Source organism: Thermodesulfobacteriota bacterium, from assembly GCA_031082315.1.
Taxonomy (GTDB): Bacteria; Desulfobacterota; QYQD01; order QYQD01; family QYQD01; genus QYQD01.
Map to the genome: position 1 here is coordinate 1 of JAVHLC010000006.1, position 115,343 is coordinate 115,343.

Annotated in this window: 111 protein-coding genes (1 of these 111 running past the window's edge); 78 read left to right on the forward strand and 33 right to left on the reverse strand. The window is 49.2% G+C overall.

All coding sequences use genetic code 11. The features are described 5' to 3' along the window. Positions 1-198 precede the first annotated feature (198 nt). Complete coding sequence (locus tag RDU59_06720) at positions 199-894, forward strand: CBS and ACT domain-containing protein (GenBank protein MDQ7838166.1); 696 nt, start codon at positions 199-201, stop codon at positions 892-894. A gap of 137 nt (positions 895-1,031) precedes the next feature. Here RDU59_06720 and RDU59_06725 read toward each other — a convergent pair whose 3' ends face one another. From RDU59_06725 to RDU59_06760, 8 genes are all read right to left on the reverse strand, one after another. Next, positions 1,032-1,709 carry a DUF434 domain-containing protein gene (locus tag RDU59_06725; GenBank protein ID MDQ7838167.1) on the reverse strand — a complete coding sequence of 226 codons (678 nt, stop codon included), beginning with the start codon at positions 1,707-1,709 and terminating at the stop codon, positions 1,032-1,034. Positions 1,710-1,825: 116 nt separating this feature from the next. Further along, entirely contained in the window at positions 1,826-2,359 is a 534-nt protein-coding gene (locus RDU59_06730) for a hypothetical protein (GenBank protein MDQ7838168.1), read from the reverse strand. A 107-nt stretch (positions 2,360-2,466) separates the two neighbouring features. Further along, positions 2,467-3,228: a TPM domain-containing protein gene (locus RDU59_06735; GenBank protein MDQ7838169.1), complete on the reverse strand. Its 762-nt coding sequence runs from the start codon at positions 3,226-3,228 to the stop codon at positions 2,467-2,469. A 129-nt stretch (positions 3,229-3,357) separates the two neighbouring features. Beyond that, positions 3,358-3,942 carry a LemA family protein gene (locus RDU59_06740; protein ID MDQ7838170.1) on the reverse strand — a complete coding sequence of 195 codons (585 nt, stop codon included), beginning with the start codon at positions 3,940-3,942 and terminating at the stop codon, positions 3,358-3,360. Positions 3,943-4,139: 197 nt separating this feature from the next. After that, positions 4,140-5,078: a J domain-containing protein gene (locus RDU59_06745; protein ID MDQ7838171.1), complete on the reverse strand. Its 939-nt coding sequence runs from the start codon at positions 5,076-5,078 to the stop codon at positions 4,140-4,142. Between the two features lie 101 nt (positions 5,079-5,179). Further along, positions 5,180-6,310 carry a hybrid sensor histidine kinase/response regulator gene (locus tag RDU59_06750; protein ID MDQ7838172.1) on the reverse strand — a complete coding sequence of 377 codons (1,131 nt, stop codon included), beginning with the start codon at positions 6,308-6,310 and terminating at the stop codon, positions 5,180-5,182. A gap of 49 nt (positions 6,311-6,359) precedes the next feature. Then, on the reverse strand, positions 6,360-6,512 hold the full coding sequence (locus tag RDU59_06755; GenBank protein MDQ7838173.1) for a hypothetical protein: 153 nt from the start codon (positions 6,510-6,512) through the stop codon (positions 6,360-6,362). 26 nt (positions 6,513-6,538) lie between these two features. Beyond that, positions 6,539-7,105 carry a response regulator gene (locus RDU59_06760; GenBank protein ID MDQ7838174.1) on the reverse strand — a complete coding sequence of 189 codons (567 nt, stop codon included), beginning with the start codon at positions 7,103-7,105 and terminating at the stop codon, positions 6,539-6,541. A 305-nt stretch (positions 7,106-7,410) separates the two neighbouring features. Between RDU59_06760 and RDU59_06765 the strand changes: the two genes are divergently transcribed. From RDU59_06765 to ppsA, 12 genes are all read left to right on the forward strand, one after another. Further along, on the forward strand, positions 7,411-9,030 hold the full coding sequence (locus RDU59_06765) for a methyl-accepting chemotaxis protein (GenBank protein MDQ7838175.1): 1,620 nt from the start codon (positions 7,411-7,413) through the stop codon (positions 9,028-9,030). A 410-nt stretch (positions 9,031-9,440) separates the two neighbouring features. Continuing rightward, positions 9,441-11,312, forward strand: coding sequence for a methyl-accepting chemotaxis protein (locus RDU59_06770; GenBank protein MDQ7838176.1), 1,872 nt, complete (start codon positions 9,441-9,443; stop codon positions 11,310-11,312). A gap of 134 nt (positions 11,313-11,446) precedes the next feature. Beyond that, positions 11,447-11,752: an STAS domain-containing protein gene (locus RDU59_06775; GenBank protein ID MDQ7838177.1), complete on the forward strand. Its 306-nt coding sequence runs from the start codon at positions 11,447-11,449 to the stop codon at positions 11,750-11,752. Positions 11,753-11,924: 172 nt separating this feature from the next. Then, positions 11,925-12,290: a response regulator gene (locus tag RDU59_06780; GenBank protein MDQ7838178.1), complete on the forward strand. Its 366-nt coding sequence runs from the start codon at positions 11,925-11,927 to the stop codon at positions 12,288-12,290. Between the two features lie 62 nt (positions 12,291-12,352). Then, positions 12,353-12,712, forward strand: coding sequence for a four helix bundle protein (locus RDU59_06785; protein MDQ7838179.1), 360 nt, complete (start codon positions 12,353-12,355; stop codon positions 12,710-12,712). 30 nt (positions 12,713-12,742) lie between these two features. Then, the gene (locus tag RDU59_06790) at positions 12,743-14,854 is read left to right on the forward strand and encodes a chemotaxis protein CheA (GenBank protein MDQ7838180.1); all 2,112 of its coding nucleotides are present in this window, start codon (positions 12,743-12,745) and stop codon (positions 14,852-14,854) included. Positions 14,855-15,013: 159 nt separating this feature from the next. Beyond that, positions 15,014-17,011 (forward strand): methyl-accepting chemotaxis protein, encoded by a 1,998-nt coding sequence (locus tag RDU59_06795; protein ID MDQ7838181.1) that lies wholly within the window; start codon positions 15,014-15,016, stop codon positions 17,009-17,011. 96 nt (positions 17,012-17,107) lie between these two features. Beyond that, on the forward strand, positions 17,108-18,715 hold the full coding sequence (locus tag RDU59_06800) for a methyl-accepting chemotaxis protein (GenBank protein ID MDQ7838182.1): 1,608 nt from the start codon (positions 17,108-17,110) through the stop codon (positions 18,713-18,715). Between the two features lie 186 nt (positions 18,716-18,901). Further along, positions 18,902-19,438 (forward strand): chemotaxis protein CheW, encoded by a 537-nt coding sequence (locus RDU59_06805; GenBank protein ID MDQ7838183.1) that lies wholly within the window; start codon positions 18,902-18,904, stop codon positions 19,436-19,438. A 418-nt stretch (positions 19,439-19,856) separates the two neighbouring features. Then, positions 19,857-20,738, forward strand: a complete 882-nt coding sequence (locus RDU59_06810; protein MDQ7838184.1) for a protein-glutamate O-methyltransferase — start codon at positions 19,857-19,859, stop codon at positions 20,736-20,738. Between the two features lie 238 nt (positions 20,739-20,976). Continuing rightward, positions 20,977-22,041, forward strand: a complete 1,065-nt coding sequence (locus RDU59_06815) for a chemotaxis response regulator protein-glutamate methylesterase (GenBank protein MDQ7838185.1) — start codon at positions 20,977-20,979, stop codon at positions 22,039-22,041. A gap of 119 nt (positions 22,042-22,160) precedes the next feature. After that, the gene (gene ppsA, locus RDU59_06820; protein MDQ7838186.1) at positions 22,161-24,617 is read left to right on the forward strand and encodes a phosphoenolpyruvate synthase; all 2,457 of its coding nucleotides are present in this window, start codon (positions 22,161-22,163) and stop codon (positions 24,615-24,617) included. Positions 24,618-24,688: 71 nt separating this feature from the next. Here ppsA and ahcY read toward each other — a convergent pair whose 3' ends face one another. The 11 genes from ahcY to RDU59_06875 form a co-directional block, all read right to left on the reverse strand. Continuing rightward, positions 24,689-25,945 carry an adenosylhomocysteinase gene (ahcY, locus tag RDU59_06825; protein MDQ7838187.1) on the reverse strand — a complete coding sequence of 419 codons (1,257 nt, stop codon included), beginning with the start codon at positions 25,943-25,945 and terminating at the stop codon, positions 24,689-24,691. 101 nt (positions 25,946-26,046) lie between these two features. Further along, a complete protein-coding gene (gene metK, locus RDU59_06830; protein MDQ7838188.1) occupies positions 26,047-27,213 on the reverse strand; it encodes a methionine adenosyltransferase in 1,167 nt (388 codons plus the stop codon). Positions 27,214-27,555: 342 nt separating this feature from the next. Beyond that, entirely contained in the window at positions 27,556-28,164 is a 609-nt protein-coding gene (locus RDU59_06835; GenBank protein ID MDQ7838189.1) for a DUF502 domain-containing protein, read from the reverse strand. Positions 28,165-28,169: 5 nt separating this feature from the next. After that, positions 28,170-28,517: an aspartate 1-decarboxylase gene (locus RDU59_06840; GenBank protein MDQ7838190.1), complete on the reverse strand. Its 348-nt coding sequence runs from the start codon at positions 28,515-28,517 to the stop codon at positions 28,170-28,172. A gap of 68 nt (positions 28,518-28,585) precedes the next feature. Then, positions 28,586-29,446, reverse strand: coding sequence for a pantoate--beta-alanine ligase (gene panC, locus RDU59_06845; protein ID MDQ7838191.1), 861 nt, complete (start codon positions 29,444-29,446; stop codon positions 28,586-28,588). Between the two features lie 205 nt (positions 29,447-29,651). Next, entirely contained in the window at positions 29,652-30,491 is an 840-nt protein-coding gene (rsmA, locus tag RDU59_06850; protein ID MDQ7838192.1) for a 16S rRNA (adenine(1518)-N(6)/adenine(1519)-N(6))-dimethyltransferase RsmA, read from the reverse strand. 43 nt (positions 30,492-30,534) lie between these two features. Continuing rightward, positions 30,535-30,990, reverse strand: coding sequence for a DUF2062 domain-containing protein (locus tag RDU59_06855; protein ID MDQ7838193.1), 456 nt, complete (start codon positions 30,988-30,990; stop codon positions 30,535-30,537). Further along, a complete protein-coding gene (gene tsaD / locus RDU59_06860) occupies positions 30,987-31,988 on the reverse strand; it encodes a tRNA (adenosine(37)-N6)-threonylcarbamoyltransferase complex transferase subunit TsaD (protein MDQ7838194.1) in 1,002 nt (333 codons plus the stop codon). Before tsaD ends, RDU59_06855 begins: the two co-directional genes overlap by 4 nt. A gap of 2 nt (positions 31,989-31,990) precedes the next feature. Then, entirely contained in the window at positions 31,991-32,914 is a 924-nt protein-coding gene (gene fba / locus RDU59_06865; GenBank protein MDQ7838195.1) for a class II fructose-1,6-bisphosphate aldolase, read from the reverse strand. Beyond that, positions 32,914-33,939 (reverse strand): class 1 fructose-bisphosphatase, encoded by a 1,026-nt coding sequence (gene fbp / locus RDU59_06870; protein ID MDQ7838196.1) that lies wholly within the window; start codon positions 33,937-33,939, stop codon positions 32,914-32,916. Before fbp ends, fba begins: the two co-directional genes overlap by 1 nt. Before the next feature lie 336 nt (positions 33,940-34,275). Beyond that, on the reverse strand, positions 34,276-34,860 hold the full coding sequence (locus RDU59_06875) for a TetR/AcrR family transcriptional regulator (protein ID MDQ7838197.1): 585 nt from the start codon (positions 34,858-34,860) through the stop codon (positions 34,276-34,278). A gap of 321 nt (positions 34,861-35,181) precedes the next feature. Here RDU59_06875 and RDU59_06880 point away from each other — a divergent pair, with 321 nt between their 5' ends. The 15 genes from RDU59_06880 (at position 35,182) to RDU59_06950 (ending at position 51,278) form a co-directional block, all read left to right on the forward strand. Then, positions 35,182-36,216 carry a rod shape-determining protein gene (locus tag RDU59_06880; protein ID MDQ7838198.1) on the forward strand — a complete coding sequence of 345 codons (1,035 nt, stop codon included), beginning with the start codon at positions 35,182-35,184 and terminating at the stop codon, positions 36,214-36,216. 13 nt (positions 36,217-36,229) lie between these two features. Next, the gene (gene mreC / locus RDU59_06885; protein ID MDQ7838199.1) at positions 36,230-37,111 is read left to right on the forward strand and encodes a rod shape-determining protein MreC; all 882 of its coding nucleotides are present in this window, start codon (positions 36,230-36,232) and stop codon (positions 37,109-37,111) included. Positions 37,112-37,179: 68 nt separating this feature from the next. After that, complete coding sequence (mreD, locus tag RDU59_06890) at positions 37,180-37,680, forward strand: rod shape-determining protein MreD (protein ID MDQ7838200.1); 501 nt, start codon at positions 37,180-37,182, stop codon at positions 37,678-37,680. 51 nt (positions 37,681-37,731) lie between these two features. Next, on the forward strand, positions 37,732-39,630 hold the full coding sequence (gene mrdA, locus RDU59_06895; GenBank protein ID MDQ7838201.1) for a penicillin-binding protein 2: 1,899 nt from the start codon (positions 37,732-37,734) through the stop codon (positions 39,628-39,630). Beyond that, positions 39,620-40,729 (forward strand): rod shape-determining protein RodA, encoded by a 1,110-nt coding sequence (gene rodA, locus RDU59_06900; protein ID MDQ7838202.1) that lies wholly within the window; start codon positions 39,620-39,622, stop codon positions 40,727-40,729. The genes mrdA and rodA overlap by 11 nt, the downstream gene beginning before the upstream one ends. 226 nt (positions 40,730-40,955) lie before the next feature. Beyond that, positions 40,956-41,381: an ATP synthase F0 subunit B gene (locus RDU59_06905; GenBank protein ID MDQ7838203.1), complete on the forward strand. Its 426-nt coding sequence runs from the start codon at positions 40,956-40,958 to the stop codon at positions 41,379-41,381. Further along, positions 41,381-41,992, forward strand: coding sequence for a F0F1 ATP synthase subunit B (atpF, locus tag RDU59_06910; protein ID MDQ7838204.1), 612 nt, complete (start codon positions 41,381-41,383; stop codon positions 41,990-41,992). Before RDU59_06905 ends, atpF begins: the two co-directional genes overlap by 1 nt. Then, the gene (gene atpH, locus RDU59_06915; GenBank protein MDQ7838205.1) at positions 41,989-42,540 is read left to right on the forward strand and encodes an ATP synthase F1 subunit delta; all 552 of its coding nucleotides are present in this window, start codon (positions 41,989-41,991) and stop codon (positions 42,538-42,540) included. The genes atpF and atpH overlap by 4 nt, the downstream gene beginning before the upstream one ends. Then, positions 42,540-44,060 carry a F0F1 ATP synthase subunit alpha gene (gene atpA, locus RDU59_06920; protein ID MDQ7838206.1) on the forward strand — a complete coding sequence of 507 codons (1,521 nt, stop codon included), beginning with the start codon at positions 42,540-42,542 and terminating at the stop codon, positions 44,058-44,060. Before atpH ends, atpA begins: the two co-directional genes overlap by 1 nt. A 49-nt stretch (positions 44,061-44,109) precedes the next feature. Continuing rightward, positions 44,110-44,988 carry an ATP synthase F1 subunit gamma gene (atpG, locus tag RDU59_06925; protein MDQ7838207.1) on the forward strand — a complete coding sequence of 293 codons (879 nt, stop codon included), beginning with the start codon at positions 44,110-44,112 and terminating at the stop codon, positions 44,986-44,988. A 34-nt stretch (positions 44,989-45,022) separates the two neighbouring features. After that, the gene (gene atpD, locus RDU59_06930) at positions 45,023-46,453 is read left to right on the forward strand and encodes a F0F1 ATP synthase subunit beta (GenBank protein ID MDQ7838208.1); all 1,431 of its coding nucleotides are present in this window, start codon (positions 45,023-45,025) and stop codon (positions 46,451-46,453) included. Between the two features lie 52 nt (positions 46,454-46,505). After that, entirely contained in the window at positions 46,506-46,922 is a 417-nt protein-coding gene (locus RDU59_06935) for a F0F1 ATP synthase subunit epsilon (GenBank protein MDQ7838209.1), read from the forward strand. A gap of 291 nt (positions 46,923-47,213) precedes the next feature. Beyond that, positions 47,214-47,999 carry an NTP transferase domain-containing protein gene (locus tag RDU59_06940; protein MDQ7838210.1) on the forward strand — a complete coding sequence of 262 codons (786 nt, stop codon included), beginning with the start codon at positions 47,214-47,216 and terminating at the stop codon, positions 47,997-47,999. Between the two features lie 275 nt (positions 48,000-48,274). Continuing rightward, the gene (gene rnr / locus RDU59_06945) at positions 48,275-50,476 is read left to right on the forward strand and encodes a ribonuclease R (protein MDQ7838211.1); all 2,202 of its coding nucleotides are present in this window, start codon (positions 48,275-48,277) and stop codon (positions 50,474-50,476) included. Positions 50,477-50,504: 28 nt separating this feature from the next. Continuing rightward, the gene (locus RDU59_06950; GenBank protein ID MDQ7838212.1) at positions 50,505-51,278 is read left to right on the forward strand and encodes a TrmJ/YjtD family RNA methyltransferase; all 774 of its coding nucleotides are present in this window, start codon (positions 50,505-50,507) and stop codon (positions 51,276-51,278) included. A 53-nt stretch (positions 51,279-51,331) separates the two neighbouring features. On the opposite strand, the gene RDU59_06955 is transcribed toward RDU59_06950, so the two are convergent. From RDU59_06955 to RDU59_06990, 8 genes are all read right to left on the reverse strand, one after another. Next, positions 51,332-52,279, reverse strand: coding sequence for a tetratricopeptide repeat protein (locus tag RDU59_06955; protein MDQ7838213.1), 948 nt, complete (start codon positions 52,277-52,279; stop codon positions 51,332-51,334). After that, positions 52,280-53,197 (reverse strand): MlaD family protein, encoded by a 918-nt coding sequence (locus RDU59_06960; GenBank protein MDQ7838214.1) that lies wholly within the window; start codon positions 53,195-53,197, stop codon positions 52,280-52,282. Between the two features lie 146 nt (positions 53,198-53,343). Further along, a complete protein-coding gene (locus tag RDU59_06965; protein ID MDQ7838215.1) occupies positions 53,344-54,033 on the reverse strand; it encodes an ATP-binding cassette domain-containing protein in 690 nt (229 codons plus the stop codon). Positions 54,034-54,040: 7 nt separating this feature from the next. Further along, on the reverse strand, positions 54,041-54,865 hold the full coding sequence (locus RDU59_06970) for an ABC transporter permease (GenBank protein ID MDQ7838216.1): 825 nt from the start codon (positions 54,863-54,865) through the stop codon (positions 54,041-54,043). Positions 54,866-54,870: 5 nt separating this feature from the next. Further along, a complete protein-coding gene (locus RDU59_06975; GenBank protein ID MDQ7838217.1) occupies positions 54,871-55,230 on the reverse strand; it encodes a hypothetical protein in 360 nt (119 codons plus the stop codon). A gap of 81 nt (positions 55,231-55,311) precedes the next feature. Further along, positions 55,312-57,711: an AAA family ATPase gene (locus tag RDU59_06980; protein MDQ7838218.1), complete on the reverse strand. Its 2,400-nt coding sequence runs from the start codon at positions 57,709-57,711 to the stop codon at positions 55,312-55,314. Positions 57,712-57,871: 160 nt separating this feature from the next. Then, the gene (locus RDU59_06985; protein ID MDQ7838219.1) at positions 57,872-58,426 is read right to left on the reverse strand and encodes an aldolase; all 555 of its coding nucleotides are present in this window, start codon (positions 58,424-58,426) and stop codon (positions 57,872-57,874) included. Positions 58,427-58,471: 45 nt separating this feature from the next. Beyond that, positions 58,472-60,274 (reverse strand): aldehyde ferredoxin oxidoreductase family protein, encoded by a 1,803-nt coding sequence (locus RDU59_06990; GenBank protein ID MDQ7838220.1) that lies wholly within the window; start codon positions 60,272-60,274, stop codon positions 58,472-58,474. Positions 60,275-60,710: 436 nt separating this feature from the next. On the opposite strand from RDU59_06990, the gene RDU59_06995 reads away from it, so the two are divergent. The 4 genes from RDU59_06995 to RDU59_07010 all read left to right on the forward strand — a co-directional run bounded on the left by RDU59_06995 (position 60,711) and on the right by RDU59_07010 (position 66,726). Beyond that, the gene (locus tag RDU59_06995; GenBank protein MDQ7838221.1) at positions 60,711-62,588 is read left to right on the forward strand and encodes a sigma-54 dependent transcriptional regulator; all 1,878 of its coding nucleotides are present in this window, start codon (positions 60,711-60,713) and stop codon (positions 62,586-62,588) included. 79 nt (positions 62,589-62,667) lie between these two features. After that, a complete protein-coding gene (locus RDU59_07000; protein MDQ7838222.1) occupies positions 62,668-64,761 on the forward strand; it encodes an ATP-binding protein in 2,094 nt (697 codons plus the stop codon). Position 64,762: 1 nt separating this feature from the next. Beyond that, positions 64,763-66,283, forward strand: coding sequence for a response regulator (locus RDU59_07005; GenBank protein ID MDQ7838223.1), 1,521 nt, complete (start codon positions 64,763-64,765; stop codon positions 66,281-66,283). 50 nt (positions 66,284-66,333) lie between these two features. Further along, on the forward strand, positions 66,334-66,726 hold the full coding sequence (locus RDU59_07010; protein ID MDQ7838224.1) for a response regulator: 393 nt from the start codon (positions 66,334-66,336) through the stop codon (positions 66,724-66,726). Between the two features lie 66 nt (positions 66,727-66,792). Here RDU59_07010 and RDU59_07015 read toward each other — a convergent pair whose 3' ends face one another. Beyond that, positions 66,793-67,659, reverse strand: a complete 867-nt coding sequence (locus tag RDU59_07015; GenBank protein MDQ7838225.1) for a universal stress protein — start codon at positions 67,657-67,659, stop codon at positions 66,793-66,795. 628 nt (positions 67,660-68,287) lie between these two features. Here RDU59_07015 and RDU59_07020 point away from each other — a divergent pair. The 13 genes from RDU59_07020 to RDU59_07080 all read left to right on the forward strand — a co-directional run bounded on the left by RDU59_07020 (position 68,288) and on the right by RDU59_07080 (position 77,984). Further along, entirely contained in the window at positions 68,288-69,067 is a 780-nt protein-coding gene (locus RDU59_07020) for a universal stress protein (protein MDQ7838226.1), read from the forward strand. An 85-nt stretch (positions 69,068-69,152) separates the two neighbouring features. Next, positions 69,153-69,872, forward strand: coding sequence for a Na+/H+ antiporter subunit E (locus RDU59_07025; protein MDQ7838227.1), 720 nt, complete (start codon positions 69,153-69,155; stop codon positions 69,870-69,872). 40 nt (positions 69,873-69,912) lie between these two features. After that, positions 69,913-70,365, forward strand: coding sequence for a Na(+)/H(+) antiporter subunit B (locus tag RDU59_07030; GenBank protein MDQ7838228.1), 453 nt, complete (start codon positions 69,913-69,915; stop codon positions 70,363-70,365). A 61-nt stretch (positions 70,366-70,426) separates the two neighbouring features. Then, positions 70,427-71,383 carry a sigma-54 dependent transcriptional regulator gene (locus RDU59_07035; GenBank protein ID MDQ7838229.1) on the forward strand — a complete coding sequence of 319 codons (957 nt, stop codon included), beginning with the start codon at positions 70,427-70,429 and terminating at the stop codon, positions 71,381-71,383. 39 nt (positions 71,384-71,422) lie between these two features. Further along, positions 71,423-71,698: a monovalent cation/H+ antiporter complex subunit F gene (locus RDU59_07040; protein MDQ7838230.1), complete on the forward strand. Its 276-nt coding sequence runs from the start codon at positions 71,423-71,425 to the stop codon at positions 71,696-71,698. 2 nt (positions 71,699-71,700) lie between these two features. Then, entirely contained in the window at positions 71,701-72,063 is a 363-nt protein-coding gene (gene mnhG / locus RDU59_07045) for a monovalent cation/H(+) antiporter subunit G (GenBank protein MDQ7838231.1), read from the forward strand. Continuing rightward, on the forward strand, positions 72,060-72,305 hold the full coding sequence (locus tag RDU59_07050; protein ID MDQ7838232.1) for a DUF4040 domain-containing protein: 246 nt from the start codon (positions 72,060-72,062) through the stop codon (positions 72,303-72,305). Before mnhG ends, RDU59_07050 begins: the two co-directional genes overlap by 4 nt. Further along, a complete protein-coding gene (locus tag RDU59_07055) occupies positions 72,302-72,595 on the forward strand; it encodes a hypothetical protein (protein MDQ7838233.1) in 294 nt (97 codons plus the stop codon). Before RDU59_07050 ends, RDU59_07055 begins: the two co-directional genes overlap by 4 nt. Further along, a complete protein-coding gene (locus tag RDU59_07060) occupies positions 72,588-72,974 on the forward strand; it encodes a cation:proton antiporter subunit C (protein MDQ7838234.1) in 387 nt (128 codons plus the stop codon). Before RDU59_07055 ends, RDU59_07060 begins: the two co-directional genes overlap by 8 nt. A 1-nt stretch (position 72,975) precedes the next feature. Beyond that, the gene (locus RDU59_07065; protein MDQ7838235.1) at positions 72,976-74,481 is read left to right on the forward strand and encodes a monovalent cation/H+ antiporter subunit D family protein; all 1,506 of its coding nucleotides are present in this window, start codon (positions 72,976-72,978) and stop codon (positions 74,479-74,481) included. A gap of 15 nt (positions 74,482-74,496) precedes the next feature. Further along, positions 74,497-75,990, forward strand: a complete 1,494-nt coding sequence (locus tag RDU59_07070; protein MDQ7838236.1) for a monovalent cation/H+ antiporter subunit D family protein — start codon at positions 74,497-74,499, stop codon at positions 75,988-75,990. 4 nt (positions 75,991-75,994) lie between these two features. Beyond that, a complete protein-coding gene (locus tag RDU59_07075; GenBank protein MDQ7838237.1) occupies positions 75,995-76,204 on the forward strand; it encodes a hypothetical protein in 210 nt (69 codons plus the stop codon). Beyond that, positions 76,197-77,984 carry a Na(+)/H(+) antiporter subunit D gene (locus tag RDU59_07080; protein MDQ7838238.1) on the forward strand — a complete coding sequence of 596 codons (1,788 nt, stop codon included), beginning with the start codon at positions 76,197-76,199 and terminating at the stop codon, positions 77,982-77,984. Before RDU59_07075 ends, RDU59_07080 begins: the two co-directional genes overlap by 8 nt. A 70-nt stretch (positions 77,985-78,054) precedes the next feature. Here RDU59_07080 and RDU59_07085 read toward each other — a convergent pair whose 3' ends face one another. Continuing rightward, on the reverse strand, positions 78,055-78,420 hold the full coding sequence (locus RDU59_07085) for a DUF1992 domain-containing protein (protein ID MDQ7838239.1): 366 nt from the start codon (positions 78,418-78,420) through the stop codon (positions 78,055-78,057). A 233-nt stretch (positions 78,421-78,653) separates the two neighbouring features. Between RDU59_07085 and RDU59_07090 the strand changes: the two genes are divergently transcribed. The 6 genes from RDU59_07090 to RDU59_07115 all read left to right on the forward strand — a co-directional run bounded on the left by RDU59_07090 (position 78,654) and on the right by RDU59_07115 (position 81,585). Next, a complete protein-coding gene (locus tag RDU59_07090) occupies positions 78,654-79,679 on the forward strand; it encodes a DUF4062 domain-containing protein (protein ID MDQ7838240.1) in 1,026 nt (341 codons plus the stop codon). A 119-nt stretch (positions 79,680-79,798) separates the two neighbouring features. After that, positions 79,799-80,014: an addiction module protein gene (locus RDU59_07095; GenBank protein ID MDQ7838241.1), complete on the forward strand. Its 216-nt coding sequence runs from the start codon at positions 79,799-79,801 to the stop codon at positions 80,012-80,014. Beyond that, positions 80,011-80,304 (forward strand): type II toxin-antitoxin system RelE/ParE family toxin, encoded by a 294-nt coding sequence (locus RDU59_07100; GenBank protein MDQ7838242.1) that lies wholly within the window; start codon positions 80,011-80,013, stop codon positions 80,302-80,304. The genes RDU59_07095 and RDU59_07100 overlap by 4 nt, the downstream gene beginning before the upstream one ends. Positions 80,305-80,430: 126 nt before the next feature. Beyond that, positions 80,431-80,781 (forward strand): nuclear transport factor 2 family protein, encoded by a 351-nt coding sequence (locus tag RDU59_07105; GenBank protein ID MDQ7838243.1) that lies wholly within the window; start codon positions 80,431-80,433, stop codon positions 80,779-80,781. 199 nt (positions 80,782-80,980) lie between these two features. Further along, a complete protein-coding gene (locus RDU59_07110; protein ID MDQ7838244.1) occupies positions 80,981-81,238 on the forward strand; it encodes a ribbon-helix-helix protein, CopG family in 258 nt (85 codons plus the stop codon). Continuing rightward, positions 81,232-81,585 carry a type II toxin-antitoxin system PemK/MazF family toxin gene (locus RDU59_07115; protein MDQ7838245.1) on the forward strand — a complete coding sequence of 118 codons (354 nt, stop codon included), beginning with the start codon at positions 81,232-81,234 and terminating at the stop codon, positions 81,583-81,585. Before RDU59_07110 ends, RDU59_07115 begins: the two co-directional genes overlap by 7 nt. 109 nt (positions 81,586-81,694) lie before the next feature. Here RDU59_07115 and RDU59_07120 read toward each other — a convergent pair whose 3' ends face one another. Continuing rightward, on the reverse strand, positions 81,695-83,626 hold the full coding sequence (locus RDU59_07120) for a molybdopterin biosynthesis protein (protein MDQ7838246.1): 1,932 nt from the start codon (positions 83,624-83,626) through the stop codon (positions 81,695-81,697). A 173-nt stretch (positions 83,627-83,799) separates the two neighbouring features. Then, positions 83,800-85,032: a molybdopterin molybdotransferase MoeA gene (locus RDU59_07125; protein MDQ7838247.1), complete on the reverse strand. Its 1,233-nt coding sequence runs from the start codon at positions 85,030-85,032 to the stop codon at positions 83,800-83,802. Between the two features lie 285 nt (positions 85,033-85,317). On the opposite strand from RDU59_07125, the gene fdhD reads away from it, so the two are divergent. The 10 genes from fdhD (at position 85,318) to qmoC (ending at position 97,887) form a co-directional block, all read left to right on the forward strand. Beyond that, positions 85,318-86,046 carry a formate dehydrogenase accessory sulfurtransferase FdhD gene (fdhD, locus tag RDU59_07130; GenBank protein ID MDQ7838248.1) on the forward strand — a complete coding sequence of 243 codons (729 nt, stop codon included), beginning with the start codon at positions 85,318-85,320 and terminating at the stop codon, positions 86,044-86,046. Between the two features lie 608 nt (positions 86,047-86,654). Next, the gene (gene sat, locus RDU59_07135) at positions 86,655-87,899 is read left to right on the forward strand and encodes a sulfate adenylyltransferase (GenBank protein MDQ7838249.1); all 1,245 of its coding nucleotides are present in this window, start codon (positions 86,655-86,657) and stop codon (positions 87,897-87,899) included. 168 nt (positions 87,900-88,067) lie between these two features. Continuing rightward, positions 88,068-89,036: a hypothetical protein gene (locus RDU59_07140; protein MDQ7838250.1), complete on the forward strand. Its 969-nt coding sequence runs from the start codon at positions 88,068-88,070 to the stop codon at positions 89,034-89,036. A gap of 76 nt (positions 89,037-89,112) precedes the next feature. Then, positions 89,113-89,577 carry a universal stress protein gene (locus tag RDU59_07145; GenBank protein ID MDQ7838251.1) on the forward strand — a complete coding sequence of 155 codons (465 nt, stop codon included), beginning with the start codon at positions 89,113-89,115 and terminating at the stop codon, positions 89,575-89,577. Beyond that, the gene (locus RDU59_07150; protein MDQ7838252.1) at positions 89,562-90,251 is read left to right on the forward strand and encodes a hypothetical protein; all 690 of its coding nucleotides are present in this window, start codon (positions 89,562-89,564) and stop codon (positions 90,249-90,251) included. Before RDU59_07145 ends, RDU59_07150 begins: the two co-directional genes overlap by 16 nt. 406 nt (positions 90,252-90,657) lie before the next feature. After that, positions 90,658-91,086, forward strand: a complete 429-nt coding sequence (gene aprB / locus RDU59_07155) for an adenylyl-sulfate reductase subunit beta (protein ID MDQ7838253.1) — start codon at positions 90,658-90,660, stop codon at positions 91,084-91,086. Positions 91,087-91,134: 48 nt separating this feature from the next. Beyond that, positions 91,135-93,057 (forward strand): adenylyl-sulfate reductase subunit alpha, encoded by a 1,923-nt coding sequence (aprA, locus tag RDU59_07160; protein ID MDQ7838254.1) that lies wholly within the window; start codon positions 91,135-91,137, stop codon positions 93,055-93,057. Between the two features lie 125 nt (positions 93,058-93,182). Next, positions 93,183-94,451, forward strand: coding sequence for a CoB--CoM heterodisulfide reductase iron-sulfur subunit A family protein (locus RDU59_07165; protein MDQ7838255.1), 1,269 nt, complete (start codon positions 93,183-93,185; stop codon positions 94,449-94,451). 4 nt (positions 94,452-94,455) lie between these two features. Beyond that, positions 94,456-96,756, forward strand: coding sequence for an FAD-dependent oxidoreductase (locus RDU59_07170; GenBank protein MDQ7838256.1), 2,301 nt, complete (start codon positions 94,456-94,458; stop codon positions 96,754-96,756). Positions 96,757-96,768: 12 nt separating this feature from the next. Then, positions 96,769-97,887 carry a quinone-interacting membrane-bound oxidoreductase complex subunit QmoC gene (qmoC, locus tag RDU59_07175; protein ID MDQ7838257.1) on the forward strand — a complete coding sequence of 373 codons (1,119 nt, stop codon included), beginning with the start codon at positions 96,769-96,771 and terminating at the stop codon, positions 97,885-97,887. Positions 97,888-97,973: 86 nt separating this feature from the next. On the opposite strand, the gene RDU59_07180 is transcribed toward qmoC, so the two are convergent. Together RDU59_07180 and RDU59_07185 are read right to left on the reverse strand one after the other, a co-directional pair. Beyond that, a complete protein-coding gene (locus RDU59_07180; protein ID MDQ7838258.1) occupies positions 97,974-98,837 on the reverse strand; it encodes a YkgJ family cysteine cluster protein in 864 nt (287 codons plus the stop codon). 751 nt (positions 98,838-99,588) lie between these two features. Further along, complete coding sequence (locus tag RDU59_07185; GenBank protein ID MDQ7838259.1) at positions 99,589-100,308, reverse strand: helix-turn-helix transcriptional regulator; 720 nt, start codon at positions 100,306-100,308, stop codon at positions 99,589-99,591. 287 nt (positions 100,309-100,595) lie between these two features. Here RDU59_07185 and RDU59_07190 point away from each other — a divergent pair, with 287 nt between their 5' ends. From RDU59_07190 to mraY, 17 genes are all read left to right on the forward strand, one after another. After that, positions 100,596-102,578: a Mu transposase C-terminal domain-containing protein gene (locus tag RDU59_07190; protein MDQ7838260.1), complete on the forward strand. Its 1,983-nt coding sequence runs from the start codon at positions 100,596-100,598 to the stop codon at positions 102,576-102,578. Positions 102,579-102,591: 13 nt separating this feature from the next. After that, positions 102,592-103,554: an AAA family ATPase gene (locus RDU59_07195; protein MDQ7838261.1), complete on the forward strand. Its 963-nt coding sequence runs from the start codon at positions 102,592-102,594 to the stop codon at positions 103,552-103,554. A 13-nt stretch (positions 103,555-103,567) separates the two neighbouring features. Further along, positions 103,568-103,924, forward strand: coding sequence for a hypothetical protein (locus RDU59_07200; GenBank protein ID MDQ7838262.1), 357 nt, complete (start codon positions 103,568-103,570; stop codon positions 103,922-103,924). Then, positions 103,905-104,390: a DUF1018 domain-containing protein gene (locus RDU59_07205; protein MDQ7838263.1), complete on the forward strand. Its 486-nt coding sequence runs from the start codon at positions 103,905-103,907 to the stop codon at positions 104,388-104,390. The genes RDU59_07200 and RDU59_07205 overlap by 20 nt, the downstream gene beginning before the upstream one ends. Continuing rightward, on the forward strand, positions 104,362-104,694 hold the full coding sequence (locus RDU59_07210; GenBank protein MDQ7838264.1) for a hypothetical protein: 333 nt from the start codon (positions 104,362-104,364) through the stop codon (positions 104,692-104,694). The genes RDU59_07205 and RDU59_07210 overlap by 29 nt, the downstream gene beginning before the upstream one ends. Positions 104,695-104,745: 51 nt before the next feature. Beyond that, entirely contained in the window at positions 104,746-104,976 is a 231-nt protein-coding gene (locus tag RDU59_07215) for a hypothetical protein (GenBank protein MDQ7838265.1), read from the forward strand. Positions 104,977-105,078: 102 nt separating this feature from the next. Beyond that, complete coding sequence (locus RDU59_07220) at positions 105,079-105,402, forward strand: hypothetical protein (GenBank protein ID MDQ7838266.1); 324 nt, start codon at positions 105,079-105,081, stop codon at positions 105,400-105,402. Between the two features lie 23 nt (positions 105,403-105,425). After that, positions 105,426-106,607: a Mu-like prophage major head subunit gpT family protein gene (locus tag RDU59_07225; protein ID MDQ7838267.1), complete on the forward strand. Its 1,182-nt coding sequence runs from the start codon at positions 105,426-105,428 to the stop codon at positions 106,605-106,607. Positions 106,608-106,707: 100 nt separating this feature from the next. Continuing rightward, a complete protein-coding gene (locus tag RDU59_07230) occupies positions 106,708-107,103 on the forward strand; it encodes a hypothetical protein (GenBank protein MDQ7838268.1) in 396 nt (131 codons plus the stop codon). A 183-nt stretch (positions 107,104-107,286) separates the two neighbouring features. Further along, on the forward strand, positions 107,287-107,685 hold the full coding sequence (locus RDU59_07235; GenBank protein MDQ7838269.1) for a hypothetical protein: 399 nt from the start codon (positions 107,287-107,289) through the stop codon (positions 107,683-107,685). 284 nt (positions 107,686-107,969) lie between these two features. Continuing rightward, positions 107,970-108,410 carry a division/cell wall cluster transcriptional repressor MraZ gene (gene mraZ / locus RDU59_07240; protein MDQ7838270.1) on the forward strand — a complete coding sequence of 147 codons (441 nt, stop codon included), beginning with the start codon at positions 107,970-107,972 and terminating at the stop codon, positions 108,408-108,410. 19 nt (positions 108,411-108,429) lie between these two features. Beyond that, the gene (rsmH, locus tag RDU59_07245) at positions 108,430-109,344 is read left to right on the forward strand and encodes a 16S rRNA (cytosine(1402)-N(4))-methyltransferase RsmH (protein MDQ7838271.1); all 915 of its coding nucleotides are present in this window, start codon (positions 108,430-108,432) and stop codon (positions 109,342-109,344) included. A gap of 13 nt (positions 109,345-109,357) precedes the next feature. Then, positions 109,358-109,711 carry a cell division protein FtsL gene (locus RDU59_07250; GenBank protein ID MDQ7838272.1) on the forward strand — a complete coding sequence of 118 codons (354 nt, stop codon included), beginning with the start codon at positions 109,358-109,360 and terminating at the stop codon, positions 109,709-109,711. Further along, positions 109,708-111,639: a penicillin-binding transpeptidase domain-containing protein gene (locus RDU59_07255; GenBank protein ID MDQ7838273.1), complete on the forward strand. Its 1,932-nt coding sequence runs from the start codon at positions 109,708-109,710 to the stop codon at positions 111,637-111,639. The genes RDU59_07250 and RDU59_07255 overlap by 4 nt, the downstream gene beginning before the upstream one ends. 19 nt (positions 111,640-111,658) lie before the next feature. Beyond that, positions 111,659-113,191, forward strand: coding sequence for a UDP-N-acetylmuramoyl-L-alanyl-D-glutamate--2,6-diaminopimelate ligase (locus tag RDU59_07260; GenBank protein ID MDQ7838274.1), 1,533 nt, complete (start codon positions 111,659-111,661; stop codon positions 113,189-113,191). Further along, positions 113,169-114,611 carry a UDP-N-acetylmuramoyl-tripeptide--D-alanyl-D-alanine ligase gene (gene murF, locus RDU59_07265; GenBank protein MDQ7838275.1) on the forward strand — a complete coding sequence of 481 codons (1,443 nt, stop codon included), beginning with the start codon at positions 113,169-113,171 and terminating at the stop codon, positions 114,609-114,611. The genes RDU59_07260 and murF overlap by 23 nt, the downstream gene beginning before the upstream one ends. Further along, on the forward strand, positions 114,612-115,343 hold the 5' portion of the coding sequence (mraY, locus tag RDU59_07270; GenBank protein MDQ7838276.1) for a phospho-N-acetylmuramoyl-pentapeptide-transferase. The gene runs 348 nt beyond the window's last position; only the first 732 of its 1,080 coding nucleotides appear in the window; it begins with the start codon at positions 114,612-114,614; its stop codon lies beyond the right edge, outside the window.

Below are 115,343 nucleotides of genomic sequence, written 5' to 3' on the forward strand. Positions count from 1 at the left end.
ACTCATAGCATTATATGCCATAATAATGACGCATCTGTTCTAAACATACAAGGCGTACTCCAGCAAATTTTGCTCAGGAACATCGGATTCCATAAAAGATGTGGAATTTTCAGCGAAAAAGGGCTTGACAAAATATGGTGATATTGTCATGATTTCTAACGCTTTTAAATAGTTACCAGCCGTGAGAGGAGTTTCGCCATGTTAGTAAAAGGGTGGATGGCCAGCGAGGTTATAGCCATAGATGAAAACACATCTATGATGAAGGCTACACAGATAATGAAAGAACACAACGTCCGCAGGCTGCCGGTCTTACGCAAGGGGAAGCTGGTCGGGATTATCACTGACCGGGATTTAAAGGACGCCGCTCCTTCCAAGGCTACTTCTCTGGATGTACATGAGTTGTATTATCTCTTGTCTGAAATAAAAGTTAAAGATCTCATGGCCAAAGACCCTATCACCATTAATGGGGATGATACGGTAGAAAAGGCGGCTGTTATCATGCTCGAAAACCGTATTTCCGGCCTTCCGGTAGTGAACAATAAGGGCGACCTTATCGGTGTGGTTACGCTGACCGATGTCCTCAAGGTACTGGTGAGTATTACGGGTATATATCAAGGCGGAATCCAGTTTGCGTTCAGCATTGAAGACCGGGCGGGCTCCATAAAAGAAGTAGCCGATACCATCCGGGCCCATGGGGGACGGATGGTAAGCATACTCACCTCCTGGGACTCATGTGAGAAGGAATGCCGCCACGTCTTCATCCGGATTATGGATATGGAAAAGGAGAAACTGGTAAAGCTGAACAAAGAGCTGGAAAAGCGTTTTATCGTCCTTTATACCACAAGGGACGACCTGTCAAACATCCCCCACCGCCAACTTGAAAAGGCCAAATAGTTTGCAGCCGGGAACTACTGTTCCCGGCTGCACGCTTTCAGCTATCAGCGATTAGCTGTCAGCAAAATATAGTTCATGGCTGATGGCTCATAGCTCATAACGGAAAGCTGAACGCTGATAGCTTAGAATTTTAACTTTTAGCGAAAGCGTATCATATTTTTAAAGCCCAGGCGATACCTTATTATGTGGCCGGCCAGGTCAAAGACCATGGCCGCGTCTTCAATAATTGCTGAATCACTGGTGGCCACTGCCCCGGGAAAACCGGACAATATCTTTTCAGGCACAGGTATAGCCTGAACCCTCCCCTTCAAACCGTATTCCGACAAAAAGCGCCGGGCCGTGGCCGCCAGTTCCCCGCTCTTGGAGACGGGAGAATCCAGGAGAAAGATAATATCTGCCGGCCGATGCCGTCTGAGCGTATCGGAGATCAGATTCAGGGCCTCCATAGTAAAAGCGCCGGGGACATATCCCCTGCCGGCCCGGGCAATATCCCTGATAAATCCATCATCCGCCAGGATCAGGGGCAGCCCCCTTAAAGCGCTTTCCAGGGTTATGAGAACGTTATGACCATCGATAGCCAGGGAGGCCTGATATAAGGCAGAGATGGGGATTTTTTTGTTTTTCCGCTCAGAGTTTTTCCGGGCAAAGACACCCCGATGGAGAAGGTCTCGTTCAGCCACGGAGAGTTGATATCGGTTACCTACCAGGGTGAGGGCGGCACGGCGGGGGTAATTGCGATTCAAGAGATAGCGAAAATCATGGGCCGCCAGTTTTAGCGCAGCAATGTCTATTAAGGCATGTAGCCTTTTCCCCATTCGATCTCTTTTAACCCGGAGTCCGCGAAATTTCCTACATGCCAAGGAGAACAGGGCAGGTGCCGTATGGCTTCAGTGGAAGACCATGTGTCTTTATATCATCAATACAAACGCCTTCATTCAGTCATTACTTCATCAGGCAGTTCGTCTAGATCTCCAGGTGTTATCGGAAAATGTTGTGCTAACAATGCCCCTGCCTCTTTAATAGCCTCGCAGAGGGCATCGCAGGCGCGACTATCTTTTATCCCCAGAGAAACAATCTTTGCGAATTTATTCAGGGTCTCCTGTTCAATCTTTTCATATATTCCTTTGTCCGCAAGAACCCAGACTTTCCTTTCGAGCAGGGAAAGGAAAAATAAAACCCCTGTATTCTTTTTAGTTTTATAAAGTCCTTTTTCATAGAATGCCCTGACTGCCCGTTGCATCACCGCATGTTCTTTTCGCCGCACCTCTATGAGCGCAGCTTTCATGACAGGGATTTTTTTAACGATATATTTCGCAGGAAAGAAGAATGAAAAACTGAATAATATGTACCACGGAAGAGATGATTGAAAAAACAAAGTAACTAAGATCAGGGCTAGAAAACTTCCGAAGAATATCCCTCCGATTACCTCGGTCTCAAGATACCGGTCACTGCTATCAACCACCATAACAGCGATCTCCCCGATAGTCCGGGATTCTATTTCATGGGTAGTATCCGCTATCCGTTTTTTCTCATCCTCATTAAAAAACCTGTCTGACTTTCTAAGATGTTTCATCACCAATCTCCCGATGCCCCGCCACCTCCAAAATCTCCTCCACCGCCTCCACCAAAACCTCCCCCGCTGCTAAAGCCTCCTCCTCCAAATCCACTGCCTATTCCGCCATAGCCACCACCTGGCCAGGGCACACCTCTTTTAATACGACTTCTTAAGGCAATAATGGCAGGGAAGATTAAAAAAGGAATAAGAGGGAAAAGAATCGAAAAAATATCTCCCTCCGGAGAGCGGCGCTTTTCATCAATCTTAAACTCTCCCCGTGTCGCATCAATCAAGGCGTGGACACCCGCAATAAAACCCTCGTTAAGGTCCCCTCTCTTAAATTTCGGTTTTATGACAAGGTCTATGATCCTTCCTGCTATCAGATCGGTTAACTTGCCTTCGAGACCTCGTCCTACCTCGATCCTCATCTTCCTTTCCTGTTTTGCGACTGTAAGTATTACGCCGTTGTCCTTGGCCTTCTGCCCGATTTTCCATGCCTCTGCAACCTTAATGCTGAAGTCCTCGATCACCTCTCCTTCAAGTGATGGGACTGTTAAGATAACTATCTGGGTTGAGTCTGTTTGTTCGAAAGCCCTCAGTTCATTCTCAAGTTCAGCTTTTACTGAGGGAGAAATCATATTGGCATAATCGTTGACATATCCCTGAAGTTTAGGGATATCAAGTGCATGAACAGTTGATATCGTCTTACCCCAAGAAAGACACAGAAGTAAGAAAGTAAAAAGCAGGATATTTAATATTTTTTTATTCGCATTATTCATAGTTCAAACAAAGACAGGCAGGACACAGTATTTTAGCAGTTTTTAATTCCGTCGAAGACAGGATTAACCTCGGAGGTCGATACGACCGAGAATGAGCGAAAATGCTATGCCATGCCTGTCTATACATAGTTAGAATTTTACCTTAGGCGCCTTCTCTGCCCCTGCCTCAGCCTTGAATGGTTCTCTAAGTTTCAGATGCAGCAGGAGGCTATTGGTTATGCTGTTTGGAAATACCCTTATCGAGGTATTGAATGTCTCCACTGCCTTATTATACCGTGTTCGTGCAACATTTATCCTATTCTCTGTGCCTTCAAGCTGATTCTGAAGATCCTGGAAGTTTTGATTAGCCTTAAGGTCAGGGTATCTTTCTACTACAACCATAAGCCTTGAAAGCGCGCTACTCATTGCAGACTGTGCCTCCTGAAACTGAGTAAACGTTTTTGGATCATCAAGTATATTCTTTGACATCTGTATAGTGCCGACCTTTGCCCTTGCCTCTGTCACTGCAGTAAGGGTCTCCCTCTCATGTTTTGCATATGTTTTTACAACTTCTACGAGATTCGGGATAAGGTCATTTCTTCTCTGATATGTTGCCTCTACATCGCCCCATGCTGCCTTCATAGCCTCTTCATTTTTCTGCATCGTGTTATACCCGCAGCCTGAGACAGTTAACAGCATACATATAAATACAATATACATTATCCGTTTTTTCACTCTTGCCTCCTTGTTCTTCTTTACAATTCTTTACCTCAGAGCCTCTTGCAAAACTCCATTTTTTGTCATTCCCGCAACGCTTTTGAGCGGGAATCTGGTTTTATTCAAGTAAAAACCATATCCGTCCCCGAATGCCTGTATCCCCGATAGAATCATTCGGGGATGACAGACAATTTTGCAAGAGGCTCATCAGCTCCCTATAATCCGGCGGCGGCAAGTTCTTCCATTAAGTGTTTTTGCTTGTTGTTCAGCTTGCCCGGGACCTTCACCGTAATACGTACGTACAAATCTCCCCGGCCCGAGCCATCCGGGAGCGGGAGCCCGAACCCCTTAACCCGCAGCCTGGTGTTACTCTGGGTGCCGGCCGGCACACGTACGCTCAAGTTTTTGCCATCCAGGGTCGGGACATCCACCTGTGAACCGAGGACAACGCTGCTGAAGGGTATTTCCCTGTCCAGTACCAGATTGAACCCTTCACGCTTGAATTGCGGATGTTCCAGCACCTTGATCTTTAAATAAAGATTGCCCGGCGGTCCCCCGTGTAATCCGGGCCCGCCTTTACCCGGGATACGCAACTTTTTCCCGTCTTCTATCCCTGCCGGTATCTTGACGGAGACCCTTTCCGTATGCCCGCTGCGCTGGAAAGAGACGACCTTTTCCGCTCCATTAAACGCTTCTACCAGGCTGACCGGTAGTTCTAAAACGATATCTTCACCCTTCTGCCTTACATCCTGATGAAACCGGAAGTCGCGGCCGGGTTGCGGTCCCCCAAAGTTATAGTAGGATTGACGGGAGCTTCCCTTTTTGCCTTGCGAGAAGGCCTGGCCCAGGATGTCGCCAAAGCTGAACCCAAATTCCTTAAAGATGCCGGAATAATCAAAACCACGAAAGATGTCTTCCTGCGAAAACCGCTGATGGAACTCTGTTGATCCAACGGTGTCGTATTGCCTTCTTTTTTCCGGATCACTCAAGACGGCGTAGGCCTCGCTAATCTGTTTAAACTTTTCCTCGGCGGCCTTATCCCCTTTATTACGGTCAGGGTGGTACTTTAACGCCAGTTTCCGGTAGGCCTTCTTGATCTCCTCAGCGGAGGCGCTTTTAGGAACTCCCAGGATTTTATAATAGTCTTTGGTCATCTGTCGTCTATTAAATAAAAGAAGCTGTCAGCGGTCGGCAAAAATTTAAGGCAAACAACACATTAAGCTGAAAGCTAATATAGTTTTTAAAACGGGCGATGTCAAGCTAACGGCTGATGGCTGATAGTTTCTGCAAAAGGTAGGTAAACGGTAAAGGTCGAACCTATTTCTGCTTCACTTTCAAACTCTATGGAACCCCCCATCAACTCAACAAATTTTTTACATATGGCAAGACCGAGACCTGATCCCTGTTCCCCGCCTTCTTTCCCGGTTATTTTGGGAAACGGGGTAAATATCTTGTCGTTGTCTTCCGGCGTTATACCTTGACCGGTGTCGGTTATAGCTATGGCCACTTGGTCTTGTTGCAGCTGGCAACTCACGTTGATTTGTCCGCCCGCCTGGCTAAACTTTATGGCATTATCAAGGAGGTTTCGTAGAATAGTCTGCAGGAACTTTTTGTCTGCAGTGATGCGGTCCGCTTCCGGCGGCACTTCCCGCCGGTAGGAGATACGCTTATTGTAGGCCATATTTTGCAGATCCATCCAGACCGTATCGATCAGGCCGGTTAGAGAGAGGGTCTCCGGGCGGGGCGTAACACCCCCGGCCTCCAGCCTGGCCAGGAACGAGATGTCATCAATCAGGGCCAGAAGTTGCCGCCCATTCCTGTCGATCACGGAGAGGAATTCGCACTGGTTGCTGCTTAACGGCCCGTAGTATTCGTTGGCCAGCAGCTCAGCAAAACCGAGGATGCCGTTAAGGGGGCTGCGCAGTTCGTGGGAAATCTTTGAGAGAAAGGCAAACTTTTGTTGCTCTACTCTTTGCAACTCATGGCCGGCCCGACGCAGCTCGTCATACAGCGACTTTATGCGCAACATGACCTTGACCCGGGTTACCAAAATCAGGTTGTCAACCGGTTGCACTATGTAATCGTCGGCCCCCATGTCCATGCCCTTTATCTTAGACTTTAAGTCGTCATAGGTGGCTGTGAGAAACACGATGGGGATATGCCTCATCTCGGGATCGCCCTTGAGTATCCGGCAGGCCTCGAATCCATCCATAGTCGGCATCTGGATATCAAGGAGCACTACATCCGGGTGTTTTTCGCGGGCCAGCCGCACGGCCTCCAGTCCATCCTTGGCGGTAATTATTGCACAGTCAATATTAGCGCGTAATATCTCACTCACCATAAAGCGGACATCGGGATTGTCATCGGCGAGCAGTATGGCGTACATGTAATCTCCTTTCAGATCAGCTTTCAGCCTTCAGCTTTGGGCTTTGAGCTTATTTGCTTTTCCCCAGCCATTCTTCCACCTTTTTAAGAACTTCGGCCGGTGGAGCAGGTTTGGCTACGCGCCGGAAGCCGCGAGAATCATATTCGGTCTTCTGCCAGACGTTGACAAGGAATTCCTGCAAGTAGCCTTTGTCTTTATCCACTTTCTTCGACTATCAGCTTTTAACGATCACGAGAACTCAATGATTTTTTTGATTAGAGCGGTCCAATCCAGGGGCTTGGCAAAGAAGGCGTCTGCGCCGCATTTCAGTGCTTTTTTTCTGTACCCTTCCTCTGCATGGGCTGTAGTAACTATTACTTTGATATGTTTGGTACAATCATTGGATTTAATCCTGGTACAGACTTCAAACCCATCCATCTTAGGCATCATCAGGTCCAGTATCACAATTTTTGGTTTGATCTCGCCAATTTTATAAATGGCCTCAAATCCGTCGCCGGCGGTATGAACCTGGTATCTATCCTTGGCTGCCAGGAAGGCAGCCTCAAAGAGTTTAAGGTCATAAGGATTATCATCAACCACCAGGATGTGATTTTTACCGGGATTAACGGCATCCGGCGGAACTGCATCTTTGCCGGCCAGGAAATTAAGCAACTCCCCTCTTCTTATCTTACGATGGCCGCCCGGGGTTACGAAGGCATTGAGGAGGCCTTCATCTATCCATCGGGTGATGGTTGTCCGGGTTACCCCGCAAATCTTGCCAGCTTCTGAGGTTGTAAGGTATTCTGACACATTCATCTGAAGACACCTTTCTCCAGCAGACCGGAAGTCCGTAGTTTTTCGCTTATATACTACTTTTCGGACATTGTTACAATTAAGTTAACATAATGTTTTGTGCAGTTTTAAAAACTCGTTGTATAGACTCCTTAAGACCCTGCCTCGGACGTTTCATCAAAAGCAAAAAACATATTATTTCGTACAATATTAATAATAAAAGGCGTATTGTTTGTTTTTTGCTTAATGGTTTTTTAGATATGCCGATAAGCAAGAAGCGCGGAACGAGGACGTATCGCAAAATCATACGCTGCAGGAGGAGTAAGAAGATGAACATGTTTAAACGGGAGACGATCGAGACAAGGGATTATGAGAGTGAGTTGCAGGAGGCCCGGGCGCAGGCCAGGCGCTGTGAAAGTATTTTGTCTGCTATCGCTGCGCCCATGTTTGTGACCGATAAGGACCTGGTGATTAACTCTATCAATGACGCGGCGCTAAAGGCCATGGGCCACAGCCGGGATGAGGTGGTGGGGAAGATGACCTGCGCCCAGTTTGCCCGGACCCCGCTTTGCGGCACGGCCCAGTGCACCATAAAGAACTGCATGCGCACCGGTGAGGCTATAATCGGTGAGACGGTGGCCGAGACCCGGGACGGGAAAAAAGTGCCCATCCAGGCGGCCTGTTCCGCCCTGTTTGACGAGCAGGGCAAGCCCTATGGCGGCATGGAGGTTATTATAGACATAACCGAGGTAAAACGTCTCCAGAAAGAGGCCGATGAACAACGTGAATACCTGGAAAGACAGGTGGCTATGCTGGTAAAAGAACTACATACCCTGAGCCTCGGAGATCTGTCGGTGAACATTGTCGCTGAACGACAGGATGAGATCGCCAGGGTCATAGAAAGTTTAAATAAGGTTATTCAAAGTCTCCGGGAGACCGCCCGGGTAGCGGAAGCTGTTGCCCGGGGAGACCTGACAGTAGAGATCACGCTCAAGTCAGAAAAGGATGTCCTTGGAAATGCCTTTAAGAGGATGATTAACGACTTGAGAAATATCGTCGGCAATATAAAAGCTGCGTCTGACAATATGGCTTCCGGCAGTCAGCAAACCAGCAGTACGGCCGCGCAACTCTCACAGGGTTCTACCGAACAGGTGTCCAGTTCCATGGAGGAGATGAACAGTACGGTAAATCAGAATGCCGACAATGCCAGGCAGACCACCTCCATTGCCGAAAAGGCCGCCGGCAATGCTCTGGAAAGCGGCAATGCCGTGGCGGAAGCGGTTGGAGCCATGAAGCAGATTGCCGAAAAAATATCCATCATTGAAGAAATCGCCCGCCAGACCAATCTCTTAGCCTTAAATGCGGCTATCGAGGCGGCTCGGGCCGGGGAGCATGGACGGGGCTTTGCCGTGGTTGCGGCCGAGGTACGGAAGCTGGCCGAGCGGAGCCAGACCGCGGCCCAGGAGATCGCCAACCTTTCCGGAAGCAGCGTTCAGGTGGCCGAACGCGCCGGCGCTCTGGTGGCCGAACTGGTTCCCAATATTCAGAAGACCGCCGAGCTGGTACAGGAGATAAACGCCTCCAGCACTGAGCAGGCCAGCGGTATCCAGCAGGTGACCCAGTCTGTCCAGCAGCTTGACCAGGTGGTGCAGCAGAATGCCAGCGCTGCTGAAGAGATGTCCGCCATGGCTGAGGAACTCACGTCCCAGGCCGAGCGGCTGCGTGAGTCCGTCAATTTTTTCAAGCTGGATGACCAAGGTGGTCAGGGGATGAAACAATTGGGAGATGGGCGTAGTCCCCGAGCCGACATCCCTAAAGCGCCTGCCCACAAACCGGCGCGCCCCGGCGCATCTGCGAGCGGCAGTGTGGCTAAGCCGCAGATAACAACCGGGGTTGATATAGTCCTGGGTAAGAATGAGATAGACGACCGGGAGTTTGAAAGGATTTAATAGTTCCCAACCGAAAACTTTTGGTTTCCGGTTGGGGCATTCAGCCTTCAGCTCTCAGCGTTCAGCATGAAGCCGGTCCACCGTTCACTGTTGACCGTTTACCGAAAGAAAATGTCGGACAACGGATAACGGACAACGGATAACAAACATGCCGATAGCTGAAAACCTGAATTCGGCCTTAGGCCGACCGTAGGCCGGAAACGGTAGTTTCCGGATGAAATGTGTCCATCCGAATTGTTTTACTCGATTAAGTTATTTTATTTTTTCCTTAATAAATTTTTTCGCTTACCGATAAATGATTGTAAGCTATCAGCAGTCAGCTCTCAGCGTTCAGCTTAATGTGTTGTTTATTTTAGATTTTTTCTGACGGCTGACGGTAGATAGCTGATAGCTCAAGAGGTTTTCCTCCATTGGATGAGAAGCGGGATCTAACAAAGGAACTGGATGAATGTCAGAGGCATCTGACGCAGTTATGTGCCGACATTGAGCCGGAATTTTTGCAGCTTGGCCGGGGGCTGGAGTCTATTTTCCAACGGGCCCAGGATCTTTCAGAACAGGCCAGGGGGGCGGTCTATCTGCACGCTACGGCGCATCTTCGAGAAGAGGGACAGACATCCGCCTCAGGCGGACATCTTCGAAAGGTTACAGACCTCTTTCTGGATGTGAGGGATATTTTTAATACGTCGCTTGACGCCTTGCGTACTACGATTGAGGAGTCTGCAAAGGCTGTCAGGCATATTTTCAATATAGGGAAGGAACTGGAAAGCCTGAAGAGCGGGCACAATGCCCTGGAGAGGCTGGCCGTTATAACCAGAATACTGGGTATTTCTACCCGCATTGAGTGCGGCCGTCTTGGAGATATGGGCAGCGGGTTTATTTTTTTATCGGATCAAATAAGTAATTTTTCCGGTGCGCTTTCCAAGTATGCATCTGACTTTGAGACCGAGGTAAAACAGGTATTGGCAAATATTGAGGAGGCAGAGACATCCGTGGCTGCCCGTCTGAAAATTCAAAGTAAAGAGTCTGACCGGATTTCACAACAAATTATGGGTGCTTTAGATATTGTAGATATGGCATCCGCACAGATGACCCGGCTTTCCGAACAGATTGATCACTTTTCCGAAAGGGTACTCCGGGAGGTCGGAGAGATTGTATCTGCCTTGCAGTTTCAGGATATAACCAGGCAGCAGGTTGAACACGTACAGGCGGCTCTGGCAGAGCCGGGTAATTCTCTGAATGGAAAAATCCTGAAAAAATGCAGTTCAAAAGAGTTGAGCGTTGTTTATGGTAACTTAGCCGTACAGCTCTCACAACTTCGTAATGTGAGGAGCGAAATAACTGCTGCCGGCCAAAACATAATGACTGCCCTTGAAGGGATCGGCCGGGAAATCGAGGGACATGTGAGGCATGTCGCCGAGGCCATAGGTGAGACGAGCGGGGGCGAGGGTGATAATGCATTGGCTATGCTTGAGCCCCAGATGGAGGCGCTGGGACAGCAACTGAAAAACAGCTTTTTGCTCAGCGAAATATTGTTTAAGACCATCAGTAATGTGTCAGGCCTGGTAGAGCGGATCGGAAGCAATCAAACCAAAATCAATAAGACACGCCTGGATATGAAGATCCTGGCCCTTAATGCCCAGGTACAGGCGGCAAGACTGGGAGGGGATGGGCGCGCGCTTTCTGTACTGGCTGAAGATATGCAGCATCTTTCGGATTCCTGGAGTGCGGTGGCCGAAGAGACGGCCTCCCTACTCCAGAGTGCCGTTAATGTGGCGGCCGACCTGAAAGACAAGTTGGAGGGTGTATTGGAACATTGCCGGAGCCAGACCGCAAAAAGCCAGGAACGGGCCTCTAATGCCGTGCTCCTCTTGCAGACTGCCAGCGACAAGACAGGGAGCGCCGTTGAGGCCATTAACCAGGCCAGTCATTTATTGGGTGAGGATGTTGCGGCGCTTGTGAACACTATCAAATTTCCGCAAATTGCCGAGGCCGGCCTGGAGAGGGTTATATCTCACTTAGAACATCTGCAGGATGAAATCGGCAAGAGATTATCGCCGGAGGAGAAACGGCTTATTACCGTGACACCGGTGCTGGATACAACAGCCGAACGCTATACCATGGAGAGTGAACGCAGGATGCACACTCATGCCCTGCAGCAATTTAAGCCGGGCGCAGATGCGCCGGGGCGTACTGATGCCCGTACTGTCGAACTTCTTGAAAAGGATACGCAGATAAAAGCGATAGGTACAGATGACATGGGAGACAATGTGGAGTTGTTTTGAGAATGGCTGTCAGCATGTTTGTTATCCGTTAACCGTTGTCCGGCATTTTCTTTCGGTAAACGGTCAACAGTGAACGGTGGACCGGCTTCATGCTGATAGCTGAGCGCTAAAGGCTAAAATAGGGAGGAATCAACATGGCTTGCATACTTAGCAACGTTGACGGAACCCCGGTGTTAAGGCTCTCCGGGGCCGTGGGCATAAGTGAGGGTGAGGCGCTAAGAGAGGCCCTGCTGAGGCTTATTGAATCTACAGAAAATCCTACGGTAGCCATGGATGGAGTCACTGAGGTCGATGTCTGCACATTGCAACTTTTGGTTGCAGCTCAAAAGAGCGCCGCCAAAGCTGGTAAGTCGCTTAATTTGGCGGATATTTCCGAGCCGTTTCACCAGGCAGCAGAATCGGCAGGTATGGCTGACTCCTTTGGGCTTAAGGATGAGTGATGATGTTGGGAAGTTTACAGCTCAAAGTTCAGGGTTAAAAAACCGTGAACGTGGAACTCGGAACCCTGAACTTCTTTGGTTGCGGCTATGCCGCGCTGTGGTTCCCCTGTTTAATAGGGTTCCCTTAGGGAAATTTAACAGGGTGAATCTGTGGTTAAAGAGGGGGTAACTTATGGCTAAGACAATTATGACCGCCGATGATTCAGCCAGCGTCCGGCAGATGGTAAGTTTTACCCTTAAACAGGCTGGTTACGAGGTCATCGAAGCGGCAGACGGTAAAGATGCCCTGACCAAGTTGAACGGCACGCAGATAGACATGCTGATTACCGACCTTAACATGCCCAACCTGGATGGCATCGGCCTGATCAAGGGGGTGCGCGGGATGCCTAACCATAAGTTCATCCCGATAATTATGCTGACTACAGAGTCTCAAGAGACAAAGAAGGCTGAAGGCAAAACAGCCGGGGCCTCCGGATGGATCGTTAAGCCGTTTAAGCCGGACCAGCTCCTGGCGGTGGTGAAAAAAGTATTAAGATAAGCTGTCAGCTTTCAGCTATCAGCAGTCAGCTTGAATTTAAATCAATATGAGGCGTAACGCAGGTGAAAGACTTTAGGGAATTGAAGGTGTGGGAGAAGGCTCATTGCTTAACTCTGGCAGTTTACAAGGCTACGATTGCCTTCCCAAAAGATGAATTATACGGTCTCACAAGCCAAGTTCGTCGTTCTTGTATGTCTATCCCTGCTAACATTGCAGAAGGATGTGGCAGAAACGGGGATGCCGAATTTGCGCGGTTTCTCCAAATCGCTATGGGATCGGCAAGCGAGTTGGAATATCATATGTTGCTCGCACGTGACCTCGAGTTTCTACCTGATTCGACCCATACATCCTTAGCAAAAGCGGTAACAGATATAAAACGGATGCTAACTTCACTTATTCAGAAGCTGAAAGCTGATCGCTGACGGCTGAAAGCTTGAAATATGGAGGTTCCTATGACCATGGAAGATAAACACGCCCAGACCTACCTGGAAGAAGCCAGGGAACTGCTGGCCGAACTGGAAGAGGCCGTGCTTGAGCTGGAAAACAACATGTCCGACATGGAGCTTGTGAACCGTATTTTTCGGGCCATGCATACAATTAAAGGTTCCGGGGCCATGTTCGGTTTTGATGCCGTTGCCGGGTTTACCCACCACGTGGAGACCGTTATGGATCAGGTGCGAAACGGCGTCATCCCGATTACGAATGACCTCATCGGCCTGATCCTGGCGGCGCGGGACGAGATCTCATCTATGCTGTTCGGTACATCTGAGACGGATTCGGCCGGCCGGGAGGAGATTGTCGCCGCATTGCGTTCGCTTTTACCCGGAGAGACGAATGAGGGAGAGGCAGTAGGCCCAAAGACAAAAGAGGCAGTCCCTGATTCGGAGGCCGAAGTTCAACCGGTAAGCAGCAGGGGCATGAGAGCTACATATCGTATCCGATTTATCCCCGGGAGCGATACGCTTCGCTATGGGAACGATCCTATCGCCTTGCTTAACGAAATGGACAACCTCGGAGAGCTGCGGGTCACCGTTCTTTCCGACCGCATCCCCTGCCTGGAAGAAATCAATTATGATGAGTGTTATCTCGGATGGGACATGACCCTTATCTCTGAGGCCGATATCAACGCGATCCGCGATGTTTTTATATTTGTGGAAGACAGCAGCGAGGTGGCCATTGAAAAGATAGCAAATGAGACCACGATTGGTGATGCGGCGACCGGCAAGGTTGGTGAGATACTGGTTGCCCGCGGAGATGTCCCTGCCGAAGCGGTGGAAAGGGCCGCGAAGGATCAAAAAAAGATCGGGGAGATACTGGTCGAGGCCGGTACGGTGTCTAAGGAAAAGGTTAATTCAGCCCTGGTCGAACAGCATATTATTCGACAGCAGGCGGAAAAACATAGCGCTACCAGCATCCGCGTGGCAGCCGAAAAACTTGACCAACTCATCAATATAGTGGGTGAGTTGGTCACTACGCAGGCCCAGTTGACCCAGGCGGCCGGGTCCAATGGCAATTCAGAGCTGCTGACGGCTGTGGAGAGCATCGAGTGCCTTACCGGTGAACTGCGCGATTGTGTCCTGGGAGTGCGTATGCTGCCTATTGGTTCTACTTTTGCCAAGTTTAAAAGATTGGTGCGCGATCTTTCCGCGGGACTGGGCAAGGAAGTTGATTTTATCACAGAGGGAGACGAGACGGAACTCGATAAAACGGTTATCGAGAAGATCGGCGATCCCCTGGTTCATCTTATCCGAAATAGTTTAGACCACGGTATTGAGACCCCGGATAAAAGAGAGGCCTTCGGCAAGCCGCGTCGCGGCATAATTCGTTTGACGGCGGCGCACGCCGGAGGAGAAGTGGTTATATCGGTTGAGGACGACGGCAAGGGGCTGGATACAGAGGCCATCGTCCGTAAGGCTATGGAAAAAGGCCTGATCGACGACGCGAAGAGTCTCTCCGATTCCCAGATATTTAATCTCATTTTCCAGCCGGGATTTTCTACCGCTGAAGTGGTCACCGATGTCTCGGGCCGCGGGGTAGGCATGGACGTGGTAAGGCGGGAGATAGAGGCCCTGCGGGGTTCGTTTGATATCCAGAGTAAAAAGGGGCGAGGCGCCACGGTTACTGTCAGACTGCCCCTGACCCTGGCCATAATCGACGGCCTCCTGGTGGAGTCAGGCCGTGAGCGGTTTGTGATTCCGCTGCATCATGTGCAGGAGTGTGTGGAATTGACCGGGCGTGATATTGACAATACCCACGGACGCCATGTGATGAACGTCCGGGATAGACTTGTTCCTTATGTCCGGTTAAGTGAATTCTTTGTTACGGCGGATAGAGAAGCGCTATCTATAGAACAGGTCATCGTGGTGCAGGCCGAGGATTTCGTCACAGGCCTGGTTGTGGACAGGATTGTGGGTGAGAAGCAGGCGGTGATTAAACCCCTGGGCAAGATGTTCAGGCAGGCCGACGGCGTATCCGGGGCTACCATACTGGGTGACGGCACGGTGGCCTTGATTTTGGACGTACCCCAGATCACGCGGTGCGCACAGCGTGAGGAGGCAGCATAAATTCACCGCAAAGGACGCCAGGAAATAAATTCACCAGGCGCAAAGGACGCAGAGGATAAAAGGCTGAAAGCTGAAAGCCAGAGAGAATGACAAATTTCAAAGCTCAAAGCTGAAGGCTGACAGCTATTACAATACTAAGGAGGTAGAGGAGGTAGAAAAATGAAAGTAAGGATAGGTACAAAACTGGCCGTTGGTTTCATTGTCCCCATGCTTTCTATGCTGATCATTGGCGGATGGACGTATTTTGCAAACCAGAACGTTAAATTGAGCGCGCTCCTGACCAGGGATGAAAGCGTGGTTTTCCAGAGGACCGCGCAAGAGATGAAGGCGCACGTCATACAGGTACAGCAGTGGCTGACGGATATCTCAGCGACACGCGGGCAGGACGGCCTGAATGACGGCTTTGATAAGGCAGAGGAGCACAGGCAATCTTTTTTAGCCGGGCTGAATAAGTTTAAAGAGATGTATACCCGGGAAAATAATCGCCAGGGACTGGATGCCCTGAAGGCACTGGAAGCAGAGTTTGAAGCCTATCATGCCACCGGAAAAAAGATGGCCCAGGCCTACATAGCCCATGGGCCGGCCGGAGGTAACAAACTCATGGGGGAATTTGACGGTACGGCCGAGGCCCTCTGGAAGACCCTAGATCCTTTAGTCGAGGGGCAGACCCGGGAAGTGAATCAGAGTATGGCGGCGATACTGGCCTCGATTGAAAAGATGACCTGGGGCACCATGCTCATCGGGATACCGGCCTTACTGGTGACTGCTGTCCTGGGCTTGGTTATAGCGCGGGGGATTTCCAGGCCGGTCAATCATCTTCGCGACGTAGCCGAGAAGTTGTCTGCCGGTGATACCTCGGTTTCCATAGAGGTCAAGAGCCTGGATGAGACCGGTGACCTGGCCGCATCATTTAAGAAGATGGTGGCGCAACTAAACGACCTGCTTGCAGAGATAGACCTGCTCACCAGGTCTGCGGTGGAAGGAAAACTCGATACCCGTGGCGATACCGGGAAATTCGGCGGTGATTATGGAAAGATTATCCACGGCATAAATGATACCCTCGATGCTGTAACCGGCCCCCTGAAGACCGCAGCCGAATACGTCCGTCAGATCAGCAGAGGCGACCTCCCGGCAAAGATCACAGATGACTATAAGGGTGACTTTAACGAGATCAAGAACAGCCTGAACAGCATGATCGATAATCTTACCGGTTTTGCCGTCAATGTACGGACAGTGGCCGAGCAGGTGGCTTCAGGCAGCGAGGAGCTTAATGCTGCTGCCACGCAGATGTCCCAGGGCACGTCCGAACAGGCGGCAAGCATCGAGGAGGTATCCAGCTCCATGGAGGAGATGAATGCCTCGGTAGTGCAGAATGCGGATAACGCCAAGCAGACGGCGGTTATTGCAAAAGATGCGGCTCAAAATGCCAGGGAGAGCGGTGATGCAGTGGTGCAGGCGGTAGGGGCCATGAAACAGATCGCGGAAAAAATAACCATTATCGAAGAGATTGCCAGACAGACCAACCTTTTGGCCTTGAATGCGGCCATTGAGGCGGCCCGGGCCGGAGAACATGGGCGGGGCTTTGCCGTGGTGGCGGCCGAGGTACGGAAGCTGGCCGAACGCAGCCAGACCGCGGCCCAGGAGATTGCCAATCTGTCGGGGAGCAGCGTCAAGGTGGCCGAAAGTGCCGGCCGTCTGGTAGCTGAACTGGTTCCCAATATACAGAAGACCGCCGATCTCGTTCAGGAGATCAGCGCCTCCAGTGGAGAGCAGGCCCGGGGGATAGAACAGGCCACCCAGGCTATTGAACAACTTAATCAGGTGGTGCAACAGAATGCCGGTAGTGCAGAAGAGGTGGCCAGTTCCTCTGAAGAGCTTTCCGCTCAGGCAGAACAATTGCTTAATGCGGCAGAGTTTTTCAAGACTGGCGAGGGCGCCCGTCAGATAACGGCGCATGCCGGGATCAGGCGCGTAAAACGCCCAAAGGCTCCTTCCCCCGCGATGCAGTTGAGTCCGGCTGCCGGACCTGTAACACAGACACATGAGAAAAAAGTCGATAGTTCAACCGGGGATAATCTTGGGCAGGCAGGATCGAAAGCGGTGGATTTAATCCTGGAGCCGGATAATAAGGATGAGCAGGAATTTGAAAGGTTTTAAATTAGCTATCAGCAAAAGAGAGAGTCAAATCTCAAATTTGAAATTAAGAAAGGCTGAAAGCTGAACGCTGATTGCTATTACTAAGGAGGTAGAAAGATGAAGGTATCAGTAGGACCAAAGCTTATCGGGGCGTTTGTTTTTCTGGTAATTGCCTTGGGCGTAGTCAGTTTCACCGGCATCAGGCAGATGGAGGCCATAGACGGGCATCTGATGAACATCTCGGATGTCATCATGAAGCGCGCCATCGTAGCTAAAGAACTACAACTGCATCTTGCCAATACCGGCTGGGGGGTTATGGAGTTCCTGACCGCGGAGACCACGGCCGAGAGGGATGAATTGGCCGGTGCAATCAAGAAGGAAATGGCCGAGGTCGGCGAGCATATGGGTGAGTTGGACGGGATTGCCTCTGCCGAGGTCAAGACAGGTCTGGCAGAATTTCGTAATTCCTTTGGTGCGGTGGAAAAGATTATTAACCAGATATTGACCCAGGGCCGGGGCGGCATAAACAAAGAAGTCCAGATGCTCGATACCCAGTTGGATACGGTTATTGATAAAACCATAGCCGGTACAGAGAAGATCGTGGCCGTGGTGGACAGGGAGGTGGAGGCGGCCAAGCTGGTGTCGGATAACGACGTGGAATATGGCCGGAACTTACTGATGGCGGTAGCCGGGGTAGCCCTGGTGGTGGCCGTGATTATAAACATCTTTATCATTCTTGGCATAAGGAGCTTCAGGCAGACGGCATTGAGCATAGGGGACGCGGTAGAAAACGTGGCGGCAGGCGCGGAACAGCTTTCCTCTACGGCCCAGGGGCTTTCACAAGGGGCCACAGAACAGGCGGCAAGCATCGAGGAGGTGTCCAGCTCCATGGAGGAAATGAACGCCTCTATTTCACAGAATGCGGACAGCGCCGGCCAGACTGCGGCTATGGCTACCAAGGCGGCCGGTAACGCCAGCGAGGGCGGCCAGGCGGTGACCCAGGCGGTCGGCGCCATGAAGCAGATTGCCGAGAAGACGAGCGTAATCGAAGAGATCGCCCGCCAGACCAATCTACTGGCCCTGAATGCCGCTATCGAGGCGGCCCGGGCCGGTGAACATGGAAAGGGCTTTGCCGTGGTCGCTTCCGAGGTGAGGAAGCTGGCGGAACGGAGCCAGATTGCGGCCCAGGAGATTGCCAGCCTTTTAGGCGGCAGCCTCCAGGTGGCCGAACATGCCGGCAAGCTGGTGGAAGAGTTAGTCCCCGCTATCCAGAAGACGTCTGAACTCGTCCAGGAAATAAATGCGGCCAGCAGGGAGCAGGCCAGCGGTATCGGTCAGGTCACCCAGGCTATCCAGCAACTCGACCAAGTGGTGCAGGAAAATTCCGCCGCTTCCGAGGAATTGGCCTCCACCAGTGAAGAGACGTCCTCGCAGGTGCTTGAGATGCAGCGCAACGTGGATATGTTTATCGAGCGGCTGGGAGGGCGGAAGAGAGGCAATAAGAAGATCTCGGCGCGAAAAGTGAACGCCGCGAACTTCATCGGCCTGACCGGCAAGCTCAAGAGAAAACCCAGGACAGAATCGGGTAAAGAACTATCCGTCGCCTCAGTCGTAGATGTGCCTGGGCGTGCGGAAGGGGGCCAGACGGCCGCGAGGAGCCAGGATGCTACGGGTGTTATTCTTGATCTGGATAAGCAGAACGACCAGAATTTTGAAAGGTTTTGAGGCGGATATTCACCGCAAAGGATAAGAAGCTGAAAGCTGAAAGCCAGAGAGAATGACAAAGATTGAGGTTCAAGGTTCAAAGTTCAAGGTTCAAAGTTAAAAAACCGTGAACGAGGAACCCAGAACCCCGAACTTCTTTGGTTACGTCTCTGCGGTGAGATAATAGAATAAAGGAGGTTTAAAACTATGGACGAGATCAGGCAGTATCTTACCTTTGTCTTAAACGGAGAAGATTTTGCCCTGGAGACATCGAGGGTAAAAGAGGTGCTGGAGTACACTACCATTACCCGGATACCGCGTATGCCGGATTTTCTCTGCGGCGTGATAAATTTAAGAGGCAACGTAGTCCCGGTTATGGATATGCGTTTAAAACTGGGGATGCTGACGGCAGAGCGAACCGTTGATACCTGCATTGTGATTGTGGAAGTGGAGCTTGATGGGGAGACAGTCACGATAGGATGCCTTGTGGATTCAGTCAAGGAAGTCCTGGAGATACCGGCCGGTGAGATCGAACCGGCGCCCAAGATGGGGATGCGCCTCAGGGCTGACTTTATCCAGGGCATGGCCAGGCAGAACGAAGGATTTATCATCATTCTGGATATCAACCGCATCCTTTCCATCGATGAAATAACGCTCATGTCCGCCGCCGGCGGACCGGGGATTGAGGCGGATGTAGCCGTTCAAAAGATACCCGGTGATGTCCATGCGGAGATGGTGGTTTAGGAAGCTATCAGCACTCAGCGTTCAGCGGTCAGCGGCTAGGGAAGATTAAAGAGTACTGAGTGATGGGTTGCGGGCTACGAGTTACGGGTTTCGAGTTATTACTCCGGCAGGTAAATACATAAAAAAATGTCATGCCGGATCCCCAATCAAGTTGAGGACAGGCCTGATCCGGTATCCAGTTTCTTGCTGGATTCCCGCTTTCGCGGGAATGACAACGGATTTATGAAATTAATTAGTTTTCATCCGAAACCCCCAGTTTTCTGGATGGAGCGGTCAGCAGTCAGCTTAAGATGTTGTTTGTCTTATTTTTTTACTGACGGCTGAAAGCTGATCGCTGAGAGCTTTCATTCGGAAACGGCAGTTTCCGGATGAAAACTAATTACTAACTGACTACTGAGAGCTAAAACACATAAAAGTTATGGCGGACATAAACCCCGGCTTAAATACGAATATTCCCATTTTTAATCCTCCTGACATGTCTGACCAGGAGTTTGCCCTGTTCAGCGATCTTGTGTACCGCCATGCCGGGATAACCCTTCCCCCTGCTAAAAGGAACATGCTTGTTTCACGATTGCTAAAACGCCTCAGAGCCCTTGGGCTGCATTCTTTTTTTGATTATTACAATTACATAACCAGTCCGGAGGGCCGGCAGGCCGAATTCCCGCATACTATCGATATGATCAGCACCAACAAGACCGAGTTTTTCCGGGAGGCAGGCCATTTTAAGTTCTTAAAAGAGGTGGTCTTGCCGGAGTTGGCGACCCGGGTACGCCGCGTAGGCGAGGGGAAAATCATGGCTTGGAGCGCAGGTTGTTCCTCGGGAGAAGAACCTTATACCTTAGCTATGGTTATGATAGAGTATCTTAAGGTTTACGGGGGCGGTGAGTTTTCTATCCTGGCTACGGATATATCACACCGCATGTTGGATAAGGGCCGGCGCGCAGTTTATGCCGGGCCGGAAATTCAAGGTATTCCCGAGGATTATCTGAGGAAGTATTTCCTGCGCGGGACAAAGGGACAGGAGGGTTACTATCGTGTGGCGCCGGAGTTGCGTAACCGGGTGGGGTTTCAGCATTATAATTTTATGGACGACTCCGTTCCTTTCCACGGGTCTATGGATTTTATTTTTTGCCGCAATGTCATGATATATTTCGACCAAGGGACCAGAACCAGGTTGATAAAGAAGTTTTATAAGCATCTCGTTGACGGAGGGTATCTGTTCATCGGCCACTCGGAGACCCTGCACGGGATGGAAACGGATTTTAAACTGGCCAGCCCGACCGTTTATAGGAAGATATAAAAAAGTTCAAATGTCAAAATCCAAATACCAAAGGAAATCCAAATGTCCAAGTTTATCCACATAGGCATTTTTGTCATTTGAACTTTGGGCTTCATTTGGCATTTGAGCTTTATTTATCCGTCTAAGGCGGATGGATTTTGTCATTTGGAATTCGCGCAAAGCGCTTTTGCTTGCGGTTATGCCGCGCTGTATTCACTGTGGTTAATTTTGACAATATACAGTTAGATACGGGGATAAAATGAGCGAGAAAATAAAGGTGCTGGTCGTCGATGACTCTGCTGTAGTGCGGCAGACGCTGAACGAGATATTAGACTCTGATCCGGATATCGAGGTAATTGCTACCGCGCAGGACCCTTATGTGGCGGCGGAGCGCCTGAAAAAGGCTGTGCCGGATGTTATTACTCTGGATGTAGAGATGCCGCGCATGGATGGTATCACCTTCCTGCGCAAGCTTATGGCTCAGCATCCCATACCCGTGGTTATCTGCTCGACTCTGACTACACAGGGCGCTCAGACAACCCTTCAGGCCCTGGAATATGGCGCAGTGGAGATCATCGAGAAGCCCAAGATGGGGACAAAGCAGTTTCTGGAGGAGTCCAGGATACGCATCTGCGACGCTGTTAAGGCGGCGGCTCAGGTCACATTACGTCCCAGAAAAATCAGAAAAGTTGAAGAAAAGCTGACGGCGGATGTAATCATGGCCAAACCAAAGACCAAGGCCATGGCCGAAACCACGGAGAAGGTAGTCCTGATCGGGGCTTCCACCGGTGGTACAGAGGCGTTAAGAGCGTTCCTCGAGGCCCTGCCGCACGACACCCCGGGCATGGTGATTGTCCAGCACATGCCTGAGAAATTTACCTCAGCCTTTGCCGCGCGGCTGAACGGCCTTTGCCGGGTGGAGGTCAAGGAGGCTGAAAATGGTGATGGAGTGGTGACCGGACGGGCCTTAATCGCCCCGGGGAATAAGCATACCTTGCTTAAGCGGAGTGGCGCCCGGTATTATGTGGAGATTAAGGACGGGCCTTTAGTCTCCCGTCATCGCCCGTCCGTGGATGTGCTCTTTCGCTCCGGGGCCCGCTATGCCGGGGCCAATGCTGTCGGTGTCATCATGACCGGCATGGGCGACGACGGCGCTCAGGGGCTGCTGGAAATGAAGGAGGCCGGGGCCTTTACCATTGCCCAGGACGAGGCCACCTGTGTGGTTTTTGGCATGCCCAAAGAGGCCATAAAGCGTGGCGCCGTAGATAAGATATTGCCGCTACCCGCTATTCCGCGAGAGGTTATCAAGATATGTTCGGGATGAAGGGCTGAAAGCTCAAGGCTCAAAGCGGCCACTATTTTTTATTGTAACTTTATGTAAAATTTTGCTACTATGCAAAAAGCTGTAGAAATTAGAACGCAATCATAGAAGGGGGCGTGCTCATGGGTAAGAGTAAAAATCGGTTTATACTATGGTTTGACGAGATAGGCATCAAGGATATTCCGTTGGTCGGCGGGAAAAACGCTTCACTTGGAGAGATGTATCAGAAATTGATCAGGAAGGGCGTCAACGTCCCGGGCGGTTTTGCCATAACGGCTGAGGCTTACAAATATCTGCTCAAGGCGTCCGGTGTCGATAAAAAGATACGGGAAATTTTGGAAGGGTTGGATACTCACAATATTAAAGACCTGATGCAGCGTGGGGAAAAGGTGCGTAATGTAGTACGTACCGCTCCTTTCCCGGATGATCTCACCAAGACTATCGTTGACGCCTATGCACGGATGGAGAAGGAGTACGGGGCTAATGTGGACGTTGCAGTCCGTTCTTCTGCTACTGCCGAAGATTTACCCGATGCCTCGTTTGCCGGCCAGCAGGAGACCTATCTGAATATCCGTGAGAAAGAACATCTTATAGATGCCTGTAAAAGATGTTTTGCCAGTCTGTTTACCAACCGGGCCATTTCTTACAGGCAGGATAAGGGATTTGGTCATTTTGATGTCTATTTATCAATAGCCGTTCAGAAGATGATACGGAGCGATTCGGCTTGCTCCGGCGTTATATTTTCTATTGATACAGAGTCTGGCTTTAAAGATGCGGTGTTTATTACCGGCGCCTGGGGGCTGGGTGAAAATGTAGTACAGGGGGCGGTCAACCCTGATGAATTTTATGTCTTTAAGCCGACCCTCAAGAACGGCAAGATGCCCATAGTCGTCAAGAGACTGGGGACCAAAGAGATAAAGATGGTTTATACGAACAACTTGAGGAAACCAACTGTTAATAAGCCGACACCGCTTAATGAGAGAAATCAGTATATCCTTTCGGATGAAGAGCTGGCTACCCTGGCGCGTTGGGCCTGTGTGATTGAAGATCATTACAGTAAAGAGGCCGGCTATTTTAAGCCTATGGACATCGAGTGGGCCAAGGATGGGGACGGCAAAAAGGTAGGGACCGGTAAGCTTTATATAGTACAGGCCAGGCCGGAGACGGTCCATTCCCAGAAGGACGTCAATTTTGTAGAGACCTATGTCTTGAAAGAGACGGGAAAGCTCCTTGTCACCGGGCAGGCGGTCGGCTCCAGGATAGGTCAGGGCAAGGTAAATCTTATTAAGAGTTCTAAAAACATCCTGGATTTCAAGCCGGGGCAGGTGTTGGTGACAGACATGACCGATCCTGACTGGGAGCCGATTATGAAAATCGCTGCGGCCATCGTCACCAACCGCGGCGGGCGGACGTGCCATGCGGCTATTGTATCCCGGGAATTGGGTATCCCTTGTGTTATCGGGACAGAAAAGGCAGATAAGGTCTTAAGGGCTGGTCAGCCTGTTACTGTGTCATGCTGTGAGGGAGAAACCGGCTATATATATGAAGGCATGTTGAAGTATAAGGTAGAACGCACTGACCTGAAGAAATTGCCCCAAACCCGCACTAAGATAATGATGAATGTAGGTATCCCGGAAAGGGCTTTCATCCAGGGCCAGATTCCGAATGATGGCGTGGGGTTGGCGCGAGAAGAATTTATTATTAACTCTCATATCGGCATACATCCCCTGGCGCTCATCCATTACAAAGAGCTTAAGGGAAAGGCACGGAAAGATAAGAAAATAGCAAAGGTAATAGAACAGATCGATCAGCGTACTCCCCATTATAAAGACAAAGTGCAATTTTTTGTAGATACTCTGGCCCAGGGTATCGGGCGTATCGGCGCCGGTTTTTATCCCAACGATGTTATTGTGCGTCTTTCCGATTTCAAGACCAACGAATACGCTAACCTAATCGGCGGATTTCTTTATGAGCCGGTCGAAAGTAATCCCATGATCGGCTGGCGCGGGGCTTCCCGCTACTATGATCCGTCTTTTGAGCCGGCCTTTGCTCTGGAATGTAGGGCCCTGCTTAAGGTGAGGGATGAGATGGGCCTGACCAATGTCAAGGTCATGGTTCCATTCTGCCGGACTGTGGAAGAAGGGAAGAAAGTAATCGAGGTTATGAAAAAATATGGCCTGGTTCAGGGCAAAAAGGGGCTGGAAGTCTATGTTATGTGTGAAATACCCAGCAACGTGGTGCTGGCTGATGAGTTTTCCAAGGTATTCGACGGGTTCTCCATCGGTTCTAATGACCTGACCCAGTTGACCATGGGCTTAGACCGGGATTCAGAGCTTATCGCCCATATTTCCGATGAACGTAATGAGGCGGTGAAGCGCTTAATTGCCCAGGTTATTAAGGTGGCGAGGGCCAACAAGAGGAAGATAGGCATTTGTGGACAGGGGCCGAGCGATTTTCCCGAATTCGCTGAGTTTCTTGTGGAATGCGGGATTGACTCTATGAGCCTAAACCCGGACACGGCGGTCAAGACCAGATTACTCGTGGCGGAGAGGGAGAAGAAGCTGGGGATAAAACCGTAATCTGCAATAGCTGAAAGCAAGAGAGCTGAAAGCTTTGAGCCTTAAGCTCTCTTGCTTTATTTTTCTGTCTCTTACGTTCCCATTTCCCAGGAACTAAGGTATTTTTCCTGTTCTGCCGTCAGCTTATCGATGTGTATTCCCATAGACTGGAGTTTCATTAAGGCGATCCGGCGGTCGATCTCTTCCGGAACCGGGTAAACCTCTTTTCTCATCTGACCATGGTGTTTTGCTATGTATTCAGCGGACAAGGCCTGATTGGCAAAACTCATGTCCATGACGCTCGATGGATGTCCTTCGGCCGCAGCCAGGTTAATGAGCCGTCCTTCTCCTAATACGTAAACCCGTTTGCCGTTGGCCAGTGTATATTCTTCTACATATTCCCGGATCATGCGCCTTTTTTCGGTTACCTCCGCCAGGCCGTCCAGGTCCAGCTCGACGTTAAAGTGGCCGGAGTTGGAGACGATGGCCCCATCTTTCATTTTAAGAAAGTGTTCCTTGCGTATGACATGGATATTACCGGTAAGTGTGCAATAAATATCCCCGATCCGGGTGGCCTCTTCCATGGGCATGACGGCATAGCCGTCCATGACCGCTTCCAGCGACTTCAGAGGATCAACCTCGGTAATAATAACCCGCGCTCCCATGCCCCGGGCCCGGCTAGCTAATCCCCGGCCGCACCAACCATAACCGCAGACCACAAAGACGCTTCCGGCCAGGAGACGATTGGTGGCCCTGATGATGCCGTCGATGGTGCTCTGACCGGTTCCGTAGCGATTATCAAAGAAGTGTTTGGTCTTGGCGTCATTTACGGCGATTATAGGATAACCGAGGACCTTATCCATGGCCATACTGCGTAGCCGGATGACTCCGGTGGTTGTCTCTTCTGTGCCGGCCAGGATAGAGGGGATAAGGTCTTTTTTCTCTGAATGGAGCGTCGATACCAGGTCGGCGCCGTCATCCATAGTTATCATAGGTTTTATTTTCAGCACAGAGCGGATGTGGCTGTAGTAGGTATCATGGTCTTCGCCTTTAATGGCAAAGACGGGGATGCCGCTATTCTTAACCAAAGAGGCGGCTACATCGTCCTGTGTGCTGAGGGGATTAGAAGCGCAGATGGCCACATCCGCGCCCCCGGCCTTTAGCGTCTCCATCAGGGCCGCTGTTTCCGTGGTCACATGAAGACAGGCGGCAATGCGCACGCCTTTGAGCGGCTTTTCCTTTTCAAAGCGGTCCCGGATAATATTGAGCACGGGCATACTCTGGCCGGCCCATTCTATCCGGAGTTTTCCTTTAGCAGCGAGTTTTTCGTCTTTAATATGGTGTTTCATGCTGACTCCTCATAGATTGTTAGCTATCAGCATTCAGCTGTCAGCAATCAGCACGGTCTCTTTTTTTGTCTGAAAGCTGAAGGCCGATAGCTGACCGCTTCTTATAGCCCGGCTTTGTCTTTCAATAATTCCACCTTATCCAGCTTTTCCCACGTGAACTCCGGCTCCGGCCGGCCGAAGTGTCCGTAAGCCGCTGTTTTCTTGAATATGGGGCGTCTTAAATCCAAATAGCTGATAACGTCGGCCGGCTTGAAGCTGAAATTCTCCGTAATGATCTTAACAATCCGGTCGTTAGGGATGGCCTCTGTGCTATAGGTATTTAGGTTGATGGAAAGCGGCCTGGCCAGACCGATACTATAAGCCACCTGAACCTCGCATTCCCGCGCCAGACCGGCGGCCACCACATTCTTGGCCACATATCTGGCCATATAGGAGGGACTGCGATCCACCTTAGAGGGGTCTTTTCCGGAAAAGGCCCCGCCGCCATGGTGTCCGCGGCCTCCATAGGTATCGACAATGATTTTTCGCCCGGTGACGCCACAATCGGCCAGCGGCCCGCCCACGACAAAACGGCCGGTCGTATTGATCAGGTATTCTGTATCGCCGGTCATGAGGTGCGCCGGGATGACCTCCCTGATAACTTCCTCAACAATGGCCTCTTTAATCTCTTTATAGGACACTTCCGGGGTATGCTGGGCGGCAATAACCACAGTTGGTATGGATACCGGCTCCCCATTGACATAACGGACCGTAACCTGGGTCTTGCCATCCGGTCTCAAAAAGGTAAGTATTCCCTTCTTTCGCACTTCAGCCAGGCGCATGGCCAGCTTGTGGGCATACCAGATAGGCATGGGCATGAAATCCGGGGTTTCGTCAGAGGCATAGCCAAACATGAGGCCCTGATCGCCGGCTCCCATTTCATGGTAGAGGCCGGTGCCGTTTACGCCCTGTGCAATATCCGGAGACTGTTTATCGATGCTGGAAAGAACAGCACAGGTCTGCCAGTCAAAACCCATGGATGAGTCTGTATAGCCGATTTCTTTTATGGCGCCGCGCACAATTTGCGGCATATCTACATAGCAATCCGTAGTGATCTCGCCGGCTAACAGGACCATGCCGGTAGTCACCAATGTCTCACAGGCCACCCGGCCCATTTTATCCTTTTCCAGTATAGCGTCAAGGATAGCATCAGAGATCTGGTCGGCTACCTTATCCGGATGTCCCTCGGTAACCGATTCTGAGGTAAAAAGGCAATTTTTCATGAACATAGTGCGTCCTCCTCTTGCAAACTTGCGGTATATAAACAGATGCCTCTATCCTTGTCAAGCTATTAAGGTTCATAATATTGATGATCTCGCAAAAGGTCCAAAATATCACGCAAAGCCGCCAAGGACGCAAAAATAATAAAATTTGGAACTCAGGAACTCATGAAAAAATCTTTTACTCCTGATTTCTTGATTTCCAGATTTTCATTTTTCTTTGAGGTCTTTGCGCCTTTGCGTGCTCAGCGGTGAAAAGGCTTTTTTACGAATTGATCAATATTAGTATCGAGAAATTATTTAGTTCTACTTAACACAGGGTTCGTCTTGGGAAGTGATGTCGCCGGGGGTTTAGCTTGGACTAACCATACCACCCGAAAGAATAAGCTTAAAGGCATCTTCGATAGAGATATCCACATTAATAATATCTTCTTCCGGTACGATAAGATAAAATCCAGAGGTGGGGTTAGGGGTTGTGGGTACAAAAACACCGACCATGTGAGGACGGGTGTTTGCAGACAGTTTATCGCCGGCCTTCCCGGTGATAAAACCAAGACTATAAATACCCCGGCGGGGGTATTCAATCAATACTACCTTCTTAAACTGGGTATCGCCCTTGACAAATATGGCCTCCGAGACCTGCCTGAGGGCGCCGTAAAGCACCCTGACCAGGGGGATTTTATCTACGACCATTTCCCAGTAGCCCAGGGCCTTTTTGCCGATATAGTTGCGGACCAGAAGCCCGGCAATCAGGGCCATAATTACGGTGTATATGATGCCCAGGCCCGGGATATGGAAGGGTAGGTAGGTCTCAGGATTGAACTTCTTCGGGAGGATGTCCCCGATTGAATCAATAAAATTTATCATCCCTGTTGCGACGTATATCGTCACGAAGATGGGGATGAGAATTAAAAGCCCGGTCAAAAATAGATTTTTTATCTTGCTTATGAATTGCTTCATAGAGGTCAAACGATGCGGTTATCTTTATCTACGTGTACAAGGCGCGGTCTGTAGCCTGCCAATTCATCTTCGCTGTAAAGGGCGTAAGTGGCTACTATGAGCAGGTCGCCGACCACTCCCTTGCGGGCCGCTGCGCCATTAAGACAGATAACGCCGGAATCAGGCAGGCCCTCAATAGCGTAAGTCTCAAAACGTTCGCCGTTGTTTATATTATAGACCCGGACCATTTCGAAAGGTAAGATGCCCGCGGCCCTCATAAGGGAGGCGTCTATGGTCAGGCTGCCTTCGTAATTCAGATCGGCCTCCGTTACCTTTACGCGGTGCAGTTTTGATTTCAGCATAAGCCGTTGCATCTTATTTATTCTCCTGAAAATCCCCCTGTATTCCTCCTTTTTACTAAGGGGGAGTGAGGGGGGTATTTTCATTTTCCTCCTGTGGATAAAAGACAATTGTCGATAAGACGTGTTTTTCCTACCCGGGCGGCTATGGCCAGCAAGGTCTTATCTTTGATTATATCTCGTTCATCTAATGTCTCCGGATGACAAAAACTGATATATTCTATTTCTATCTTAGCGCTATTATATGAAGTTATCAGTTCTTTTATAGCCTTCTTTATCCGTTCAGGGCCTTTTTCTCCTTTACGGACCAGATCCTTAGCCACGGAAATGGCCTGTTGAAGGCTGAGCGCCGCCTTTCTCTCTGCCGGGGATAAGCAGGTGTTGCGCGAACTCATGGCCAGGCCGTCTTTTTCACGGACGATGGGCCGGCCTGTAACCTTGACCGCCATGTTTAAATCACCGGCCATATGGCGGATGGCCAGCCATTGCTGGTAATCTTTCAGCCCGAATACGGCCTCATGAGGTTGTACGATATTAAAAAGTTTAGTTACTACCGTGGTTACCCCGCGAAAGTGTCCCGGTCGGCGACGGCCACAGAGCGGTTGGGTTAGTTGTTCCACCTCCACATGCGTCTGAAATCCCCGTGGGTACATGTCTTGTGCGGACGGACAGAAGAGGACATCCGCTCCGGCCTTTTCAGCCATTACCCGGTCGCGTTTAAGGTCACGCGGATAGCGTTCAAGGTCCTCTGACGGGCCGAATTGCATGGGGTTTACAAAGATGCTCACCACCAGGAGGTCGCATCTGTTACGGGCATAGGTCATGAGGCTTATATGTCCCGCATGGAAGAACCCCATGGTAGGGACAAGGGCAATCCGTTTGCCTTCAGTCCTTTTTTGCATGGACAGGGATTGCATCCTGGCCACGGATTTTATTATCTTCATAGTTCACAGTATTAAATCGCTGTCTTGATGCGGACGCAATTTAACAACTGCCCTTTCTTTTTGTCAAGTTTTGTTAGTTAGCGACTATTTACCGCAGAGCACACAGAGGACGCAGAGTCAGGCCATTTAATACCTGAGGACAGGCGGGTCGCCATAGGCTGGCCGAGGACAGACGCCTGTCCTCCTGATAGATGATGGCTGAAAGCTAACAGCTGATAGCCGCTTTTCTCAGTAGATTACTTATCTGAACAAAATCATTAACCCCCAGGGTTTCGGCCCTTCTCTGTCCATCAATGTTCAGGGTTCCCAGGACGCTTCTAATCAGTTCAGGAGGAAAGCCGGGGTGTGCGAGGGCATTTTGCAGGGTCTTGCGGCGTTTCTGGAAGGCGCTTTTGACTATTTTTTTAAAGAGGGATTCATCCTCAGCGATTACCTCCGGGGGGCGGAGATGAAACCCCAGGACCATAGAATCTACTTCCGGTCTGGGATAGAATTGAGCGGCAGGCGCTCTTAAGACCTTTTCGATGGTGGCGCAATAATTGAAGAACACGGCAAGAATACCATATGTTTTGCTGCCGGGTGGGGCGACGATCCTTTCGGCCACCTCCTTTTGGAGCATAACAAAGGCATTTTTAAACGAAGACCGACATTCCCATATCTTAAAAAGTATAGGGCTGGAAATATAGTAAGGCAGGTTCCCTATTATCTTTAGTTTTTGTCTATATTTTCTTTCCAATGCCTGAAAGTCAACTTTCAGTATGTCCTGGTGTACTATTTCCAGCGTGGAAGGGAGGGTATATTCTTCCTTCACGATAGCAATCAGGCGCGGGTCAACTTCGAAGCTAATGAGTTTTTTGACCTTGGCGGCCAGGGGAAGGGTGAGAATGCCCAGGCCCATGCCCACTTCAATGACTATGTCCTCTGCCCCCAATCCCGCCTTTTCAATTATGGCCCTAGCGATGTCCGGGTTTATAAGGAAATTTTGCCCCCGGCTCTTTGAGGGCCGTATGTCGTACTTTTTTAGTAATCCTTGCGGGCTGGTCATTGGGCGCTTAGTTCAAAGTTTAAATAGTGTCCGGGTTATGTGTTTATATGGACCGTCTGGCCCGGCGCTTTGTCCTGAGGTGCTTAAAGATGTAAAGTGTAAGGAAATAGGTAATAACCGCTGGTATAATGCCGAGGATCACTCCACCAATGAGCATAGTGAGCACTAACTCCCAGCCGGCGCGGGCTATATCGATAATAGAATAGGTATGTGGCAGTTTCATTTCAAAAGAGGTGACCCATTTCCCGAGGTAATAGGCTAGGTAATAGTAGATGGGTATGGTGACGGGATTACTGATTATAATGGCCCCGATAAGCCCAGCTATGCGGCTGCTGCTCAATAGAGAGGTTGCCAGGAGGATCATCACCGTGTGGAATGGTATGGTTGGGGTAAGGCCGATAAAGACACCAATGGCCATGCCGCAGGCAATCGCCCGGGGATTGCCCTTGAGGTTCTTCATGCGGAGATAATAGTATCTTAATGTCCTTTTTAAAGTCATGGTCTATTTTTGGAATAGGCATCTAGGGTTAGGCCGGAAACCTCTCCTTTCCGGAAACGATGGTATCCGGCCACCGCAATCATCGCGGCATTATCCGTGCAAAGGGACGGCTCCGGGATAAAGACCTTAACCCCGGCCTTTTTTGCGGCCGCGCCGAGGGCTTCCCTTAAACGGCGATTAGAAGCTACCCCGCCTGCCGCAACAATATTTTTGACCTTATATTGCAGGGCGGCCTTCATGGTCTTATCTGTCAGGACATCGACTACGGCCTCCTGAAAGGCGGCCGCCGTATCCTCGTAGGGCGCTGGTATCCGGTTCTCCCGACAACAGCGTATATAATTGGCTACTGCGGTCTTAAGGCCGCTGAAGCTGAAGTCGAAGGAATCCTTACTGATAATGGCCCGGGGGAGATTGATTTTTTTAGGGTTCCCTTGTTCGGCCAGCCGGCTGATTACCTCTCCCCCGGGATAGCCAAGCCCCAGCAGTTTTGCCACCTTATCGAAGGCCTCGCCGGCGGCGTCATCCCGCGTCTGGCCCAGGAGGCGATAATCTGTAAAGTCAGAGACGTAGTACAGGGCGGTATGCCCGCCTGAGGCCATAAGGGCGACATAGGGGAAGGAAGGGGTATCTTCTTCCAGATAAATAGATAAAAGGTGTCCTTCGATGTGGCTCACGCCAATAAGGGGGAGTCCCCGCGCATAAGAAAGGGCCTTGGCAAAGGAGAGGCCGATCAGTAGTGACCCTACTAGCCCCGGCCCCTGGGTGGCGGCTATGGCGTCAATGCCATTTAAAGATACCCCGGCCCGTTCCAGGGCCTCTTCCACAACAGGATAGATGGCTTCGATGTGTTTGCGGGAGGCCAGTTCCGGTACGACGCCGCCGTAACGGCGATGCACATCCACCTGGGAGGCCACCACACTGGATAATATGATCTTTCCGTCCCGGACGACAGCCGCGGCTGTCTCATCACAGGAGCTTTCGATACCCAGGATAAGCACGTTCAGACCCTGTCGGCACAGCCCAGGGCCTGTATCCTGTCTGCAATGATTTGTGCTACTTTTTCCCGGGCCGGCCCCAGGATTTTTCTCAGGTCGAAGGTCTCCGGCTTTTCCGCCAGGATGCGGCGCATGGCGCTGACGAAACCAAGACGGAGGTCCGTATCGATGTTGACCTTGGCTACACCCACCTTGATAGCCTTTTGCACTTCTTCCAGGGGCACGCCTTTGGCCTCCCCAATCGGAATGCCGGAACCAATGGCCTCTTGAAGAAGGTCAGCCGGAATAGAAGACGCGCCGTGCAGGACGAGGGGTATCCCCGTCTTTTCTTTAACCTTTTTTAGTCGTTCCAGGTCGAGGCGGGCAGCGCCTTTATACTTGAAGGCCCCGTGCGATGTCCCTACGGCCGGAGCCAGAGAGTCAATATCTGTCTCCCGCACGAAACGGCCGGCCTCTTCAGGATCGACGAGTACGGCGTCTCTTTCCGCCACAGACACGGTATCCTCTACACCCATGAGGCGGCCCAGTTCGGCTTCTACCGAGACCCCGGACTGGCGGGCTATTTCCACCACCTGTCGGGTCAGGGCTGCGTTTTCGGCATAAGGCAGGTGAGAGGCGTCGATCATGACCGAGGTAAATCCGGCCTGAATACAGGCCCTGATCGTTTCCAGCTTGTGCCCATGATCCAGATGCAGGGCTACGGGGATATCTACCTCTCCGGCCAGTGTCCTGGCCATGGATACGATGGTCGATAGTCCGGCATAACTGATGGCTCCTTCTGAAGCCTGGATAATGACCGGGGCGCGCAGGTTATTGGCCGTCTGTAAAATGGCCTGTAACATTTCCATATTAACAAAATTAAAGGCCCCTATGGCGTAGCCTTCCCGGTAAGCCTTAAGCAATATGTTTTTGGCAGGTACAAGCGGCATCAGGATATCCTTTCTCCTTTTATGAACTGTTCGGCAATAAGTACATCTTCTTTGCTTCCTATGTAAAGCGGCACACGCTGATGCAATTCCTTGGGCTCGAGATCAAGTATGCCCTGGAAGCCGGTGCTGGCATAGCCGCCGGCCTGCTCCACGACAAAGGACAGCGGGTTGCACTCACACATGAGGCGCAGTTTGCCAAGGGGCTTTTTGGGGTCTTTTTTGTCCGGAGGGTACATAAATATACCGCCATGCAGGAGATTGCGATGGAAATCCGCCACCAGAGAACCAATATAGCGCCCCGTGTACGGCCTTTTTGTTTCCCTATCCGGCGTTTTAAAATAGCTCACAAGTTTTTTAACTTCATCCGCCCAATAGCTATAGTTGCCTTCGTTAACGCTAAAGGCCCTTCCCCGCTCCGGTATCTTGATATTCTCATGGGATAACAAGAACTCGCCTATGCTCGGAAGGAGTGTAAATCCGTGTACGCCGCTGCCTGACGTATAGACCATCATGCTGCTGGAGCCATAGACAAAGTAGCCGGCTGCGACCTGTTTGCTTCCTTTCTGGAGGATATCTTCCAGGGTTGGGTCGGCAGGCATCGGGGTTACGCGGCGGTAAATGGAGAAGATAGTGCCGATGCTGACGTTTACGTCGATATTGGATGAACCGTCCAAGGGGTCGAAGATCAGGACATAATTGCCTTTGGTAAATCTCTCAGGGACGGGTATTATATCCGGGTCTTCTTCTGAGGCCATAGCGCACAATTCTCCGGTGTGGGCCATACGCTCAACGATGGTCCTATGGGCGAATTCATCCAGCTTCTGTACCTGCTCTCCCTGGATGTTTTCTCGTCCGGCATAACCCAGTATGTCCACCAGGCCGGCCTTGTTTACCTCGCGAGAGATGATTTTGGCGGCCACAATGAGTTCGGATAACAACCGCGTGAATGCACCGGTAGCCTCGGGGTGGGCCTTCTGGGTGGTCAGCAGGTGTTCTATGACCGTTGTTCCTAATAGAGACGGCATGCATTTCTCCTTAATAACCATACGATTAGGCAACATCACCGGTCATTAGTTATCGGTCATTGGTTAGTGCACGACCGGAAACTACCGTTTCCGGTCGTGCCACAGGCCGATTTGCCGGGGCGAACTTCACGCTTTCAGCGTCAGCTGTCAGCCATCAGCAAAAAATCCAAGACAAATAGTACCTTAAGCTGAATGCTGATCGTTTTTACCAGTGACAAATGACTATTGACTAATGACATTCACTTTGTTTGTTTTTTACCACAAAGTCACTGAAAAAGCCAAGGCCTAAAACAGCCAAAAGCGGAAAGCTGAAGGCTGATAGCTGATGGCTGTTTTTCAGGATACAGCAATTCCGCGAATAAAGAAATCGCTGATCTGTTTGGCTGCAGTATGCGTGCTGTATTTTTTTTGAGGGGAGAGTATCCAGAAACGGGACATTTCATCTAAGGCTCCGAAAAAAGCCCGCTTGGCTATGCCCGGCATGACGTCTTTGCGGATGAGGCCTTGTTCCTGGCCTTTTTTTATAATGGAAGAGATTATATTTACATACTCGGCAAATTTTTTATTGCGATATTCCTTCATGAATTTACTACTCTGCCGGATTTCGACCTGGAGCACCTCGGCCATTTCTCTGTTTTCTTCTACGATTTTCAGGTGAACCCGGGAAAAAATCTCTAATTGTTTGAGCGGGTTTTCTTCTTTGGCCAGTTCTTCCCGCATGTTGGTTATAATTTCCCCCATCTCTTCCTCAAAGAGGGAGATGAGTATGTCATATTTATTGTTAAAATAAAGATATATCGTGCCGTCTGCCACATTTGCTTCTTTGGCGATTTCTGAGATGCGCGAGTTAAAAAAACCGTTCCGGGCAAAAATTTTAACGGCGGCCTGGATAATCTTCTGATGTTTGTCGGTGGCTTTCACAGAGTTATAGGCTTATTTGGCTCAAAAAAGATCCTTTATGAATGGTTGCTCATTCATAATATATGTATAAAATAAAATTCCATAAATTTTGTCAAGATAATTTTCATCGGACTTTCATTAAAATCTCAAAATGAGTGAATTATTTTATTGAATTGAACGATATAGATATTTAGGTAAAAAGGTAAGTATGCATATTATGCACAAAAAAGATATTGACCCTTGTTATTACACGGGTTATTGTGAAAGGCTAGAAAATAAGAAAAGCGGGAGAACCGGTTAAAATTTAAGGGTTTTTTCCATTAAAATTAAGGAGAAGAGGGTATGATGTTTGACTCTATATTGGGGTGGTTATCTAACGATCTGGCCATTGACCTGGGTACCGCGAATACGTTGGTCTACGTCAAAGGGAAAGGTATTGTCTTAAGAGAACCCTCGGTTGTAGCGGTGAGAAAGGATGTTAGAGGTGCTAGCAAGGTCCTGGCCGTGGGTAAAGAGGCAAAAATGATGCTGGGAAAGACGCCGGGCAACATAAAGGCTATCCGTCCTATGAGGGATGGCGTTATTGCCGATTTTGAGGTAACTGAGGCCATGCTCCGTTATTTTATTACCAAGGTGCATAACAGGCGGACCCTGGTGCGCCCACGTATTATTGTCAGTGTCCCTTCGGGGATAACCCAGGTGGAAAAAAGGGCGGTCAAGGAATCTGCAGAATCAGCAGGGGCACGGGAAGTTTATCTGGTTGAGGAACCGATGGCTGCGGCCGTGGGCGCAGGTCTGCCCATAACCGAGCCTACGGCCAATATGATAGTGGATATCGGGGGCGGTACTACGGAAGTAGCTGTTATTTCTCTGTCCGGGATTGTTTATTCGGGGTCGGTTAGAGTGGCCGGAGATAAAATGGATGAGGCCATCTTACAATATATCAAGAAGAAGTATAATTTATTGATTGGTGAACACTCTGCCGAGATGATAAAGACCACTATCGGCAACGTAATGCCGGAGAAGCCTTATGACACCATGGAAATAAAAGGCCGGGATCTAGTCTCGGGAGTCCCCAAAACAATTACTATAGATTCCGACGAAGTACGAGAGGCCATAACCGAACAGGTAGATGCTATAGTGGAGACGGTGAAGGTCGCTTTGGAACAAACACCTCCTGAGCTGGCAGCAGATATTGTCGATAAGGGGATAGTTCTTACAGGTGGAGGCGCTCTTCTGCGTAATCTGGATAAATTATTAAGAGAAGAAACCGGGTTGCCTATTATTATTGCTGATGACCCTCTTTCATCCGTAGTGCTGGGATCTGGAAAAATTCTGGACAATATCGGTATCCTGAAAGAGATCGCTATACAGTAATACGGATGTCTTAATGCGAAAAAAGGAAAGACCTCTTAATCGTCTGAAAATTTTTATCTTAACCGGTCTGTTGGCTGTTATCCTTTTCGTACTCCTTGTTTCCAGTATAGGGAAAAACAGAGATTTTGGCCCCTGGCAGAAGGTTGGTGTAGAGTTGTTTGCTCCCATCCAGAAAGGGATCGTCTTCATTCAGAGGGGAATTACTGCTTTTGGGCATGATTATATCTACTTGGTTGGCGTACAAAAGGAAAATAGGTTGTTGAGAAAGGAAATCGAACGACTGCGCAGTAAAAACAATGAGTATCGTGAAGCCATTATTGCCAATATCCGGTTCAAGAAACTGTTAAATTTTAAAGAGACGGTACCCCTCCCCCTTTTGTCGGCAGAGGTTGTTGGGTATGATCCCACGGTCTGGTTTGAGACCATGATTATTAACCGTGGCTCTGACGATGGACTTCAAAGAGGGATGGCGGTTATAGCTGCCGATGGTGTTGTTGGCCAGATTATAAGTGTCTCCCTGCACTATGCAAAGGTTTTACTGATTACAGACCGGAACAGCGCTGTCGATGCCATTGTGCAGAGAAGCAGGGTAAGGGGAGTGCTCAAGGGAGAATCCGGTGGAGTCTGTTATTTAGATTACGTCGGCATTCGTGACGATGTTAAACCCGGGGATATAGTAATTTCTTCCGGGGTGGGGGGTATATTCCCGAAGGGGTTGCCTGTCGGGAGGGTTATTAAGGCCAAGAATTCTCGTCCGGGATTATTTCAACATATCGAAGTGGTCCCCTGTGTTAATATTTCTGATATAGAGGAAGCATTGGTTGTTTTAGAAAAAAGCTCTATAATGGAACAGGAACTAGCGCCACAAAGTCACCGAGACACGAAGGCTAAGTGAGGATTAAGAGGATTATCTATCTTGGTGCCTTAGTGGCTAAATAGTTGCGTGGGATAAAGTGACCGAATATGTTTTTTTTGTTTTTACTGGGTTGCGTATTATTGATCCTGGAAACGACTCTATTCTATCATCTGCCTTTATGGAAACTTAAAATTGACGGGTTGCCCCTCTTAATTATATATGTCTCACTTTACCTGAATGGAATCCAGAGCGGTTTGTTGGTTTTTTCTTTAGGTATATTGGTGGATACATTTGCAGGCAGCGCCCTGGGCATGCATGTACTCGTTTATGCCATGCTTTTTTTATTAGTAAAGGTTATCTCACGTAATCTGATCGTAAAAAATATCTATTATCAAATGGCTATCATTTTTTCCGTAAGTTTTTTGGCTAACTTAGGCCTGCTGATTTTGGATTTGGTATTCATGGATGGAGTAATTTGGTGGCATCACGTTTGGATGGTATTTCTTCAAAGTCTCCTGACCTCTCTGTTAAGCCCTATCTTTTTCATTTGTTACGATTATTTTGACCGGTTGTTTGGGTTACGGGAAGCACGTGAGGTCTCGCGCTAGGATTTGTTAAGTGGTTATGATTTTTGAGTCTTACCGGATAAGTGGTCTATTGTGAGGCAGACAGGTTCAAAAAGAGATCTACGCATAAGGGCATTTGATCCGGCAGAAATCGAGGAATACCACAGGAGATTTGACCGGATTACTGTATTCGTCATAGTCGTTTTTGCCGTTTTTTTTGCCCGCCTCTGGTATCTACAGATCATAAAAGGTGACGAATACCTCAAACGCTCGGAGAGAAATTGCCTCCGTATCCAATACATGCCGGGTCCACGGGGAGATATCCTGGATCGGCATGGGCAGGTGCTGGTGCAAAGTCGGCCGTCTTTTAGCATATCCCTGGTTCGTGAAGACGTAAAAGACATAAATAAGTTACTTAACCGGTTGAGCTCCATCTTGAAGAAAAGTCCGGCCTCACTCTGGGAAACGGTGGTGACGGCGAAGAATATGCCCCGTTATATGCCTATACGCTTATGTGAAGATGTGGATGCAGATACCGTGGCCTTGGTGGAGATGCACAGGTTTGAGATGCCCGGCGTAACCATAGAGATTGAACCTAAGAGAAACTATGTTTATGGGAATATGGCCGCACACTTGTTTGGTTACCTGGGAGAAATAAATGAAAAGGAATTGAAGGGCGAATTATTTAAGAACGTCAGGTTGGGTGAATTCGTTGGGCGATGCGGCCTGGAGAAGGTTTATCAGGCGGATTTGGCGGGTATAGGCGGCGGCAGGCAGGTAGAGGTCGATGCCGCCGGCCGGGTGATAAGTGTTTATGGGGATATCCCACCCGTTTCCGGGAATAATATCCATCTCACCCTGGACGCCGACCTGCAAAGGGTAGCCGAAGATGCTATGGCCGGCCGCTCAGGGGCAGTTGTAGCTATGGATCCCAGAAATGGAAAGATACTGACCTGGGCGAGCTGTCCTAATATTGATTTAGAAGCCTTTCTCCACGGATTAAGTCGGAAAGAGTGGTCAGATCTGGTAAATGATCCTTTGCGGCCCTTGCCGGATAAGGTTATTCAAGGGCAATATCCCCCGGGTTCTACTTATAAGATTGTAACCATGGCGGCCGCGCTGGAAGAGAAGGTCATTGATCCTACCGCTCCACTATATTGCAGCGGCTATTATCCTTTTGGTAACCGGGTCTATAGGTGTTGGGAGGAAAAAGGACATGGCAGCGTGGCTATGCATAAAGGCATTGTGCGGTCATGCGACGTTTATTTCTATGAAATGGGAAGAAGGCTGGGTGTGAATCGCCTGGCCCATTATGCACGTGGTTTTGGTCTGGGATCACCCGCCAAGGTAGAATTGGAGCATGAAAAGTCAGGACTGGTGCCTACTCCCGAATGGAAATTAAAACGATTTAAGGTGCCCTGGCAGGAGGGGGAGACGATTTCTATTGCCATCGGCCAGGGTTTTGATCTGGTCACTCCTCTCCAGATGCTGCGTGTGATCTCTGCTGTGGCCAATGGGGGAGTGCTTTATCGTCCCCAGTTTGTGGAAAAAATCGTTAGTCTTGACGGCAAGATAATAAAACAGTTTAAGCCTATAATAGATAGTAAGGTCCCGGTTTCCCAACGTAACCTGGGAATAGTACGGGATGGCCTGGCCGGGGTGGTAAATGAGCCGCACGGTACGGGGGGTGTGTGCCGGCTCAGCACAGTTATGGTCGGAGGCAAGACCGGGACGGCCCAGGTGGTTCGTTTGCCCGCCTACCGTGAGAAGAACGTAAACGCCATACCTTATAAGTATCGGGACCATGCCTGGTTTGTGGCCTTTGCCCCGGTGGAGGACCCTGAGATAGCAATTGCGGTTTTAGTTGAACATAGCGGGCATGGTGGTTCAATAGCTGCTCCCGTAGCCAGAGCGGTTTTGGAGGAATATTTTAGCAAAAAGTCCAGCCCGGAGGCGACCTTGGTTCGCACAGGGGGTGCAAATGATAGATAGGAGGTATATAACCAACTTTGATTGGCCATTACTTGGGGTAGTGCTACTTTTATCAATGTTAGGAGTTTTGAATCTTTATAGCGCCGGTTATTCTGCTACTGGTTCTGCAACTACCGTTTATCTAAGGCAGCTTTATTGGCTGGGCCTATCCGGGGTCATTATGGTTGTCGTTCTATCTTTTGATTACCGGCGGATAGCTGAGTGGGCTCCTTACATATACGCGGGTTCTATAATAACCCTGGTGGCCGTATTGTTTGTTGGGAAGACAGTTTCCGGCTCTCAAAGGTGGCTAGGTTTCGGCTCCCTGGTTTTTCAACCATCAGAGCTGGCCAAGTTGGCGACGGTTATTGCGCTGGCCAGTTATTTTTATCACAAGGACGTTAAAAAGGGTTATGGACTAAGTGACCTCCTGGCGCCGGCGGGTATTGTTTTGCTCCCCTTTATTCTTATCGTTAAGGAGCCGGATTTAGGGACGAGCCTTTTGCTCCTGTTTATACTGGCGTCAATGGTCCTTTTTGTAGGTATAAAATGGGGCGCATTTTTGACCTTGCTGGGTTTTGGGCTGACCTCTGTGCCGTTCATCTGGTCTTTATTAAAGGATTATCAAAAAAAGAGGGTGGAATCTTTTCTCTGGCCGGAAAGAGACCCTCTGGGGTCTGGTTATCATGCCCTTCAGTCCAAGATCGCGGTGGGGTCCGGCAAGATATTGGGAAAGGGTTATTTAGCGGGATCACAAAGCAAACTCGATTTTCTTCCCGAGCAGCATACTGATTTTGCCTTTTCCGTCTTTGCGGAAGAGTGGGGTTTTATAGGATCGATTCTGCTGATTATTCTTTATTTTTTGCTTATTCTGTTGGCCTTGCAGGTCGCTATCCGTTCAAAGGAAAAGTTCGGCACCTTTTTGGCGTTTGGTATATTGGCCATGATATTCTGGCATTTAGTGGTAAATGTGGGCATGGTCCTTGGCCTAATGCCTGTAGTCGGAGTCCCGCTTCCCTTGATCAGTTATGGTGGTTCTTCAGCCATCACTACCCTGACCAGTATCGGCCTGCTTCTTAACATCCGTATGCGGCGGTTTATGCTGCAAAAAGGCCCGTAACCCGAGCCTTGATGTCCGGAGATTATTTAAAAAACCCGCTTCAGATTTTGACTTGCCTCGTTTGTCCCATAATTATGCCCAAATAGTTTTTAAAAACATAGTAAAAAAACATTGACACGGGGTGTTAAATCATGTAAAAGCCTTTTTAATCTACTGAATTGCTATTCACTAATCATGATGATTCCTTTTTATAAGCTGAAACTTCCTTTAAGTGAGGGGTAATCGGATGCTGGATATAGATATTACCTTGTTGATACAGTTGGCTAATTTCCTGGCCCTGATGGTTATCCTGAATCTCATCCTTTATCGGCCCTTGCGTAAAATTATAGCAGAGAGAAAAGAGAAGGTGTCGGGCCTGGAGCGTGAGATAGAGGGGCTTATTAAGAACGCCAGCCAGAGGCTTGAAGACTTTAAGGTTAAAATGAGCGGGGCTCACGAGCGAGGGAACAAGGAAAAGGAAAACTTAAAAAATGAGGGCCTTGGCGAGGAGAAACAGATTATTTCCAAGACCCGTAGTGAGTCCGAGGCATCTAAGTCCCAGATGTTGTCGCAGATTAACCAGGACGCTAGTAAGGCGAAAGAGGAACTGAAAGGGCAGGTATCGGGGTTTGCTTCTGACATAGCGGTCAAGATTTTGGGGAGGAGTATTTGATGGCTGATCAGAGTAATAGTAAGCGGTTTTTTATAGTGATTGCCGCACAGTCTCTAACGATTATATCGGTTTTACTGTACTATACGACGGTATTTGCCTCAGGGCATGGTGAGGGGCATGGATACAGTAGTGAGCTATGGTGGGATCTTGTCTGGCGGACTATGAATTTTACAATTCTGGCTGCCGTGCTCTTCAAGGTACTTAAAAATCCTGTAAGCAATCTCCTTTCCGGCCGGCAAGCCTCGATTAAGGATAACTTTGATGAGCTGGATGCGAAAAAGGTTGAGGCGGAAAAGAAATATGCCGAGTATGAGAAGAAGCTCTCCACCATCGAACAGGAAGCAAAAAAGGTAGTTCAAGAATATATTGAGCAGGGTGAGGCCGAGAAAAAGCGGATCATCGAAGATGCTGAGAAGACTGCTGAATCAATAAAGAAACAGGCTCAATTTGCGGTGGAGCAAGAGATGAAGCGGGCTAAGCTGGTCTTAAGCGCTGAAGCAGCCGAGCTTTCAGTTAAGCTGGCTGAAGATATAATTAAGAAGAATCTTAATGAATCAGATCACAAGAAATTAATTGACGAATATATTGCGAAGGTGGTGCATACAAATTGATCAGCAAGATAGTTGCCAAAAGATACGCCAAGGCACTTTTTGTGGTTGGCAAAGAGGAGGATAAGCTGGAGGCTTATCAGCAGGAGTTAAATGGCTTTGCGCAAATCCTACAGGGATCTCCTGAATTAAGAGATGCCTTAACCAATCCGGTCTATCCTACTGATATTAAGGCCAGATTGATGGGTGATCTGGCCATAACTCTCAAACTCAGCCCTATCATGAGCAACTTCATGAAGCTTCTGGTGGAAAAAAGGCGTATACTTTCTGTTCCTGACATTGCCGTGCTACATCAGAAGTTAACCGATGAATTTATGGGGGTTAAAAGGGCGGTGGTTACGGCTGCTATCTCCCTGGCTGAGGATGTAAAACAGAGCGTCCAAAAGGCATTGGAAAAGGTTACCGGCAAAAAGGTAATCCTTAATACAGAAGAGGATCCCTCTATTATAGGGGGCCTGGTGGTGAGAGCGGGAGACATGGTTTGGGATGGGAGTGTAAGAACTCAATTGCGGGATATAAAAGAAATTTTAAAGAGGGGTGAGGTATCATAATGCAGATACGAGCCGAAGAAGTTAGTCAGATTATTAAGGGTCAGATTAAAGAGTATGAGAAAAAGATTGACCTCAAGGAGACAGGCATTGTCCTATCTGTAGGTGATGGTATTGCCCGTGTCCATGGGGTCGAGAATTGCCAGGCTATGGAGCTTCTGGAATTTCCGGGTGGCATCATGGGTGTTGCCCTTAATCTGGAAGAGGATAACGTGGGCTGTGCTATCATGGGAGACGTGGAGCACATCAAAGAGGGCGACGTCGTCAAGCGTACGGGCCGCATCGCCGAGGTGCCGGTGGGTGAGGCCGTTGTAGGACGTGTAGTCGATGGCCTTGGAAGTCCCTTGGATGGTAAAGGGCCAATTGAGGTCAAGGAGACGCGCCGGATAGAGATGATCGCCCCTGGTGTTATTGCCCGGCAGCCGGTTAAGGAGCCCATGTACACGGGGCTTAAGGCTATCGACGCTATGACCCCGGTGGGCCGGGGTCAGCGGGAGCTCATCATCGGCGACCGACAGATAGGCAAAACTGCCATTGGTGTAGATGCCATCATTAACCAAAAAGGCCTGGACGTCTTCTGTATCTATGTGGCCATCGGTCAAAAGAAGTCGACCGTGGCATTGGTTGCCGAGGCACTGCGGCGTCACGGGGCCATGGAGTATACGACGATCGTGGCCGCTTGTGCCAGTGATCCCGCGCCGTTGCAGTACGTGGCTGCATTTGCCGGTTGTACCATGGGTGAGTATTTCCGTGATACCGGGCGGCATGCTTTGATTATCTATGACGACCTTTCCAAGCAGGCTGTAGCCTATCGGCAGCTCTCACTGCTGCTAAGGCGGCCTCCAGGGCGCGAGGCGTATCCGGGTGATATCTTCTATAACCATTCCCGATTATTAGAGAGGGCCGCTAAGGTGAATGATGCACTGGGGGGTGGTTCATTGACGGCATTACCTATTATTGAGACCCAGGCCGGCGACGTCTCTGCCTATATCCCAACCAACGTTATTTCCATTACTGATGGTCAGATATATCTTGAACCCGCACTGTTTTTCGCAGGTGTCAGGCCGGCGATTAACGTTGGTCTGTCCGTCTCCCGCGTGGGTGGGGCGGCGCAGGTCAAGGCCATGAAACAGGTTGCTGGTACGCTTCGATTAGATCTGGCCCAGTATCGAGAGTTGGCGGCCTTCGCCGGGTTCGGTAGCGACCTTGACAAGTCCACGCAGGCGCAGCTCAATCGGGGTGCCCGCCTGGTAGAAATCCTCAAGCAGCCGCAGTACCAGCCCCTGCCTATGGAGAAAGAGATCACCATTCTTTTTGCCGGTGCAAGGGGATACCTGGATGAGCATCCTATAGATGCATTGAGGGCTTATGAGGACGGGCTCTACCCATTTATCGAAAGCAAACATCCTGATGTTTTTAAAGAATTAAGGGAAAAGAAGACCATAGACGATAGCCTGGAGGCAAAGATGAGGAAGGCCCTTGACGAGTATCGGGTCGCCTTCAAGGCCTCCAAGGGTTTGTAGGGGTAATAAATACTTTAACATCAATTTCATGAGATAAGAGTGGTTACCGATGGCTACGCTAAAAGACGTTTTACGGAAAATTGGGGCAGTAAAAAAGACCCAGCAGATTACCAAGGCCATGAACATGGTGGCGGCGGCCAAACTGCGCGGGGCACAGTCGAAAATGGAGAACTTCAGGCCCTATGCCAGCAAATTTGCTGAGGTCATAGGGAGTCTATCCGCGCACCTGAATGTTGAGGCCTCGCCTCTTTTGGAACAGCGCGAGGTAAAGAACATTGAACTCCTGCTGGTTACTGCAGACCGGGGGCTGTGTGGCAGTTTCAACGTAAATTTGAATAACGTAGCCGAAAAGTTCCTGCGGGCAAAAGGGGCGGAAGGGGTAGGGACCTCACTCGTTTGTCTCGGTCGAAAAGGTCGAGACTACTTCCGGCGTCGCGAGACGAACATAAGGGCCTCACATATTGACGTTATGGGCCGGTTTGACATGTCGAATGCCATAACAATTGCCCAGGATCTGGCAAGTAGATTTATTGGGGGTGAGTCTGATGAAGTGTACGTGGTCTCTGCGCATTTTATCAGTATGGCTATCCAAAGGCCGGTCACCAGGAAGCTCCTCCCCATAAGTCCGGAAGAACTTGGGGGGCCAGGAGAAACGACCGGCACTGCGCGGGAATATTTATATGAGCCCTCACCGGAACAGCTTATCAGCAGTCTTTTACCTACACATGTGAACGTACAGGTGTACAGCGCCATGCTGGAGACGTCAGCCAGCGAGCACGCCGCCCGGATGACAGCCATGGACAACGCTTCGCGCAACTGTAAGGATTTGATCCGGAGCTTGAGCCTGATGTATAACAAGGCGCGGCAGGCCGCCATTACGAGAGAATTGATGGACATTGTCGGCGGGGCCGAGGCGCTGAAGAAATAGAATAATATTGAATAATGAGGAGGAATAGACACCGATGAGTGCAGAGCATACAGGTGGTGCTACAGGAAAGATAGCCCAGGTCATTGGAAACGTACTGGATGTGGAATTTGAGCCGGGACAATTGCCGGCCATTATGAATGCGATCAGGATTACTAACGTGGCTATCAATGATCAGCCGGAAAATCTAGTTGTGGAGGTGGCACAGCACCTTGGGGATAATATGGTGCGGTGTATCTCGATGGACACAACAGATGGCCTGATGCGGGGGATGCCGGCGCGGGATACGGGAGCGCCGATTATGGTGCCGGTCGGCCCTAAGGCCCTGGGGCGTATTATGAACGTGATTGGTAATCCGGTAGATGGTCTGGGCCCGATTGACTCGGAGCACATGATGCCTATTCACCGGGCGGCGCCAACGTTCATCGAGCAGGATACCACGGTAAAGGTCCTCGAGACCGGGGTAAAAGTTATTGACCTGCTGGTGCCCTTTCCCCGTGGCGGTAAGATGGGGATGTTTGGTGGCGCTGGTGTTGGTAAGACGGTTGTTATGTTGGAGATGGTCCATAACATTGCTTTGCACCATGGTGGTATCTCGGTATTCTGCGGCGTGGGCGAGAGGACCCGTGAAGGGAACGACCTCTACTTGGAGATGAAAGAGTCGGGCGTTCTCCCCAAGGCGTGTCTGATCTACGGGCAGATGACTGAGCCTCCTGGGGCTCGGGCCCGGGTGGCCCTGACTGGGCTGGCGGCTGCCGAGTACTTCCGGGACATAGAAGGTCAGGACGTGCTTGTTTTCATCGATAATATCTTCCGGTTCACGCAGGCCGGGGCTGAGGTTTCGGCGCTGCTCGGGCGTATTCCGAGCGCAGTGGGTTACCAGCCTACATTGGGCACCGACCTCGGTGAATTGCAGGAACGTATTACCTCCACCACCAAGGGATCCATCACGGCTGTGCAGTGTGTTTACGTACCAGCAGACGACCTGACTGACCCGGCTCCGGCTACCACCTTTGCGCACCTTGATGGCACCGTGGTTTTGTCGAGGCCGATTGCGGAGCTCGGGATATATCCGGCGGTGGATCCTCTTGACTCAACGTCAAGAATCCTGGATCCTAATGTCGTGGGTGCGGATCACTACTACGTGGCGCGAACGGTTCAGGTAATACTTCAGAAATACAAGGATCTCCAGGATATCATCGCTATCCTGGGTATGGACGAGTTGTCGGATGAGGACAAGATCACCGTTGGTAGGGCTCGTAGGATTCAGAGATTCCTGTCGCAGCCGTTCCATGTGGCCGAGACGTTCACTGGCATGGCGGGTAAATTTGTGAAGGTGGAAGAGACAGTCCGAGGCTTCAAGGAGATCATCGAAGGCAAGCATGACGATCTGCCGGAGCAGGCATTCTATATGGTTGGCGGAATCGAAGAGGCCAGAGAAAAGGCGAAGAAGATGGCCGCTGCCTAAGTAATTGACAAATCATTTGGTTTAGCGATAGAAAGGTACGGAGCAAAAAAAGATGGCTGATAAGTTATTGCTTGAGGTAACTACACCAAGCCGGATGGTGGTCAGCGAAGAGGTGGATATGGTGGTAGCCCCAGGAGAATGGGGTGAGTTTGGGGTACTGCCAAACCACGCGGCGTATCTGACGGCTATTAAGTTAGGCGAGTTACGTTATAAGGTAGGCAATAAGACGGAATATGTGATTGTAAGCGGCGGATTCGCGGAGATAGTTGCTGATCGTGCCACTTTTCTCGTGACCTCTGCCGAGAAGGCGCATGAGGTTGATATAGCGCGGGCCATGAAGGCCAAAGAGAGAGCCGAGCAGAGATTGCAGGCGGCAGCCGCGAAGAGGGAAGCTTTTGATATAGCACGAGCACAGGCGGCCTTGCAGAGGGCTCTGTGGCGGCTAAAGATAGCTGAGAAGGTAAAATAACCATGGCCTAAGGAAAAAGGCTAAGATTAGGATTGAATGGAAAAAGGGCAAGCGAGGGCTTGCCCTTTTCTTTTGGAATCTCTATAATGAACGTCTGTTGTCACTGGTAAAAGCGATCAGCACTCAGCTTAAGGTACTATTTGTCTTGGATTTTTTGCTGATGGCTGACCGCTGAAAGCGTGAAGTTCGCCCCGGCGAATCGGCCTGTGGCACAACCGAAAACGGTAGTTTCCGGTTGTGCCCTAATCAATGACCGATGACTAATGACCAGTGATGTTGCCTATAAAATATATGGTTGCGAAAGGTTTAGCTTCTGTGCTTGTTAAGGAAGGGACGTCATTTAAGTTCATAATCCTTGCCGCAGGCAAAGGAACGCGCATGAAATCGTCCCGGGCCAAGGTGTTACACGAGATTATGGACCGGCCGATGTTGGCCTATGTATTGGACACGGCCGAACGGGTTGAGTCTTCAGGTATATATGTAATTGTCGGATATCAGAGCAAGGCCGTAGAGGCGGCTTTTGTTGGTCGGTCGATTAAGTTTATCTTACAGCACGAGCAATTAGGAACCGGGCATGCGGTGTTATGCGCAGCTAGTGAGCTTTCCGGTTATAGTGGAGACGTGGTTATTCTCTGTGGCGATGTGCCGTTTTTGAGGCCGGAGACAGTGAGGGGGCTTATACAACAACATATAGCCCGGGAAGCGGCATTATCTGTCCTGACGACGATTGTAGATGACCCCGGGCATTATGGCCGGGTGATCAAGGACGGCAAGGGTAATATCTTAAAGATCGCTGAAGATAAAGATGCTACGCCGGATGAGAAATTGATATGTGAAGTGAATACCGGAATATATTGCGCTAAATTTCCAGTGCTTATCGATGCCCTGAGAAGGGCAGGAAGAGATAATGTGCAGGGAGAATATTATTTAACCGACGCTGTGCACCTGATCAAAGAGATGGGCCACAGGGTTATCAGCGTTATTACGGATCGGCAGGATGAGGTTATGGGGATAAACAGCATGGCAGAGCTGGCCAGGGCGGAAGAGATGATGCGAAGAGGAAGTAACGCAACATAGCCGTCTTTTAAACAAATTCGTAACATTTTAGCTGGTTGAAACGTTGGATCACCTCAGCTTTCAAGAGCCTGAAATGCTACAGATTCTTAAATTTGGAACTCAGGAACTCATGAAAAAAAATGCTGTTCTATTCCTGATTTCTTGATTTCCAGATTCATTCATATAAGTGGTAACACTTTAGGTTTTACAACGCATCGCATTCACGACAGGCTTTCAAAAATCTAAATTGTTACACAACTTTGATTTTGGCCTCGGGAATATTAGAAGGTATCCATATGCCCAGAAGAATAACCAGAGAAACGAATCAAAAATCCGCCGGGGCGGGAGAAAAAACAATCCAGCGTGAGGATATACTGGCCGCCATGCGCAAATCAGGGCGGCCTCTTTTTATGCGTGATATTTTGCATATTTTAAGCCCTGCGCCACGGGACAAAAAGTTGGTAAAGGACATGATAATCCGGATGGGGGAAGCCGGTGATCTTATACTGCTTAAAGAGGGCCGCTATGGTCTCCCGGAACGTATGAACCTGGTTACGGGACGTCTGCAGATCAACCCGGGTGGTTTTGGCTTTGTGATCCCGGAAGCAAAAGATATAGAAGACGTATTTATACCGGGACGGGAGATAAAGGATGCCATCCACGGCGATCGGATTATAGTACGCCTGGAACATGGCCTGAGAGGCCGCCGGCCGGAGGGGAGAGTCATACGTATCCTGGAGAGGAAAGCCAAATATATCGTTGGGGCCTTCACCAGGGGACGGGGAGCCTCCTACGTAATACCTGAGGATGAACGATTTCCGTTTGAAGTTGTCATCTCTTCCCGGGAGACCGCCGGCGCCCGTTCGGATGAGGTGGTGGTAGCGGAGATAACGAATTTCCCTCCAGGAAGGCGAAACCCTGAAGGCCGGATAATAAAAGTGCTTGGCGACCCGGATGATATAGCCGTACAGACGCAGATGGTCATTTTCAAGCGCGGCCTTATTCAGGACTTCAGCCCTGAGGCAGAGGAGCAGGCGCGGCGTCTGCCTTCCGAGGTTACATCCAAAATGGTAAGGGGCCGGGAGGACCTGCGGGGTATCCTTACCGTGACCATTGATGGAGAGCAGGCCAAAGATTTTGACGATGCTGTATCTATAGAGAAGGATCGCCAGGGTTATAATCTCTATGTCTCCATTGCCGATATCAGCCATTATGTGCCGGCAGGAAGTCCTTTGGACGAAGATGCCTATAAGCGTGGCAACAGTGTCTATTTCCCTAATTTTGTCGTTCCCATGTTTCCGCCCATCCTTTCAGACTATTTAGGCAGCTTAAGGCCCCAGGTGGAGCGACTGGCCTTTACCGTCTTTCTGCATTTTGACCGCCAGGGGAAGATGAGGGAACGCCGTTTTTATAAGAGTGCCATCCGGAGTGACGCCCGTTTAACCTATACAGAGGTCAAAGGCATCCTGGTGGATAAGGACAGGAGCCTGCGCCAGAAATACAGGCCGCTGGTTAAATCATTGGAATGGATGGCTGAGTTGAGTCAGAAAATCGCCGGGAATAGACGACAGCGCGGCAGTATAGATTTTGATCTCCCTGAACCGGCCGTAATACTTGGCGTGCAAGGAACCTTAGAGGACATTGTGCGCCGGGAAAGAAACCTGGCCCACCAGATCATAGAGGAATTTATGATAGCGGCCAACGAGGCCGTGGCCGAGCATATCTCCGAGAGAGATATCCCTTGTCTCTATCGCATACACGAGGAGCCCGAGGCAGCAAAAGTTCACAATTTTCTCAATTTTGCCTATTCTCTGGGGTTGCCTATTACGTTTCCAGAAAAGATGACCCCGCACTGGTTTCAACAGGTGCTCGGTCTGGTGGAAGGCGCGCCGGGCGAATATGTGGTTAACACGCTACTCCTGCGTTCCATGAAACAGGCGGTTTATGCGGCTGAGAACCGCGGGCATTTTGGTTTAGCCTCAGCCCACTACACCCATTTTACCTCTCCCATTCGCCGCTATGCCGACTTGATTGTACACCGCATCTTACACTATGCGCTGGAAGGTAATCCCGGGCCGCTTTATACCTTAGAACAACTATCCGAGATAGGCCAGTATATTTCAACGCAGGAACGTCTGGCCATGGAGGCGGAACGCGAGATGGTGGATCGCCTGCGTACCCGGTTTATGGCGGATAAAGTCGGAGAGGAGTATGACGGCATCATCTCGGCGGTTACGGCCTTTGGATTTTTTGTAGAACTGCGGGAGATTTTTGTGGAGGGTGTGGTACGCCTCGTGGACCTGGCCGATGATTACTATTATTACGAAGAAAAACACCATCGTCTGGTGGGTAGAAGAAAAAAACAGATTTTCCAGATAGGGGACTTTGTCCGAGTCCAGGTAGCCAGAGTCGATATCTCACGCCGGCATATCAATCTTATTCTGGTTATGAAGTACACATCCAGGGGAATTTCTGACCTGAGGAAATCAAAAAAGTAGCGGCGCAGTTTCAAATTATAAAATCCAAATGACTAAAACCATTAAGGCTAATCTTGCCAACTTGGCCATTATTCTGCACAAGCCACGTTATCCGGAGAATATCGGGGCGGCAGCGCGCTGTGCCTTGAACATGGGCATCTCTAAGATAGTGGCGGTGAGCCCGGCCAATCCGGATAGAGAAAAAATGCTTAAGATGGCTACGCATGAAGCGGCGGGCCTGATTGAAAATATGGAGATATATGATAACCTGGCCGCGGCCCTGGCCCCTTTTCAATATATAGCCGGCACTACGGCCAGGCTAGGCAGGCATCGGCAGGCCCTAGAGACGCCGCGGGAACTGGCCGGTCGTATCGTGGACCTTTCTCAAAATAACCGCGTAGCCCTCCTTTTTGGCCCGGAGAATACGGGCCTGAGCAACGAGGATCTGAAATACTGTCATATTGTGACCACCATACCTACAGCCAATTTTGCTTCGCTTAACCTGGCCCAGGCCGTCATGATTGTATGTTACGAGATACTCATGGCCCGTATGGAAGCCACTTCTCGGGATCGTATTACACCGCATCTGGCGACTTCTGCAGAGCAGGAGGGGATGTATGCGGATCTGCAGGAGGCGCTGCTCACGATTGGTTTTCTTAAATCTGGGGAGCAGGAGTATGGTCTTAATCAAGTGCGGATATTTCTTTCCCGCGTCAAACTTCTCTCGCGGGAGACCCAACTCATCCGCGGCCTCTGCCGGCAGCTTAAATGGTTTAAAGGCAGCATTCAGCAGTCAGCTGTCAGCGATCAGCAAGGCAAGTAAAAATTTATTGTTTTCCTCAAAGCTGATAGCTGAAGGCTGAAAGCTTATAAATTCTATCTACAGGGCAGATCGAATTCAGGAGATGTCATCTCCTGAAATTTTGCTTCAAGGTCGGCTATAGGAGATTTGAGATTTCCGGCTTCATCGGCCCTTTTTAGTATTTCAAGCACAAGCGAGGCCTTTTCCTTGTGTCCGATATTATAACAGACGTTGAAGGCCCTCCAGGCGTATTCAGCGGCCTCAGACCACCTTTCCTGGTTTAGACTTGATTTGGCCAGCATCTCCAGATCGGCAGCGATGCCGGGATAATCGAGGGTTTCCTGGTCAAGTTCCAGGGCCTTTCCCCATAGGGTTTGGGCCTCCATATAATTTCCCTCAGACATGCGTATAAGGCCCAGATTATGGCAGGCTGAAGCCATACCGGATTTATTATCCCCGGCTTCATAGATGGCTATGGCTTTCGATACATAATCATTCGCCATGGGAAGAAGACCTTTTTGCCAATATAGGTGTCCCATAAGATTGAGAACAAAGGCCTGCTGGAGTTTATCCTTACCGCGCGTTGCCGCCTGATACGCCTCTTCCAGATGTCTTTCGGCCTGGTCTGGATTTTTTGCCTTCAGGTCAACCGCAGCCAGATTACTGAGACTGAGAGATAGTCCTGCTTCGTTATCCAGATTACGCTGAATGCGGGCGGCCAGGGTAAAAAAATCTCTGGCCTCATTGAGCTTGCCGGTATTCAGGGCCAGCATGCCGATATTGTTATAGTCATAAGCCATGCCGGGAAGGTTGTCTGTGGACTGGTTAATTCGCAAGGAATCTTCAAATAAGGACAAGGCCCGGCTATAACAGCCTTTTTTAAACCAGTGTATCCCCTCATTAGCATAATCCAATGCCTTTTCTTTTTCTAATTCTATAGGCTTCGGCGGCGCGCCTGCACAACTTGAGATGCCGGGTAACATTAGCAGGATGCAGGCTATTACCAGGAGATAATGGCGCATTTATCTTACCCCCCTTGTATCCGGCTGAATAATTCCCTTTTCTTTTTGGGGGATGCCGCCTTTAATGAGCGGACTACGTTTGGCTGACTCCAGTATCTGGTCCAGTTTCTGCAAATTCTCACGCGCTCCCTGGGCAATGGCCGGCGCATCACGGCTGGCGGTCTTTATATCCTGCAGGATTTTTCTCAGCTCTTGCATGGCTTCCGGCAGGACCCGGGCGGCCTGCTCTACGCCTTGCGATGTCTTCTCGGCGTTAGCCAATATAACCTCCAGGTGGGCCATTTGCCGGTCCAGTCTCTCATAAAGGTCATTTTTTACCAGTATATTCCCCAGCCCCTGTCCCCTTTTTATGTCATTGGTTATGGCCCGCAGGTCCCATAGTGTACCCAATAGCGGGCCTTCCGGGTCTTTAAGCTGATCCATAGTCTCCTCGAGACTGTATAGTATCCGGGTAAGGGCATTAAATTTTTCTTCCAGGTGAAACTCTTCAGCATAATCACCGAGAGATTTCCTCCTCTTGGAGGGGATGGTTCCCTCTTCAGGTATAAGAGGTGACTCCGGCGAACCGGCGGATATGGATATATATTCGCTGCCAATGAAGGTGGGACTGGCTACGACCGCTACCGAGTCCCGCCTGATCAATTTTGAGTGTTCCTTCAGGATTTTGATGGTGACTCCTACCTTGTTTTGCGGGGTAATCTCCAGCGAAGTCACATACCCTACATCAGTATTAAATAGCTTGACGGTGGCCCCTTCCTTGAGGTTATAGCCCTCATTAAAGACAATATGATATACGCCATAATCCCTGAACCAGGCCTTACCGCGGCTGATGACGATTATGCTTCCGGTTACTACGATGATGGTAAGGATGAGCAAGGCGCCCACCATCTTTTCCATTGTGCTAAACTTCATTTCCATGATCGGATGCTGCCCTTCCCTTTTTTCAGGATTGTAATAGTTCACCGCAAAGACGCAGAGGGCGCAAAGTTTTAAAATTCATCTTTTTCTTTTAGCACCGTGGGCCTTTCTTGGCGTTCTTTGCGTCTTTGCGGTGAAGTCGACGCTTACTCAGGATTTAACTCCACAATTCTTCCCTCTTCCAGGGTATATGAGCGACTAATGAGTGCGGACAGGGAGGCGAATGAGGCAGCGCTTGTGGAGGCGACCAGCAGGGAGCTGCCCATCTCCCGCAGGCATTTTCCTACATAGGATATAAGCAGGGCCTGTCCTTCTGTAGAAAGAGTATTAATTATTCTGTCCAGTAGTATCAGGATAGGTTTCTTGGACAACTCCCGGGCGCATACTGCCCGTTTAAATATCTCCGCATTAACCTCTGTGGGATGCAGGTCTTTATAATCATTGACCTGGAAATAGGTTAAGAGCCTTTCTCCTTCTTCCCAGACATCCTGCAGTGATTTGTTTTCGTGGTAGGCCCAGCCCAGAGATACGTTTTGCAATAAGGTAAGATTGCTTATTAAGGCCGTATCCTCGGCTACGTAGGCAATCTTTCGGCGCAGGGGAAGAAGGTCTATTTCCCTGTCAAAAGGCACGGGTGTTCCCTCCAGGTAAATTTCTCCCTGCGTTGGTTCCAGCAAGGTGGCGCATATCTGGAGCAACTCAGCGCCGGACAGGCCGGTTGGGTCACAGAGACCTATCCCTTCGCCATATGGTACGGCCAGGTTAACTTCCTGTAATATGGTTTTCCCATTTTCTTTGTACCATATATTATTTATCTGAAGGCGAATTGCGGCCATCTTCCAATCACAGGTAAAAAAAAGTGGATATGAGGACGTTCAGGACAAAACAATACACCAGACACTGTACGGCGGCCCGGGCGGTGACCTGGGGCACTTCTGTGATAGCCTTTTTAGCCAGACCGCCCTGGTAAGCAAAGACCAGAGATATAATGAGGCCGAAGAAAAGGGCCTTAACAAAGCCTATAATGACATCAAACCCTGTAATGGCCCGATAAAATGAAGGAAGTAAGACAGAAAATGGCGTTCCTGTGAATATCCAGGCGAATAAGTATCCCCCGGTAATAGCTACGGCGTCAAACCAGATAAAAAGGCAGATGATGGCCAGTATTACTCCCAACGCACGGGGCAGAACCACAAGGTGCAGAGGGTCTATCCCCAGCATACGGAGCGCGCGCATTTCTTTAAGGACATGCATGTAACCTATCTCTACCGACATGGACATCCCGGAGCGAAGTATGACGACCAGCATGGTCATCAGCGGCCCAATTTCCCGTATAACTACGGCTACGAGTAATGTGCCCAGGAACTCTTCACTACCGACCCTGGTCAGTTGACCCAGAGATTGAACGATAACCAAAAAACCGAAAACAAGGGCCACGAGGCTTATGATACCTAGAGACTGAACCCCTGTAAAATATATTTGTTGTATGGTAGTCTGTCTGATAAGACGTTGTCCTATCTTACGTTCCTTGAAGAAAATATAGATGAGGCGGGTGAGAAGGCCCATAACATTGCTTAAATTCCGGATTCTTTCTACTATACTGCGGCCGAGGCAGCCAAGGAGCCACCCAGGAGATAGTCCGGATGTGTTGCCTTGATACCCTCCCATTCTCTTTATGCCCTGATGCCTTTTTCTGACAGCATTTTTTCCGCAAATCCCAGGATAAAATCCCTTTGTGCCTTACTGGCATATTGGATGCAGTCGCAGCGAAGAGTCTGTTTGCTGCGTATGAGAAACTCGAATTTTACGCAATCCTCGCAAACCTCAATAGAGAAACAAAACGGCTTGCAATTTTCGTGAGTGTATTGTGTCTCAACCAGCAGGTCATCCGGGAGGTCAACCCAGAACAGACCCTCTACAGAGGACAGCTGGGCATGTTCCCGGAGGTATCCCGCAATCTGTTCGATTTGTCCTTTATCCAGTTCATCAATCAGATATTGCCGCACTGATGTCCCTTTCTTGGCTGTCAGCATTCTTAATTTCAAATTTGAGATCTGAAATTTGAGGTCTCTTTTTTAGCTGACAGCTGATTGCTGAGAGCCGATAGCCGCTCATTATTTTTCTTCCTTCATGAAGGCCTTTACATGTTCGGCCATTTTCTTTAGATTTTGATCCACCCGGCAGAAGACAGTTTCCTCGTTATAGGTCCCGTCTTCTTTCCGCTTGCCGGCTTCGATGCCGGTAAGGATCTCGATGCCTTCTTCCACTGTGGAAATGGGATAGATATAGAATTTGCCCTCCCGGACTGCCTCCACCACGTCTTTGCGTAGCATCAAATCTTTTACATTTCGTTCCGGAATAATTACCCCCTGTTCGCCGGTCAGGCCCAGGGCTTTGCACACTTCATAAAAACCTTCGACTTTTCGTGTAACTCCGCCGACGGGCAGAATTTCCCCTTTTTGGCTTACCGCTCCGGTGACGGCTATTCCTTGATAGATCGGAACATCCGCCAGGCTGGACAGCAAGGCAAAGAGTTCTGCCCCGGATGCAGAATCGCCCTCGACCATGCCATAGCTTTGCTCAAAACATAGCGTGGCGGATAAAGTCAATGGTTTGTCATGGGCAAATTTTTCTTTCAGGTATCCACCGAGGATCATAACTCCTTTGGTATGGATACGCCCGCTCAGCTCGGCTTCGCGGTCAATGGTTACGACACCTTCCTTACCGATGGAGACATTAGCGGTAATACGGGTCGGCCTTCCGAACGTATAATCGCCAAGGTCATATACTGAAAGTCCGTTTACTTGTCCGCTTATACGGCCGTCAGTCTGGATCTTTATGGTTCCTTTGGCTATGGCTTCTTGTATTTTTTCTTCATAGAGATTGGAGCGAAATCTCTTCTCAGCGATGGCTTTTTCGACGTGGTCGGCCGTGATATAATCTTTTTTATCCTCAGTGGCCCAGAAGTGGGCTTCCTTGACTATGTCATAGATCTCTGCAAGCTCCAGGGTCAGCTTGTTCTTGTCGCCGGACAGTTCCGAGCTGTATTCGACGAGGCGGGCCACGCCGGTTTTATGCAAGGGCCTGAGATTTTGTTTATAAACCATGGTCTTTAAGCAGCTTATAAACTGCTCCAGCTTGGCTGGTTGATTGTCCATTTCCACGTCAAGATGGGCCTTGACCTTAAACAGTTCTCGGAAGGTCTCGTCATAATTGTAGAGTAGGTAGTAGATATATGGATCACCGATGAGGATGGTTTTTACCCGCAGCGGGACAGGTTCCGGCTTGAGGGTTTTGGTTGTGATGTAACCAAATTGTTCGGCGAGACCCTCGATGCGTATTTCCTTATTTTTTATAGTCCTTTTCAGCGCCTCATAGGAAAAAAACCACTTCAAAAGATCCAGCACCTTGATAATTAAATACCCGCCATTGGCCTGGTGCAGGGCGCCGGGCTTGATCATGGTGAAGTCGGTGAAAAGGGCGCCGAATTGGGCCTTGTATTCTATGGTCCCGAAGAGGTTCGGATAGTTGGGATTGGTGCAATAGACCACCGGGGCCCCCTTAAGTTTCGAATTATCTATGAGCACATTGACCTCATAGCGCGTAAATGACGGGGCGGGAGAAGCTATCGGGAACGGCCCGGCAGGCGCGGCCTTTTGTTTAAAGTCATCTATATGCTTAATCACGTCATCCTGTACATCCTGCAGGTAGGTGACTACGGCCGGATGCGATCTGTATTTTTCTTTGAGGTCATCGATAAAATGGCCTACGGCCTGGAGGGTTACGTCTCTATCTAACCCCTTTAACTCGGCGCGAAATTCCTTTTCCATCTGTTGTATCTTGTGAGCGGCAATGTTCATCTCTTTTTGCAGGGCCTCGCTTTTAGCCCGGAGCCCGGCCCTCTGCCCGTCAGAAAGGGCCTTGATATCCTCCTGCGCGAGGGGTGTCCCATCTTCTTTGGCCGGGATGACCATCATACCGCCTTGATCTACATTCAGGGCAAACCCTTCCTGCCTGGCTCGTTCTTCCAGTTCTTCAAAGATTTTTGCCCGGCGGGCGTTAAATCCCTTAACAATCTCTTCTTTGCGCGTCAGATAGTATTCACTTCCAAAGACCTCAGAAATCTGCATCTTGAGATTTTCGATGAGTTCTTCCATGTCCTTCTGAAATTCTTTGCCCTCGCCTACCGGAAGTTCTATAGCTATCGGCTTGTCCGGTTCCTTGAAATTATGCACATAACAACAATCGGGAGGCACATCCTGTTTGTCGGCTATATCTTCCAGAAAGGATTTGACGATGTAGCTCATGCCCGTATTCGGAGCGCCGGCCATATAAACATTATATTCCAGGTCTGACATCTTAATGCCGAACTTCAGGGCATTAACCGCGCGTTCCTGGCCTATAACGCCATTTTTCAGGGTAAGCACTTCGTCTGTGGTGGTAAACCCAAGGGTCTCCGGATCACAGGTCCTTCTCAACTCAGAGATAGATGCTTCTTTGAATTTTTTCGCCATAAGCCGTTCCGTTGTGAGAGAATTAGTCTGTCAGGATGCTTTACTCTACATGAAAAACGATATGGTTGGCAAGCGAAAACGTTTGATATTGACGGATAGCGTATAGGGGATAGCGGGTAGCGTATAGCGGATAGAGAATGGAGGGAGGGCGGTCTTTTGACTACCACTTTTTGTTCCACAGGTCCGTAAAATACTTGACCTGGCAGCTATGCTCTACAGACGAAAGAACCACAAATGCCTCATCGACCGTGTTTCCCCGGGCAAAGACGCCGTGTCCTCTGACCAGAACGGCTTTGTGATCGCACAGGGCCGCGGCTGCACTTTGGGCCAGACCTCTGGACCCTACGCCTCCCTGAACAATAGGTATTTCGTGGAGTAGATAAACGCTTTCTGAATCCTCGGGGCGCAGCTCGGTTCCGGCCGGATATAAGAGAGACAGGACTACAGCGAATTCAGAGTGGCCATGTAAGACAGCTAGAGCGGAAGTTTCTTTATAGATTTCTCTATGCACAACTAGTTCTGTTGAGGCTATCATATCCAGTGAAGATGGCCCGGAAAGGAAAACCTCCACAATCTGGCCTTCCAGTTCGTCAAGCATGCTCCCGGTCGTGCTTATCAGTATCCGGTCCCCGATACGCTTACTGACGTTACCGAAATGCGAATGTGCCAGCCTTTGGGCGACCATTTTCTTTCCGTATTTGATTAACTCTTCCATGTCCAGGACAATCCTTACGGCCTCAAAAAGTCCGTCTGTGCGCGGCTACAAGTTCATCAATCCTAAGTCCTTGAGCTTATGGTCTCCGGGCACACCTTCGTCGGTCCATCCTCTATGCCGGTAGTATTCTGTTAAGGCTTTATCATAATGAATTCGGTCGATATTTTCCACCGAGGCGTTCTCTAGGCCCGTCTTTTCATAAAAGCGATTCGGCAGGAAATCGTCATTTTTTGTAAATCCTTCCCGGATATTATAGAGTCTTTCCAGGTTCCAGATCCGTTCGCCGATCTTATTAAGATCGTCTGCCGCGAAAGTTTCGCCGGTTACGGCAGTCAGTATATTGGCATATTCTTCTTGTCCGGCCCCTAAGTAAGCAAACTTACACACTACCAGGGAATCTACAGCAGCAAAAGTGTCTTGAAATATGGCCAAGTAAGAAGGCTTGCCTGTGAAGGTGCGTGGCTCAATAGCTTTGGGCTTACGCAGCGCTTCCGGGGCAACCATATAGGCTCCCAGGTGACATCCGCCCCGGTTCGATGTCCCGTAGGCCAGCGCCAGGCCGTAGGCTTTACGTGGGTCATAAGCCGGGAGTTCTAGCCCTTTAACGGTCATCGAAGCCTCTTTTCGGTTTTGGGCTCGGGCATAATGCAGTGAACCTTCACCCATGGCCGCCCCTGACCCTCTGACCTCGCCTATGTCCTTGACAAGATCGCAGATCTCAGCCGGTTTAAGTTTCACGCCCCTTATCTCCGCATAGCAGGCCAAGGTAGAGCCAACGCTGATGGTGTCCAACCCGTAGTCATTGCAGATTTGGTTAACTTCGATAATAGATGGCAGGGCGCTGTTTTCATTATTGGGGCCGAACATACCTATGGTTTCATATTCCGGCAAAGGGATATGGGCTTGCATCTCCTTTTTACAGGCCACGGGACAGGCAAGGCAGGCCCTGCTCTTTGGTTTGTATAATTTTTTCAGGGCTTCCGCCGCTAATACATCGGCCTCTGGAAATGACGATTTTCTGAAATTGGCTACGGGCAGGAGCCCGGCCCAATTAATTACTTTGATAAGACTGGGTGTGCCAAGAAGGGAGAGGTTTTTCAAAACCGGGCTGGCCGCAATGATTTTGTTCAGGTTTTCCTGGCGATTTTTAAATTCTTTTGGCCGGGCTATTTTTACACTCCCGGTACCGTTGATGGCGATAGCTTTAAGCCCTTTCGCGCCCATTACGGCGCCCAGTCCACCTCGGCCAAAGGCGTGGGATCGGTTGTGCATTATAGAGGCCAGACGGTTTTTTTTCTCTCCGGCTATGCCGATACAGAGGACTGCTTTGTACCCCTTCAGGTGGTCAAAGACTTGTCCGGTATTTTTCCCCCACAGTTCCCACGCATTTTTCAGGACAGGCCGGTCGCCTCCAATTTCGAGGAGAAGTGGTTCTGGAGAGGCGCCATCTATGATTATTGCGTCATAGCCCGTTTTTTTTACGTGCACGCCAAATGTACCACCAACGTTACTGTAACAGATGGCGCCCGTTAATGGTGATTTGGATACAGCCGTGGCCCGGCCGGAGGCCAGCGCCCCGGTGCCGGTGAGGGGACCAGTAGCAAAAACCAGGAGATTGTCCGGGGATAAAGGTTCGACCTGACCACGGTCATAGACCCATTTTACGCCCAGACCGCGTCCGCCCAGATAGAGTTCCCTTTCCTGCGAATCGAGGCGTTCCTCATCTATAGTCCTGTGAGTCAGATTGACCCTCAATATTTTACCTGTCCAGCCAAACATAGGTGTACGATAGCTACTATATTGCGCAAGGGAAGTCAAATCCAAAAAGTCCGGATGAGCTTTCAGCATTCAGCTCTCAGCGTTCAGCTTAATATGTTGTTTATCTTAGATTTTTGCTGACGGCTGAAAGCTGATCGCTGTAAGCGTGAATCCGGAAACAGTAGTTTCCGGATGAGCATTATTTAAAGAAAATGTGACACAGGAGGGCAAAATTTTTTACGATATATTGTCCTTGACACAGAAGTTATCGCGGCCATACAATATTTACGCTAAATTTTCTTAAATATTCTGATGAGGTATGCTATAAGAGCAGTATATGGGTGACGGTCGTTTCAGGTGTTTGTTCCGTGGTGTCAGCCTCTTTACATATTTGGATAGTATTTATCCGAAAATCCCCCTGTATCCCCCTTTTCCAAAGGGGGATTTCAATATTTCCCCCCTTTAGCAAAGGGGGGTGTGGGGGGATTTGGCAGTTTCCGGGTGGGAACTAGATAAAGGGATCACGATGCGGAAGCTTTTATTAATCGATGACGAAGAAGGCGTAAGAAACATTTTAGGACTTTCTTTAAGGAACGACGGGTATAATGTTTTGTTGGCCGGAGATGGTCGGAAGGGCCTGGAGCTGTTGAAGGGCGAGCAGCCGGATATAGTCCTGACCGATATAAAAATGCCCGGTATGGATGGCCTCGAAGTTTTAAAGAAGGTTAAAGAAATCAGACCGGAAACAGAGGTTATAATTATTACCGGACATGGAGATATGAGCCTGGCCGTCAAGTCTCTCCAATTGGACGCCTCTGACTTTATAACCAAGCCGGTCAGTGACGAGGCGCTTTCCATTGCCCTGGTCCGGGCTGAAAACAGACTGGAAGTGAGGGCCAGACTCCGGGAATATACCAATAACATGGAGAATCTGGTCAGGGAAAAGACCGGGGAGCTTGAGAAGACTTACAAAGGTATAGAGGCATTCTATAACATCTATCAACATATCAGCGACAAGACCTCTTTAAAAGAGGTTCTTGATTTTATAATTGGTAAGGTAGGCGAGTTCATTAATTATCAGCACGTACAACCCTTGATCTTTAACGGACGGAAGGATGGTTTTGTTGTTATTGAAGGCTATAAGCCGGCAGGATCTGAAATGGAAACTGCCGGGGTAATGGAACTGGCCTCTATAGTCGAGCCGATAACGCTCAAAGATACCCAGTTTGATAGCCTGTGCGTTAAAGGATTGGATAGTCTGCCCGGGGTGCTCATCCCCATCGCGAAGCATGGCGATGTCATCGGCGGCATTGTGATTTATAGTCGTGAGGCTATTTCAGAGAAAGATGTCAGGTTCGTATATCTTATGGTTTCACAGGCAGCGGGGACGGTCCGCCGGATTGTTTTACAGGACGAAAAGCTGCGGGACTTGCATAACAAGATCGCAAGGTTTTCAAGATACGGCGAGCTTATCGGCAAGGACCATAAGATGCAGCAGATTTATGACCTTATCGGGGACGTGGCGCCCACTAACGTGACTGTTCTCATTCAGGGAGAAAGTGGCACCGGCAAGGAATTGGTAGCCAGGGCTATTCACATGAACAGCCTGCGCAAAGATAAACACTTTGTAGCGGTTAACTGTTCTTCTTATCCCCTTACCCTGCTGGAAAGTGAGCTTTTTGGCCATGAAAGGGGCGCTTTTACCGGCGCCGTGCGCCGGAGGCTGGGATGTTTTGAGCGGGCCCATGGCGGTACGATTTTTCTGGATGAAATAGGAGAGATCCCGCCGGTCTTTCAGGTCAAACTTTTACGGGTCCTTGAGACCCAGGAATTTCAGAGGCTAGGGGGCGAGGAGGCCATTAAGGTGGATATAAGGATTGTTGTGGCTACTAACAAGGAACTGCGGAAGGAGGTAGAGAAGGGTGCATTCAGAGAAGACCTCTATTATCGCCTCAATATCATCCCCATAAGTTTGCCCCCTTTGCGCACTAGAAAGAATGATATTCCCCTCTTGGCCGGGCACTTCCTGGCCAAGTTGAATGCCGGCCAGGGGGAAAAGGTTATGGGTATTACACCGGAGGCCATGCGGATATTGATGGACTATCATTGGCCGGGCAATGTCCGGGAACTGGAAAACACCATCGAACACGCCTTTATATTGACCAAAGGAGAGTTTATCACGGAAGAAAGCCTCCCGGCTTACTTGCGGTTTGGCCTTGATAAAGGGAAAGATGCAAGTTCCTTTGAAGAAAATGAACTGAGATTTCTTACCAGGATGTTGGAGCAATACCAGTGGAATAAATTCCAGGTGGCTAAGAAGTTAAATATCAGCCGTAGCACCCTTTATGCCAAGCTCAAAAAATACCATATAGAATGTTCCGGATTTACAGTTAACAAAAGTTAATGTAGATTGAATAAAAGGCACGAGCGGTCCTTGCCCATCATGGCCCGCCTGTTTTCCAACTGAAAGGCCATCGGTTTATATGTCCTTCTGGGCAATGTTAAGGAACAGACTTATACCGGAAAGCTTAAAGGCCAAGACAATACTTGGCGTCGGGATAATTTTGCTTACAGTCATGGGCGCTTTCAACTATCTTGCCATAGTTACCCAGGTTAAACGTCTTACGGATGAGAATAGAAAGATGGCCCTGGAGATAAGTAACACCGTCATAAAGGGGATAGAGTATCCCATGCTTGAGGGCGATATGGATAAAGTCCAGGCCATATTGGAGAGGCTGGGTACCCTGGAAGATTTGAAGGTGGTTCATCTCTGTGATGAAAACGGCATTATCAGGCATAACGGGACAGCCCGTTATGATGTCGGGAGGAAGGCCATTTCTCAGGTTACCTTCGAGGCCCTGCGCATCGGCAAGCTGGCACACGGATTGGAAAAACACCATTTTGATTCTGCTAGTGTAGAGATATTACGTTATGCCATCCCTATTCATAATGAAAAGGCGTGCTATAAGTGCCATGGGTCTGAAAAGCCTATCCTGGGGGTGCTATCCGTCGGATTTAGCCGGGACCCGATTCGCAAGATGCTGGCCTCTGTGCGTGGCCAGAATCTATTCTTGGCCGTAGTCTCGCTGTCGGTGGTTGTTTTTTTCCTGACCTTGTGGCTCAATAGATACATTGTCCGGCCGCTTGCCCGGTTGACCGGGTTAGCTGATGAGATCAGCCGGGGCAAATATGTCCCTGGAAGTGGAAAATTCCCGAGGCGGGCCGTTCACTGCTGGGAATTATTGGATTGCAATAAAAAGGATTGTCCCGCATATGAACGGAACAGCATACCCTGCTGGTATGTGCCTGATACACTGTGTTTTGGCGAGCCGTCGGGAAAATTTCCTGAAAAGATACAACAGTGCGCAGAATGTCCTGTTTATAAGCGTCATAAAGGAGATGAAATAGTAAAGCTTCAAGACGCCTTTCGACACATGCTCCATAAGTTGAGCGCTTATGAGAAAGAACTTCGGGTATCTGAGGAAAAATACAGACTTTTGTTTAATGCCAATCCTGACCCGATTTTTATTATAGACAGGGATAAGTTCCGGATACTGGACGTTAACGAGAGGACTTTAGAGCGTTATGGTTACTCAAGGGAAGAATTATTAGAGATGTCTTTTGACAGTCTGGGCCATAAACCAACAGGAGAGGTTATATCTGGGTTCAAAGAGCTATCGCCCGGGGAATGCGGATTCTTTACGAAGAAAAGGCACACGCATAAAGATGGGCGCCCATTTTATGTGAATATTACCGTTTGTCCGGCAAGATACATGGGGATGGACGCATTAATTGTAGCGACGACCGATATTACGGAGAGTGTAGAAAAAGAGGCCCAGCTTATTCAGGCCGGCAAGATGACTACTATTGGTACCATGGCCTCCGGCATTGCCCATGAATTGAATCAGCCGTTAAACGTACTCAAGATCGGGAGTGATTTCCTTTTGAAAATGATTAGACGGCGTGAAAAGATTGATATCGAAGAGTTGAAGATTGTGGCCGAGGAAATTAGCGGTCATGTGGACCGGGCGTCCGGGATTATTAATCATTTGCGGGAGTTTTCCAGGGCATCTACCCCGGTGCGGTCGTTAATGGATATTAATAAACCGATTCAGGACGTGTTTAAGGTATTGGGTCAGCAACTAAGACTGCATCAAGTAGAGATTAAGCTTGACCTGGCCAAGGACTTACCTCCAATAATGGCCGACCATAACAGATTGGAACAGGTTTTCATCAACATGGTGACTAATGCGCTGGATGCTATAGATGAGAAGGTTGAAAAGATGGGGACAGAGGCCGGGGGAATGTCTATAACTATAAAGTCATTCCTGGAAGACGGGCGGGTTGTAGTTGTGGTATCCGATACTGGAATAGGGATTCCGGATCATATTAAGGACAAGATATTTGAGCCGTTTTTTACCACTAAAGAGGTGGGCAGGGGCACGGGACTGGGCATGTCCATTAGTTATGGAATTGTCCGTGATTACGGGGGAACCATAGATTTAAAGAGTGAAGCAGGTCTCGGCACAACTTTTGAGTTGAGATTCCCTGTCCATAGTAAGACATCGGAGAATTAAGGTGTCAACACTGCTGCTGATTGATGACGAAGAAGGCATAAGGAAGGTTTTATCCCTTTCATTAAGGAAAGACGGGTATCAGGTGCTAACGGCGGAAAATGGCGGGAAAGCTCTGGAAGCGTTCCGTCGTAATCTCCCGCGGGTTGTTTTGACCGATATAAAGATGCCCGGCATGGATGGCATTGAGGTCCTGAAAATAATCAAGCAGATCGAACCTGATACGGAAGTGATAGTTATTACGGGACATGGTGAGCTGGAATTAGCCATCCAGGCCCTCCAGCTTGGGGCTTCTGATTTTATCACCAAACCGGTAAGCGATGAGGCCCTTTCCATTGCCCTTAAAAGGGCCGAGCAGAAGCTGGAGATGAAACGGAGGCTCAAAGAGTACACCCATGACCTGGAAAGTATGGTAAAAGCGGCCACAGATGAGTTGAGGCGGAGATATGAATTTGAGGATAAGCTTATCCAGGCATCTATTGATGGCATAGTGGCTACCAACGAGAAGGGCAGTGTACTAATTTTCAACGAGGGGGCCTCAAGAATATTCGGTTATTCCCGCCTGGAGGCCATAAGGGGAATGGATATAGAGGACCTTTATCCGGCAGAAATCGCTCGGGAGATCAAAGAAGGATTATATGGCAGAAAATACGGAGAAGAACATATTTTCAGGTGGAAAGAAATAAATGTCAAGGCTAAAGATGGTCAGGAGATGCCGGTAAGGTTTTCCGGCGCTATACTGTATGAAAAAGAGGAAGTAGTGGGCAGCGTCGGCTTTTTACAGGATTTAAAAGAGATTAAACGGTTGGAGCAGGACCTGATCGAGTCGGAAAGGCTGGCTGCCATAGGCCAGACCGTGGCCGGCCTGGCCCATTGCGTTAAGAATATCTTATACGGGCTTAAGGGGGGGGTTTATGTGGTAAATACCGCCTTTAAGAGTAATAACCCTGAACAGCTAAAGACCGGCTGGGATATGGTTAACCGTAATATCGGCAAGGTCTCTGATCTGGTTATGGATTTGCTCAATTATTCCAAAGAACGCGAACCCGACTACCAGAGATGTTTTCTAAATGCCATTGCCGGTGAAGTCTGTGACCTTATGGAGCTAGCGGCTCAAGAGGTCGGCGTAAAAATAATTCGTAATTTTGACCAGGCTATTGGAGAGGTAGCTTTAGATCCAAAGGGAATACACCGCTGTGTGCTCAATTTGGTCTCCAACGCCATTGACGCCTGTCATTTCGACCTTGACAGGAAAAAGGATTGCGTTGTAGAAGTAAAGACAGCCCTTGAGGATAAGGATACAGTGGTGATTGAGGTCTCTGACAATGGCTGTGGTATGGATGAGGAGGTCAAGAACAAGATTTTTACCTCTTTTTTTAGTACCAAGAGTGGCGCAGGCACCGGATTAGGACTGCTTGTGACACAGAAGATAATCAAGGAACACGGTGGAACCATCACTGTGGAATCGGAGCCTGGGAAAGGGTCAACTTTTGCCATTCGCCTTCCATTGAGAGAAAACGTCTGATGTATGAAGGCCGGAGGATAGAGTCTTTAAAAAACACAGGAGGATATATTATGGGGAAAAAGGTGCTTGTTGTAGATGATGACGCTGATGTGAGGACATTTGTTACCACTGTTGTTGAGACAAACGGCTATACGCCTATTGTGGCGACAAATGGTGAAGAGGCGATGGCCAAGGTAAGGGGAGATAAACCGGATTTGATAGTTTTGGATGTCCTAATGCCGCGGGAGAGCGGGATCAGGATGTACCGTGAATTGAAAACAGACGATGCGTTAAAGACCATTCCGGTAGTCATCTTATCCGGGATTGCCAAACGGACCTTCCTCCGCTCTCAGGCCGCGCTGACAGAGTTCGGTGGACAGGCCGTGCCTGAGCCGGTGGCCTATCTGGAAAAGCCGGCAGAGCCGGAAGAACTGGCGGGGACAATAAAAAAGATATTAGGCTAGAAGGTAATTATTTTTTTAGAGGGGCCCGGGCACTCAATCATAGAGTATCCGGGCCCTTTTATGTTATTATGGAACGAGGAGGGTGGGTAAATCCAATCTTTCTGCTGCTTCGTGTGAGACACTGCCTAACCACCTTGCTCTCCAGGCGCCTTTTCCGGTTGTCCCGGTGACAATCATAGTGGCGTCGAGCTCGCGGGCCGCAGTTTCTATTTGGTCCACGACTTTTCCTACGTAAAGGTGGGTATCGGCCTCAATCTTGGCCCCTTCAAGGGTCAGGCGAACCTCTTCCAGCCGCTTTTTGCTTTCCTTCTCTATCTTTTGCAGCTCTGTCTTAGAGCGCCCTTCCATATCTTTTTCGGTCAGGATATGTATAATCTCTGCTTTCTTTATTATGTTTTTTAGCCCCAGGAGGTATTCTATCGCCCTGGCACAGGGGGCAGACCAATCTGTGGCCAAGAGGGGCTTCTCGAAGGGGGCCTTATTGATCTTGCCGTCTTTGGTCATGTATTTATGGACCAGGACAGGGACAGTGGTCCTCCGGAGAAGTTCCAGGGTCTGGGAGTCTATATAGAGCCCCTTCATTTTGGCCTTTTTGTGGCGACCGGTGACAACAAGATCTACTTTTTCGACCTCTGCCGTGGACAAGATCTTTGGGACCGGATCACCCACTACGACGTAGGCGCCGCATTCCATGCCCATTTCAAACAGGCTTTCCGCCCAATTGATAAACCGGACATTGGCCATTTCTTTGAGTTTTAGTTCTTCACTCTTAAGATAGCCGGTTCCCCGGCGCATGGCCACCTTTTCTCTCTCTATTACATGTAAAAATACTACGTGATTAAGACCCACCTTGCGAAGATCCATCAGCGACTGAAGGGCATCAAACCACAATTCCTCGAAGTCGGTTACGAAGAGTAGCTTCTTAATTTGCATATTCACACATCCTCCCCTGTAAAGATAAAAAACGTTTTGCATTTTGGCCTACAAACAAGCCGCTTGTCAAGATTTATGTTTATGTTTTCTGAAAATATTTTCGTGCACTGCGTAACTCGATGGTTCGCACCTTGATTTTGATGAATTCGTAAAAATCGTAATTCCCCTCGCCCGGCGAGGGAGAGGGAGTTTACGAGACCTTTTACGAGACCATCATTTTTGGTATTGAGATGGCTCTCTTGGATAAAAGATACATACTGTACAATAAAAACACAGATTACTGTACGATATTTATACAGTAATTTAGTATTTAAAATACAAGGATTATCCAAATAAAGAAAATTATGGTGTATTAAAATTGTACACTAATGTCCGAAGGGTTTATTAGTTCTCAGCATCACAATTAACGGATTTTTGTTAAGAATAACAGCAGGATGAAATAATGGGCTGAGTTGTATCCTGGTTTAGGCATAGAAGTTGCTGTATTTAACAACGCGAGATTAAGCTTAAATTATTTTTATCGGCAGATAAGGGGCCAAACTTAAATATTTACTTTGGCCGGGGCGGGGTATAACTGGATGATGTGGCGCTTAGGGTTATGCTATGAGCCAGAATTCGGAGGATTAATGTGGCATTAGAGAGATTGCTTTATGCGACAAACCTTGGCGAACCCAAGAGTAGTTTATTGGAGTCGCTGCTGGAGACCACAAAGGTGGGGCTGCGAGAGGTGGTGTTCCTCCATGCCGGAGGAAAAATTATGGCCGAACGCTATTCCCAGGAGTGGCAACCGCGGTTGTCCGGCTCGGGGGCTAAGGTTTGGGCCCATGGGGAAGAAGGGAATCTTGTTGCTTCCATCTTAAGAGCGGCCGCTGGTAATAGTTTTTCGCTTGTGGCGGCAGAGTTTAGCAGTGATGGCACAAGAGCGGTTTCCAGGCGTGACAGCAGGCGTCTCGTTAAAGGTCTGACCGTACCCGTTTTGATAGCCAGGCGAGCGAGGGAAATGGCGCAGCCTCCGGCTGCGGGGGTCTTTGATCACCTGGTTTTTGCCACTGACTGGTCGCCGGCCTCAGAGCGGGCGGCCTCTTTTATCCAGGGACTTAACGGCCTGGCGAAGGAAATGGATATCGTGAATGTTATTCAAAAGAAGCTGACCGTGGGTGAGATGCGGGGGCTTAAGAAAAAGCTCCAGGACACACGCCGGATATTTTCTTCTCAGGGGATAGACGCGGAATTTCATATCTACGCCGGCCGGACGGCTGAGGAGATTATGCTGGCGGCACGGGATTATCATGCCACGCTGATCGTCATGGGAAACAGCCGGAAGGCCGCTGTACGGAAGATCTTCCCGGGCCGGACGGTATATAAGGTAGCAGAGGAAACGACGGTACCGGCATTATTTATTCCTTAGATTTAACCACAGACAGAGCATAGCGCTATGTTCTCCGTGATTAAGTTTTTGACAATACGTTAGGACAAACAAAGGAGTAAAAGGCATGGAAGTGACGGTCTTAATACAGGCTACAGACGAGGCCTTTAAGATCATAGAAGAGGCCAGAAATCGTGCCTTGGACGTACTCAATACCTCGGTTAGATTTACGGCCGAGGCCAAGGTCCTTGAGGAGAAGAAGGTACAGGACATCTTTAAGGGGGCGGAGCGGACAAAATCCGAGGTCCTGAGCTTTCTGGCCACCTTTGCCTTGTTGTTCTTTCCCTTCTGGATGCCGCTTTCCGGGTTCTTTGATGTCTTCCACCTCAGCATCGGGGTGGGTTGCTGTGCCTTGGTGGCCTATATATCCCACGACCTCCTCTTTGTTAATGTCCGGGTGGGGGATATGCGCACGATAGTAAAGAGGTTTTTCGCCTATATCCCCTGGTTGCTATACCAGATCTATCTGGCCAGCGTCCACGTAATCAAGATTGTTTTGAAGCCCAAGATGCCTATAGATCCCCGGATAATAAGGTTTAAGACAAAATTGCAAACCGATATCTCGATGGTAACCTTTGCCAACTCCATAACCCTTACCCCGGGTACTATCACCGTAGAGATAAAGGACGGCGAGTACTACGTGCATGCTATCGATGAAGAGGTGGCCTATGACCTTCTCTACGGCGGTGAGATGGAGGACAGGGTGGCCCATGTCTATATGGAGGCGGAGCATGTCTATGTCCAGGATGTATTGGATGTGGCCCGTATATATGGGGCTTTGAGATAAAGATGGAAACGATGTGACTTAAGCAGGAGGCGGTAGAGAAATGATAATAACCTACGAGGATATAATTATAAGGACCCTTACCCGGGTGCTGGCGCCGTTTTTACAGCTCTATGCCCTCTATGTTATTGCCCATGGGCACTACAGTCCGGGCGGCGGATTCCAGGGAGGCGTTATACTCGCGGCCAGTTTTATCCTGATGGTCATTTCTTTCGGGCTGGATATGGCCAGGAGGCGGTTGTCTGAAAAGGTCGATATCATATTCCTCTGTCTCGGACTTTTAATTTATTCAGGGACCGGGGCCTTATGCCTGGCCCTGGGCGGAAATTTTCTGGATTATAGAGAGCTGACAAAAATCCTGCCCGTAACCATAGCGAGAGCCAGGGCCCTCGGTATTCTGTTTGTGGAGACAGGCGTCGGCTTTGGCGTCATGGCCGTTATGACCTCTTTGGTCTATGATATTTCCACCGGCGGGTTGCCGCCTGAACGCAGGTAATAACAGGTAATAAATAGAACACCGGGAAGAGCAAGGGCGGAAAGGCACAGGGAAGGGCATCTTGGAGATTGAAGACATCCAGAAACAATCTATAAAAATGCAGCAAGTCTATAACATGATCTTAAATCTTGCTCCAACGGATGTTACTGTTCTGATCCAGGGAGAAGATGGGACAGAAAAGGAATGGGTGGCTGAGGCTATCCATGCCCATAGTTCCCGGAGAGACAAGGCATTCGTGGTTATTAATTGTGCCGCTTATCCGCGTTCCTTATTGGATGACGAACTATTTGGCTATGAAAAACGTATAAGTAAGGGCGCTTCACATCACAAAAAAGGGCGATTGGAAAGGGCCGATGGCGGCACCGCCTTCTTAAATGATATTGACGAGGTACTCCCCTTATCTCAGGTCAAACTTCTAAAATTTCTGGAAACGATGGAATTTGAAAGGCCGGGGGGACGGGGGAAGGTACGGGTAAATGTACGTATGATAACGGCCGCGGATAAGGATCTAAAAGAGGAAGTGGAGAAGGGGACATTTAATGAAGAGCTGTACTACCGCCTCAGCATTATAAATATATATATCCCGCCCCTGAGACAGAGAAAAGAAGACATACCTTTCTGGGTTGAATATTTTATGGAGCGGTTATCCGGTGAGGGTAAAGGTGTCATCAAAAAGATTACCCCCAAGGCCATGCAGTTTTTGATGGATTATTCCTGGCCCGGCAATGTCAAGGAGTTGGAGAACACCATCCAGTATGCTTATCTCACGACGCGAGACGAGCTTATTGACCAGGATGATCTCATCCCCAGACTGCGGAATGAAGTGACCAGAGAAGAGGGGAAGGGGGTAATCTCATTCGAGGATAACGAGAAAAGATTTCTGCTGAAGATGTTGAGGGAAGAAAACTGGAACAAGCTCCAGGTGGCCAAAAAACTCAAGATCAGCCGAAGTACCCTATATGCCAAGCTAAAGAAATACAATCTGGTAAGCAAACCCTCGTCAGTAGCAGAGGTGTGAGGGTAAATACAAAAACGTAATGTTCTACGGGGTGTCACTATGATCGATATGCAGCGATTCTTTATGGGCGTGAGCATTGCATTATTGTTTCTGGCATTCCTTTGCCTCTACCGGGCTATCTGGGGGCCCCTTATAACGAACCGGATAGTAGGCGTGGGGGCCATCGGAACCAAGACCCTGATTGTTTTGCTCCTTATGGGTCTCATATACGACCGGCTGGATATGTTCGTGGATATCAGTATTGTTTATGCGCTTCTGAACTTTATCGGCACCCTGGCTGCGTCCAAGTATCTTGAAATGATGGGAGAGGTTTGAGAATGGATACCATGACCATAGGATCGATACTGACCGCGATTTTTCTTTTGTTGGGTTTGCTTTTCTTCACCGGGGGCACCATCGGGCTCTTACGCCTGCCTGACTTCTATTGCCGTATGCATGCCACGGGCAAGAGTGATACCCTGGCAGTTCTCTTATGCCTCGTCGGTCTAGCCATCTACAATGCTTTTGCGGGCAACTTTGCGCTACCCTATATCCTGGTGAGCATAAAGATTATCTTTATCGCTATCTTCTGGTTTCTGGCCGGCCCCGTATCCACCCATGCCCTATATAGAGCCGCCTTTAGATGTGGTGTCAAGCCCTGGACCTTGGATAATCAGTTTAAGGAGGTAGATAAAGAATGATAGTCCCACTGGATATTATACTGCTTGTCTTTGTGGTAATAACCGGTATTGCGGCCCTACAGATAAAAGATCTTTTGGGCGCTACGATTATCCTCGGGTCCTTCAGCTTCTTCATGTGCCTTATTTACACGGAGATGGGGGCGGTGGATGTGGCCTTTACCGAGGCCTGCGTGGGGGCTGGTGTGGGCACCGTCCTGTTTATCGCCGCAGTCCATAAGACGAAAAGGAGGGCGAAAGATTGAAAGCGTTTGCTTTGCTCACGGTAATCATAACCGGTGTCATGCTCGTATACGGGGCAGAGGATTTTCCCAGGTGGGGCGACCCGGATCAGCCGGGCAGCGTGCACGTTTCGCCCCGTTATACCCAGGGTGCATACATAGAGACGGGGACTCCGAATATAGTTACGACGGTGGTTGCTGATTACCGGGGCTATGACACCATGGGGGAGACCACGGTTATCTATACGGCCGGGATGGCCTGTATCCTGATGTTACGGAAGAAAAAGAGGGGCGGGGGAGAAAACAATGCTTGAGTACATCATCAGTAAATATAACTACTGGGTCTATATCTTTCTGATGATGCTTGGCCTCTACGGCATGATCGGGAAGAGGAATCTGGTAAAAAAACTTATAGGTATGAATATCTTTCAGGTGGCGATAATCCTCTTTTATATTTCTATCGGGTCCAAGGTGGGGGGCGACATCCCTATACTGACCGCGGAGGACCTCCACGGTATGGCCGATCCCGGTAAGTACCTGAACCCAATACCCCACGTCCTGATGCTTACCGCCATCGTGGTGGGTATCGCCACAACCGGAGTGGCCCTGGCCATAATAATCATGATTTATAACCGGTATAAGACCCTGGCTGAGGATGAGATATTAGAGATTCGTAAGAAAACTGGAGCCTGAGATGAGCTACGGATACGAACAATGCATCGTATTAATTGTAACCGTCCCGCTAATCACCTCTTTTCTTGTGGTGCTACTAGGGTGGTTTAAGAGGTGGCTATGTTACCCGTTAGTCCTGGCTGCCTTAGGGGTATCTTTTCTATGCTCCCTGGGCATTTTGGACCTGGTTATGGAGAGAGGGACGATTCACTACTGGCAAGGGGGCTGGGAGCCGCCCTGGGGCATCGAGTACGTGGTAGATCACCTCAACGCCTTTATGCTGGTGATGCTGACGTTCATTGGCCTTATGGTAGCCATCTACTCAAAAAAGAGTATCGAGCGGGAAATTCCTGAAAAGTTAGTCCCATACTACAGTATCTTCCTGCTCATGGTGACCGGCCTCATTGGCATCACGGTCACCGGAGACCTCTTTAACGCCTTTGTCTTTCTGGAGATTGCATCCCTCACTGCCTATGCCCTCATAGCCGTGGGTGAAGACGGGGCGCCTATGGCGGCATTCAACTATGTAATCATGGGCACCATAGGGGCCTGTTTTTACTATCTGGGGATCGGCTACGTGTACATTGCGACCGGTTCGCTGAACATGGCCGATTTGTCCCAGCTATTACCCGCCCTATATCATAACAAGGCGGTGCTGGTCGGCTTTGCCTTGTTTACGGTGGGAATCGCTGTCAAAATGGGTCTCTTCCCGTTGCATGTGTGGCTTCCGGATGCATATACCTATGCGCCTTCTGCCACCAGCGCGGTTATCGCCCCCCTGTTCACCAAGGTTATGGCCTATCTCATGGTCCGGATTTTCTTTACGTTGTTTAAACCGCACTTTTCCATAGACCTGATCCCAATAACTCAGATCCTGACCTGGGTGGCGGCTGGCGGCATTATCGCCGGTTCGATCCTGGCCATCGCCCAGACCGATTTGAAAAGGATGCTGGCCTATTCTTCCATAGCGAACATCGGGTATATCGTGCTGGGTATCGGGCTGGCCAACCGGATGGGGCTTACCGGCGGCTTACTGCACATTTTGAACCATGCCTTTATGAAAGGGACCCTGTTCCTGGTGGCCGGCGGAATAATGTACAAGATGGGTATGCGGGATATTACGCAGTTTCGGGGACTGCATAAAAAGATGCCCTTTACCATGGCTGCCTTTACCATCGCCGCCCTCTCCATGATAGGCATACCGCCTACTGGTGGGTTCTTTAGCAAGTTTTATCTCGTCTTAGGCGCGATCGATGCAAGACAGTGGGCCTTTATAGTGGTTCTGTTGGCTAGCAGTCTGTTAAACGCCGTTTACTTCTTTCGGGTTATAGAGAATATCTACCTGGAACCACCGGTGACTGCCTATGCCACCGACGGCGGGACACACGAGGAGATAAAGCGGGATGAGCTTCCTTTAAGTATGCTTGTCCCCATCCTTATTATGGCGGCTGGAGTAGTCTTGTTAGGTATCTTTAATGAACGCATTATCGCCTTTATCATTCGCTTTGCGGTTCCGGCAAGCTTTTAACCGGGAGGAGACAGGATGGAAATCGTATATTCAATAAAGCCGCTACTTGCTGTTCTGGTATCACTTATTGCTGCCCCGCTGATCCTTCTTACGGGAGAAAAGCACAAGAATGTCCGGGAATTTTGGACGATTCTGGCGGCACTCATCAAATTCTCCGTGGTGGTCTCCATGATTCCACTGATTACCGATGGAAAGATCATAGAGTACACAATTCTACCCATAATTCCCGGTGTCCCCTTGCAGCTAAGAGTGGAGCCCTTCGGGATGATTTTTGCCCTTCTGTCTTCTACCCTGTGGATTGCTACTTCCTTCTATTCCATAGGCTACATGCGGGGGCTGAATGAGCACGCCCAGACGCGTTACTTCTTTGGCTTTGCCATGTGCATGTCTGCCGCTATTGGTATTGCGTTTTCCGCCAATCTGTTGACTCTGTTTGTCTTCTACGAGATTCTTACGATCTCCACCTGGCCACTGGTGGTTCATAAAGAGACCCAGGAGGCCGTCATGGGCGGTCGAAAGTACCTCTTCTATACCCTGACCGCCGGCACTCTGATACTGTTTTCAACAGCGATGCTCTACAACCTGACCGGGACCCTGGATTTTCGGGCGGGCGGCTTTCTGGCCGGACATGGGTCACCTGCCATACAGACTTTACTCCTGATAACCCTTATTCTCGGGTTCGGGGTGAAGGGCGGGATCATGCCTATGCATGAATGGCTGCCCACAGCCATGGTCGCCCCCACACCGGTCAGCGCCCTCCTCCATGCCGTGGCCGTGGTGAAAGCCGGTGTCTTTGGATGTCTCCGGGTTATCCTTTTTATCTTTGGCCCCAAGCTCCTCGGTGATCTGGGATTGTGGTTGCCCCTGGCCTATTTTGTTTCCTTCACCATACTTGCTGCCGGATTGTTGGCTTTAGGGCAGGATCATCTCAAGCGGCGACTGGCATTTTCGACGATAAACTGCCTCTCTATTATGGTGTTGGGAGCCGCTTTATTATCGAAGAGCAGTATTACCGGTGGGATACTGCATATGGCTTTCCATGGTTTTATGAAAATCACCCTCTTTTTCTGTGCCGGGGCCATATATGTCAAAACCCATAAGGAATACGTTAGTCAACTGGATGGCCTGGGCAGGCAGATGCCGCTTACCTTCGCTGCCTTTACTATAGGCGCTATGGGCCTCGCAGGGGTTCCGCCGGTAAATGGCTTCATAAGTAAATGGTACCTTTGTCTAGGGGCCATGGAGTCCAAAGAAATAGTCTTTCTCTTTATACTGCTGACCAGTGCCTTGCTGGACGTGGCCTTCTTTTTCCCCATTATTTATAAGGCCTTCTTCAAGAAGCCCTTAGATGATGTCAAACCGCATTTTGACGAGGCTCCGATGTTTATGGTCGTCCCGCTTGTGGTTACCGCCGTCATGGCGGTGATCCTGGGGGTTTATCCGGATGCCTTTTTCAGATTCTTTAACATAACTGCCTTGGCTGTGAATAACATTCTGGGGGTAAGTTAATATTATGAAGACCTTCAAGTACATTTTTTTCGGCTCGATTGCCCTGAGCTGTCTGCTGGGGCTGGTTTTTACCAATCCACATCCCCATTTCTGGTGGCAAAAGATACCGGTGTTTGATGCGGTCTTTGGATTCATCGGATGCATCGTCATCATCGTTGTCTCCAAGGCGCTCGGTCATGGCTGGCTGCAGAAGAAGGAGGGTTATTATGATTGATATAGTTCCTCCAGCCTTCATATATATCGTCGGGGCGTTCCTCATTCCCCTGTTAGGGAACAGGCTCAGGCTTTTGAAACAGGCCTTTTTGCTCCTGATCCCGGCCATTGCATTCTGGGATCTTCTCAACATGCCCCAGGGCACCTACTGGATTTATCAATTCCTGGGATATGAGCTTATCTTAGGCCGCGTTGACAAACTGAGCATGGTATTCGGCTACATCTTTGTCATCATGTCATTCCTGGGGATGGTCTATGCGATCCACATAAAAGAAGACGGGCAGCACGTGGCGGCATTTCTGTATATGGGGAGTACGCTTGGGGTGGTCTTTACCGGAGATCTTTTCACCCTGTTCGTTTTCTGGGAGATTATGGCCGGGGCCTCTGTTTTTCTGGTCTGGTACAGGCGGGAACAGGCGGCCCTCGACGCCGGATTCAGATACGTTTTTGTGCACCTGGCTGGCGGTGCGATTCTGTTGGCCGGTATTGTCATGCACGTGGTCGAGACGGGATCAACGGCCTTTTCACTGCTGAAGTCCGATACACTGGCTTCAAATTTCATCCTTTTCGGTTTCTTGCTCAATGCCGCGGTGCCTCCACTCCATGCCTGGCTGGCGGATGCCTATCCGGAGGGGACAGTGACCGGCAGCGTATTCATGACTGCCTTTACCACGAAAAGCGCCGTATACGTACTGGCGCGAGGATTTGCCGGAACCGAGCTTCTGATATGGCTTGGGGCGATCATGGCCCTCTATGGTGTGGTTTACGCGGTTCTCGAGAATGATATCCGAAGGCTTCTTGCCTACCACATTATCAGTCAGGTCGGATATATGGTCTGTGGCGTCGGTTTGGGAAGTGAATTAGCCATAAATGGTGCAAGTGCCCATGCCTTCTGTCACATTCTTTACAAGGCATTACTTTTCATGGGTACCGGCGCGGTGATTTACGTGACGGGACGGCGTAAGATGACCGAATTACAGGGTAGAAACCTGTACCGGATGATGCCCATTACCGTCACACTCTATATGATTGGCGCCTTTTCCATCTCGGCCGTACCCTTATTCAATGGTTTTGTCAGCAAGACCATGGTCATAGCCGCTGCCGGCATGCTGAACCGACCGGCTATCGAACTTATGCTTCACCTTGCCTCTATAGGGACATTCCTCCATACGGGTCTGAAGCTTCCCTGGGGTACCTGGTTTGGCAAGCCTACCGGGCAGGAGGACAAAATAGAGGCTAAAGAACCGCCACTGAACATGCTGGTAGCGATGGGGCTGACGGCATTTTTATGCATACTCACTGGCGTCTATCCCCAGGTACTGTATAATATCCTTCCTTATCCGGTTGATTTCCATCCTTATACTGCGGATAAGGTCGTAGCCGCGATGCAGATGCTGTTACTGACAGCCGCTGCTTTCTGGCTCTACATAGACAAGCTGGGGGGAGAACCAACGGTCAGCATGGATACGGATTGGTTTTATAGAATGTTTGGCCGTGGCGTTGCGTGGTTCTGTGAAAAGCCGCTGAACGCATTACGCTCAGGAGTGCAAGCTTTTCTTACCAGTGATGTGAAGGGTTTCGCACTTCTTGCCAAAAACCCGTATCGAGCGGGCCGACTTATTGCTTCCTACTTCCGTGGCGACCCCAAGGATAAATATCAGGCGGTCCGAAACGAGCCATATAATGTGAATACTTACAGGATACCTATCGGCGTATCGGCCGGTGTGGCCACCATATTCCTGTTTCTCCTTACCCTGATCTATTTCGCCGTCGGGGGATGAGATTGGCCTTTTGTGAGGGGGCTGAGAATCATTCATTTTCATCCGGAAAGCCTGGCTTTCCGGATGAAAATTACTTCATCTTGTCGATTAGTTTTTCGTAATAAATCTGGTTTTCTTCAAAATTCACAGGTCGCTTCTGCATGACGTTGAGCTTCATGACCAGGAAATTCAGTTTCTTCATCTGCCGGTATTTTTCCTTTTCATCGGTGAGCCCGGATAACAGGTCCTGGGCAGCCCGGATATCCTTCTTCAACTGCAGTTCCGGTGGGATACAATCGGCATTTTTTAAAATTTTATAGACCAGGCGCAGATCTTCAGGGACGTGGCTATCGTCTTCGAAGACCAGGGGTTTCCCTTTGCCGGGCAGATTGTCAAACTCGCCCTTTTCAATGGCTTCCCTGATTATATTTTCTATAATACGCTGAGGGTAGATCATAGGACAACCTTTATACTAAAAAATAGCAGCAAATTTCAGTAGCCGCAACATAAATTATTCCTTAAAAAACCAGTCTTGTTTTTTTGGCTTTTCGACCCTATCTCTCTAATATTTAAATAGTTCTTTTCTTATTGTGTTATCCAGCAAATTCTTATACGATTACCTCTAAATGCAGATATCGACGAGAAAAGGCGAGTCGATATATATAATGTTAGCTTATGAGGTACACACAAATGGAAAGGAAATACCAAGTTTTTGTCAGTTCAACCTATGAAGACCTAAAGTACGAGAGAGAACAAGTGGTAAGGGCGGTTCTCGAAATGGGCCATATACCAGTTGGTATGGAAATGTTCAGCGCAGCTGATGAAGAGCAGTGGAAAATAATCCAGCGCCAGATAGAAGCCTCTGATTACTATATCGCAGTAGTTGCTCATAGGTATGGCTCAGTCACTTCAGAGGGAATTAGTTACACAGAAAAGGAGTATGACTATGCTGCAAGCGTAGGTGTACCTGTGCTTGGGTTTGTTTTGGACGAAAAAGCTCCATGGCCTTCTGACAAGATGGAGTCAGCCACCAAGTCGAAGAGATCGATTGAGAAATTTCGGTCAAAAGTACAAAGCCGGTTGGTTAATTTCTGGATCAATAAAGAAGATCTGCACGCGAAGGTTTCAATCTCGTTAATGAAGGCTATTAACACGAATCCAAGAGTAGGGTGGGTTAAGGCATCAGAAACCACAGGCCCTGAGGTGATCAGAGAATTAACCAGGTTAAGTGGGGAGAATTCTTCCCTCAGGATTGAGTTAGAAGTATTGAAACGACAAAGGGATGAAAAGGTGGATGAAGTACGGCAAGTATCACAAATACTTCTAAATAACTCATTCAAGATCAATGTAAGAAAGACCGTTGACTGGAAATCCTCCGAGCGTTACGAAACTACGCTGTTCGATATATTTTCGGCGGTGGCCCCTAACCTGTTGGATGAGAATTCTGCTTTGGGAATGGCACAAAATATGGCTCTGGCGCTTGCCGGCATCGGTTATTATAGCAAGTGGCCTATTGGGAAAAACATAGTTTCGGAGCGAACAGCGGACCTTGCCGCTTTGGACCTTATCGAACCCTCTAGAAAGAAACATTCCGTGCATGACAAAGAAGCCTATTGGACTCTTACAAAGTTAGGCAGGCAGGTCCTTAAGTTGTCCAGGCGCATTATATTGGAAAAGGGGTTAGCTTCTGAAAAATCTCCTGCTAATGAATCATAGTGAGCGAACGGGGAGGGCGAGCGTGTGTACCGGGCATGGCACAGGGCTATCGGGGTGAAGGAGTAGGGGAATCGTGAGGCTCCTCCCTATCCCGATTAGCACCGAAAAGGAGGAATACTATGAAGTCAGTAGATCAACTAGCGAAGAAAGCTATAGGACTTAAGCCGACAGAACGAATCCGGTTAGTTGAGGCCATTTTATACAGCCTTGACAAGCCTGATCCGGAAATCGAAAAAAGCTGGATAGCTGAATCGGAGGCTCGGTATAAGGCTTATAAACGAGGAGAGCTTGAGGCAATTGATTGGGAAGAAATCAAAAAGAGGTATGACCGTTGAAGATTCGGCTGATATCCCCCGCTAATCTTGAGTTGGATGAGGCTGTGCGGTACTACGACCACCAATTACCTGGGTTGGGTTTTCGTTTTTTCCAGGAAACATCAGCAGCTACCGAGCGTATTAGACTTATGCCAGAAGCATGGACGAAAGTAGGCCAGCGAACACGACGTTGCATATTAAAAGGTTTCCCCTATGCTCTTCTTTACGTGATAGAAAAAGAGGAAATTTTAATCACGGCGGTGGCGCATCTTCACAGAGAACCGGAACACTACAAAGATAGAATCATGTAAATCTGTTAACAAACGGCGCCACCGGATCGCAGATAAATCCGGTTTCCAGCGAGCAGGATGTGGGGCCGCCGGTAAAAAAAGTAACAAGAACTTATTCGATTAACTGCAACCCATCTTCGCGGGCAAATGGAAATTAACGCAAAAAAATTTGCAAATGAATGGATCGAATCATGGAATTCTCACGATCTCGATAGAATTTTATCGCACTATAGTGATAGCTTTGAAATTACCACTCCTATGATTAAAGTTGCATTGGGTATAGAAACCGGGACATTGAAAGGAAAGGAGAAAATTAGAAATTACTGGGAAGCAGCATTCAAGAAAGTCCCGGGTCTACACTTTGAATTGAAAGAAGTAACAGAAGGTGTCGGATCTATAGCTGTTTACTATAAATCAGTTCTTGGAAAAATGGCTATAGAAGTAATGTTCTTTAATGAAGAAGGCAAAGTAAACAAAGTAATAGTACATTACACTTAATTTTGTTTACAGGCGCGCTTTGTGTTAGGCGGCATCCGTAATGACGTTGCGCAAACCGGGGGTGTTGCATGTCGAGAGATTCACTGGCAGCCGCTGATGCTTGGCGTTAGCAGTCAAAACTTTCATTCCGCCATTAAGTATTGACAACGGTATAAACTGATTGCATAATACAATTACAAAACGATGCATGAGGTGAAATATGTCTGGAGTCAAAACCGCTATATCGTTGGATGAAGAATTATTTGACAAGGTCAACAAGCTGGCGCATAAACTACATGTTTCACGTAGCCGGCTGTTTACCATCGCGGTGAGGGATTATTTGAAAAAAGAAGAAAACCGAACACTGCTTGCCCAACTGAATGATGCATACAGTGACCACCCAGATGATGAAGAAAGAAAAATTTCTACATCTATGAAAGCTAAACACCGCAAAATCATAGGGCAAGAGACATGGTAATCGGACAAGGTGAAATCTATTGGGTTGACCTTGGTCAGCCATCAGGGTCTGAGCCGGGCTATCGGCATCCTCACGTAGTTATTCAAAACAATTTATTTAACGCGAGCAAAATTAATACGGTAGTAATTTGTGCTCTTACCTCAAACATCAAAAGAGCTCAGGCGCCGGGCAACGTTTTACTGAATAAAGGTGAAGCCAACCTTCCTAAAAAAAGTGTCGTGAATATTTCGCAAATTTACACTGTTAATAAAAACGACTTGGTTGAAAAAATTGGTAAGGTTTCAGAAAAAAGATTTAACGAAATTCTTAAAGGCATAAAACTGCTCACCGAGCCGAGAGAAGTTTAACCATCAAAATGCCCTTGTCAAAAAACTGCTGACAAGGGCATTAAGCTGACATCTTGGCCCGCGGCCTTGTTCCCTCGCTTCGCTCGGCTGCACCTTATACCTTTCGTTATTATGACGTCCAGATAAGCTCACCGGTTCGGCTCGTATCATAACCGCCCAACTGTTCAACGATTTCCTTAAACTCAGGCGACATGATAACTGCCATGAGTGCACGGATCCTTTCATCATCCCAAAATATAGCCGGTATGACCAGATCGTAACGCTCCTTAACTACCGAAATAAAATCTAACCCCAGCGCCCTGGCCGCAGCATATATGCCCAGGCCGACATCAGCGCTGCCGCTTAAGACATCCACGGCTACCGACATGTGGGTGTATTCTTCCCTTTCATAGCCGTTTATTTCAGCAGGAGAGACACCCAGCTTCTTGAGCTGGAAGTCAAGCAGGATGCGGGTGCCGGAGCCTGCCTGCCGGTTGATAAAGCCGATGTCTTTACGCCTGAGATCGTGAATAGACTGGATACCTTTGGGGTTCCCCTTAGGGACTATCAATCCCTGCTCTCGATAGACCAGATTTACCAATTTTACCGGAACATCAGGGATTATTTTTTTGATATATGGGATGTTATATTCCCCTGTCTCCGGGTCAAAGAGATGTGAGCCGGCCATGTGGGCCATGCCCTTACCGATGGCCAGCAGCCCGCCGGTGCTGCCTACATGGCTGGAGGACAGGCTTAACCGGGGCGTCCTTTTTTTGATCTCGTTGGCTAACACGTCTATGGTGAGGTCGTGGCTTCCGATGATGACCAGGGTATTCGCGATTTCACGGGCTTCTCTTAGAAGTTCTATCTCCACTTTTTCATCGGCGTTTATTCCCTCGGAAAGATGTGGTACGCGCAGTATGCCGTCGGCCCTGGTTAGGGTAGTAATTGATCCGGCGCCGCGGGGCAGGGGAGTGGCAATGGTTGTATCGCCTACGCGACCTACATTGACCCTGAGAAATTCCTCCATGCCCAGCTTGGAAGGGATCTTGCGTGCCGGTCTGGCCGTAATACGGGGGCGTTCCGGTGGCGGGATACCCAGCATTTTATAAAGAATGGGACGGACAAACTGGTCGAAGGAGATGACCGCCGATACCGGGTAGCCTGGATTTCCTATGACCGGTTTGCCGGCGATGATGCCTAATATCGTAGGCTTCCCGGGCATAATAGTTACTCCGTGAACCAGGACCCGGCCCAATTCTTTTATGACTGTATAGGTATAATCTTCTGAGCCGGCCGAGGAGCCGGCATTAATTATTATGCAGTCATAATCAGCAGCGCAGGCCTTTTGTACGGCGCCTTTGATGCGATCATAATCATCGGATATTATCTCGTGCCGGATGGGGATGGCCCCGCATTCTTTCACCAGACCGGCCAGGATATGCGAATTATATTCAATGATCTTTCCCTGCCGCGGGGCATCACCGGTAATGTCTTCGGCGGCTATGAGCTCGCTGCCGGTAGGGATGATAACTACGCGCGGTTTTTTCTTTACCGAAAGCGTAAATATCCCCCCGGCCAGGAGTGCGCCGATGTCAAACGGTGTTATACGGTGGTTTTGGGGAAGTATCAGCTCGGTGGCCACGATGTCCTCGCCTACCTTGCGCACATATTTCCAGGGATGGGCCGGGGCCTGTATCTCCACAGTTTTTTCGTCTATCTGGTGGACCTCTTCAATCATGATAACGGCATTGGTCCCGGGTGGCAGGATATGGCCGGTGTTGACAAAGAAGGTGTCCTTGCCGATGGTCAGTTGTTTGGGGTTTCCTTCGGAGGCGCCGTAGGTATCTTCAGCCAGAACGGCTATACCATCCATGGCTGCGGAGTGAAAGGACGGGGAAGAAAAACGGGCATACACAGCTTCGGCGGTAATTCTGTCCAGGGCCTCAGCCGCAGGAATCTTTTCACTCTTGAGTATAGGCGTATAATCAAGGGCATTGAAGAATATCTCCTGGGCCTCGGCCAGGGTCTTCATTTCCAGATAAATTTTTCGCAATCCCACGACCTCCTGATTATTCAGAAATAATTATTAAATTTTTCACCGCAAAGACGCAAAATACGCAGAGAAAAAATGTATTAAGCCCAAAATGCCAAAACACTAAGCCAGTGGTACTTTTGACATTTGAGCTTTGTCATTTAACTTTGCGCCCTTTGCGCCTTTGCGGTGAGTGGTTTTCAAAATAAATAGACATCGACTATGGAGCCCTTATCCAGTCCTTCTGTATTCATATCGACCCTGATTAATCCGTGGGCCTTGGTCATGGTGGAAATAAGCCCTGATTTTCCGAAGACAGGGGCAGCGGTATAACCCGTTTCATCACGAAAAATCCTTACCCGGACATAGTCCTCCCGGCCCTGCGCAGACGGTACATTACGAGACAGCCGGGCCTTTATGAGTTGTGGGTGAGTTATTATTTGTGGATCGAGACCTCCGGTTCGTTGGAGCAAGGGACGGACGAAGAGCCAGAAAATGATCATGGAAGATGCCGGATGGCCGGGCAATCCCCAGAGGGCCTTCTTCCCGGCCCTGGCTATGATAGTGGGTTTTCCCGGACTTACAGATATGCCGTGCACCAGTATCCGGCTTTCAGGAAAGGACTCGAACACCGCGGCCGTAAAATCACGACTGCCTACGGAACTACCGCCGGATACAAGGATAGTATCCGCCTGTTCTATCCCCTCCGCGCATTTTGCGCGAAGGGCGTCAAATTTGTCCGGCACGATGCCCAGGTAAATAGGTACTCCGCCGTTTTCAAGTATTGCGGCCCAAAGCGTATAGGCGTTGATATCTCTGATTTTACCAGGTGGCGGCATCTCTTCAATCGGGACTATCTCGTCCCCGGTGGAGATAATAACCACCCGTGGTTTTTGATAGACGATGATCTTTTGCCGGCCAATTGCGGCCAACGCTCCAATATCCTGGGGGCGTAACCTGTGCCCCTGGGGTAGGATTTCTTCGCCTTTTTTCAAGTCTTCTCCCTGCAAAACAACATGTTCGCCGGGGGCAACCGTTTTCATGACCTCAATAGTCGTCTCGTCCGCTTGTTGTGTATATTCCTGCATGACTACGGCATCAGCCTCTGGGGGGAGCATCCCGCCGGTCAGGATCCTATATGCCTGCCCGCCCGAAAGCGCCCGGGAAGGAGATGCGCCCATCTCTACGCTGCCGGCTACGGTCAGCAAGGCGGGCATACTTTCAGAGGAACCGAAGGTATCTCTGGCCCGAACCGCATATCCATCCATAGTAGAACGACTAAAGGGCGGCATATCTTCCGGTGAGATAATGGGTTCAGCCAAAATGCGCCCGGTACCTTCTGTCAGAGAGATTTCTTCTGTAGGTCCAACCGGGAACTCGTTGATAATGGCGAATACCTCGTCGGATGTCTTGACCTTAAAGAATTCTTTCATTTTTGTCTCATAATAGAGTATCTTATAATATCTGCCTTACAAGGGACACAGAGATAAAAATTTCGAAACACTTTAGGTGGTTGAAACCGTTCTACACTCAGAAAAGGCTATTAATCTGGAACTCAGGAAATCAGGAAAAGATAGGCCCTCTTTATTTGGGTTTGCACTTCCCTGAGTTCCTGATTTCCAGATTTGATATGTTTCTTTGCAATCTTTATCATGCATTTTCAAAACGCTAAATTGTTACAAAAATTCGAAGTTCGAATTTTAAAGGGGTTGTCCATCATGTCTTCCGGGCTCATTAAATCATTCCCGGTCATTCAAGTCAATAAAAATGGCCGCCAGATGGTCTCAGACGAGGTGGCATGTGAGGCGTCTCGCCGTTTTTTTATAGACCGGAACCTGGTTGCTACGGTTAGCGTCTCACCTGCGGACCTGGAGGATTATGCCATCGGCCGCGTGGTGACGGATGGGTTTTTGGCCTTTGAGGAGATCGCCGAAGTCAATATCGACGAAGCTGGAATCCATGTACGCAGCAAAACCGGTGTAGCCGTTGGCGACAGACCGTCAAGGGATATTCCACCCATAGATTCGGCGCTACAGATTTCGGAAAGACAAGCCCTGTCCTGCGCCGGTTCTTTATCTTCCTTTGCAAGCTATTGGCAGAGGACGGGGGGATTGCACATTGCGGTCTTGTTTAACCGCCATAGCGAGCTGATCCGGGCAGCGGAAGATGTCGGGCGCCATAACGCGGTGGACAAGGTGGTGGGCTATGCCTTTAAAAACGGCCATAACCTTTCGGAATGTTTTCTGGTGTGCAGCGGCCGGCAACCGGAGGATATGGTGGCCAAGGTCGCCAAGGCAGGCATCCCCATTGTTATTTCACGCGCGGCAACTACCGATCGGGGCATTGCCCTGGCCGATAGGGTCGGCCTGACGTTGATCGGCTTTGCCCGGGAAGATCACTTTACCATTTACACTCATCCCGATAGAATTATCAAGTTTTCCTTATAATTAGGACTTTCCCTACATTCTTATGGAAGCCGTTGTTCCTGAGCGAAACTTGCTGGAGCAGTGGGGCGCCCTTCGAGGGCGAGCAGGAAGGGGAAAACCAGCCCGTTAGAGGCTGGAAGGGGCAAGCCTTCCCCGCCTGCGAGTCCCGAAAGGGTCGCTGCGCAAGCCGTGAAGCGAAGGAATGACAGCTTCCATTTCTAGAATGAAAAAATTGGATAAAAATTAACACGTTGACATAATATAGACCATCGATAATGATGGTTGCCATTCTCTATACTGTGGGCAAGTGTGTACAGGCACAACATATAGTGTGTCAATCTCATCCGGCAACAATATGATATTATTAATATTTGCTCATGTGTATATTTTAACAAAAAGTGAGTGTTCATTCATTTAGTCCTTGACAGGGACGGAATCTTACAGTATATAAAAAAGCTAAGTCTAAAAATAGATTCTTTGTGTTCTAAGCCTTTGGCTTGCAGATAATATTTAATGGAGGGGGGTGTTTTGGGGGATCGAGGTAAGAATATCATTTCATGTCTATTAAATGGTGAGGCGTAACGACGCATTACCACATTATTATTGATGAATCATAAGGAGGAAATAGAATGGCTTTAATTGAACCACATGGCGGGAGAGGTTTGGTATGTAGTTTACTGGAGGGGAAAGAGCGTGAAGCGGAGTTGACCAAGGCAAAAACCCTGAAACAGGTCCGGATCCATTCGCGGGCTACTTCTGACCTGATAATGATGGGTATCGGCGCCTTCAGTCCTTTGCACGGATTCATGACCAAGAAGGATTGGAAGGGTGTGTGCGAGAACTTCACGATGGCCGACGGCACCTTCTGGCCGATTCCCATTACGATTGATTGCAGCAAGGCAGATGCCGACGCGATCAAGCCGGACTCAGAGATCGCTCTGGTGGATGACGCTACCGGCACGATTATGGCGACGATGAAGGTGGTAGAGAAATACGAGATGACCGAGGCCGACAAGACCTGGGAATGTATGCAGGTCTTCACGACGGATGACGTCGCGGGCCATCCCGGTGCCGAGAAGGTCCATAAGCAAAAAGAAGTCAACCTGGCTGGACCTGTAAAGGTCTTGAGCGAACTGGACTACCCCACAAAGTTTGCCGGCATCTATAAGAAACCGGCCGAAGTGAGAAAGATTTTTCAGGATAAGGGATGGAGCCGTATCGCCGCGTTGCAGCTTCGTAACCCTATGCACCGCTCACACGAGTACCTGGCCAAGATCGCTATCGAGGTCTGCGATGGCGTTATCATCCATTCGCTGATCGGCGCTTTGAAATCCGGTGACATACCTGCTGACGTTCGTGTCAAGTGTATAGATGTCCTGGTTGAGAACTACTTCAATAAGGACATGGTGGTGCAGGCCGGCTATCCTATGGAAATGCGTTACGGCGGGCCGAGAGAGGCCTTGCTCCACGCCACGTTCCGTCAGAACTACGGTGTCACCCACATGCTTATCGGCCGCGACCACGCGGGTGTGGGCGATTACTATGGTATTTTTGATGCGCAGACGATCTTCGACAAGATCCCGAAGGGCGAAGGCGGAAAGTATCTCAAATGCAAACCGCTGAAGATTGACTGGACATTCTACTGCCATAAGTGCGACGGCATGGCCTCAATGCGCACCTGCCCGCACACCAAGGCGGACCGCGTCATCCTGAGCGGCACCAAGCTGCGCAAGATGCTGTCCGAGGGCGAGGAGGTTCCGGATCATTTTGGCCGTACCGAAGTCCTCGATATCCTGCGGAAATACTACTCAGGCCTGACCGAGAAGGTAGAGATCAAGCTGCAGAAGTTTGCTACTGGTGAGGAGATGAAGTAACCACGGCCTGAAGGTAATAGTATTCTTAATTACAGTTGCGTTGATCATGCCGGTATGGTGGCCATTCATAATGGGTGTCGCCATACCGGCATTTTTTTGCTTTGATCACAGGGGGGCAGGTTTTAATTTGCCCCGGAATCTTGTTCGAAAATCTTGGAATAGCCGGCTATGGAGATTAATGACAAAGAGGCTGTAGAGGCCCTGGCCAGGCAATATCTTGGTGAGGATTCTTCGCCAAAGGTATTCCGCTTCGTTAGCGCTGACATGGATTTTTTTGCCGTGGACTATAATGATATCCTGGCGCTGGGTGACAGGTATTACTTGATTCGCGGGGTAGAGACGGAGAAGCGTTTTGGGATCGAGGATGAACCCAAATACTGGGTGAAGAGGGTAGTGGATCTGCGGGACAATTATGTTAAAAAAATTATCAAATTCTGTTTTTTTGAAGAATTCGACAGCCATATTGGGGGGATAAAGTTTAAACTTGCGCGAAGCCCCGCCAAGGAAGCCCGCATTCTGAAAAAGGTGGAAGGACACCCGAACTTCATGCAGGGGCGTACGGTGGAACAGATACGTGGGAATCCTATCAGAGTTCTGGATTTCATTAATGGACCTTCTCTTTACGAACACCTCATGAGCCTGCGTGTGGAATATGATGAATATTTCTATCAAACCCTGCCTTCTCTGTTGGACAGGCTCATCGTTTGCTTCCGTGCCATGGGTTGGCTGCATGATCAGGATGAAGTGCACGGAGACATCAGGCAGGATCATATCCTCATCGACAAGGCGGACAGCTTGTTTAGGTGGATTGATTTTGACTACAACTACTCGACCAAAGGGTCGCGTTTCGGTTACGACATGTTCGGTCTGGGAAACATCCTGGCGGCTGTTGTGGGAGGCGGGAGTTGTACCTTGCAGCAGCTGAAGGCCGAGCGACCTGAAGTTCTGGACAGACTCTACTATGAAGACACAAATATTGTATGGTCAAACAGGGTAGTGAATCTAAAAAAAGTATATCCGCAGATACCGGAGGGTTTGAACCGGGTTTTGATGCATTTTTCGGCGGGCGCCACGGTCTTTTACGAAACGGTCTGGGAACTCCTTGAAGACTTGGAGGAGGCGCGGGCGGACCTGTAGTTTGGTAGTTCTCTATCTGTGGAGCGTTACCGATCCGACAGAGGAACTCAGATAAAAGAAAAAGGGGGGAGATACAATGGGAGAAGTGGACCCGGGAAAGAATATTCTCCTTAGTATAGATAATTCCGAGAATTCAAGGCGTGCCATCCGCTATGTGGCTAACATTGTGGGCTCATCCGGGGATTACCGCATAACTATACTGAATATTATTGAAGACATGGGCGAAGATTTCTTCCCTTCTGCCGCGGAAAGACAGACCCACATTGAGAAGCAAAAACAGACCTCCGCTGCCTTGTTGGCAGAGGCACGAAATATCATGAGAGAACATGCTGTGCCGGAAGAATGCATAAGGACAGAACAAGTAACTGCGCCTAGCGCATATATAGCCGAGTCCATAATCAGACACGCGCAACACGAAAACAAGGGTACGGTGGTTGTCGGCAGGCGGGGCATCTCAAAAAAAGAGGAGTTCCTGTTCGGCAGCGTCAGCAGCAAGATTGTTAACTATGCCAAGGACTGTACCGTGTGGGTTGTGGAGTAACTCATAGTCTTGCCATTATGACACTGTCTGTAAATACAGCCGGCTTCCCCGAGCTCTTCTACCGGGAAAGATACAGGTCTTTCCCGAAGCTGAAAGGCGTCCCGTGCGGTGTCGGTTGTGCATACAACTGCTGCGATCCCATTATTACTTCAATGGTTATCCCGAGAACCGTGGCCGGGAAAGACCTGCCCAACACCGTAGTAGCGGCCGGCGAGAACCTCCGGAAAGACATAGAAGGCAATCTTAACGTACTGACGCTTTACGGTTTTTTTGTAACTCCTTTTTTCTTTCCGGACTGTCTGGTCAAGGGGCCTGATTTTGGGATAACTAAAGATTTCAACAGGTACATTCAGGTTTATGTCCTGTTCACCTGCCCAAGGCTTACTCCGGAAGGACTTTGCTCAATATACAATCAGGAGAGGTTTAACCTCTGCGGGGGATTTAAGGGGTGTCCTGAATATTGTATTAAGGACAGTACCCCGGAGAGTTCTTTTTTGGTTCTTTCTTTCAACTACTGGCTGATGCGGAAGCTGATCGCCGTTTCCATAAGCAAGAGTGCAGAAGAGGCCATTGACGAATGGAAACGCAATGAAGCCGGCGGGATCAGGGCCTTCCTGCGCTCCAGGGGTGTATGCACCGATGCTTACCTTCCGGAGAGGCCATGTGAGGGGTGAGTCCATATGTTGTGCCTTATGTGTTCTTAAGTACAAGATATGGACAGGGAACGCATTGCATTACCTGTTGATATTCCGCCATTTTTCGTTTGGAAGACTCTTCTCTAAAAGTGAGCAATTATTCATTTTTTCTCTTGACATATTAACGGATGCCATATATAAAATGAGATACCATTCACTAGGTCTTATTTTGGAAGAATCAGGAGAAAGTGCTCGGCTGTGAGCTTTCTTGGGTGCCCGTCCGGCGCTGTGGGCAGAGGTTGTGTCCGCGGACGGGATGAGTCTTTAGAGCGATAATTTATATTGAGAGGGGGGATGATCAGAGAAAAATAAGAATGTATAGGGAGTGAGGTTTGTAGACGGAAACAAGCCTGTCAGTAGCACAACATAAATAGGAGGAAAAATTATGCCAAGTTTTGTAATTCCAGAGAAATGCGACGGTTGCAAAGGCGGTGAGAAGACCGCATGTATGTATATATGCCCCAATGACCTGATGGTGTTAAACACTGCGGAGATGAAGGCATACAATCAAGAGCCGGATGCGTGCTGGGAATGTTTTTCTTGCGTAAAGATATGTCCCCAGGGCGCCATCGAGGTCAGGTCATATTCGGACATTGTGCCTCTGGGCGGTTCTGTGGTTCCCATGAGAGCTTCCGATTCCATTATGTGGACGATTAAATTCAGAAACGGGAATCTGAAGCGTTTCAAATTCCCCATTCGGACGACACCTGAAGGTTCTATCAAACCCTTTGAGGGCAAGCCCGATCCGACGGCAGCCGATCTTGACAATGAACTGCTCTTTACTGAAATGGGCAAGACGATGACTACCCCGTAATTAGGCGTACCATTCAGAACTTTATACTTTTTAAGGAGGATATTAGCTATGGCATTACCAAACAAACCTTTAGGTGAACTCCCCGCAGTAGACAATCCGGAAATTGCGGAACATGAGTGTGATATTCTTATCGTGGGCGGCGGTATGGCTGCCTGCGGAACGGCCTTTGAAATTAAAAAATGGGCTCCGAACGCCAAGACTATTCTTGTGGACAAGGCTTCTTTAGAGAGAAGCGGCGCGGTAGCCCAGGGTCTTTCGGCCATCAACACCTACCTGGGTGAAAATAAGCCGGATGATTACGTAAGGATGGTTAGAAACGACCTCATGGGTATCGTCCGCGAGGACCTTATCTATGACTTGGGCCGCCACGTGGATGACTCTGTTGATCTCTTTGAAGAATGGGGACTTCCGATCTGGAAACAGAAAGGCGACGAAGGCAAGACCCTGAAAGGTGGCGGCAAGCCGGTCCGCTCCGGTAGATGGCAGATCATGATCAACGGTGAGTCCTATAAGTGTATAGTGGCTGAGGCCGCCAAAATGGCCTTAGGTGAAGAGAACATCATGGAGAGGATCTTCATCGTAAAACTGCTTCTGGATGCCAATAAGCCCAACACCATCGCCGGTGCAGTAGGCTTTAGCACCAGGGAAAACAAGGTCCACGTCTTTAAGTGCAAGACCATGATGGTAGCCTGTGGGGGCGCCGTCAACGTATTCAGGCCGCGCTCTACGGGTGAAGGTATGGGCAGGGCATGGTACCCGGTATGGAACGCCGGTTCCACCTATACCATGTGTGCCGAGGTCGGCGCTGAGCTGACCATGATGGAAAACCGCTTCGTGCCGGCCCGCTTCAAAGACGGCTACGGTCCGGTAGGCGCCTGGTTCCTTCTCTTTAAGGCCAAGGCCATGAACGCCCTGGGTGAAAACTACATGGCCAAGAATAAAGCCATGCTGGAAGAATATCCGCCCTACGGTCTGGCCAAGGTCCCGGCCACCTGTCTGAGAAACCATCTTATGCTGAAGGAAATGTTGGATGGTCACGGCCCGATTATTATTGATACGGCCACGGCCCTGCAGGAACTGGGCAAGACCATGGATGCCAAGCAGTTCAAACATCTGGAAGCGGAGGCCTGGGAAGACTTCCTGGATATGAGTGTCGGTCAGGCCGGTCTCTGGGCTGGTACGAACACTGAGCCGGAGAAGGTTCCTTCTGAGATTATGCCCACTGAGCCCTACCTCCTCGGTTCGCACTCCGGTTGCTGCGGTATCTGGGTAAGCGGCCCGAACGAGGACTGGGTCCCGGCGGATTACAAATGGGGTTACAACCGTATGACCACGGTAAACGGCCTCTTCACGTCCGGCGACGGCGTCGGCGCCTCCGGTCATAAATTCTCCTCCGGTGCCCATGCCGAGGGCAGAATTTGCGCCAAAATGATGGCTCGGTATATCCGGGATAACGCCGGATTAAAGCCGACTCTGAAGCGGAGCGCCAAAGAACTGGCTGATGAGATATATAAACCGGTAAAGACCTACAACCAGTTCAAGGGCGCCAGCACCATGTCTGACGTCAACCCGAACTACATCAAGCCCAAGCATTTCATGCTCCGTCTGATCAAGGCCAGTGACGAGTATGGGGCAGGCGCAAATGCCAACTATATGACCAGCGGCCCCATGCTGAAGAGATGTATGGAGCTTCTGGCGTGGCTGCGTGAGGACTCTGAGAAAATGGCGGCGGGCGATCTCCATGAACTCATGAGGGCCTGGGAACAATATCACCGCCTGGGTACGGTAGAGGCCCATATCCGCCACATGCTCTTCAGGGAAGAGACCAGATATCCGGGCTTCTTTTACCGGTCAGACTTCCCGAAGGTTGACGAAGTGAACTGGAAGTGCTTTGTCAACTCCAAGTACGATCCTGATAAGAAGGAATGGTCGGTATTTAAGAAGGAGTGGAAGCAGATCATTCCGGATTAATCGAGGTCAGAGGGAAGTGTTGAGTGCGTAACAAATGACAGACCAATGCCTCCAGGCGTTGTAAAAGACGCCTGGAGGTTTTTTGGTGTCCTTAGAGCGAGAAAAATCGACCATGGAGGAATAGCATGACATCTGGAACAGGTCCTGTAAGCGGAACCATACTAGTCGTGGGTGGGGGGATTAGCGGATTGACGGCTGCCCTGGAGGCGGCAGAGGTAGGATATGATGTTATATTGGTGGAGAAGAATCCATACCTTGGCGGCCGGGTAGCTCAGCTAAATAAGTATTTTCCAAAGCTATGTCCTCCAACATGCGGCTTGGAGATTAACTTCAAAAGAATCAAGACGAACCCCCATGTTAAGTTTTATACCCTGGCCGAAGTGGATAAGGTTTCAGGGAGTCCCGGCAACTATGATGTGTCTGTGAAAATAACCCCTCGATACGTAAATGAGAACTGTGTGGCCTGTAATGCCTGCGCTGAGGTGTGCCCGGTTACACGCGAAAATGACTTTAACTTCGGTATGAATACGAATAAGGCGGCATATAAGCCGCATGACATGGCTTTCCCGATGCAATATGTTATCGACGGAAAGATATGCCAGAAGGCAAGTTGTGCCAGGTGCGTTGAGGTTTGTAAATACGATGCTATCGATCTGAAGATGGAACCGAAAACCCTGGAACTGAAGGTCGGCAGCATAGTCTGGGCTACAGGTTGGAAGCCTTATGATGCTGCTAAGATGGATAACCTCGGATTCGGAAAATATAAAAATGTCATTACCAATATGATGATGGAGAGATTAGCCGCGCCCAATGGACCGACTGCGGGCAAGATTTTACGGCCTTCTGATGGGAAGGAGATAAAAAAGATCGCTTTTGTCCAGTGCGCCGGCTCCAGAGATGAAAACCATCTGCCATATTGTTCATATATTTGCTGTTTGGCCTCATTGAAACAGGCAACTTATGTGGCGGAACAGTATCCGGAAGCGAAAATCTCTATATACTACATCGATATTCGAACCCCCGGCCGATATGAAAATTTCTACCGTAAGGTCGCTGCCAATCCCAATATCACATTAATTAAAGGTAAGGTGGCGCAAATCGAGGAAGATCCCGCTACAAAGGATGTAACGGTGGTTGCTGAGAATACGGCAACCGGGGCAAAAGTCCATGAAAAGGTGGATATGGCTGTCCTGGCCACGGGGATGCAGCCCGCCATGGCCGGGACAAATATTTCTCTTAATGTTCCATTGAACGAGAGCAGCTTTGTTCTGGCCGATCCACAGAGGGGAATTTCTGCCTGTGGCTGTGCCAAAGAACCCCTGGATGTTGTTTCCTGTGCTGAGACTGCTACCGGAGCAGCGATGAAGGCTATTCAAACTTTGGTGAGGAGGTAGGTAGATGGAAAAGAAATACGGAGTATACATCTGTACCGGCTGTGATATCGGTAAATCACTTGATATAGAAAAGCTGTCTGCGGTAGCTGCCAGTTCCAAGGTTCCACTTTGTAAAACCCATCCTTTCCTGTGCGGTCCGGCCGGTGTTGACTTGATAAAACAAGATATCGCAGGGGAGGGGGTCAATACCTTGATCATCGCTGCCTGTTCACCAAGGGTCATGTATGATGTTTTTGAATTCGGCCCTGTACTGGTGGAGAGGGTAAATCTGCGGGAAGGCGTGGTCTGGAGCCATGAGGCAAAAAAAGCAGGAGGCGAAGGAGAAGAGGCGGCCATTGATCCGGAGTTTCAGATGCTGGCCGAGGATTACCTGCGTATGGGGATTATAAAGACCCAAAAAGGTGAGCTTCCTGAGCCCTATAAACCGGAAGAGGAGATTAATAAGAAGATCCTGGTTATTGGCGGGGGTGTGACGGGTATGAGCGCAGCCCTTGATGCGGCCAGTGTCGGCTATGAGGTCACTCTCGTGGAAAAAGAGAAGGAATTGGGCGGGTTTGCGGCCAAGCTCTATAAACAGGCGGCCAGGACCTACCCATATACCGATATAGAGACACCGGACATCCAGTCCAAGATCAGCGCGGTTAGTAGCCATGCGAAGATCAATGTACGCACAGAGACGGAGGTGTCCCGTATAGCCGGTGCGCCGGGGCTATATCATGTCTCGTTTAAACCGGCGGGGACTGAAGGTGAGTGGGATGTGCCTCCTAAGGCAGCCGCTCCAGCAACAGAGGAGGCCAAACCGGCCGAGGGTGGAGAAGCCGCTGAGGCGGGTGGCCGGGCATACAAGGATATCCTGCTCCAGGACGAGAATGCAGAACGCTACGGCGCGGTAATATTGGCTACCGGGTGGAGGCCTTACGATGCCAATAAACTGGATGCCCTGGGCTTTGGCAAGTATCCAAATGTGATTACCAACGTGATGATGGAGGAGATGGCGGCGAAAGGCTCCCTGGTCCGGCCTTCGGATGGAAAACCGGTAAAGAGTGTGGCCTTTATTCAGTGTGCCGGCCAGCGGGATGAAAAACATCTTCCGTACTGTTCTGCGACATGCTGTATCACCTCCCTCAAGCAGGCTAAATATGTGCGGGAACAAGGTGAAGACGCCAAGGCGTTTATTTTCTACAAGGATATGCGCACCCCGGGCCAGTATGAGAATTTCTATAAGAGCATGCAGCAGGATCCGGGGGTTTTTCTGACCAAGGGAGATGTAGTATCCATTACCGAGGATGCCAGGAAAGGCTTGACCGTAGAGGTTGATAATACCCTTATCGGAGAAAAAATTGAGGTGAACGTGGACATGGTGGTCTTGGCCACCGGCATGGTCCCCACGACCCAGGATGAGGCCATTATTAATCTGGCCTACCGCCAGGGGCCCGGCTTTATAGACCTGGAGTTATTTAATGGTTTCGCGGATTCCAATTTTATCTGTTTTCCTTACGAGACCAGGCGAACCGGTGTCTATGCGGCGGGCACGGTCCGGCAGCCGATGACCATACCTATGTGTGAAGACGATGCGGCCGGCGCGGCCCTCAAGGCCATTCAGTGTATAGAATCGGCCTATAGGGGCGTATCGGTTCATCCGCGTTCCGGGGATATGAGCTATCCGGAGTTCTTCTTCGCAAGATGTACACAGTGTAAGCGATGCACCGAAGAATGTCCGTTTGGGGCATTGGATGACGATGAGAGAGGAACACCCAAGCCCAATCCCACGCGGTGCCGGCGCTGTGGCACCTGTATGGGGGCCTGCCCGGAGAGGATCATCGGGTTCAAAAATTACAACATTGACATGATCGGCTCCATGGTGAAGTCCTTTGAAGTGCCGGAGGACGACGGTATATACAGGGTTATCGCCTTTGTCTGTGAGAACGATGCCTACCCGGCTATGGATATGGCCGCCATGAAGGGGCTTAAGTTCCCGGCGGGCATAAGGGTTATCCCGGTGCGTTGCCTGGGCTCTATGAATATGGTCTGGATTAAAGATGCCATGTCCAGAGGCATCGATGGCGTTATCCTTCTGGGGTGCAAGTATGGCGATGATTATCAATGCCACTTTGCCAAGGGCAGTGAGCTGGCCAACAGGCGTATGGATAACGTGGGCGAGACATTAAAATCTCTGGCCCTTGAATCAGAACGTGTTAAACTGGTACAGGTGGCCATTGACGAATATGATAAGATACCACAGATTTTCAATGAATTTATGGAGCAGATGGAGGCCATGGGCCCCAGCCCCATGAAAGGCTTTTAGGAGGTATGTGAAATGGCAGGTTATTCACTTGATCCCGATGTTAAATTTATTGCGGAGATCCAGAAATTAGGCGGAGAGTCTCTGAAGAAGTGCTATCAGTGCGCGACATGTTCGGTTATTTGCCCCCTGTCTTCAGACGAAAAGCCTTTCCCGCGAAAAGAGATGATCTGGGCGCAGTGGGGGCTGAAGGACAAACTGGTCAAGAATGGCGATATCTGGGCATGCCACCAGTGCGGTGATTGTTCGACCTATTGCCCGCGCGGGGCCAGGCCGGGCGATGTTATCGCGGCGGCGCGTGCTTACGCTATCAGGGAATATGCCTTCCCAAGATTCATGGGCAACCTGGTCGGCGAGGGTAAGTATCTACCGGTGATTTTGGCTATCCCCCTGGTGATAATCCTGCTGGTCCTTGCCGCCCTGGGGAATTTAAAGATCCCGGCGGGCGAGATTGTTTATTCGAAATTTTTGCCGATCAAGTTTGTGGATTCCATATTTTTGCCCTTTGCCGGTCTGGCCATAATTTCCCTGGGGCTGGGATTAAGAAATTTCTGGAATGACATAAGCCCCAGTCGTTACAGGTATCTGGTCGGGCGAAACTTTTTAAAGTCACTGGTGGAGACCATTGTCGAGGTGCTGGGGCATGTGCGCTTTAGAAAGTGCGGGACAAACGTGGGGCGCCTTACCGCCCATCTGGCCGTGTTTTACGGGTTTGTCGGTCTCTTTATAACTACAAATATCGTGGTGTTTTACGAATATATCCTCCACAGGGAGACTCCCCTGCCGTTATATGATCCGGCCAAGATCATCGGAAATATCAGCGCGATTATCCTCTTTATCGGTATTTCCCTGATTATAAGGAACAGGCTGGCGAACCCGGATCAAAGTAGTTCTTATTTTGACTGGGCGCTTATACTCATGATATTAGGCGTAACGGTATCCGGGATACTTACGGAACTCTTGCGGCTGGCAGATATCGCCACCCTTGCCTATCCGATGTACGTTCTTCACCTGATGTTTGTCTTCTATATCATAGGATACCTGCCCTATTCCAAGCTGGCGCACATGGTGTACCGTACGGTAGCTCTGGCTTACAAAAGACATATAGAGACAAAATCGGAGCCTGTCAGGTAACAGTTGCTGACTGAATCAAATGAAAAAGCCCCGCGGGATATGTCCCACGGGGCTTTTTATTATTCCCTGTTCTGTTCCTGCCAGGATTAAGGCGTAGTCCTGGCAGCCGCTTGTCCGGCTTTTTCTCTCATTTCCCGGACCTTGGCCTGCAATACCTCGTCCTTGAGTTTGACTGCCTCTGCCCCGAAAAGGGCGGACTTCAGCCAGTCAAATCCAAATTTCATCAGCTCTAATTCATCCCTTTTTATTTTTGCTATAGTTTCATCGCTTATATTATATTTTTCCAGGAATGAGCTTTCAAAAACAAACCGCTTGAATTTATCAATATCCGAATAGACCATAAAGAACATCTGTAAGGCCTGTTGGCTAAGCTCAGCGGTCGGACCATAGGATTTTTTCCTGAGGATAATCTCCATCCAGCCTCTATTCATTTCATCATATATATCCACACCCTGGTCTTTTCTCCATTCTTCTATGGTCCATTCCTTATCTTCCTGAAACCCGAGGCAGTGGTTTTCCCGAACCATGAAATAAAAGTCCTCTTCCCTGACTTTCTCCTTGTTCTTCTCTTTAAACGTAGTCCTACCTAAGGGATAGTATCTGCAAGTTGAAGGGCGATCGGAATATATCGTACAACCATCCGGGGTTACAAACGGACAGAGTTCGTCTTTCCCATCCAGCATCTTTAAGGTAATTACCGGAAGCTGGGTATGGCCGAGGAAATCAAGTTTGGTGTACTTTTGGAGAAACTCTTCTGAGGACATCTTGAGCCGGTTCTTGATACGCATGATGTCGTAGGGCGGCAAGATTATATTGATGCCACGGCAGCAAAGGGTAAAACATTTTACGCCCTTATGGCACCGGAATCTAAACCGGCTGTCAAGGTTATATCTGGTCGGTTCTATCATAGATTTTTCTGAAGAAGTTTGTCCTGTTTTTTGCTCTTCCATATATCCACCTTTTAAAAGACTACTTAGTTTTCATCCGGAAGCCCAAAAACTCCGGATGGAGCTTTCAGCCTTCAGCTATCAGCGTTCAGCTTAAGATGCCGTCTGCCTTGATTTTTTGCTGAGAGCTGACGGCTGATGGATGAACGCTATTTATCTGCAAAAACTACCTTAATAATGGCTTAGTGTAAAGGATATTTTTCCCGGCATAGCTTTCTAAGTCCGGATCTGGCAATAGCATGCGCCTCGGATGGCTATATGTTTTTTATGTTAATAGATGAGAGAAGGTTTGACGGAAAGAAAGACGCGGGATTTCCCGGCATTCACCGAGAAGTGGGCGGATATATTGACGATTCGGACGCGGCGGCGGGAAGTCGAGGTTTGTCGCAAAATCGGCAAGTGAGGGTCTAAACTGTCCTACAGATGTCCCTCGGCTGTGTCCCTCAGTATTTTCTTATCGACGTGAATTGACGGATTATTTTTGACACTTTGCGACAAACCTCTTTGCACTTATGTCAAACCTCTTTGCACTTATGGCCGATCTGAGGGACATTTTGAATTTAAATAAAGATATCTGGGGGACATCTATTAAACCCCTTGTAATTATTAGTGTTTATGTCTTATGGTCTTAACCTTCGATAAACTTAGCTGAGGGACACAGAGGGACATCTATCTTATCATAAATTATGATCGGTTGTTCGCCGCCGAACCGGTTCCAATTTGGCACCACTTAAGCCGCCTCTTCCACACTAAATTATCTTGCATCATCGAACCTTGATAATAAGTATATAGGAATTGCATAATAACCAAACATCATATTCTTTTCCACGTAACTCGGGTAATCTAGAATTATTAAGGAAGATTTTGTTCTCTTGCGCACCATGACAGAACGGGTTCCTTCCTGCCGCTTTTCCCTTGCATCGTCCATTATTTTAAAAATAGATCTAATTAGCCCGCCACTATCGGGGATCTTGGATAACGACATATTTTTGATTATTAAGACGACCTCTTCGTTTAACATCATGGGCTCTAATTGTTCGTCCCAAAGCTGTTGGGTTGTCCCCTCTACATTAAAAATCTTTTTAAGAAACTGGTAACCGCTCTTAATACCTGAAGCGTCAACGAATATGTATTTTGTATTCGCGAGGACATCTCTCAAAATTTCTTCACTGTGATCTATTCCTTGCTGCGTAAAAGCATAAACAAAGATGATGTGTTGTGTAACTTCAGGATCTTTATTCTCTTCTATTAGATCAAGAATTTGGTTTTCTGAGAGCAACCAATCTATTGATGTACCATAAACCCGTTGAATAGCCTCCAACATACCTCTCGATGGCTTTGTCCTTCCACTTTCCACATCAGCGATATAGCCTTGAGAATAACCTAATGATTTTCCAAAGTTATTCTGTGATAGCCGCTGTTTTTTTCGGATTTCTTTTATTTTTTGTGAAGCAAAAATTTTTTCGCTTGACATAATCGTAAATTACGTTTATTTATATCGTAATAATACTTAACATTAAACATCATCATAACATAAAGGCAAAATGAATAAAAATCAAAAAATTGCGATGGCCGAAAAGGGCCTAACAGTAAAAGACCTCGGGTTTATACTTTATCTCCATCCGGCATATCTTTCAGGTGTTTTATCTGGTCGTCATAGGTCCCAGGCCACTCGAAAACGAATATGTGAGCTTTTGAATAAGGCCGAATCTTACTTATGGCCTGAATCACATATTAATGGTCCTTTAGCACGGATTCAAAGTGAGCTCAAATAAAAAATACTTACTAACAATTATCGAATTTGCTCGTTACGAGGGGGTTACCGTTAAAACGGTAAGGAGAAAGATCAAGAGCAACGTCCTCTCCGTCGTAAAAGTTAAAGGTGAGAATGGCTATAGGAAGAACCACCCTGAAAACCGCCTCCACTACAGCCAGTTAAGCACCCCAGAGGCCCAGGAAAGCGCTTTGAAAGACCGGGGCTTACTTGATCCGCCCAAGCCGGAACCACAACCGGTTGAAGAACCAAAGATTTACGACCTCAAGCCCTATCAAAAGGAAGAGGCGGATCGAAGGGAAAAAATAGTCAAAGAGAAGATCGAAGAAAGTAAGGACGTGCCCTTGGGCAAGAGGACAGTTTGGAAAAGAAGCTTTGCAAAGCGGCACGGTATTTCTTATCGGACCTCAACTCGTTGGGAAGATGCCTATAAAACCGGCGGTTATTATGCCCTGGTCCCCAACTGGAATGCCGGAGATCAAAAAAGGATCATTGATAAAAAGCTGGCCAAATTCATCGAGGAAACCTACCTAAAACCATACGGCCCGACCATCAGAGCAACATGGGAACAAGCCTGCAAGTGGTGCGATGATCGCAACCAAAAACCGCCGTCTTACCGGACAGTCGTGGATTTCATTAATAAGAAATGGACCAAAGGGCAACGACTTCTAGTAAGAGATAAATTGGAGTGGGATCGCTTGTACAGACCCTTCGTTCGCAGGGATTGGGAAAAAGAACCAGTCAACGGGACATGGTTTGGGGACGCCAAACAACTGGACATCTGGGTGATATATCGTGGAAAACCTATCCGCCCCTGGATTACCGCCTGGCTTGATGCCCGGTCGAGAAAGTTCGTTGGGCATATTTTGTGGCCAACGCATAATTCCTGGACCATCGCGCAAAGTTTTGTCTATGCCGTGAGTAAACACGGTGCACCGAAGACGGTTTATATCGATCATGGCAAAGATTACAAATCAACCATGCTGGCAGGCACGAAGGTTAAAGACGGACCAACGATTAAGCTATTTGAAGGGATTGAAAAAACGATCATTCTCGGTGCTTGGAGAGATTCAGGATGTAATGTTCTCTACAGCGCACCCTACAACCCACCTGAAAAAAATATCGAATCGAATTGGAATGGAGTTAATCAGATATGTGCTGATCTATCCGCTTATTGCGGAAATGGCAAGAATCGTGGCCTACAAAAAAAGGCGCTTCAAGATATAAAGGCCGGGCGAGGCATGGAATGGGAAGATTTCGTATCCATATTCGATCAGAAGATGAAAGAACGAAACGCCAAACCGCATTCCCAAACCGGGGTTCCCCCCGATTCTTTTTACGAAAATTTCACGCCCATTATTCCCAGCCAGGAGCTTTTGGACTACCTCCTCATGGACGTCCATCTTAAGAAAGTGAAGGACTCCACTGTTACCATAGAGGGCTTGGTTTATCGGGGTGAAGAACTTTGGAGACTCGCCGGTGAAGAGGTAGAAATTCGACGTGATCCCCAAAATATTACCCGCGCTGTGATTATATACAAGGGTAAAGTCTTTGGCTCCGCCTACCTGGAACAAGCCGATCATTACAAAAGTGCTATTACTCTCGACAGCGTGAAAACAGCCCGGCGCATTCGCAAGAGAACGAAGAAATGGCGGGAGCTTGTTATCGAGAATCAGGATTTTATAGATGACCCGCTACGCATGGCGGTGGAGCTGGACAGCGAAGGAACCCCGAGGCAGCGAGACATCCGGCCCGTCGACAGCAAGGTCGTCGGGATTAACAAAAAATCCCGGATCGCGAAGGATGTTAAAAAGGCCTTGCGAGAAGGGGAAAGGCAACAACAGGAGAGAAAAACGGCCGTTGGCGGCGGCGATAGTCTCATCAGCCAGTTACTATCAAGTTTTGAGCGGGAAAAAGACGTTGAGGAGGCCCCGAGATATAGGCTCGTAGATTTGGACATTGACGATTAAGGGAGGTCATACATTGGAGACGGCCTTAAAGGAAAATCCGGATATTCAGCGAGAAGATTATATTTACAAGGAGACCTGCGCGCGGTTTTTCCGTTATAAGAAGAAATTTGGCGAGACGAACGAGACGGCCGCAGATTTGATGGGGAAGCCGCCGGAGCTTGTATCCAAGTATCTTAAAAACGACCTGGATTCTCATGCAAAGATGGTAATCCAGGGAACTATCCGTAATTTTTTAAACCATAATGAGCGATCTAATCCCCTACCCGAAGGACCGGTCTTTTCTACTACAACGGTCTCTCGCGATATATGGGAGGTTTGCCAATGGGTCCAAAAATCTGGGGTGATGGGTTTGATTACCGGACCCGCAGGTGTGGGCAAAACCATGACGATCTCAAAATATAAGAAAAAACATGAAACTGCGCTCGTTCTGACCTGCGGTGTTACGGTGAAGTGTTTGGGCGCGATTTTGGAAGCTGTAGCCGAGAAACTCGGTATTAAGCTCTATGGCCGGACGAATTCAATATATTTAGACCGGATTGGTGAGCGTTTAAGGGAAACCCACCGGCTATTGATTTTCGATGAGGCGCATTTTTTAGACTGGTCGGCTTATGAGGCGATTCGGCAACTATGGGATCTGAGTCAAACGGGCATTGTTTACGTTGGCCAACAGCGTGTCTTGGCTCAGATGAGAGGCAAAAGGAACACGTACTTATACGATCAAATATTCAGTCGCATCGCTGTAAGACGACAGGTAGGCGGAGACATTTCAAGGGACGATGTGAAGCTAATCGCAGGGTCATTTTGTCCTGAATTAGATCGAAGGAGTATCGATTTCTTACATCAGAAGGCCACTGGCGATGGCCATTTCCGGACATTGACCAATGTTTTGAAGTTAACAGTCCAAATGTCCGAGATGTCCCAAAAACCCATAAATTTAAGCCTTCTCCAGCAGGCATTCAGATTTCTAATGGCGTAAGAAGGGGGTTATCATGATTGAAGCAAGCGATTTATCTCCTGAGGCAAAAAGGGTCTGGGAGAGCCTTGACGAAGGATTACAAAAGACTATTCAAAAGGACAATCCCTTCCGAGTCGAGCGTGACAACGCCATTTTTGGACTGAGCAAAAGAGGCGTTAAGGTTGATATCCTGGCCGAAATAACGGGCGTAAGCCGGAACGCGGTTCATCGCATCATAATGAGACTCGCTTACCCGGTGAGCGACCGGCCATATAGCCGAAAGCGGAGACCGGCCAAATCCAGGATAAATCTGGAGGCCTTATATAGGGAACTTTTATTCGGTCTTAATAAGGCATTCGGGAGAGGAGGCGATGAAACTAACGCCAAGTAAGGGCAAAGGAGGGATTGCCGTGATTAGTAAGGACCAAATCAAATTGATCTGGGTACTGGCCCGGCAACTGGATCTGGATAGCGATGAGCTCCACGAAGTGGTTACCGGGATCACCGGCAAAGACTCGATTAAGGCCCTTTCGGTCGGGGAAGGTATAGAGGTTGTTAACACCATGATCCGGGCCGGGGGCAGAGTGAAGAAAAAGAGGAGGCCCCGGCGAAAGTTGCCGCCCAATGTGGTGGAGATGGTAACCAGCGAACAGCTAAGTTATATCAGTTACTTAGAGAAAAGACTCGGCTGGCAGGGCAACCCGGAACGTCTGGGGGGCTTTGTCAGGAGAATCATAAAAAGGGAGGTGGTAAGGACCAAACAGGAGGGAATCAAGGTTATTCAAGGGTTAAAGAGCATGGTTAACAGGAATAAAGGAGGTGGAATAGATGGAGCCAACGAAATGTCAGGAAACTAAAGGGCCTGGTCAGGGAAAGGAAATGACCCCAGAGTCGCTTTATGATTTAGCAGCCACGCTCAATATCTGTCGTGCCAAGGTTGATTTTATCGTCGACGTTTTTACCCAGGATGGACCCTCAACTTTTCGGTTCTCAGAAAGTGGTCTTTATGGGTTTTACCTGGTTCTTAGAAATATCTCAGAGGATATGGAACATGTGAGCGATGGAATATCAGAAAACGACAGTGAGAGTCGCCGTGAAATTAAACGGCTTACGGAGGCGCTCAACAAACGGGAGCCTTTACCGAAGGTTGCCACCGGGTAAAGGCTCCTTAACAAACACCGGGTATTAACCCAGTCAGGAGGTACGAATAGCATGGCAAAGGACAAAAGTCAAGAAACACGGGACGATGTAGAACAAGAAACTTTTGATTTTGAAGGCCTTGAATTGAGGCCTATACAGCTTTTGGGGCGATTGCTTATGCTGTCAGCGGTTTCTGGTGCGCAGATGCAAGCAGAGGATATGGTCGCCTTGGGTCTTCTTCTCAAATTATATGCCGATCATTTTAGAAAAACACAAACAGAAGAGGCCAGACCACAAGTATAATCTAAAAAACCTTGCCCTGGATAGGCTCGCTACCGAAAGGGCGGTACCCTCACCGCCCCTCCAGGGTTTTAAAATGAGGGACAGCAACTAAGAGGGGGTTGCATGGATACTGTGCAGCCCCCTTTATTTTTTAAAGGAGATAAGACCATGCAAAAGGAAGAAAAAAGCTTACTTGATGAGGCCTTGAGGATCTATAAGGTTCCGCCGGAGTACGTTTTCGCAAGCCGCGTGTATGATGAAATCGACCAGGTGGTTATTGTGACAAACGGAGGCAAGAGAATCCGGCACCGTAGGGGTGAAGAGGCGCAGTTTGAGCTGTCCCAGGTGGAGATCACCGGGGAATTGCCTCAAGATGAAATGGTATGGAACGAAAAGCTTAACCAAAGAATCAGTGTCAAGAGCGTCTTAAAAACAATCAAAAAATAGAATCCAAAGGAGAAAGAAGGACTATGAACAGAGAAAAGGTATTGAAAGATATAGAAAGGACCCTTTTTTATAGTGATGTGCAGGTAGGACTGAACCCAGTCGAAAAGCTTGGGGCCGCCCTTATCAAGCTTTTCGTGCCCGAATATGACACCAGGGGCGTGGGGGCCTTCAACAGTCTTCGTGATGCCTATGTCCACTTTACAGGTGACGATGACATAAATGGCATGTTTTACCCTCACAAGGCGTCTAAAGAGTTACGGGCCTGTGCTGATTTCGCCTCCAATTCCTTTGCTTTTGGCTTGCAAAATGCCCTAAGCATGTACTTATCCAAGACGTACAAGGCTTTTCCTTATCATGAAGAGATCCTTATCTCCGAAAAGAAGAAGGCCACGGACTTTAGAAAAATCCATTCAGTCCAGTTGGGCTATTTGGGCGATCTTCCCGATGTGGACCCGGAGGCTGCCAACTACGATAGCGTAGAACAGTATGCCGATACGGAGTCGCAATACGATCTGGGCCATAAAGGTGCCATCCTATGGGTTACCAGGAGGCATATTCTGAATGACAGCATCGGTCTGGTAAAAGACATGGTCAAAAGGATGGCACGTAGCGCCCGAAAGACCCATGCCAGATATGTCTGGAATTTTTATATCAATAACGCTACATGCCCGGACGGGACGGCCTGGTTCACCACTGAGCATGGGAACCTTGGCAATAACGCCCTCGATCTAGCCCCTCTGGTGACCGCTATAACAGCACTGGCGAACATGACGGAACCCGGGCCAAGCGCAGAAAAGTTGGGCCTGGATCTCGCTACTTTTAACTGGCACCTGGTTGTGCCTATTGATTTGTGGGATCTCGCGGTAAAGAAAAACCAAGGCCGGGATTACTATGAATCCGATGATCTGACCACAAAAGTCCCTAATCCTTGTCAACGGCTATTTGGCGATCGCAACGAGAGGATCGTTACCTGCCCGTTTATGACGGATACAAATGACTGGGGAGTTATCAGGGATCGGGAAGACGTACCCATTGTTGAAATGTCCTACATGTGGGGACACGAAGAGCCCGAGTTTATTATTGAAGAAGGCCCCACAGAAGAGCATGTCTTCACAGCGGACAAGATTGGTTACAAGATCAGGCATGAATACGGCGGCACCCTGGCCGGTCATCCGGGTGGATATAAATCTGTCGTAACAGAATAAGATCCCAGAGCCAGGCTTTCCTCCTTTCCCTGGCTGCCCAACCCGGGGCGATTTTGCCGCCGGAATAATCGCCCCGGTCCCTGGGAATTGATAAAAGATCATGCAAATCAGCCCTTTTTTAACCGATATAGCCAAGTCCTATAATCCCAAGGTCGAATATGTGGCTTTTTGTGATTTACCAGGTACACAGTTAGGAGAAGCCGGAAGGCCACGTGCGACAGAAGAATATAAGATTTTTATAGATAGAAACAAGTTAATTTGTCCCTATCAGGCACTTTTCGTCCTTTTTCATGAAATAGGACACATAGAGCTTTACCACCTTGGCTATAGATTTTACAAAGGAAGCCATTCCAATCAAGAGGATCAAGCCGATAATTGGGCCTTTAATCAAATGGGTATTCTGGACAACCAGGGAAGGGTAAAAGAAGAAGAAATTCTTTGCTTTAAATGTATAAAAGAGCAATCCCGGAAGTGTTTAAAGGGCCTTGTACTTTGAATGAAGAGAGAAGATGAAATTCTTGATATTCTTAATAGCCCTGAGTATTTTTACTGTGAAAGGACACGATGCCGATTGCGGATCGCGGTCTGTATTAAACGGCAAGAGGAATTTTCCTTTCCGGTTTGTGAAGGATGCAGCCAGGGACCTAAAAATCAGCTTATGGCACAACCAGGAGGCGACATGTTAGAAAATCCAAAGCCAGAAGAGCAGGTAGGCGTAAGGCTATGTGAAGATTGTCAAGAGAAGCCTACAATGTCTCCAGGCTGCCCATATTGCCCAAGCTGCATGTCCAGGAGGGCACAGAAAGCGCGAAAGCTTCAGGGGAGCAGCCCCAAGACGCCCAGGCGAGAAGCTCAGAAGGGCGTAAATAAAGCGAAACTGGCTCCATGGGACAAATGCCTACCCCAGCCAAGGGAATCGTTTACAGAGGCCGATACAGCCCTTAAAGTCGATTTTGGCAAGCATGCCCACATCCTCAGAGAGATCGAAAAGCTGGCTGAACAGCAAATAAGGCCGGTTGAACTTCAGGTTATTTATATGCTCAAGACTTGTCTGGACGGGATGGGTTCCACGGCATAACCCCACTTTAGAAAAACACACCGGTTGAAATGCGGTTTAAACGGCAGTTAATCGACCTTTCAACAGCCCCTTTTTGATTCCAATTTGACACCAAATTTCCCCAAATTTGAACCCGCAGTTTGCGACAAACCTCTTTGCACTTGCGTCAAACCTCTTTGCAGCTAATATATGTCTATTTTGGGGGCATTTTTTCTTGACAAATTAAAGCCCTGGCCATATAGTGGCGAAAAGGGGAGTAAAGTGGATTAAAGTGGGGCAAAATCTATTTCGGAGGCAGAAATAGGGTGTTTCGTGGCAGGTCAACACATACCCTGGATAGTAAGGGCCGCTTAATTATCCCGGCGCGGTTTCGCGAGGTTCTCAGGGCCGGGTACGATGACCGCCTTATTATAACCAATCTCCACCGTTGCTTAGTAGCCTACCCTTTTGAAGAGTGGCGGCTGATTGAGAATAAAACGGCTTCTCTATCTGCCATAGACGAGAATGTCAAGGCCTTTTTAAGGTTGTTTATCTCCGGCGCTGTGGAATGCCCTCTGGACCGGCAGGGGAGGGTCCTCATTCCTCCCAGCCTTCGTGAATATGCGGACCTGAATAAAGAGATTGTATTAGCCGGGATGCTTAAAAACTTTGAGATATGGGATAAGGCCCTATGGGATGAGGAGATCAGTAAATCCCGGGAGAATTATCCGCAACTGAGCGCAACATTAGCCCAAATCGGGATTTAATTTTGACCCTGGAAAACCCGTGACCAGATGGCATGTACCCGTTATGCGTGAGGAAGTCCTTCATCATCTGGACTGTCATCCTGGCGGCATATATGTTGATGGAACCGTAGGCATGGGAGGTCACGCCGCGGCTATATTAGAAAGAATCAAACCTGAGGGGAGCTTGGTCGGTATTGACTGGGATGAGGACTCTCTGCATATAGCGCGTGAGCATTTAGCCCCCTTCGGCAACCGTGTTATCCTGGTAAAAGGGAATTTTGCCGACTTGCCGCTTATAGCGCAAGAGCTGAAGATTGAAAAGGTTGACGGGGTATTACTGGATCTGGGCATTTCTTCTTATCATCTGGAGCAGAGCGGCCGGGGGTTCAGCTTTAAACAGGATGAAATACTTGATATGCGCATAGACAAACAAAATCCATTGACTGCCCGGCATATTGTTAACCGTTTCCCTGAGAGAGAACTGGAGAAGATTATAAAGGAATTCGGAGAAGAAAGGTGGGCGCGGAGGATTGCCAAGGTAATCGGCCGGCAGCGGGAAAGAGAGCCGCTTAACACCGCCGTACAACTGGCTTCGCTGGTTGCTTCGGCCATACCGCGCAAGTTCCACCCCGCCAATATTCATCCGGCCACACGTACGTTTCAGGCCTTGCGGATCGCGGTCAACCGGGAATTAGAGAATCTGGCCCGTGCGATACAGGGTATTGTCGGTCTCCTCAAGCCGGGGGGGCGGTTCTGCATTATTTCCTTTCACTCCCTCGAAGATAGAATTGTCAAAAGAAAATTCCAGGAGATGGAACAGACCGGACTCATGGGTGAACGGCCTGTGTTGCGTCGGATTACACGTAAACCCATTATTCCGTCACCTGAGGAATGTGCCGCTAACCCGCGGGCCCGCAGCGCTAAGTTAAGGGTGGCGGAGCGGCTCGCGGCTTAAAGGAGGATTAAGCATGTCTAATGTTTCTACCATTCGCTTGCCCAAAAGGGCATTTATCGGAAACCTGGCCGTCGGAAAGAAGGCTAAACACAAGACCGCCAGGTTATCCTTGCCCGGCGGAAAAATTGCCCTGGCGTGCAGCCTGGCGATATGTCTCCTGTCACTTGTGGCATTAGGAAGCACGATTACAGAAAGCGAGTCACAGGGGATCGTTGCCGGGAAACAAAATAAGAAACTTCTAAGCGAAAATCACAGATTACAGCAGGAATGGAAATATCTAAAATCTCCGGCACGGATAGAACAATTGGCAAAATGTGAACTGGGATTGCAACGTCCATCCAAAGAACAGCTTGTGATTATTAGATGAAAAGGGAAACCGGTAAGCGTAAGAATTATGCCCCCTATATTATTATCCTGGCGATCCTTATATCAGGGTCGGGCATTCTATTAGCCCGTGCCTTTCATGCAGGCGAACAGGATAAGAAAATTCCGGGGCATGGCCGCACTCCGGAACCTGCCTTATCCCTTGCTCCTTATCGAGGCGGCATTTTTGACCGGAGCTACAGAGAGCTGGCTGTAACCGCTAGCGCCTACTCCGTTTATGCCTATCCTCTGGATGTTGACGATCCGGCCCAGACGGCGGCCGCCCTTTCCAACACACTCAGAATCAACGAAAAAGATCTACTCAAGATGCTCGAGTGTGAGAAGGCCTTTGTATGGATAGCCCGTCGTGTGGCCTCCCATCAGGCAGAGATGATAAAGAATCTCAAGCTCAAGGGTATACATTTTATTAATGAAAACTGCCGCCTCTATCCCCGGAACAGCCTGGCCGCTCAGATTATAGGCTTTGCCGATACGGATGGCCACGGCATAGAGGGATTAGAGTCAGCCTATGATGATCTCCTGTGCAGCACCCCTTTGTCACTTCAGAAGAAGTGCGACGAGTCAACCCGCTTGACATTCAATGGCGGGGTAACAGAGGTTAATGCCGGCAAGGGCAATAATATTATTCTGACTGTGGATAGCAACATTCAGGCCATGGCGGAGAGGGGGTTTTGTCCGGCTCCGGCCAAAGATAATATAGTTAAAGCAGGCGCTATTATTGTCATGGATATTAAGAGCGGGGCCGTATTGGCTATGGCCAATTATCCATCTTACAATCTTAACACCTTCTGGGAGGCCGATGCCTCGCTGCGCAGGAATCGGGCCGTCACTGATATATATGAGCTGGGTGAACTGGCCGGTTTTTTGGGAACGGCGGCGGCCATTGAAGAGCAGACTTTAAGCGAAAAATCAAGTAGTCCGGCCATACAAGGGCGTGATAATGCAACACACGTGTCGCATGGCGATACAAAGGACAATGCAAAAGATCTATCTGAATCCCCCCACACCCCTTCGCCGGAGTTTCTATATAATTTTCTTCTCAAGCTCGGATTCGGCAATAAGACGGGTATCTGTCTGCCTGCCGAAAATAGCGGCACTTTGCCGCCTTATAGCCAATATCAGGGCGATATATCTGCATTTTACCGGGGTGAGGGGATTACGGTAACTCCCCTTCAGCTCATTACTGCCTTTGGGGCTATCTTAAACCGTGGCGTGGTTATGCCGCCTCACGTGGTCTCAAAGGTAACCGACAGTGAAGGTAATTTAATAAAAGAATATCAGTGCGCTCCGGCAAGGCAGGCATGCACGCCGGAGACATCTGAGAAAATAAGCGCCATCCTTAGAACTCAGCAAGGCAAAGAGGATAAAAACTTTATCTTGCTTACAGCTTGCAATTATGTCCGGCCCCCCGCCGGCATTTCATCCCCGGACGATCCCTCTCTCGACAATTCGTCCGGGGTTGATTATATTAAATACTTATTGGGGGGCGTGCCGGCTCATAATCCTAAGGTAGCCATACTGATGGTAATCGAAGGAGCCCCGGGGGAAGAGGAACTAAGGACAAAACTAGAACACCGGATAAAAGATATAGCCTATGCCTCTCTTAGAGTATTAACCCGTCCCCGGGCAAAAGCGCTTGCTTCCTATAGAGAAAAAAAAGACCGGGGTTACACCGGAAGAGAGAATAAAGCGCAAGATAGCTGCAGGCAGGCGGCGGCCACGGCTGCAAAGGCCATGGTTATGCCGAACGTACGGGGCAAATCCATGCGGGAAGCCCTGTATATGCTTCAGGGATATGACGTCTCTCTGGTAGTCACCGGTTCCGGAGTTGCGGTTTGTCAATCACCGGCGCCGGGAACAAGGCTAAGAAAGAATTCTCGTTGTGTAATAGAATTTAAACCGTCTTCATAGAAGACAGGATTTTTATGATATGCGACTGACCCAATTAATAGGATCGATCGACAAAAAGCTCACGGAAGGCCTGCCGGATATTGAGATTGCCGATGTCGCCTATGACTCCCGGAAGGTAAGCCATGGGAGCCTTTTTGTGGCTATTTCCGGGGCAAAGACCGATGGGCACGCCTATATCCATGACGCTATCAGTCGCGGGGCTAAGGCAGTGGTAGTGCAAAACGGTTTTAAATTGAATTCCACACCTGCCGGCTTAAGCATAATCAGGGTTCCCAATACCCGTCAGGCCCTGGCCTGCATCGCCAGCGCCTACTATGGAGACATAACAAGGAAATTATGCCTGGTAGGTATTACCGGCACTAATGGTAAGACGACCACATCTTACCTGGTAGAATCTGTTTTAAGGGCCGCGGATCTTTCTACCGGGGTTATCGGAACGGTCAATTATCGCTTTGGATGTGAGGTGCTGAAGGCGCCTTTTACCACACCTGAGTCCCTGGAGTTGCAAAAGCTCCTTCGCCGGATGGCTGATCAGAAGATAACGCACGTGGTTATGGAGGTGTCATCCCACGCCCTGGATCAGGAGAGGGTTGCCTTCTGCCGGTTTGATGTGGCGGCCTATACCAATTTATCGCGGGATCACCTGGATTATCATCACGACCTGGAAGATTATTTCCACTGTAAGGAAAGACTTTTTACCACAGTTTTGGAGGAGAGCAGAAGGGCAAAGCGACCTTGCTCGGTTATCAATATCGACGATCCCTGGGGCCGGGAGTTGCTCAAGGCCCAGCAGGGCCTTCCTTTGACCTATGGACTGAGAGGTCATGGGGCAGATATAACGGCACGGAACACGTCTTTTACCCTGGATGGGATCGAGGCCGAGATAGTTACCCCTAAAGGGACTTTTAACCTGCATTCAAAAATGCTGGGTGAGTACAACCTTTACAATATGCTGGCGGCTACAGGGGTAGGGCTGGCCCTGGGTCTTTCGTGCGAGGTTATAAAAAAAGGGATAGAGGCATTGAGCGCTGTGCCGGGACGTATGGATCGCATCGACAATGCCTGTAAGTCCACGGTCCTGGTGGACTATGCCCATACCCCGGATGCCCTGGAAAAGGTCTTAAGCGCCGTACAGGCCCTTAATCCTAAAAGGCTTATCAGTGTATTCGGTTGCGGCGGTAATCGCGATCAGGGCAAGAGGCCCATTATGGGGCGGATAGCCGCCCAATTCAGCCGGATAGTAATAATAACTTCAGACAACCCCAGGGATGAAGATCCTCTGGAGATTATCAGGCATATTGAAGAAGGGATAAAGGGGTCTCCTTTGCGGCGGGTTGAGCCGGACAGCATCCTGGCCGGCCCGCCTGAGGCGGGCTATGTTATTATGCCTGACCGACGTGAGGCTATCAGACTGGCCTCGCGCCTGGCCCGGCCGGGAGATGCCATCGTCATTGCCGGCAAAGGCCATGAAGACTATCAGATCGTAAGGGGGAATATTTTATCCTTTGACGATCGGGTGGAGGTGAGGCATGCCTTTGGCAGTCTGTCTTGATACCGGGCGGGATATGAGAAGGCTGGCGGCTTTAGATGTATTGTATGCTACAAAAGGGATGCTGCTCCAGGGCGGCACGGCCGTTTCTTTTAACCGTACGGCCATAGATTCCCGCGCGGCAAAAGAAGGAGATCTTTTTCTGTGCCTGAAGGGGGAACGTTTTGACGGCCATGACTTTGTGCCGGAAGCGTTAGCTAAAGGGGTAAGCGGTATTTTAGTCCGTAAAGGCTGGTGGTCTGAACAGGCCGGCCGGAACCTTTTTACTCCGGCCGTGGTCATTGAGGCAGATGATACCTTAACCGCATTAGGCGACATCGCCTCTTTCTGGCGCCGCGCCAATCCTGTGCAGGTGGTAGCCATTACCGGATCCAGCGGCAAGACCACCACCAAAGAGATGACTGCCGGTATCCTGGCTAAATGCTTTAATGTGGCCAAGACCATGGGTAACTTTAACAATCTCGTCGGATTGCCTCTGTCTCTCCTGGCGGTTAAGCCCACGGATAAAGTAGCCGTCCTGGAGATGGGCATGAACAGACTCGGAGAAATAGAACGGCTGGCTCAGATTGCGAGGCCGGATATAGGGGTAATTACCAATGTGCAGATGGCCCACCTGGAGGGCCTTAAAACTATAGAAGGTGTAGCCAGGGCCAAGGGCGAACTTTATGCCGCTCTGGATGAGGAGGATACGGCCGTATTTAATGTGGATGATCCCCATGTTTCGAATCTGGCCCGAAAATGCAGGGCGCGTAAGCTCGGCTTTGGGCTTGGTCCCGGGGCGGAAGTTACTGCCCGGGAGATTATATCCCGACCGGAGGGGACGCTAACTTTCTCTTTGGTGTCACATGAAGGGGCTGCGCAGGTAACCTTACAGACGCCGGCGAGGCATAACATCGCAAACGCCCTTGCCGCGAGCGCTGTGGCATTGGCTATGGGAGTGGATATTAAGACTATCAAAGAAGCCCTGGAAGAATTCCGTCCGGCGGCAAACCGGTTAGAGCTTATCAAACTCCCCCAGGGAATGACCGTAATAAATGACACGTATAACGCCAATCCGGGCTCTATGCGGGCCGCCCTGGAAACCCTTAAAGAGATCAAAGGGAGTAGGCCCGGAATAGCGGTTTTGGGGGACATGCTGGAATTGGGTGAGCAGACGGCAGAGGCCCATCGCTCCATCGGAAGATATATTGCCGGGCTGGGGATAGAATATCTCATCGTTATGGGCGAATTTGCTCCGGCGTTTATTGCAGAAGGGGCTGTCTCAGGCGGTATGGATAAAAGTCATATTATTACCGCGTCCAGCCATGAAGAAGCAGTCAGAATACTCAGGCAAAAAACCTCCGGCCACGATTTTGTGCTGGTCAAAGGATCGCGTCGCATGCGGATGGAAGAGATTGTAAAGGGGCTCCGGGGAGAGGCATAAATGTTATATTACTTACTGTATCCCCTGCATGTATATCATACTGTTTTCAATGTCTTCCGGTATATTACCTTTCGCACTATCTACGCCACGTTGACGGCCCTTTTGTTGTCTTTCCTGGTCGGGCCTTATTTGATCAGGCGGCTCAGCGAACTTCAGGTAGGGCAGTATATTCGTGAAGAAGGCCCTCGGTCCCACCTCTCGAAGCAGGGGACGCCCACTATGGGCGGCCTCATGATCATCTTTGCCGTGGTTGCGTCCACGCTCCTGTGGGCGGATTTAAGCAGTCATTATATCTGGTTGGTCTTGCTGGTTACCGTCGGCTTTGGCAGCATCGGGTTTCTGGACGACTATCGCAAGGTAATCAAGAAGAACAATAAAGGCCTGGGCGGTCGTTACAAGCTGGCCGGACAATTGGCCATCACCCTGTTTATCGGTGTCTATCTCTATACGCATCATAATTTCGATACCCGCCTCAGCATCCCGTTTTTCAAGACCATCAGGCCTGATATCGGCTGGGCCTATATCCCCCTGTCCATAATAGTTATTGTTGGGGCATCCAATGCCGTCAACCTGACCGATGGTCTGGATGGGTTGGCCATCGGGCCGACCATCATCGCCGCTGCCACCTACCTCATTTTTGCCTACTTAACCGGGCATATTAAGATAGCCAATTATCTGCAGATCGCCTACGTGCCGGGCGTTGGAGAGATAGCCGTATTTTGCGGGGCATTA

Excerpts from the sequence above, each read along its gene's own strand:
- qmoC (MDQ7838257.1), top strand. The coding sequence starts at position 96,769 with ATGGCAGGTTATTCACTTGATCCCGATGTTAAATTTATTGCGGAGATC.
- RDU59_07200 (MDQ7838262.1), top strand. The coding sequence starts at position 103,568 with ATGATTGAAGCAAGCGATTTATCTCCTGAGGCAAAAAGGGTCTGGGAG.
- RDU59_06995 (MDQ7838221.1), top strand. The coding sequence starts at position 60,711 with ATGCGGAAGCTTTTATTAATCGATGACGAAGAAGGCGTAAGAAACATT.
- RDU59_07025 (MDQ7838227.1), top strand. The coding sequence starts at position 69,153 with ATGGAAGTGACGGTCTTAATACAGGCTACAGACGAGGCCTTTAAGATC.
- RDU59_07210 (MDQ7838264.1), top strand. The coding sequence starts at position 104,362 with ATGGAGCCAACGAAATGTCAGGAAACTAAAGGGCCTGGTCAGGGAAAG.
- RDU59_06750 (MDQ7838172.1), bottom strand. The coding sequence starts at position 6,310 with ATGTACGCCATACTGCTCGCCGATGACAATCCCGATGTCCGCTTTATG.
- RDU59_06765 (MDQ7838175.1), top strand. The coding sequence starts at position 7,411 with ATGAACATGTTTAAACGGGAGACGATCGAGACAAGGGATTATGAGAGT.
- mreD (MDQ7838200.1), top strand. The coding sequence starts at position 37,180 with ATGTTTTTTTTGTTTTTACTGGGTTGCGTATTATTGATCCTGGAAACG.
- rnr (MDQ7838211.1), top strand. The coding sequence starts at position 48,275 with ATGCCCAGAAGAATAACCAGAGAAACGAATCAAAAATCCGCCGGGGCG.
- RDU59_07235 (MDQ7838269.1), top strand. The coding sequence starts at position 107,287 with ATGTTAGAAAATCCAAAGCCAGAAGAGCAGGTAGGCGTAAGGCTATGT.
- RDU59_06835 (MDQ7838189.1), bottom strand. The coding sequence starts at position 28,164 with ATGAAGCAATTCATAAGCAAGATAAAAAATCTATTTTTGACCGGGCTT.
- RDU59_06935 (MDQ7838209.1), top strand. The coding sequence starts at position 46,506 with ATGGCTGATAAGTTATTGCTTGAGGTAACTACACCAAGCCGGATGGTG.
- RDU59_07010 (MDQ7838224.1), top strand. The coding sequence starts at position 66,334 with ATGGGGAAAAAGGTGCTTGTTGTAGATGATGACGCTGATGTGAGGACA.
- RDU59_07230 (MDQ7838268.1), top strand. The coding sequence starts at position 106,708 with ATGCAAATCAGCCCTTTTTTAACCGATATAGCCAAGTCCTATAATCCC.
- RDU59_07115 (MDQ7838245.1), top strand. The coding sequence starts at position 81,232 with ATGGTAATCGGACAAGGTGAAATCTATTGGGTTGACCTTGGTCAGCCA.
- RDU59_06805 (MDQ7838183.1), top strand. The coding sequence starts at position 18,902 with ATGGACGAGATCAGGCAGTATCTTACCTTTGTCTTAAACGGAGAAGAT.
- RDU59_07250 (MDQ7838272.1), top strand. The coding sequence starts at position 109,358 with ATGTCTAATGTTTCTACCATTCGCTTGCCCAAAAGGGCATTTATCGGA.
- RDU59_07075 (MDQ7838237.1), top strand. The coding sequence starts at position 75,995 with ATGAAGACCTTCAAGTACATTTTTTTCGGCTCGATTGCCCTGAGCTGT.
- RDU59_07185 (MDQ7838259.1), bottom strand. The coding sequence starts at position 100,308 with ATGTCAAGCGAAAAAATTTTTGCTTCACAAAAAATAAAAGAAATCCGA.
- RDU59_07165 (MDQ7838255.1), top strand. The coding sequence starts at position 93,183 with ATGACATCTGGAACAGGTCCTGTAAGCGGAACCATACTAGTCGTGGGT.
- fdhD (MDQ7838248.1), top strand. The coding sequence starts at position 85,318 with ATGTCTTCCGGGCTCATTAAATCATTCCCGGTCATTCAAGTCAATAAA.
- RDU59_07040 (MDQ7838230.1), top strand. The coding sequence starts at position 71,423 with ATGATCGATATGCAGCGATTCTTTATGGGCGTGAGCATTGCATTATTG.
- RDU59_06810 (MDQ7838184.1), top strand. The coding sequence starts at position 19,857 with ATGGCGGACATAAACCCCGGCTTAAATACGAATATTCCCATTTTTAAT.
- RDU59_07145 (MDQ7838251.1), top strand. The coding sequence starts at position 89,113 with ATGGGAGAAGTGGACCCGGGAAAGAATATTCTCCTTAGTATAGATAAT.
- RDU59_06965 (MDQ7838215.1), bottom strand. The coding sequence starts at position 54,033 with ATGGCCGCAATTCGCCTTCAGATAAATAATATATGGTACAAAGAAAAT.
- mreC (MDQ7838199.1), top strand. The coding sequence starts at position 36,230 with ATGCGAAAAAAGGAAAGACCTCTTAATCGTCTGAAAATTTTTATCTTA.
- ppsA (MDQ7838186.1), top strand. The coding sequence starts at position 22,161 with ATGGGTAAGAGTAAAAATCGGTTTATACTATGGTTTGACGAGATAGGC.
- RDU59_06790 (MDQ7838180.1), top strand. The coding sequence starts at position 12,743 with ATGACCATGGAAGATAAACACGCCCAGACCTACCTGGAAGAAGCCAGG.
- RDU59_06745 (MDQ7838171.1), bottom strand. The coding sequence starts at position 5,078 with ATGACCAAAGACTATTATAAAATCCTGGGAGTTCCTAAAAGCGCCTCC.
- fba (MDQ7838195.1), bottom strand. The coding sequence starts at position 32,914 with ATGCCGCTTGTACCTGCCAAAAACATATTGCTTAAGGCTTACCGGGAA.
- RDU59_07065 (MDQ7838235.1), top strand. The coding sequence starts at position 72,976 with ATGAGCTACGGATACGAACAATGCATCGTATTAATTGTAACCGTCCCG.
- RDU59_06990 (MDQ7838220.1), bottom strand. The coding sequence starts at position 60,274 with ATGCTGAAAGCTCATCCGGACTTTTTGGATTTGACTTCCCTTGCGCAA.
- sat (MDQ7838249.1), top strand. The coding sequence starts at position 86,655 with ATGGCTTTAATTGAACCACATGGCGGGAGAGGTTTGGTATGTAGTTTA.
- RDU59_07170 (MDQ7838256.1), top strand. The coding sequence starts at position 94,456 with ATGGAAAAGAAATACGGAGTATACATCTGTACCGGCTGTGATATCGGT.
- RDU59_07030 (MDQ7838228.1), top strand. The coding sequence starts at position 69,913 with ATGATAATAACCTACGAGGATATAATTATAAGGACCCTTACCCGGGTG.
- RDU59_06985 (MDQ7838219.1), bottom strand. The coding sequence starts at position 58,426 with ATGGAAGAGTTAATCAAATACGGAAAGAAAATGGTCGCCCAAAGGCTG.
- mnhG (MDQ7838231.1), top strand. The coding sequence starts at position 71,701 with ATGGATACCATGACCATAGGATCGATACTGACCGCGATTTTTCTTTTG.
- RDU59_07080 (MDQ7838238.1), top strand. The coding sequence starts at position 76,197 with ATGATTGATATAGTTCCTCCAGCCTTCATATATATCGTCGGGGCGTTC.
- RDU59_06955 (MDQ7838213.1), bottom strand. The coding sequence starts at position 52,279 with ATGCGCCATTATCTCCTGGTAATAGCCTGCATCCTGCTAATGTTACCC.
- RDU59_06960 (MDQ7838214.1), bottom strand. The coding sequence starts at position 53,197 with ATGGAAATGAAGTTTAGCACAATGGAAAAGATGGTGGGCGCCTTGCTC.
- RDU59_07260 (MDQ7838274.1), top strand. The coding sequence starts at position 111,659 with ATGCGACTGACCCAATTAATAGGATCGATCGACAAAAAGCTCACGGAA.
- RDU59_07125 (MDQ7838247.1), bottom strand. The coding sequence starts at position 85,032 with ATGAAAGAATTCTTTAAGGTCAAGACATCCGACGAGGTATTCGCCATT.
- RDU59_06795 (MDQ7838181.1), top strand. The coding sequence starts at position 15,014 with ATGAAAGTAAGGATAGGTACAAAACTGGCCGTTGGTTTCATTGTCCCC.
- RDU59_06980 (MDQ7838218.1), bottom strand. The coding sequence starts at position 57,711 with ATGGCGAAAAAATTCAAAGAAGCATCTATCTCTGAGTTGAGAAGGACC.
- atpD (MDQ7838208.1), top strand. The coding sequence starts at position 45,023 with ATGAGTGCAGAGCATACAGGTGGTGCTACAGGAAAGATAGCCCAGGTC.
- RDU59_06840 (MDQ7838190.1), bottom strand. The coding sequence starts at position 28,517 with ATGCAACGGCTTATGCTGAAATCAAAACTGCACCGCGTAAAGGTAACG.
- RDU59_06760 (MDQ7838174.1), bottom strand. The coding sequence starts at position 7,105 with ATGAATGTGTCAGAATACCTTACAACCTCAGAAGCTGGCAAGATTTGC.
- RDU59_07220 (MDQ7838266.1), top strand. The coding sequence starts at position 105,079 with ATGGATACTGTGCAGCCCCCTTTATTTTTTAAAGGAGATAAGACCATG.
- aprA (MDQ7838254.1), top strand. The coding sequence starts at position 91,135 with ATGGCATTACCAAACAAACCTTTAGGTGAACTCCCCGCAGTAGACAAT.
- ahcY (MDQ7838187.1), bottom strand. The coding sequence starts at position 25,945 with ATGAAACACCATATTAAAGACGAAAAACTCGCTGCTAAAGGAAAACTC.
- metK (MDQ7838188.1), bottom strand. The coding sequence starts at position 27,213 with ATGTTCATGAAAAATTGCCTTTTTACCTCAGAATCGGTTACCGAGGGA.
- RDU59_07225 (MDQ7838267.1), top strand. The coding sequence starts at position 105,426 with ATGAACAGAGAAAAGGTATTGAAAGATATAGAAAGGACCCTTTTTTAT.
- RDU59_07050 (MDQ7838232.1), top strand. The coding sequence starts at position 72,060 with ATGATAGTCCCACTGGATATTATACTGCTTGTCTTTGTGGTAATAACC.
- panC (MDQ7838191.1), bottom strand. The coding sequence starts at position 29,446 with ATGAAGATAATAAAATCCGTGGCCAGGATGCAATCCCTGTCCATGCAA.
- RDU59_07205 (MDQ7838263.1), top strand. The coding sequence starts at position 103,905 with ATGAAACTAACGCCAAGTAAGGGCAAAGGAGGGATTGCCGTGATTAGT.
- RDU59_06880 (MDQ7838198.1), top strand. The coding sequence starts at position 35,182 with ATGATGTTTGACTCTATATTGGGGTGGTTATCTAACGATCTGGCCATT.
- RDU59_07090 (MDQ7838240.1), top strand. The coding sequence starts at position 78,654 with ATGGAAAGGAAATACCAAGTTTTTGTCAGTTCAACCTATGAAGACCTA.
- RDU59_06815 (MDQ7838185.1), top strand. The coding sequence starts at position 20,977 with ATGAGCGAGAAAATAAAGGTGCTGGTCGTCGATGACTCTGCTGTAGTG.
- rodA (MDQ7838202.1), top strand. The coding sequence starts at position 39,620 with ATGATAGATAGGAGGTATATAACCAACTTTGATTGGCCATTACTTGGG.
- RDU59_06975 (MDQ7838217.1), bottom strand. The coding sequence starts at position 55,230 with ATGCTGACAGCCAAGAAAGGGACATCAGTGCGGCAATATCTGATTGAT.
- RDU59_07140 (MDQ7838250.1), top strand. The coding sequence starts at position 88,068 with ATGGAGATTAATGACAAAGAGGCTGTAGAGGCCCTGGCCAGGCAATAT.
- RDU59_07060 (MDQ7838234.1), top strand. The coding sequence starts at position 72,588 with ATGCTTGAGTACATCATCAGTAAATATAACTACTGGGTCTATATCTTT.
- atpF (MDQ7838204.1), top strand. The coding sequence starts at position 41,381 with ATGGCTGATCAGAGTAATAGTAAGCGGTTTTTTATAGTGATTGCCGCA.
- RDU59_06720 (MDQ7838166.1), top strand. The coding sequence starts at position 199 with ATGTTAGTAAAAGGGTGGATGGCCAGCGAGGTTATAGCCATAGATGAA.
- murF (MDQ7838275.1), top strand. The coding sequence starts at position 113,169 with ATGCCTTTGGCAGTCTGTCTTGATACCGGGCGGGATATGAGAAGGCTG.
- RDU59_07070 (MDQ7838236.1), top strand. The coding sequence starts at position 74,497 with ATGGAAATCGTATATTCAATAAAGCCGCTACTTGCTGTTCTGGTATCA.
- RDU59_07085 (MDQ7838239.1), bottom strand. The coding sequence starts at position 78,420 with ATGATCTACCCTCAGCGTATTATAGAAAATATAATCAGGGAAGCCATT.
- RDU59_06800 (MDQ7838182.1), top strand. The coding sequence starts at position 17,108 with ATGAAGGTATCAGTAGGACCAAAGCTTATCGGGGCGTTTGTTTTTCTG.
- atpG (MDQ7838207.1), top strand. The coding sequence starts at position 44,110 with ATGGCTACGCTAAAAGACGTTTTACGGAAAATTGGGGCAGTAAAAAAG.
- RDU59_06855 (MDQ7838193.1), bottom strand. The coding sequence starts at position 30,990 with ATGACTTTAAAAAGGACATTAAGATACTATTATCTCCGCATGAAGAAC.
- rsmA (MDQ7838192.1), bottom strand. The coding sequence starts at position 30,491 with ATGACCAGCCCGCAAGGATTACTAAAAAAGTACGACATACGGCCCTCA.
- RDU59_06775 (MDQ7838177.1), top strand. The coding sequence starts at position 11,447 with ATGGCTTGCATACTTAGCAACGTTGACGGAACCCCGGTGTTAAGGCTC.
- RDU59_06780 (MDQ7838178.1), top strand. The coding sequence starts at position 11,925 with ATGGCTAAGACAATTATGACCGCCGATGATTCAGCCAGCGTCCGGCAG.
- RDU59_06725 (MDQ7838167.1), bottom strand. The coding sequence starts at position 1,709 with ATGGGGAAAAGGCTACATGCCTTAATAGACATTGCTGCGCTAAAACTG.
- RDU59_07000 (MDQ7838222.1), top strand. The coding sequence starts at position 62,668 with ATGTCCTTCTGGGCAATGTTAAGGAACAGACTTATACCGGAAAGCTTA.
- RDU59_07215 (MDQ7838265.1), top strand. The coding sequence starts at position 104,746 with ATGGCAAAGGACAAAAGTCAAGAAACACGGGACGATGTAGAACAAGAA.
- RDU59_06940 (MDQ7838210.1), top strand. The coding sequence starts at position 47,214 with ATGGTTGCGAAAGGTTTAGCTTCTGTGCTTGTTAAGGAAGGGACGTCA.
- RDU59_07095 (MDQ7838241.1), top strand. The coding sequence starts at position 79,799 with ATGAAGTCAGTAGATCAACTAGCGAAGAAAGCTATAGGACTTAAGCCG.
- RDU59_06950 (MDQ7838212.1), top strand. The coding sequence starts at position 50,505 with ATGACTAAAACCATTAAGGCTAATCTTGCCAACTTGGCCATTATTCTG.
- atpA (MDQ7838206.1), top strand. The coding sequence starts at position 42,540 with ATGCAGATACGAGCCGAAGAAGTTAGTCAGATTATTAAGGGTCAGATT.
- RDU59_07255 (MDQ7838273.1), top strand. The coding sequence starts at position 109,708 with ATGAAAAGGGAAACCGGTAAGCGTAAGAATTATGCCCCCTATATTATT.
- RDU59_06970 (MDQ7838216.1), bottom strand. The coding sequence starts at position 54,865 with ATGGGAGGGTATCAAGGCAACACATCCGGACTATCTCCTGGGTGGCTC.
- RDU59_07105 (MDQ7838243.1), top strand. The coding sequence starts at position 80,431 with ATGGAAATTAACGCAAAAAAATTTGCAAATGAATGGATCGAATCATGG.
- RDU59_06905 (MDQ7838203.1), top strand. The coding sequence starts at position 40,956 with ATGCTGGATATAGATATTACCTTGTTGATACAGTTGGCTAATTTCCTG.
- RDU59_07015 (MDQ7838225.1), bottom strand. The coding sequence starts at position 67,659 with ATGCAAATTAAGAAGCTACTCTTCGTAACCGACTTCGAGGAATTGTGG.
- aprB (MDQ7838253.1), top strand. The coding sequence starts at position 90,658 with ATGCCAAGTTTTGTAATTCCAGAGAAATGCGACGGTTGCAAAGGCGGT.
- RDU59_07180 (MDQ7838258.1), bottom strand. The coding sequence starts at position 98,837 with ATGGAAGAGCAAAAAACAGGACAAACTTCTTCAGAAAAATCTATGATA.
- RDU59_07110 (MDQ7838244.1), top strand. The coding sequence starts at position 80,981 with ATGTCTGGAGTCAAAACCGCTATATCGTTGGATGAAGAATTATTTGAC.
- fbp (MDQ7838196.1), bottom strand. The coding sequence starts at position 33,939 with ATGCCGTCTCTATTAGGAACAACGGTCATAGAACACCTGCTGACCACC.
- RDU59_06730 (MDQ7838168.1), bottom strand. The coding sequence starts at position 2,359 with ATGGTGGTTGATAGCAGTGACCGGTATCTTGAGACCGAGGTAATCGGA.
- RDU59_06735 (MDQ7838169.1), bottom strand. The coding sequence starts at position 3,228 with ATGAATAATGCGAATAAAAAAATATTAAATATCCTGCTTTTTACTTTC.